Consider the following 112,101-nt stretch of genomic DNA (forward strand, 5'->3'; position numbering starts at 1 on the left):
GGGCGCGGCCAGAGCGCTCGTACGCAGCACCGAGCGGCGGGACCAGCCGGCGCGGGGGCCGCTTTGCCCTCCACGTATTCGTTCCATTGAACAACACACCCGTTCCGGTGAATGGAATGCAGTGCGGGTAAGGTAATCCCCATGGGGAAACCGGTCAACAGTCGTTCGCAGCAGCAGACGTCCGCCACCGCTCTCGGTGAGGCGGCCGTGACAGCCCTTCCACCCGCGCCAGGCCCGGTGGACAAGGCCATGGAAGTGCTCTCCGCCCTCGCGGAAAACGGAGCGCCACACCGCCTCGCGGACCTCGCCCGCCACACGGGCCTCGCCAAACCCACCGTGCACCGCCTGCTGCGCGCTCTCGCGGCCAACGGTTACGCCGAACCGGCCGAGGGCGGCAGCTACCGGCCGGGGCCCCGCCTCCTCGGGCTCGCCGCGGGCGTGCTGGCCGACGACGCCGCCACCCGCCAGGCCGCCCCCGTACTGGAGGAACTGCGCATCCGCACCGGCCTGTGCGCCTCCTACGCCGTGCGCGACGACCGGACCCTGGTCCACCTCCGCGTGCACGCACCCGCCCAGGGACCCGCCGTCGACCTGCGCCCCGGCACCCGAGAGGCCGTCACCGCGGGCGCCGCGGGGCTGGCCCTGCTGGCGGCCCTGCCCGCCCGGGACGCCGAAGACCTGCTGACCGGCCCGGACGGCGTCCCCGCCGACGGGGCGACACGCGCCGCGCTGACCGCCGCCGCCCGCGACGGCTACGCCACCGACAGCGCCGACGCCCGGCGGGACCGCCGCGCACTCGCCGCGCCGGTGCGCGACGCCACGGGCCACCCGGTGGGCGTACTCGTCCTCACCGGACTCGCCTTCACCCTCGACGACGCGGCCGCGCGCCTGTACGGGCCGATGGTGCGCTCCGCCGCCGCCGCGGTCTCCGCGAGCCTGGCCGCACAGCCGGGCGCCCGGCTCGGCCTCGTGGCCGACCCGGGCCAGGGAGTGGGGCGGACACGATGACCACCCACCACGCCGCGGCGCGGCGGCGCATCCTCGAACAGGGGCGGGGGCGCGGCCTGTACTCGGGCGCGGCCTGGTCCCTGGGTGACGCGAACGGCCCCTACGACCGGGGCTGGACCGGAACCCGCGCCCACGGCGGCACACCCCTGGACGGCACCGACCTGTGGGACCTCGCATCGGTGACCAAGCCGATCGTGGGCCTCGTCGTCATGGCCCTCGTCGAGCGGGGCGTACTCGGCCTCGACGACTCGGTCGGCCATCACCTGGACCGCTACCGGGACAGCCCGCACGCCGCCCGCACCGTCGCCCAACTCCTCGACCACACCTCGGGCCTGCCCGGCGGCGTCCCCCTCTACCGCGAGCACCCCACCCGCGAATCGCTGCTCACCGCGCTCGGCGTCCTGGAGCGCGGCACCGAACCGGGCACCCATGTCGCCTACTCCTCCCAGGGGTTCATCCTGCTCGGCCTGATCGCCGAACAGGCCGCGAACCGGAGCCTGGACGCCCTGCTGGCCGACCTCGTCAGCACCCCCGCCGGGCTCCCCGACCTCTGCTTCAGGCCGGGGACAGAACGGCGGGCCCGTGCGGTGGCCACCGAGGACTGCCCCTGGCGCGGCCGGACCGTGACCGGTGAGGTGCACGACGAGAACGCCGTCGTGCTCGGCGGCGTCGCGGGCCACGCCGGCCTCTTCGCCACCCTCACCGACATGGAAGGGCTCGCGCGCGCCCTCCTCGGCGGCGGCCCGCCGCTGCTCGCACCGGACACCCTCGCGCTGATGACCGCGCCCCGCACCGACCACCTGAACCTGCGACGGTCCCTGGCCTGGCAGGGAACCGACCCGCACACCTCGCCCGTGGGTGACACCTTCGGCCCGGCCTCGTACGGTCACACCGGTTTCACCGGCACCAGCCTGTGGATCGACCCGGAGGCGGGCCGCTACGCGATCCTGCTGGCCAACCGCGTCCACCCGCACCGGGCCGAACGCGGATTCGCCCCCCTGCGAAGGGAGTTCCACGACGTCCCGGCCGGCCGATGACCTCGGTCCGGCGGGTTTCCGCGGGCCGGGCGAGCCCGCAGTCGACGCATCGATGCAGATGTATCGTCATTGATGGACCCGGCGTAGTGTGCGGCTCATGAGTTCCTCGACGACCCCGGTCCAGCTGTTCCTCCTCGGGCGGACCCTCATGAAGATCGGCGAGGAGGCCCTCCCCGATCTGCCTCCGGGTGCCGACACTCACCGCGTCGGCACCCGTGCGGCCCTCGTCGTACTGAGTGACCTCCTCGGCCACCCGGACACCTCGGTCAGCGCGATCGCGGTGCGCACGGGCCTGCCCCAGAGTCAGGTGTCGGGCGCCGTGGCCCGGCTGAAGGACGCGGGTTTCATCGTGACCGCGCCCGACCCGGCCGACGGCAGAAGGCAGTTGATCCGCCGGGCGCCCCAGGTGTCCGGGCGGGTCTCCGAGGTGCGGGCGTCCCGGATCGACGACGCGCTGGCCACCGCACTCGGCACGGACGACCCCGGGCGGCTGCGCGAGGTCGCGGATGCCCTCGACGTGCTCGCCCGCCACCTCACCCCCGAGGCGGCGGGCCGCCTGCGGTCGTGAACCGGGGCGGGAGACGGCGGCCGTCCGGGGTCCGGCGTTGAGTAACAGCCTTCCCGCGCCTCATTGACAGCGCTTTCTGCAGTGGGCGAGTATCCCTTCCCGAACACCCCTGACAACGTTGTCCAAGGCGGGAGACCTCATGCAACCGCAGGAGCACCAGGGCGGACTGCCGCGGCGGCGGCTGCTCCGGGCAGGCGCCGTACTCGGTCTGGCGGCGGCCGGGGTGGCCAACGCGTCACCCGGCCACGCGGCCACGCGGGCGGCGGCCGGGCCCCCCGGCATCGAGTTCGGCGGCGGGCAGGACCAACTGCTCGGCGCCGCCTACCGGTCCGCGTGCCACAACCTGCTGGACATCAACACCGTCCCGTACGACCCGGCCGAGTACAACCAGACCGGCCTGATGACGGACTCGCCCGGAACGTTCATCCGGGCGGGCGGCGGATACGAGCAGCCGTGGACCCGCGACGCGTCGGTCAACTCCTGGAACGCCGCCAGCCTCCTGACACCGGACGTAGCGCGCAACACCCTGTGGGCGGTGTGCCGGCGGCAGGACGACGGCACGCTGATCGTGCAGCAGGACAACCAGTGGTGGGACCAGATCGTGTGGGCGGTCGCCGCCCGGCACCACTATCTGGTCACCGGGGACCGCGAGTTCCTCACCGACGCCTGCCAGGCCGCCGTCAACACCCTCCGGGCCGACCGCGATCAGCACTTCAACGAGAGCTACGGCCTCTTCGAGGGACCCGCGTTCCTCCAGGACGGGATCGCCGGCTACCCCGCCCCGCCCGCCGATCCCGACAACCCCTCCTCGTTCGTCCTCGACCACCCGGGCACGGACAGGATGATGTGCCTGTCCACCAACTGCCTCTTCCACGCCGGGTACCTCGCCACCGCCGAGATGGCACAGGAGACCGGCGACCCGCGCACCGCAAGGGAGTTCCGGCTGGCCGCCGCCCGGCTGCGCACGGCGATCAACGCCCACCTCTGGCGGCCCGGCGCGGGCACCTACGGCTACTTCATCCACGGCGCGGGCGACCGGGCGGGCCGGCTGGAGACGTACCAGGAGGCCAACGGCCTCGCGTTCGCCGTGCTGTGCGGGGTGGCCTCCCGGAGCCAGGCGCGTACGGTCCTGGACCGGACCCATCACTCCCCGCACGGCGTGGTCAACGTGTGGCCGCACTTCGACCGTTTCGACGATGCGCACCCCGGCCGCCACAACGCGATCGTGTGGCCGATGACGGTCGGGATGTGGGGGCACGCGGCGGCGGCGGGCGGCCGGACGGACCTGCTGGCCCGCGCGGTCACCGACGTCGCCTCCCTCGAACACCGGGACGGCCACTTCTGGGAGATCCACAACGCGATCACGGGCGCGGTGGACGGCGGCTGGCAGAACGCCCGGCAGTGGGGTTCCGAGCCGGACCAGACCTGGTCGGCCACGGGCTACCTGCGCCTCATCCACCAGGGCGTCTTCGGTATCCGGCACGAGCGGGACGGGATCCGGTTCACCCCGAACCTGCCGCACGGATGGGGTCCGGTGACCCTGCACGACGTGCCCTACCGTGACATGACGCTGGATATCACCCTCACCGGCTCGGGCCGCCGGGTGGCCTCGTCGACCGTCGACGGGCACCACCGCAGCGCGGTCCCGGCCGGGCTGCGGGGGCGGCACCGGGTACGTATCGAACTGCGCTGACCGCCGGGGGCGGACCGGCGGGCCCCGACGGCTCCCGCCGGTCCGGACGTCCTCCCGTGGTGGCGTGCTCCCCCGGGGGAGGGGGCAGCACCCCGTCATGAGCAGGCCGCCGTGGAGTGCGCGGAGCCCGCCGGCGTTGGGACAGAACCTGGACATGTACAGGACCATTTCAAGATCGACTCGGCCCTAGTGTCGGTGCCAGCAGGAAATCACCGCAACCGAAAGCCGCTGGAGTTCATGATGCGTTCGCGTCTCGCCGCCCGTTCCGCCCGTCTCGTCCTGTCCGCCGCGGCCGTGACGGCCCTCGCCGTCACCGCCACCGCCTGCGGGCCCGAAGACACCACGGACACCGGCAGCTCCGCGGCCCCGTCCGCCGCCGCATCCGACAGCGGCAGCTCCTCCGGTGACACCGCGTCCTCCGGCGGCTCCTCCACGGGCGACGCCTCCTCCAGCGGCTCGGGCGACGAGACCGGTTCCGGGGACAAGGCCTCCTCCGGCGGCGACACCGGCTCCGGCTCCGGCGACAAGAGCGGCTACGGGCAGTCCTGCGGCACCAACGACCTGGACTTCACGATCACCTCGGAGTCGCAGGCGGGCGGCTACTACCTGGTCGCCGCCAAGGCCAAGTCCGGCATCACCTGCTACCTGGACCCCAACACCCCCAGCGTGTCCTTCGGGTCCGGCGCCGACGGTGCCGCGTCCCCGGTCGGGCAGGGTGGCGAGGACCCCATCAAGCTCAGCGGCTCCAGCGTCGCGTACACCGGAATCAACCCCATGACCACCAACAGCAATGACGGCAAGGAGTTCGACAGCGTCATCATCTCGACCACCGACGACGACGCCAACCCCGCCGAACTGAAGCTCCCCGACACCGCCCACGTCGACAAGCCCATCGTCACCAACTGGGCCACCGACAGCGCCGAGGCCGTTCCCGTCATCGCCTGACGGAGCCGTACCCGGCCCTGACGGACGCCGCCCGCGCACCGCGGCGTCCGCCGGGGCTCCTGCGGCTACCGGGGAGGCGCCAGGGTGTACCGCGTCTCCTCCGGAACGTGCGACGTGTCGCGGCGGGCCAGCAGCCAGTACACGGCGGCGGGGATCACCAGGCCCACGATCCAGGAGATGTCCGCGCCGCCCAGCGGATCCACCAGCGGCCCCGTGTAGAAGTTCGTCGCGAGGAACGGGAGCTGCGCGAGCACACCCACCCCGTAGACCGTGAGCGCGTCCCAGCGCCAGGCGCCGTAGCGGCCCCCGGGGTCGGAAAGCGCCGGGATGTCGTACCGCTCCCGCGAGATCAGGTAGTAGTCGACCAGGTTGATCGCGGACCAGGGCGTGAAGAACGTCAGCAGGAACAGCAGGAAGTCCTTGAAGGACGTCAGGAAGCTGTCCTTGCCCAGGAGCGCCACGACCGTCCCCGCCACCATGATCACCGCGATGTACGCGGCCCTGCCGCGCGGCGACAGCGTCTTCTGGCCGCGGAATCCGCTGATGCCGGTCACCATCGACATGAAGCCGCCGTAGGTGTTGAGCACGTTGATGGTCAGCTTGCCGAACGCGATCACGAAGTAGAGGAACGACGCGATCAGCCCCGCACCGCCCAGGCCGACGACGTATCCGACCTGGTCGGAGAGGAACGCGTCCCCCGCGCTCGCCGCCACGAGCACCCCGAACGTCATCGACCACTGCGAGCCGATGGCCGATCCCGACAGCGTCCACCAGAACGTGGCCCGGCCGGACGTCGCACGAGGCAGATAGCGCGAGTAGTCCGCGACGTACGGCCCGAAGGCGAGCTGCCAGGACGCCGAGAGCGACACCGCGAGCAGGAACATCGGCAGACCGAAGTGCGCGTCCCCGAGCAGCGCCGACAGGTCCACCCGGTCCAGGAGCCGGATGCCCAGGTAGATGAAGGCCAGCGCGCAGACCACGCTCGCCACCCGCCCCAGGACGTGGATCACGCGGTAGCCGACCGCCGCCACCACCGCCGTGATCACCGCGAAGACGATGATGCCCGTGGTGTCGTCGGTGTGCGTGAGCTGCGCGGTGGCCTGTCCGGCGAGGACGCTGCCGGACGCGAAGAAGCCCACGTACATCAGGACGACCAGGAGGAGGGGAACGACCGCGCCGCGCACCCCGAACTGGGCGCGGGACTGGATCATCTGGGGCAGGCCGAGCTTCGGCCCCTGTGCGGAGTGCAGGGCCATGACGGCGCCGCCGAGCAGATTGCCCAGCAGGAGGCCGACGGCCGACCACACCACGTCGCCGCCGAAGACGACGGCGAGCGCGCCGGTGACGACCGCGGTGATCTGCAGGTTCGCGCCGAGCCAGAGGGTGAACTGACTGAACGCTCTGCCGTGCCGTTCGCCGTCCGGGACGACGTCGATGGAGCGGCGCTCCACCAGGTCTTCAGCTGCCATGACTCGGTTACCCGGCCTCTCGTTGGTATGTCCTGCCGTGCGGTACCGCGGGCGCTACTTGATGCCGTGCCGTGCCGCCCAGTCGCCCGCGACGTCCTCGGGGTCCTTCTTGTCCTTGTCCACCAGGCGGTTCAGCTCGGTGAGGTCCTCGGTCGTCAGCGCGTTGCCGAGGCGGGCGAGCGCCTTGCGGACCGTCGAGTCGGCCTTGCGGTCGGCGATGAGCGGGACGATGTGCTGGCCCGGGACCAGGTTCTTGGGGTCGGTGAGCACGACCCAGTGCTCGGCGGCGATGTCGGTGTCGGTGGTGAAGAGGTTCGCGACGTCCACGTCCCCCTTCTTCAGAGCGCCCTTGACCAGCGGCCCCGAGGAGTCGAGGGACTTGAACTCCTTGAACTCCACGCCGTACACGTCCTTGAGGCCCACCGCGCCGACCTCGCGCTTCTTCACCTCGGGCGCCGCGCCGATGACGAGCTTGCCGTTGTGCCGGGCGAGGTCCGCGAGTGACTTGAGCCCGTACTCGGCGGCGGTCTCCCGGGTGACGACGAACGCGTCGGAGTCCTCGGCGCGGCCGTAGGGCAGGACCTGCAGACCCGCCGGCAGGGCCATGGCGAGGGCGTTCTGCATCTCGCCCTCCTCCGCGGCCCTCGACTTCGTGTCGAGGTAGTGCAGCAGGGCGCCCTGGTACTCGGGCAGGAGGTCGATGTCGCCGCCCTTGAGCGCGGGGATGAGGATCTCGCGGGTGCCCAGGTTGGGGCGGACCGTGGTCTTCACGCCGGCCGCTTCGAGCGCGGCGGCGTAGAGGTGGCCGAGGACCTGGTTCTCGGTGAAGTTGGCGGTGCCGATGGTGACGCCGTCCTTGCTGGAGCCCCCGCCCCCGCCGCCGGACCCCTGCCCGTCGAGGGAGGTGACGCCGCTGCTGCAGGAGGCGAGCACGGGGACGGAAGCGGCGGCGAGGAGTCCGCCGAGGAGGTTTCTGCGGTTCATCGTGTGTGCTCCTAGGTCGACTTGGCGGGGCGGTTGCGGAAGAGGGCGCGTTGCAGGGCGGAGAGCGCGAGGTCCAGGACGACGGCGACGACGGCCACGAGCACGGCTCCGCCGAGTACCTGTACGAGGTCGCGCTGGGCGAGCCCGTCGAAGACGTACCGGCCGAGGCCCCCGAAGGAGACGTACGCGGCGATGGTGGCCGTCGCGACGACCTGGATGAGGGCGAGTCTGAGCCCGGTCATGATCAGGGGGAGCGCGAGGGGCAGTTCGACCTGAAAAAGGACCTGGTGCCAGCGCATGCCCTGGCCGCGCGCCGCGTCCCGGACCTCGGGGTCGACGGCGGACATCCCGGCGTAGGTGTTGGTGACGATGGAGGGCACGGCGAGCGCCACCAGGGCGATGTAGACCGGCCACATCGAGAGGCCGCTGGCCAGGAAGACCAGCACGACGAGCCCGACCGTGGGCAGCGCGCGTCCGAAGCTGGAGAGGTTGATCGCGAGGAAGGCACCGCGACCGGTGTGTCCGATGAGCAGGCCGACCGGCAGTGCGATGGCGGCGGCGATCAGGGTGGCGAGGACTGAGTACTGGAGGTGTTCGGCGAGGCGGTGGCCGATACCGTCGGGCCCGGTCCACTGCTCACTGCTGACCAGCCAGGCGCCGAGGTTCTTGAAGAGTTCGTACATGAGCGCTCAGGCCCCCTGCTTCTGCCGGCGGGTCCATGGGGTCAGGACGTACTGGAGGGCGACGAGAACCGCGTCCGCCACCAGTGCGAGGAGCAGGGTCAGCACGACGCCGACGATGACGGGGGTGGGGAAGTTGCGCTGGAAGCCGTCCGTGAAGAGCTGCCCGAGCCCGCCGTCCCCGATGTACGTGGCCACGGAGACCAGGGAGATGGCCATCACCGTCGCGATCCGCACCCCCGCCATGATCACGGGAAGGGCGAGGGGGAACTCGACGGTGAGCAGGGTGCGCAGCGGCCGGGTTCCCATGGCCTTCGCGGCCTCCTTGGTCCTGGCGGGCACGGAGTCCAGACCCTCGACGGTGTTCCGCAGGAGCACGACCAGGGTGTAGATCGTGAGGCCGGTGACGGTGGTGGTGCGGGTGAGCCCGCTGACCGGCAGGAGGAGCACGAAGACGGCGATGGACGGGATGGTGAACAGGACGTTCGACAGCCCGAGGAGCAGTCCGCGCAGTCTGCGCACCCGGTGCGCGAGCACCGCCAGGGGGAGCGAGACGAGCAGGCCCAGGAGTACGGCGGTGAGGGCGGCCTGGAGGTGGGAGACGGCCAGGCTGGTGAGATCGCCGGAGTGGTCGGATATCCACGACCAGTCGACGCTCACGCGGTCACCGTGCTCGCCGCGCTGTGGACGCGCCCGGCGTGGTCGTGGATGTCCTCGCGGGACGTCACCCCCGTGAGGACGCCTTCCGCGTCGACCCGGGCGACCAGGCCGCTGGGTGCGGCGATCGACTCGTTGAGTGCCGAGAGGAGCGAGTCCGTGTCGCGCAGCGGCCTGACCGGGGCCTGCGCCTCGGTCTCGGTGTCGCGCCAGGCCAGCGGCTTGCGGGCGGCGTCGAGGGTCAGCTGCCAGCGGGTGCCCTCGGGGGCGGGCGCCTGGGTGACCTCCGCCAGTGCGGTCAGGGACAGCAGCTTCAGGCCGCGCTCCGCGCCCAGGAAGTCCGCGACGAACGCGTCCGAGGGGCGGGCCAGCAGTTCGGCGGGGCCGGCGCACTGGACGAGGTGGCCACCGGTACGGAAGACGGCTATCCGGTCCCCGAGCCGGACGGCCTCGTCTATGTCGTGGGTGACGAAGACGATCGTTTTGTTCAACTCCCGCTGAAGACGCAGAAGTTCGTCCTGGAGCTGGGTGCGCACCACGGGGTCCACGGCGCCGAACGGCTCGTCCATCAGGAGCACCGGCGGGTCTGCGGCGAGCGCCCGCGCCACGCCGACCCGCTGCTGCTGGCCGCCGGAGAGCTGGTGCGGGTAGCGCTTGCCGGCGTCGGCGGAGAGGCCGACCGTCTCCAGGAGTTCCGCCGCCCGCGCCCGCGCCTTGCGGCGGCCCCAGCCGAGCAGCAGCGGCACGGTCGCGATGTTGTCGAGGACCGTGCGGTGGGGGAAGAGCCCGGACTGCTGGATCACGTAGCCGATGGAGCGGCGCAGTTCGGCGGCGTCCTGCTCCAGGACGTCCTTGCCGTTGACCCTGATCGTCCCGGAGGTCGGATCGACCATCCGGTTGATCATGCGGAGTGTTGTCGTCTTGCCGCAACCGGAAGATCCGACGAGGACGGTCACGCCCCCTTCCGGCATCTCGAGCGTGAGGTCGTGCACCGCGGTTGTGCCGTTCGGGAAGCGCTTGTTGACCGTATCGAATTGGATCATGTGGAGTCCCTTGCCCGGCTGCATATCATCATGCAGAGTTCTTGGTGTCTGAATAGATTGTCAATAGTCAGTCGCCGTTCAGGTGTAAATCCCTGGTGACAAGTGGCCGTAGGGCAAGACGGAGCTTCCGGTTGAGGAGGAATTGCGCGTGATGTCGTCTCATATCGCGGACGGGGTGACTGGCGACAGTGACTCGGTCGTCGTCCTCGACGGTCGCGGACTGATGGTCGCAGATGTCGTACGCATGGCCGAATCCACCGTAAAACCCGTTCCGGCAGTGGATGGTATGAAGCGTGTGGAGACCTCGTGGAACGCTGCCCGGGAGATTGCCTCATGGGGTCGCGTCTACGGCCGCTCCACCGGCGTGGGCGCCAACCGGAATGAGTCCGTACCGACGGAGGCGGCCGCCGACCACGGCCTGCGGCTGCTCCGCAGCCACGCCGGATCGATCGGTGACGAGCTGCCCGCGCGGCAGGTCCGCGCCATGCTCGCGGTCCGCGCCAACCAGCTGCTCGCCGGCGGGGCGGGCCTGCGCCCGAGCGTCGTCACGGCGCTCTGCGAGGCACTGGAGACGGGCGCCTGCCCGAAGGTCAACGAGTTCGGCTCGGTCGGCACCGGCGACATCGCGGCCCTCGCACAGATGGGCCTCGCCCTGGCCGGCGAACACCCCTGGCAGGGGCCGGGAGCGGCCCCCGAACCGCAGCCCCTCGACAACAACGACGCCCTCGCCCTGATCAGCAGCAACGCGCTCACCCTCGGCCAGTCCGCGCTCGCCCTGCACGAACTGCGCGGCCTGATCGCGGCCACGCAGGTGGTGGCGGCGCTGTCCCTGATGGCGACCGACGGCTCGTACGAGGCGTACGCGCTGCCCGTGCACGAGGCACGGCGGCACGCCGGTTCGTACGCGGTCGCGGAACGGATGCGGCTGCTGCTCGGCGCGCCCGACCGCCCCACACCGCCGCTCGGCCGGATCCAGGACCCCTACGGCTTCCGCTGCGTGCCCCAGATCCACGGGCCGGCGCACGACGCGGCGGACGCGCTGGAGGACGTGCTCACGGTCGAGATCAACGCGGCGGCCGAGAACCCGCTGATCTCGGCCGACGATATGGCGGCCTACCACCACGGCGGCTTCTACATCGCCCAACTCGCCCTGGCCCTGGATCACTTCAGACTGGCCGTGACTCAGGTGGCGCGGCTGTCGACCTCGCGCCTGTCCACGCTGAACGAACCGGCCTTCACCCGGCTGCGCCCCTTCCTCGCGGACGGCGCCCCGGCCGCGTCGGGCGTGATGATCCTGGAGTACGCGGCCGGAGCGGCACTCGGCGACCTGCGCGCCTTCTCCGCACCCGCGTCCCTCGGTCACGCGGTGCTCTCGCGCGGGGTCGAGGAGCAGGCCAGCTTCGCCTCGCTGGCGGCCCGCCAGACGCTGCGGGCATGCGAGGCGTACCGCCTGGTCGTCGGGTGCGAACTCGTAGCGGCCGTAAGGGCGTTGCGTCAGCGCGACATGCGGCTCGACCCGGAGCTGCCCGTCGGCCGGGCCTTCGTCCTCGCGGACGCGGTGCTCGACGCGGAGCTGGCCGACCGGCCGTTGACGGACGATGTGACGGCTGCCGCCGGGCTGCTCGACCGGTTCACCGAGCTGTGGCTGGGCCTCGGAGCACGGGACGCGACGGCCTTCGACGGTCAGGGTGTGGTGCGGCGCAGGTGACGGGCGGCTGTTCAGAGATGTGACCGGAAGGACCGCCCCGGCAGGTGCAGACCGCGAGAAATTGAGCAGGCGAGAGGTATGGGCTCACTTCTTCGAACCACCCCATCACCGTCCGAGCCGTCGCTCCGGTCACGGGAGAGGAGGAGGGCGTGGCGGGCCGGGCCGCTCAGGCCCCGGCTGCTCGCCCCGCTCGCGGTCGCGACGATCGCCCTCGCCACGGCCGGCTGCGGGGGGACCACGGCCTCGGCCGGGCAGCCCGCCCGGAGCGGCCCCGCCGGTGGTGGCGCGCCGGCCGCGAACCCCTCCTCGGGTCGGCCGTCCTCCGCGCCTGCGGCGGCCACGGACCCCTCGGGGGGCTCGGCCGCCCCCGGGAGCCCGGCCGGCCGGGACTCCGCGGGCTCAGCGACGGGAACCCCGCGCTGCACGACCAAGGACCTGTCGATGAGTCTGAGCACCGGCGACGGGGGCGCGGGACAGGTCCACTACCGGCTCACGTTCGCCAACAAGTCCGGCCACCCGTGCGCCCTGCGGGGGTTCCCCGGCGTCTCGCTGATCAGGCGCGACGGCAGCGTGATCGGCGTCCCGGCCGACCGCGAGGGCGCCTCGGGGCAGCAGACCAAGATCGGCGCGGGCGGGACGGCGGACGTCACGCTGCACACCCTGAACCAGGGGATCGCGGATTCCGGCTGCTGGCGCACGCCCGACTACCTCAGGGTCTACCCGCCCGGCTCCAAGGAGGCGCTCACCCTGCGGGCCCCCGGCCTCCGGGTCTGCGGCGACCGCTTCACCACCACGGCGGTGGAGAGCTGACCCCGGCGCGGTCACGCGGCGGCCCGGTCTCCCCGGCCGGACCGAGGGGCCACCGGCCGAGGGCCGCCCGGGAGTTCCCGGGCGGCCCTCGGTACGTGGTGCGTGGGTGCGACCGCTCAGCCGAGGCTGCCGGTCATCGCGTTGAGCAGGGTGCCCGAAGCGTCGTCGTTCTCCAGGGAGAAGGCGAACATACCGGCCAGCCCCTTCTCGGCGGCGTACGCGGCGCGGGCCTCGATGGCCCGGGGAGTGTCGCCGGTCCAGAAGTTGGTGCCGTCGTAGATCCATGAGCTCGCGGTGACGGGATCCCAGTGGGTCTGCGCCGCCGTCGGGTTCAGTTCCTTCCAGGCCGCGAGTCCGGCCTCCTGGCTCAGGGGCTTGGCGGGCGTGGGGCCGGTGGCGCTCTGGTAGAGCCCGTAATCCGTCCCGGCGGGCACACCGGTCCAGCCGCGCCAGTAGAACGGCACGCCGAGCACCAGCTTCGAGGCGGGGAAGCCGCCGCTGATGCCGTACTCGGGCAGTCCCTCGGTGTAGGCGGTGACCGCCGTGTCCAGGTTGTACCTGGCACCGCCCGGTTCGATCGGGGCGGTCGGGTCGGCGGGGCTGTCGTGCAGCGGGTCCTGGTGGTTGGTGGGCCCGGTCGCGTCCCAGGAGCCGTGCATGTCGTACGTCATGACGTCGGCGTAGTCCAGATAGGCGCCGATCTTGTCCGTCTCCAGGTACTTGATCTTGTCCTGCCCGCTGGGCAGTGCCGCCGTCAGCAGGAACTTCTTGCCGACCGTCGCGCCGTACGCGTCGAGCTGGGTGCGGAACTCCTTCAGGAGGAGGGTGAAGTTGGCCTTGTCCGCGGCGGCGTAGTGGTTGCCGGTGTGGCCCCCGGCCGATCCCGGGTACTCCCAGTCGATGTCGATGCCGTCGAAGATGCCGGCCGCAGAGGCCACGCCGCCGGACGGGTCGCCCTGGACGTTCTTCGGCAGGTTGCCCTTCATGAACATGTCGATGCAGGAGGAGACGTACGCCTTCCGGGACGCGTCGGTGGCGGCGGCGTCGGAGAAGTACTTGGAGTAGGTCCAGCCGCCCAGTGACACGGTCAGCCGCAGATTGGGGTACTTGGCCTTGAGGGCGCGCAGCTGGTTGAAGTTGCCCTTGAGCGGCTGCTCGTAGACGTCGGCCGTGCCGTCCACGCTGTCGCCCGCCGCCACGTCGGCCTGGTAGTCGGCGTAGGCGTCACCGGCGCCGTCGCCCGCGTTGGGATTGTCCTCGTTGCCCGCGTCCGACGCCTTGATGGCCTCGAAGCACTTGTGCGTCGTGGGATGGACGTTCTCGAAGGCGTACGTCACCACGTCGAGCCCGGCCGCCGCACCGCTGGTGCCGATCTGCTTCGGGTAGTACGCGTTCTCGTAGATCCCCCACTGGTCGAAGTAGGCGGAGGCGTACGGCTTCGCGGCCGGCGCGTCGCCGGTCGTCACGGTGACGGGCGCGGACTGGCCCGAGGCGTGGCCGGCCCGGTCGTAGCCCTGCACGGTGAAGGTGTAGGAGGTGCGCGGCTGGAGGGAGCTGACCGCGACGGTGGTGCCCATGGAGGTGGCGGCGATCGCGCCCTTTGCGTAGACCTTGTACGCGGGTACGTCGCCGTTCTGCGATGAGTCCGTCGACTGGTTCCACTTCAGTACGACGGCGTTCCCGGTGACCTTCGTCGAGACCAGGCCGGTGGGGGTGCTGACCTTGCCGTCGCCGGTGGGGCCGTTCGGGTCGGTGGTCGGCGGCGGGGTCGTCGGTGGGGTGGCCGGGGGAGTGGTCGGCGGCTCGGTGGGGTCTGCGGCGGGGCCGGTCAGCGTGAGGTCGTCCGCGTGGTAAGTGCCCTGGCCGTACCAGCCATGGGTGAAGACGGTCACCGATGTGGTGCCGGCGCCGGTGGTGAAGGTGGTGGACAGCCGCTTCCACGAGGCGGCGTCCGGCGCCCAGGCGCTCGCGTCGACGCCCGTGCCGGTCGCGCCCAGGTACACGTAGCTGCCCTGGACCCAGCCGGCGAGGGTGTACGTCGTCTTCGGCCGCACGGTCACGGTCTGGCTGCACCGGCCGGTGTCCGAGGCCGTGGTGGTGGCGGCCAGCGCGCCCGAGCCGCTGTGCGCGGGGGCGGCCGATGCGGCACCGGCGGCGCACGTCCACCCGTCCAGGGACCCGGTCTCGAAGCCGGGGTTGGCGAGCAGTTCGGCGTCCGTCGCGGCAGCGGAACCCGGCACTGCGGCGAGCGCCGCGGCCGAGGCGACGAGGACGGCGGCCACCGCCAGGGCGCTGTGGCGCAGGGCGGTGCGTCGTGCCGGGCCGCGGACGGCCGCAACTCCGGGGCCGGGTGGGTTTGCGCGCATCATGCAACCTCCGTGGGGGACGGACCGCACCAGGGGATGTGTTCATGCCACATCTAGCGGCACGTCCACGAGATTGGACTGGACCAATGTGCCCGTCAAGGGGTGCGGCAGACAGTCGGAGGAATTTGGATTAGACCAATTGTGCGGCGCGGAGGCATCGCGCCAGCTGGCCCGGTCTGTACTCCCGTGGTCCAGCCCGCGTCGTTGACCTTCAGTGCCTTGGCGCTGAACCCGAAGTCGGGCAGCCGTGTCATCGTGCCCAGGTCGGTGACGGCTCCGTCGGCATCACACCGGACGGCTCGCCGCCCGGCGAGGGCGGCGCGGGCATCTCGTTCTCGGCATCGGCATCGGCATCGGCATCGGCGTCGGCCGCGGCTTCCCCGGACGTGACCAGTGTGGACGGGGCCGGCGCGACGGTGTTGGCCCCGGACTGGAAGACCAGGAGCGAGGTGCGCGCCGAGTGCTTCAGTTCGTACAGCCGCCGGGCCTGTGCCTCGGGCTTTTGCCAGTACTCGATGAGCTGCCCCGGCTGCCCGGCCGCGTGGGGCCGCCCGCCGGCCGAGCAGACGGCATGGATCAAGTGTCTTCGCGGGTGGATCAGTTCTGACGACACCCCCTGCTCGCCGCCGGCCCCCTCCGGCGCGCGGGCCACGCGGCTTCCGAGGCCGAAGCTGGAGGCCCCGCCGCGCAAAGCATTAGGTTGACCGGAAAGGTCTCGGCAGCCGGACTCACGATGGGGGCGAGCATGACCATGCTAAAGGGAACGAATGTTCCAGTGGCGGCACAGGCCGTGCGCGTCGAACTGGGCTGGCACACCGCTCCCGGTACGCCGGACGTGGACGCCTCGGCGCTCCTTCTCCTCGGCACGGGCAAGGTCCGCAGCGACGCGGACTTCGTCTTCTACAACCAGCCGGCCCACGCATCCGGTGCGGTGCGTCACGAGGGCAAGCAAGTCAGCGGCGCGGCGACCACCGACAGCCTGGCCGTCGATCTGGCACGGGTGGAGCCCGCCGTGGAGCGCATCGTGCTGGCCGCCTCGGCGGACGGCGGCACGTTCGGCCGCGTGACCGGTCTGTACGTACGGATCACGGACACGGCGGACGGCTCCGAACTGGCGCGGTTCGACAGCGCCGACGCCACGGTCGAGACCGCGTTCATCCTCGGTGAGCTCTACCGGCGCCAGGGCGCCTGGAAGTTCCGGGCCGTGGGCCAGGGGTACGGGACCGGACTCGAAGGCCTCGCCACGGACTTCGGGATCTCCGTCGATGAACCGCAGCAGGCGCAGCGGGCCCAGCAGCCGCAGCAGCCGCAGCGGGCACCGCAGCCCCAAACGCCCCCGCAGTCCCAGCAGCCTCAGCAGCCCAATCCGGCAACGCGAGTTGACTCGGTACCGCCGCCGCAGCAGCAGCCTGCCGCCGCCCCGCCGGCCCCGCCCGCACCTCCGGCCCCGCCAGTCACCCAGCCCGTCCGGCTCACCAAGGTGACGCTCACCAAGGAGGCGCCGTCGGTCTCGCTCGCCAAGCAGGGCGGCACCTCGGGATCCATGCGCGTCAATCTCAACTGGGAGGTGCGCAAGCAGTTCAAGGGGTGGGGGAGCAAGCTCGGCCGGGCCGTCGCGAACCACGCGGACCTCGATCTCGATCTCTGCGCGCTCTACGAGCTGGCCGACGGACGCAAGGGCGTGGTGCAGGCACTCGGTAACGCCTTCGGCGCCCTCCAGCAGGCGCCCTACATCCACCTCGACGGCGACGACCGGACGGGCGCCACGGCCTCCGGCGAGAACCTGACGGTCAACCTCGACCAGAAGTCCAGGATCCGCCGCATCCTGATCTTCGTCACCATCTACGAGGGGGCCCGGAGCTTCGCCGATCTGCACGCGACGGTGACCCTCCAGCCCCAGCACGGCGCCGCGATCGACTTCTCGCTGGACGAGTGCACCGTCCCGTCCACGGTCTGCGCGCTCGCGCTCATCAGTAACGACGGGGGCGACCTCACCGTGCAGCGGGAGGCCCGTTACCTGGTGCCGCAGCGCGGGGTGAGCCCGCAGCGCACCATCGACCAGGCCTACGGCTGGGGCATGAACTGGACCCCCGGCCGCAAATGAGCCCGCCCGCAGGTCACTGGTCCGGTGCGGCCTCGGGGCGCGCGTAGGTACGCCCCTTCCAGGCCGCGCCGCGGCCCCGGTAGTGCTGGACGGCCGAATCGACCGTCATCAGCAGGTACAGGAGCGCGGTGAACGGCAGCAGCGGAGCCAGCCACAGGGACTGCCGGTAGTACCCCAGCATCGGCATGTACGTCGCGGCCATCACGACCCAGGCCGCGCCGCCCGCCCAGGCGGCCGCGCCGTTGCCGGCCAACAGCCCCGCCACGAGCGTCACCGGCGGCGCGAGGTAGACGAGCGCGAGCCCCAGCACCGTCCCGAGCAGCAGCAGCGGGTTGTGCCGCAGCTGGGCGTAGGCGCTGCGGGAGATCATCCGCCACAGGTCGGTGAGGCACGGGTACGGCCGCACACTGTCCACCCGGTCCGCGAGCCCCAGCCAGATCCGGCCGCCGCTGTCCCGCACCGCACGGGCCAGCGACACGTCGTCGATCACCGCCTGCCGGATCGACTCCGGCACCCGTGCCCGGACGGCGGCCTCGGTCCGCAGCAGTACGCAGCCGCCCGCGGCCGCCGCGGTCCGCGAGCCCGCCCGGTTCACCCGGCGGAACGGGTAGAGCTGCGAGAAGAAGTAGACGAAGGCCGGTACGACGAGCCGCTCCCAGGTGCTCTGGACCCGCAGCCGCGCCATCTGCGAGACCAGATCGAACCCGCCCGCCCCGGCTGCCGCCACCAGCTCCCGCAGACTGTCCGGCTCGTGCGCGATATCGGCGTCCGTGAGCAGCAGGTACTCCGGTTCCCTGGCCCGTGCCACCGCCATCCCGTGCCGTACGGCCCAGAGCTTGCCCGTCCAGCCCGCCCGGAGTTCCCCGGGCGACACCACGGTCACCGGAAGCCCGCCGTGCCGCACGGCCAGCGCACGGGCCACATCCGGGGTGCCGTCCTCGCTGCAGTCGTCGACCAGGAAGATCTCGGCCGGTCCCGGATAGTCCTGCGCCATCAGCGACGGCAGGCTCACCGGGAGCATGTCGGCCTCGTCCCGTGCCGGGACGACGATCGCGACGGACGGCCAGTCCCCGGGTTCCGCGCGGTCCGGAAGCCGCTGGTCCGTCCGCCAGAAGAAGCCCTGTCCCAGCAGCAGCCACACCCACGAGGCGAGGGAACCCACGGCGATCCAGACAATGGCGGTCATTGGCCGAAGTCTGCCCCACTGAGCCGGGACCGCAAGGGTGGTCGACTATGGTGACCGGGTGAAGATCGCGCTCATGGACTCCGGAATCGGCCTGCTCGCCGCCGCAGAAGAAGTACGCCGGCTGCGGCCGGACGCCGATCTGGTGCTCTCCTCGGACCCCGCGAGCATGCCCTGGGGCCCGCGCACCCCCGAGTACGTGACGGAGCAAGCGCTCGCCGTGGCCCGCGCCGCCGCCGCCCACCGCCCGGACGCGCTGATCGTCGCCTGCAACACCGCCTCCGTACGCGCCCTGGCGGCGCTGCGGGCGGAGCTCGAACCCGGCCTGCCGGTCATCGGGACCGTTCCCGCGATCAAGCCCGCCGCTGCCGCGGGCGGACCGTTCGCGATCTGGGCCACCCCGTCGACCACCGGCAGCCCGTACCAGCGAGGACTCATCAGGGACTTCGCCGGCTCCGCCGCCGTCACCGAGGTCCCCTGTCCCGGCCTCGCCGACGCCGTGCAGTACGCGGACGAGGAGAGCGTCGACCGGGCCATCGCGGCGGCCGCCGCGCTCACCCCGCCCGATGTCCGGGGCGTCGTGCTCGGCTGCACCCACTACGAGCTGGTCGCCGAGCGCATCCGCGACGCCGTGCGGCAGCCCGGCCGGCCCGCCGTGGCCCTGTACCCCTCCGCCGGGGCCGTCGCGGCCCAGGCGCTGCGCCGGATCGGGGCCGAACCCGCTCCGTCGGCCGAACCGGGCACCGGTCTCGTGGTGCTCCTCGGCGGCCAGGTGTCCGAGATGCCCGAAGCCGCTCTGGCCTACCCGGAGGGGCGTCGCCTCATGGCGGCCACCCCCGCCCGCTGACCCCCGGGCGACCCGGCCGGGGCCGCCGGACCCGTTCCGCCGCGCGGTTTCTTCAGTACGCTGCTTGGCATGAGGGACCATCCCCGAGAACCGAGGCACACCGGAGCCGGCTCCCACCCGGCGGTCTGGACGGGCCGGGCCACCAACCGGACCCAGTGGGTGCTCGCCGCTGCGGGCGCCGCCTGCCTGGCGCTCGGCATCCAGCTCGCCGTCAGCTCCACCTGGACCTCCGGTATCGCACCGCTGCTGATGTCGGTGATCGGCTGCATGGCGGCCGGACTGCTGATGCTCTTCGGCACCCTCGCCTTCGTGAACGTGGCCGTCCGGGTCGACGGCGACGCCCTCGAAGTGCGCTGCGGCCACATGGGACTGCCGCGCCGCCGGATCCTGCTCACCCATGTGGTGGGCGCGGAGTTCGCGCCCCGGGTCACCCCGCGCCAGTGGGGCGGCTGGGGCTACCGCTGGCGCCCCGAGCAGGGCACCGCGGTGGTCGTACGACGCGGCGAGGGCCTAGTGCTCCGGCTCGGCGACGGCAGGACCTTCACGGTGACGGTGGACGACGCCGAGGCGGGCGTCCGCTTCATCCGCGAGCGGCTGCACCTGCCGGCCACCGGCACCCCGGCCGGCGCCTGAAACACCGGAGCCCCACGCACCGCACCGGCCCCACGCACCGCACCGGCCGCGCCGGATGCCGTCTCAGCCGCCGTCCCCGATGGGCCGCCTGGCCGACGCCAGCCCGGCCAGCAGACCGGCCCCGGCCGTCACCGGCGTGAAGCTCAGCGCGTTGCCGAACCCGGCCAGCACCGCCAGCGCGGTGAGCGCGGCGCCGGCGGTCAGTACGACCGGGGTGCCGCGCGGCGAACGCCACAGCACGTACAGCAGCCAGCCGAACGCGGCCCCCAGCAGCAGCACCCCCACCACGCCCTGCTCGGCCGCCTGCTGCAAGGGTGCCGAGTGCGGCTTGCCGTCGGAGTGGAGGCTCTGGTGCGCGGTGGCGCTCAGCTCGGCGAAGCGGCCGGGGCCGATGCCGCGCAGCGGGTGCTGCCCGGCCAGGTGCGCGGCGTCCTGCCAGAGCCGCACCCGGTTGCCGGTGAGCCGGCCCTCCAGGGAGGCCGTCAGCCCGTCCGGCAGCACGTCCCCGGCCACGGCCCAGGAGACGCCGGCGACCAGACCGGCGGCCAGGGCGAGCCCGACGAGAGCGGGCAGCCGCCGCCGCACCCCGGACGAGGCGACCGAGCACAGCAGCACCCCGAGCGCGGCCGCGCACCCCGCGGCCGAGCCGAGTACGAGCGAGGCGCAGGCCGTGCCCAGGGCCAGCAGCCGAAGGGTGAACCGCAGGGACTCCCGGCGGGCCGCCGCCGCAGCGCAACAGGCCGCGCCGGCCGCGAGCACCAGCAGCCCGGCAGCCGCCCCGGCGTAGCCGGGCGCGGTGTCCGTCGTGGCCGTGGCACCGGGCACCCCGTCGCGCCAGACGAACGCCATGGCGAGGGCGGCCAGCGCGGCGACCGCCGCGGTGGCCACCGGCAGCAGCGTTCCGCAGATACGCCCGCAGGCGAAGCCCGCCGCCACCGCGAGGAGCGCCAGCAGCACCCCCTCCGGCCGGGTCTCCCGGCCCGCCGCGCTGATCAGGGACCAGATCGCGCAGGCGGCGAGAATCACCGCACCGGCTGCGTCGGACGCGCTGCCGCCCGCCGGCGCCCGTTCCGTGGATGAGGTCATCACGTCCGCCCCCCCCCCGGCCTGTGACGGTCCCGGGCGCGATGGCCGGAACCGGCCGGGTCGGCGAGGGACTGCGGCACAGATTAACGGCATCAACGGGGATATGTGCGGAAGATACGGAGAAACGATCCGGCGGTAGGGATTCCGCCATCGGGACAGGGCTGCTGGGCGCACAGCCCGCCACCGTAGACTCCGCCGGGTGAGCACCACCATCGCCCCGGTCGGCGACCCGCAGAAGCCCGCCTCCGTCCATCGAGCCAGGCGTCTGCTGCCTCGGCTCGTCCGTCCCTGCGCAGCCCTGCTCTCCGGGCTGATGCTGTACGCGAGCTTCCCGCCCCGGCCCCTGTGGTGGCTGGTTCTGCCCGGTTTCGCACTGCTCGGCTGGGTGCTGTTCGAACGCAGGCTCCGGGCCGCGTTCGGGCTCGGTCTGCTCGCCGGGCTGGGCTTCATGCTGCCGTTGCTGCACTGGACGGGAGAAGAGGTCGGCCCGGTGCCGTGGCTGGCGCTGGCGGCCGCCGAGGCACTGTTCATCGCGGTGGGCTGCATCGGCATCTCCGCCGTGTCCCGGCTCCCCGGCCGGCCGTTCTGGGCGGCGGCGGTCTGGGCCCTGGACGAGGCCGTACGGGCCAGGGTGCCGTTCGGCGGCTTCCCCTGGGGCAGGATCGCCTTCGGCCAGGCGGACAGCGTGTTCCTGCCGCTCGCCGCGCTCGGCGGCACCCCGCTGCTCTCCTTCGCCGTGGTGCTGTGCGGCTTCGGACTCTTCGAGGCGGTGCGCCGCTTCCGCCTCCGCCGCGCCACCGGGGAACTGCCGCGCCTGGCCGCCGGGGTGACCGCGGCGGCCGTCCTGCTCCCGGTCGCCGCCGCACTCGCGTCGCTGCCGCTGGTGGACGACTCGGCCGAGGACGGCACCGCGACCGTCGCCGCGGTCCAGGGCAACGTGCCCCGGCTCGGCCTCGACTTCAACTCCCAGCGCCGCGCCGTCCTGGACAACCACGCGAACCGTACGGAACAGCTCGCCCGGGACGTGAAGGCGGGCAAGGTGCCGCAGCCCGACTTCGTCCTGTGGCCGGAGAACTCCTCCGACCTCGACCCCTACCGCAACGCCGACGCCAAGATCGTGATCGACGACGCGGTGAAGGCCATCGGGGTGCCGACCGTCGTCGGCGCGGTCGTCGAGCCCGACACCGGCAAGCTGCGCAACACCCTCATCCAGTGGGACCCGGACAAGGGCCCGGTGGCCACGTACGACAAGCGCCACATCCAGCCGTTCGGCGAGTACATGCCGATGCGTTCCTTCGTGCGTGTCTTCAGCTCGGACGTGGACCGGGTGCAGCGCGACTTCGGACCGGGCAAGAAGGTCGGCGTCTTCGACCTGTCCGGCACCTACGTCGGGCTCGTCACCTGCTACGAGGCCGCCTTCGACGACGCCGTGCGCGACACGGTCGAGCACGGTGCCCAGATGATCGCCGTCCCCAGCAACAACGCCACCTTCGGCCGCAGCGAGATGACCTACCAGCAGCTGGCCATGTCCCGGGTGCGCGCGGTGGAGCACAGCCGGTCCGTCGTCGTCCCCGTCACCAGTGGCGTCAGCGCGGTCATCCGCCCGGACGGCACCGTCGTCCGCAAGACGAAGATGTTCACCCCGGACGCGCTGGTCGAAGAGGTGCCGCTGCGGTCCTCGCTGACCCCCGCGACCAGGATGGGACCGCTGCCCGAAGGTGTGCTCTCGCTGCTCGCGGTCATCGGCCTCGGCTGGGTCGGCGCGCGGGCGGTACGGGCACGCCGCAGCCGCTGAACGGCTCAGCACGCCGCGTAGGGTCATGTCATGGCAACTCCTGACTTCATCCGCGAGATCCGCGCCACCGCGGGTCAACAGCTGCTCCTCCTGCCCGGCGTCAGCGCCGTCGTCTTCGACGAGGAGGGCAGAGTGCTGCTCGGACGGCGTGCGGACACCGGAGGCTGGTCGATCATCGGCGGCATCGCCGAGCCGGGGGAGCAGCCGGCGGCGACGGCGGAACGTGAGGTGTACGAGGAGACGGCCGTGCACTGCGTCGCGGAACGCGTGGTGCTGACCCAGGCACTGCCGGCCATACAGTACGAGAACGGCGACCGGTGCCAGTACCTGGACATCACCTTCCGCTGCCGGGCCACCGGTGGCGAGGCCCGCGTCAATGACGACGAGTCGCTGGAGGTGGGCTGGTTCGGGGTCGACTCGCTGCCGCCGCTGGACGAGTTCGCGCTGCTGCGCATCAAGCAGTCGCTCAGCGACGGACCGACCTGGTTCGAGGCCACCGACGCGCGTTGAACGCGACGGGCCGGGCGGGATCCGGACGGCCGCCGCCCGGTCCGGAACGCCGGCAGGAATGCGGCGGGGTCGCCGCCCGGTGCGCCGACCCCGGTCGTCCGGGCGGGAGTTGTGGTCCGCCGGGTGCGGATGTGGCACAGTCGGGCCGTGGACGCACTGAGGCCCCAGGACCCCGCGCGAATAGGCGCCTACCAGTTGCTCGCCCGCCTCGGCGCGGGCGGCATGGGGCAGGTGTATCTCGGCCGGTCGCCCGGTGGCCGGCTGGTGGCGGTCAAGGTCATCCGGGACGAGATCAGCGATCACCCCGAGGTGCTGGCCCGGTTCCGGCGCGAGGCCGCGACCGTGGAGACCGTGCGCAGCGTGTACACCGCCCAGTTGATCGAGGCGTCGCTCGGCACGTCCCCGTACTGGCTCGCCACGGAGTACGTGCCGGGGCCCACACTGCGGGCCGCCGTCGGCGCGGGCGGCCCCTTCCCGCCGGACAGCGCGCTGCGGCTGCTGGCCGCGCTGGCCGAGGGGCTGGCAGCGGTCCACGTACACGGAGTCACGCACCGGGACCTGAAGCCGCACAACGTCATCCTGTCCCCGCAGGGACCGCAGCTGATCGACTTCGGGATCGCACGGGCGGTCGATCAGTCGGTCCTCACCCGGGAGGGAATGGTCTCGGGGACACCCGGATACACGGCCCCCGAGGTCCTGCTGGGCAACGAGGCGGGCCCTGCGGCGGATGTCTTCGCACTGGGTGCGACGCTCGCGTACACCGCGACCGGCCGGCCCCCGTACGGCACGGGCGACGCCGCCTCGGTCAGTTACCGGAGCGTGCACGAGGAGATCGACCTGGCGGGCGTGCGGCCGGACCTGGCAGCCCTGATCCGCATGTGCGTGGACAAGGATCCGGCGGAGCGGCCGCAGCCGGCCGTCGTGATCGCGCTGTGCGGGGTGGACTCGCCGCTGGCGTCGGACGCCCACTACGGCAGGCTCGTCCGTTCCGCCGGGCCCGGCGCCGTACCGGGGGACGAGATCACGCGGCCCATGGTGCCCGGTGCGCGGGCGGAGCCGGAAACGGTGCCGGCGCGGGACACCACCGCCCCGACACGGCGTGCGGAGCATGAGCCGGCCGATCAGCCGGTGGCGGCGCCCGCACCGGCCGACGCGGAGCCGTCCGGCAGTCCGGGCCGGGGCAGCGCGCGGCGGGGGAGGGTCTGGGCCGCCGTGTGCGCGGTGGCGATCGCGGTGCCGCTGACGGTCTGGCTGCTCCCGGAGACGGACGGCAAGGGTTCCGATGCCTCGGCCGAGCCAGGTGCCACCGTGTCCGGCCGGCCGGCCGCGAGCCGTTCGGCAACCGCTGACAGGACGGCGGGACCACCCGGCCACATAGAGAACGACCGTGTCTCGAAGGACCGCTGGACCCTGTCGGACGATCCCGGCCAGGCCGCCCTGGGCAGTGGCCGCTGCGTTCCGGACCGCGTTCCCGAGTCCTTTCCGCCGGCCGGCCTGATGTCCAGCGTCTCGCACACCTCCGGCTCGGACACCGCCTCGGTGTCGATGCGGTTCGAGGACGCGGGCAAGGGGAAGCGGCCCGCGCCCTACTACGTGTCGGTGGGTGTGCGGCCCCCGCACGAGACGGACCGCGCCACCGGGCGGCCGCTCGCGTCCGGGGCCAAGGGCATCGGCTTCACCAGCAAGCCGGTCGACATCTACTCGCACTGGTCCTCCGGCGGAGCCGTCAGCCTCACGTACCCGGACGACTTCCGGGCCCATTTCGGTGCGAAGACCCTCGACGCGATCCCGGTGGGAGACGACCGGGGCGACTGGACGGTGATGATCTACCGCGTCGACGGAGGGCCCAAGGAGTACACCCCCGTCGTGTGCAACGGCTTCCACGCCTGAGGCGGTGCCTGTCCGCCCCGGCCGGCCGGGTCAGGCGGCGTAGGCGGACACGCTCAGGGTCTCGGCGAGGACGCGCCACAGGGCCCAGGCACCCGCGCGGCTCGCCGCGCTGCACAGCGTCCGCTCGCTGCACGGCGTCGGCCGGTCCTGCCAGGCGCTGACGACCAGGCAGTGCAGGCCGAGACTGCGGGCGAACGTGAACCGGATGTGCATCCCCTCGCCGAGGCTGTGGCCGGGAAGCGTCGCGATCTGGAGGCTGTCGTACCCGATCGTCTCCACCCGGACCGGGTTTCCGCCCAGCAGATCGCATGCGTCGCCCGGGTGGAGCACGGCCGGGCAGTCACCGCTCACCGGAAACAGCCAGAAGTTGCCGGTGAGCTGCTCCCGCACGTCGTGGGGGCTGGTGAAGGGGTGGAAGCCCAGCGAGTAGCCGTAGCGGTAGACCTGGTTCGGACCGGTCGACGGCGGTTGGGACCTGAGCGACCCTGCCCAGGACGATGCCGGCCCGGTCGAGGGTGACCTGCTCGGCGGCGATGCGGCGTACGACGGGGACGCCGCCGCCGAGAGCAGGAGTGCCGCGGCGAGCAGGCCTGCGGGCGCGGCACGGGCCGGCGTCCCGCCCGCCCTCGGGCCGGAGCCGCCGGGTGCCCGGCGCGGAGTGCGGCCTGCCTTCCGCATCAGCACCTCCCGAGCGCGAACATGAGCCAAGTGGAAGGTATGCGCTGATATGCGGTTCGGCATCCCGGCGCCCGGATGCGGTTGGGTATCCCGGCGCCCGCCCGGGATGCCGTGGAAGGGTGGCGCGGGGTCAGGCGCCCGCTGTCACGGCCTTGAGCTCGTCGAGCGACTCGCGGATGAGCCGCGACATGTCCGGGGAGCCGGTTGCCGCGATCCAGCGCTCGAACGTCACCTTGAAGACGGCGATCCCCGCCTCGGCGGCCAGGCTCGCCGCCGGCTCCGGGACGCCGCGCCGGCGCAGGGTGTCGGAGATCGCCGCGGAGAGCTTCGCGAGCTTGATCAGTTCGCGTTCCTGCAGCTCGGCATTGGCGGCGATGATCATCTGGCGCTGCCGGGCGTATGCGTGACGGTCCTGGAAGACGGCCGCCGCCGCATCGAGCGCCGCGGCCACGGCATCGATCGGAGCCGCCGACGCGGGTACCTCTGTGAGCGTGTCCACGAAGAGGCCCTGCAGCGCGGACGAGCCCGCGAACAGGACTTCGCGCTTGTCGCTGAAGTGCCTGAAGAACGTCCGCTCGGTGAGCCCCGCCCGTCTGGCGATCTCCGTCACGGTCGTCTGTTCGAACCCGCGCTCGCTGTAGAGATCCATCGCGGCCTCTTCCAGCCTGCCGCGCGCGTTCGGCTCCCATCTGCCCATAGCGGTGATTCTATGTGATGACAGTGACTGCCATCGGGTGTACGGTGATGACAGTTGCTGACATCGACTGTCCGGGTGCTCCTCGGGGCGTGGACGGTCGGCATATCCGGGAGGTTTCCCATGCGCGTTTTCGTTACCGGAGCGTCGGGCTGGATCGGTTCCGCCGTCGTTCCCGAGCTCATCGGCGCGGGCCATCAGGTCGTCGGGCTCGCCCGCTCGGACGCCTCGGCGGCCGCGCTCGAAGCGGCGGGGGCCGAGGTGCGGCGCGGCAGCCTCGACGATCTCGACGAGCTGCGGAGCGCCGCCGAAGCCTCGGACGGAGTGATCCACCTCGCGTTCAAGCACGACATAGCGTTCTCGGGGAACTTCCAGGAGGCCGCCGACTCGGACCGCGCGGCGATCGAGGCGTTCGGTGAGGCGCTCGCGGGCTCCGGCCGGCCCTTCGTCATCGCGTCCGGGACGTTGGGGCTCGCGCCGGGGCGGGTCGCGACGGAGCAGGACGGGCTCGCCCCCGGCCGGGAGGCGCCGTTCGAGGCGGCGAGGGCGCGGCTGGCCAATGCGCAGCTGACGCTCTCCTTCGCCTCCCGGGGTGTCCGCTCATCCGTGGTCCGGCTTCCCCCGACGGTGCACGGTGACGGGGACCAGGGCTTCATCGCCTCCGTTGTCGGCGTCGCCCGTGACAAGGGGGTCTCCGCCTATGTCGGTGACGGTTCCAACCGCTGGCCTGCCGTGGCCCGGTCCGATGCCGCACGCCTCTTCCGCCTGGCGCTGGAGCAGGCCCCGGCGGGATCGGCGCTGCACGCGACCGCCGATGAGGGGGTCCCGATCCGCGAGGTCGCCGAGGTGATCGGACGCGGCCTCGGCGTCCCCGTGGCCGCTGTCCCGGCGGAGGGCGCGGTCGAGCACTTCGGCTGGCTCGGCGGCGTCCTGGGCATGGACGGCCCGGCGTCGAGCGCCCTGACCCGTGAGCTGCTCGGGTGGCAGCCGGCCCACCCCGGGCTCCTCGACGACCTCGGCAAGGGGCACTACTTCGACGCCCCGCCCGCCGGGCACGCCTGAGGATCAGGAGGTGCACGCCGCCTGATTCACCGAGGGCCGGGCGGCCCGGTCAGGGCCTGGGGGTGAACGGGCCCGGCGTGCCCGGTCGTTGTGCCGGGGTCCACACGCCGAACCACTGCTCGGCACCGTAGTCCTGGAACCGCTCCACCTCGGTGAACCCCAGCCTTGCCGCGAGACGCATCGAGGCCTCGTTGGCGGTCTGGGTGCGGAGCACCACCGCCTCGCCGGGCAGCTCGCCCGCGAACCAGGCGAGTGCCGCCGCGCACGCCTCGGCGGCGTACCCCCGACCCCAGACCTGGGGCAGGAAGAGGTAGGCGAGCTCGGTGTTCCCGATGTCCGGACGGATGTGCCCCGGACGCTCGTCGTGCGGATCGAGCAGGATCGTGCCGACCGGTGCCCCGTCGAGCTCGGCCACGAAGAAGCCTGGCCGCCGGCCGGGCACTTCGGGCACCTTGCGTTCGAGCTCCTCACGCGGCTGTGGGCCACCGAGGTACGTGGTCACCTCCGGTGAGGCGTTCAGCTCGATGGTCAATGCGCGGTCCTGGGGCCCGGACTGCCGCAGGACGAGCCGCTCGGTCATTATGGGGGCGGTCGGCCAGGTGATCCGTCGGCTGTCAGTCATGCGGGCCAGGTTAGGGCCTCTCGTCTGGATCGTGCCGGGCTCGGGGTGTCCGGCATGATCCAGATGAAAGACCCTGGATCGGCCGGCCCGTTGGCGATCAAGGCGCGGTGTGCCTCCCGGCAGGGCTTCGGGGGGAGGCACCCAGCCCATTGGTCCCGCGCGGGCCCCGGGCGCCGTCAGCCGCGCCGGGCGAGCAGGAACAGGTGCGGTTCGGGCACTGCCGCCGGATGGGCCGGAGTGAACACACTGCTGGTTTCCGACAGGACCGCGAATCCGGCCCCGACCACACGTGCGGTGAACTCCGCAGGTCCGAAGCTGGTCACCCGCGCCGGCCGCCCCATGAACTCACCGCTCACGTCCTCCAGGTCCAACGGCACTGTCGCGACAGCCAGATGACCGCTGCTCCGCAGCGCCCGCCCGAGCCTGGCCAGTACCGTCGCCTGTTCGGTGCGCGACATCTGCAGGAGCGAGAAGTACACACACGCGGCGTCGAGACTCCCGTCCTCCAGTGGCAGTTCGCGGATATCGGCACAGCGGAACACGGCCCGGGGCACCTGCCGGGACGCGATGTCCACCATGACCGGCGAGACATCGACCCCGAGCACCTCATGACCGGCGTCGGTGAGAACCTGCGCGGTCGGCCGCCCGGTACCGCTGCCCACGTCCAGCACCCGGCTGTGCGGTGCCAGGTGCTCCAGCAGCAGTTCCAGCGAGGCGTGGTGGGCGGCCGATCCGGCGAACGCCTGCTCGTACTCGGCGCCGATGGCGTCGAACAGCGCAGCGGCGGTGGGTTGTTGCTCTGCGTCCATCGCGATCCACTCCTTCTCGTGCTGCCGCCGCCGGCCTGCCGGCCTCCGGTCCCGCAGTCTGGCACAGCGGTCCGTCACCGGCCGTGCTGCCGGCGCACTCGATGCCCGCCGGTTCGGTGACTACTGCAGCGCGTGCACCGCCGCGCCGAAGACCGCAGGTGCGCGGTATGCGGCGGGGACGATCAGGCGCGCCGTCGCCGGATGCCGGGCGACCGCCAGCAGCCCCTCGGTGAGGCATCGATGACGCCTCGTCAGCTTGCGCCACCGTGCCGGGTAGTCCTGCGGCCGGCCGGCGGCCAGGCAGTCCACCGCGGCCGCGGCCGTCGCCAGGGCCAGCGCCACCCCTTCGCCCGTCAGCGCGTCCACATAGCCCGCCGCGTCACCGACCAGCAGGACGCGCCCGGCCCGCCGGTCCAGCGCCCGCCGGCGCAGCGGCCCGGCGCCGCGCACGGCTCCCGCGTCCCGGCCGGCGAGCAGGGCGGCCAGCCGGGGGAACGCCGTCAGGTGCTCCTCGTAGGAGCGCCGCTCCCGGCTGAGCACGGCCACACCCACCAGGCCCTCCCCGAGCGGCGTCACGTACGCCTCGCCGCGCCGGGACCAGTGGACCTCCACGAACTCCGTCCACGGGGCGATCCGGTAGTGCCGGCGCTGCCCGTACCTGCGCACCGCCGAGCCCGGCCCGTCCAGGCCCAGCTCGCGGCGGAGCGGCGAGTGCAGCCCGTCGGCCGCGACCAGCCAACGGGCCGTCAGTCCGCCCGCGCTGACCCGGTCCTCGCTCTGCCGTACGCCAGCGACCTTGCCCGGCACGATCCGGACACCGAGCTCCACCGCCCGGCCGTGCAGGGCGGCGTGCAGCTCGGTCCGCCGTACCCCGAGCCCCGTCCGCCCCCGGAACACCGCTGCCGCGCTGCGCGCCCCCTCCACGTACCGGATGCCGCGGAGCCGGTGCCCGGACACCTCGACGCCGAGGGCGTGCAGCGCGGCGACTCCGCTGGGCATGATGCCCTCGCCGCAGGCCTTGTCGATGGGCGAGGCGCGGGGTTCGACGACGACCGTCTCCAGGCCGAGCCGGGCCGCCCGGATCGCCGCCGCCAGCCCCGCCGGGCCGCCGCCCGCCACCAGCACGTCGATCACGCCGGCACGTCCGCCGCCGTCGTCGCGGTCAGCGCCGCCTCCTCGCACCGGACGCGTACGGTCATGAGCGCCGCGTTCAGCACCGTGAAGAGGGCCGCGGTCAGCCACGCGCCGTGGACGAGCGGCAGCGCGAGCCCCTCGGCGGCGACGGCGACGTAGTTCGGGTGACGCAGCAGCCCGTACGGCCCGCCGGTCACCAGCGGCAGCCCCGGAACGACGATCACGCGGGTGTTCCACCGGTGTCCGAGCGTACGGACGCACCACCAGCGCAGGCCCTGAGCCGCCGCCACCACCGCCACCATCGCCCAGCCGAACAGCGGCACGAACGGCCGGTCCGCCAGCCGGACCTCCGCGAGACAGCCCAGCAGCAGGGCCGTGTGCAGCGCGACCATCGCCGGGTAGTGGCCGCGGCCGGTCTCGGCCCCGCCCCTGGCCAGCGCCCAGCGGGTGTTGCGGAGCGCGACGAAGAGTTCGGCGAGCCGTTCGCCCGCCACGGCCAGCACCAGCGCCGTGTACCAGATCATGTTTCCTCCGGACTACCAGCGCAGCAGCACCAGTTCGCAGCAGAATCCCGGTCCCATCGCCAGCAGCAGCCCCGGGGAACCCGGCTCCGGCCGCCGCTGCTCCAGCGTGTCCCGCAGTACGTGGAGCACCGAGGCGGAGGACAGGTTCCCCACCTCGGCCAGCGAGTTCCAGGTGACGTCGAGCGCGCCGTCGGGGAGCGAGAGGACCTCGGACACCGCCTCCAGGACCTTCGGGCCGCCCGGGTGGCACACCCAGTGCGCCACGTCCTTCGGCTTGAGCCCGTGCTCCGCCAGGAAGCCGCGCACGTCGTCCGCGAGATACCGGCGCACGACGTCGGGGACGGCCGGGTCGAGGAGCACCTTGAAGCCGGAACCGCGAATGTCCCAGCCCATCACGTGCTCGGTCTCCGGATACATGCGGCTGCGGGTCGCCACCACCTGTGGCCCGGCACCGGCCGCCCGGCCCGCGCCGAGCGCGACCACGGCCGCCGCCCCGTCACCGAACAGCGCGGTCGCCACCAGGTTGGCCGTCGACGCGTCGTGGCGCTGGAAGGTGAGCGAGCACAACTCCACCGAGAGCAGCACCGCCACGTCGTCGGGGCGGCCGAGCAGATAGTCGTGCAGCCGGGCCACCCCGGCGGCCCCGGCCACGCAGCCGAGCCCGAAGACCGGCAGCCGCTTCACGTCGGGGCGCAGCCCGAGCCGCCCCACCAGCCGGGCGTCGACCGAAGGGGCGGCCACCCCGGTGACGGACGTGAACATCAGGAGGTCCACGTCCTCGGGCCGCAGCCCCGCCGTCCGCAGCGCCCCGCGCAGCGCGTCCGCGCCCATGTCCACGGCCGAGCGGATGAACACGTCGTTGGCGTCGCCGAACCCGCCCAGCTCCGCGTACCGCTCCAGCGGCAGCACCATGTTCCGGGTGCGCACCCGCGCGTTCTCGTGCAGCCGGTCCAGCACCTGCCGGCCGGTCCCGGGCGGCAGACAGGTGCGGGCCACCATGTCGGTGACCTCGCGCTGTGTGTGGCGGTACGGGGCCGGGGTGCCGTGGACGGCGGCGATCCGGGTCATCCCGGGTCCTGATTCGGAGACGTCATGGCCCAACCCTGCCCCACTCGGAGGACAAAACGGCGCAAACGTCCCGTGTGGCTGTCATGTCCCTCCGGCACGGAGTACCTACGATCACCGGATGGCCACCCCCGACCCGCCGCGCGTGTACGCCGTGACCGGCCGGCCGCCGCGCCGCGCGGCGTCGCTCGCCCGCTCCTGCCACCCGGGCCCGGTGGTCGCGGTCAGTGTGCTGGCCGGTGCGCTGGGGGTCGGTGTCGGCCTCGACGGGGTCCGCCTCGCCCTGCTGGTCGCAGCGGTGCTGAGCGGGCAGCTCTCGGTGGGATGGTGCAACGACGCCTTCGACGCCCGGCGGGACGCGGCGTCCGGGCGACGCGGCAAGCCGGTGGCCGACGGCTCCGTGACCCGCCGCACGGTGTGGACGGCGGCGTTCACCGCCGCGCTCCTGTGCGTTCCGCTCTCGCTGGCCTGCGGACTGCTCGCGGGCACGGTGCACCTGGCCGCGGTGGCGGCGGCCTGGGCGTACAACCTCCGGCTGAAGGCGACCCCGCTGTCCTGGCTCCCTTACGCGATCGGCTTCGCCGCCCTGCCGGCGGTGGCCGCCCTGACCCTGCCCGGCAGTCCGGGCCCGGCCTGGTGGGCCGTCACGGCCGGCGCGCTGCTCGGCCTCGCCGCCCATCTCGGCGATGTGCTCCCCGATATCGAGGACGACCTGCGGGGCGGGGTGTGCGGACTGCCGCACCGGCTGGGCGTCGCCGGCACCCGGCTGCTGCTGCCGGTGCCGCTGCTGGCGGCCTCCGCGGTCCTGGCGTTCGGACCGGCCGGACCCCCGGGCCTTTGGGGAGCGTTGACCCTGGCGGTGGCGGCGCCGGCCGCGCTGGCCGGGCTGGTGCTCGGCCGGTACTGGCGCGAGGCCGCGCTCGCCGCCGCCGTGGTCGTCGCGGCGGCCGACGTGGCGCTGCTGCTGGTGCGCGGTGCCGCCCCGGTGTGACCCGGAACGGGGCCGGCACGCGGCCTCACGCCGTACGCAGCCACGCGTCGAGCTGCCGGAAATCGGCGTCGGTGAGGCCGCGCCCGGGATCGACGCGGTGGAGCAAGGACCGCCCCTCGTGGTGTGCGGCCACCCATCGCCGGTCCGCGTCCCCGATCTCGTCGTCGACCCACGCGAAGGCCCGCCCCGCCGCCCGGCCGACGAGCGTGCGGGTCTTCCAGTGCAGCCCGGCCCGCGCGTCCCGTTCGTCCTCGGCCGACGGACCGGGCCACAGCACCACGGGGAGCTGGGGCAGCCCGAGCCGCGGCGCGACGACCTCGTTCGCCTCGTGCGTCCAGGTCGTCGCCCACACCAGCTCGCAGCCGAGCGCGGCCAGCCGGGGCCCGAGTGCCGGATCGATCCTGGCGAGCAGCGGATGCGCCCCGGCCCCGGGCGGGAGCGGGCCGTCCGGATACGTGGGGTGGATGCCGCCGGGCCCGGTTGCCGGGCCGAACGGCAGGAGCGGGCCGTCGACGTCGAGGAAGAGCAGCGGAGGCCCGCCCGAATCGGTCACCGCCGCACCGTACCGCCGGATTCAGCGTCCGCCCGCCACCCGCAGGATCGCCCCGGTGGCGTACGAGGCGTCGTCCGAGAGCAGCCAGGCGACGGCTCCGGCGACCTCTTCCGGCTGACCGGGCCGGCCCAGCGGGATGCCGGCGGCGGCCTTGTCCGGGCGCTCGGGGTCCTCGTGGAACTCGGTGCGGATGATGCCGGGCGACACCGCGTTGACCCGGATACCGGCGGCGGCGACCTCCTTGGACAGGCCGATGGTCATCGTGTCCACCGCGGCCTTGGCGGCGGCGTAGTGGACGTACTCGCCGGGGCCGCCGAGCGTGGCGGCGGCCGAGGACATGTTCACGATGGCCCCGCCACCGGTCCGGCTCATGTCGCGCACGGCCCGCCGCGCGCACAGGAGGTACCCGATGACGTTGACGTCCAGGGCGCGCCGGAGCCCGGCCGCGTCGGCGTCCGCGAGCGGGCCCGTCGGGCCGCCGACGCCCGCGTTGTTGACGAGCCCGGTGACGGGGCCGAGCCCGTCGGCCGCCGCCCGGAAGAGCTGGTCGACACCCGGTTCGTCGGTCGTGTCCATGCGCACCGTGACGCAGCGCCGGCCCGTCGCCCGCACGGATTCGGCCACGGCCTCGGCGGCCGCAGCGTCCGAGCGGTAGCCCAGCGCGATGTCGTGGCCGTCGGCCGCCAGACGCACGCAGACGGCCGCGCCGATCCCGCGGCTGCCGCCGGTGACCACGGTGACGGGATGACGGCTCATGGATGCCCCTGACTCGCGTGCGGAGACCCGGCGGCCCCCGCGGAGGGGACCATCGTAGAAATAGGTGGCCGAACCCCGTCCCGTGGCCGCCCCGAAGCGGCGTTACGAACCCGAAACGGGCCCGACGGCTTCCGGAAACGACTCGGTGGACTGCCACCCACTCATGGAAGAGTGACAGTCCACCGGACGTACATGTGAGCGGTACCGCACACGAGGCGGTACTACACGGGGAGGTCGCTGCCGCCCCGCTCGGCCTGCTGGTCGCTCCGCTCCTGGAGCTTCTGGGCCTTCTCCTGCAGCCGGCGGCGCTGCTCCGGGTCCTTGGTGCGCTCCGCGGCCTCGGCCATGTGCCTGGCCTTCTCGCGCATCTGGTCGGCTCGGCCGGATTCTCCTGCAACGCTCATCGTCGCTCCTTGAACGGTAGGGAAGAGCGGGCCCCCTCAGAGAACCAGCGCTCCGCGACCATCGCACCCCGAACCGCTACGTACCGTGAAGGTGCCAGGTGAGGCGGGTTCCGGGAACGGGCCGGGGGCAGGCGCGGGACTCGCGGGTCCCCGGCGCTGGCATGATCTGGGGTATGAACGAGCGCATGATCGCCGCGTGTGACGGGGCATCGAAGGGTAATCCGGGGCCTGCGGCCTGGGCGTATGTGGTGGCCGACGCGGAGGGCAGGCCCTTCAGGTGGGAGGCGGGGCCCCTGGGTACCGCCACCAACAACGTCGCCGAGCTCACCGCGCTGCGGGAACTGCTGGAGTCCGTCGACCCGGGGGTGGCCCTCGAGGTCCGGATGGATTCGCAGTACGCGATGAACGCCGTCACCAAGTGGCTGCGCGGCTGGAAGCGCAACGGCTGGAAGACCTCGGCGGGCAAGCCCGTGGCCAACCGGGAGCTGGTGGTCCGCATCGACGCCCTGCTGACCGGCCGGTCGGTGGACTTCGTCTACGTGCCCGCCCACCAGGTGGACGGCGACCCGCTGAACGCCCTCGCCGACCAGGCGTGCAGCGAGGCGGCCGTGGCGCAGCGCGCGGCAGGCACCTCGCAGGGCTCGGCCGACCTGCCGGTGCCCGTGGCCGCCCGCGCCTCCGAAGGACGCCGGACCGGCGGTGCGGCGAAGAGCACGGCGAAGAGCACGGGTGGCACGGCCCGCAGCGGCGCGACCATCCGCGCCAGGTACGCGGGCCGGTGCCACTGCGGCAAGCCCTACGCGGCCAAGGACACGATCGCGAAGAACGACCAGGGCTGGGGCCACCCGGAGTGCCGCACCGCATCCGTCTGACGCGCACCGCCCGGAACGCCCCCGTACGGGTCCCGGTGATCCGCCCCGCGCGGCGGGCCGCGCGTGCCATGATGCGGCTCCGGCGAAGCGGTCGACGCGCCGCCGGAGCCGCGGACGACGGTGACACGCTGGGGGGCGTATGGAAAGCACGGGAACGGTGCTGCGTGAACTGCGCGGGGCGCAGAAGACGGCCAAGGGGGTGTCGCTCTACTCGCGGTACGTGAACCGGCCGGCCGGCCGGATCTTCGCCGCAGCCGCCTTCCGGCTGGGTATGACACCCAATCAAGTCACCCTGGTGAGCGCTGCGTTCACCTTCGCGTCCATCGCCGCCCTGGCTCTGGCCAGGCCCACCTGGGGGCTGGCGGTCCTGGTCTGGCTCGGGCTCGTCGTGGGCTTCGCGCTGGACTCGGCCGACGGGCAGCTCGCCCGGCTCACCGGGCGGGGCGGCCCCGACGGCGAATGGCTCGACCACGTCGTCGACTGCGCCAAGATGATCCTCGTCCACACCGCCGTACTGATCTCGTTCCAGCGCTCTTTCGCGCTGCCGGCCGACGGCTGGCTGCTCCTGCCGCTCGGCTTCCTGTTCGTGGCGGTGCTGACCTTCTGCGCGGGGCTGCTGCGGGAACAGCTCGGCAAGGCGGCCGCCGCCGGCCGTCCGGAGCCGGACGGCGGCGGGCCCCCGCAGGCGGTCTCCCGGCTGCGGGCCGTGGCGCTGCTGCCGGCCGACTACGGGGTGTTCTGCCTGGTGTTCCTGCTGCTCGGCGACGAGACGGCGTTCCGGATCGGCTATGCCGCGCTCGCCGCCGTGCACGCGCTGTTCCTGGTGGCGTTCCTGGCCAAGTGGTTCAGGGAGCTGAAAGCGCTCCGGGCGCACTGACCAGCGAGTCCAGCGCCCGGCGCAGCTGAGTGCTGGACGTGTGCACGGTGTACGGGAAGTAGACGACCTCCACGCCGACCTCCGCGAAGTCGCGTTCGAGCCGCTTGCCCTTCTCCGTGCCCCGCCAGTCGTCCCCCTTGAAGATGACGTCGAACCTGACCTGCTGCCAGGTCTCCACCTTGTCGGGGACGGTCTCGACGAAGGCGGCGTCCACGTACCGGACGCTCCGTACGATCTCCAGCCGTTCCGGCAGCGGAATGACCGGTCCGCGGCCCTTCGCGAGCGCGGCCATCTCGTCCGAGACGACCCCCGCGACCAGGTAGTCGCACTGGCTGCGGGCATGCCGCAGGATGTTGAGGTGACCCACGTGGAACAGGTCGTAGACACCCGGCGCGTAGCCGACCCTGTGCACCATCCGTTCTCTCCCCCCACGGTGAACGTGATGTCCGTGTCCCAGCGGTGGTTTTCCGGACATGGCATCCGGTCCGGTGGGATATCGGTATCGGTGTTGATCGTGCAACGACCTTACTGTGAAGACCACTTGCGCATCACGTGAACGGATAAGCTCACTTTTGGGGCTGTTCCTTGGGGGGAACACAGGTGGCTCCGGGGGGAAGGCGGGCGTTCCGATGCCAGACGCAGATCAGCTGCCGTACGCAGACCGGCGCGGGCCGTTCCGTGACCGCCGTCTGCTGGTCGTCTCGACCAACTACGCGCCCGAACTCACCGGAATCGGCCCGTACGCCGCGCAGCTCGCGGAACACTGGGCCGCGTCCGGCGCCGAGACCCACGTGCTGACCGGCATGCCGCACTATCCGTCCTGGCGCACCGAGTCGGCGTACCGGGGGGTGTGGCGGACCGAGGAGCAGCGCTCGGGGGTGACGGTCCACCGGCGAAGACACTATGTGCCGCCCCGTCAGAGCGCCCTGCGCAGAGCGGCGTTCGAGGCAACCGTCCTCGCCCATGGCCTGGTCTCCCCGCCCCCGGTGCGGGCGGACGCGGTGATCTCCCAGATGCCGAGCCTCGCCGGCGGCGTCCTGGGTGCGCGGCTGGCCCGCCGCCACCGCGTCCCGTACATACCCGTCGTGCAGGACCTGATGGGCGCCGCCGCCGCGCAGAGCGGCATCCGGGGCGGCGACCGGGCGGCGGCGGTGGCATCCCGGGCCGAGCGGTACGCACTGCGCGCCGCCTCCCTCGTCGGCGTCATCCACGAGAGCTTCGTCCCCCGGGTGACCGCCTACGGCGTCGACCCCGGACGCATCCGGCTGGTCCCCAACTGGACCCACGTGAAGCCCCCTTCGGCCGAACGCGCCGTGACCAGGGCGCGGCTGGGCTGGCCCGGGGGCACCCCGGTGGTCCTGCACTCCGGGAACATGGGGCTCAAGCAGGGCCTGGAGGTCCTCGTCGACGCGGCCAGGCTCGCCCCCGGGATACGCATCGTGCTGATGGGCGACGGCAACCAGCGCGAGGCCCTGCTGGCCCGCGCGGCCGGGCTGCCCAACGTCGAGTTCCTGCCGGCGGCGGGGGCGGACGATTTCACCGACGTCCTGGCCGCCGCCGACGTCCTCGCCGTGACCCAGCGGGCCTCCGTGCTCGACATGAGCGTGCCCTCCAAGCTGACCTCGTACTTCGTCTCGGGCCGCCCGGTCGTCGCCTCGGTGGCGGACGAGGGGGGCACCGCCCAGGAGGTGCAGCGCTCCGGCGCCGGGCTGCTCGTCGCACCTGAGGATCCGGCCGCGGTACTGGCGGCCGTACGCAAGCTCGTCGAGCAGCCGGCCGCCGCCGACGAACTCGGCGCCCACGGACCCCGGTACGTGGCACAGCACCTCGGCCGGGAAGCCGGCCTCGCCCGCTTCGACGCACTGCTCACCGAGGTTCTTCAGGACGCCCAAGGGAGACCACGCCGATGACCCAGCCGATCCGCGCCCTGGAGGACCAGGACGAACCCGCGCTGCTAAGGGACCAGTTCAGGCAGCTCCTGCGCTATCGCGCTCTGCTCGCATGCGGCGTGGTCCTCGGACTGCTCGGCGGCGGCTGGCTCGCCCTGAGCGGCGAGGACACCTACAGCTCCACCGGCGAGGTGTCGGTGCGCTCGGCCGCCTCGGACCCGTTCGCGGCGGGCGCCTCGGCCGACAAGGGCATCAACATCGGCTCCGAACGCCAGACCGCCGTCAGCGACGCCGTGGGGACCGTGGCGATCGGCTCGCTGGCCAAGCACGGCGACCGGGTGGAGGTCGGCAAGCTGCTGACCGGACTCCAGGTCACCAACCCGCCCAACACCCTGGTCCTCAGGTTCTCCTACACCGCCCGCGACCCCGAACAGGCCAGGGCGCGGGCCCAGGCGCTCGCCGAGGCCTACCTGGAGATCCGCAGGGAGCGCACCGAGAACAGCATCGACAACATGGTCGACGGCTACCGCGCCCAGCTGAAGCCGCTCACCGAACAGCGCGACCGGCTCGCCGAGCAGGAGACCGGCACCGTCGGCAGCGACGTCACCAGCGCCCGCGCCAACATCATCGTCGCCATCTCCGAACTCAGCCAGAAGATCTCGGAGTTGCGCGCCCTGGACACCACGCCCGGCTACCTGAACAAGAAGCCGGTCGCACCCGAGCAGCCCACCGGCGCCGGACTGCCCCTGCTCCTCGGACTCGGCGGCGTCGTCGGACTCGCACTCGGCCTGCTGCTCTCCTGGGTACGGCTCGTCTTCGACCCGGCGGTCCGCTCCACCAGGGAACTCGTCCGCTCGCTCGGCGCCCCGCTGCTCGGCACCCTGCCCAGGGAGCGCGCCGCCGCGGGCCGGCTGCTCGCCATCGGACGCGGCGGCAGCCGGCTGGCCGAGGAGTACCGGGCGGTGGCCTTCCGGCTCGCGTACGACCCCTCGTTCGCCGAGCGGCGTCGGCTCCTGGTCACCGCGCCCCGCGGGGACAACGCCATGGCCGCAGCCGCGGCGGTCAACCTGGCGGCCGCCTTCGCGGAGATGGGGCGCGACGTGCTGCTGGTCGAGGCCGATCTGCGCACTCCGTCACTGGCCAGGGACCTCGGCGCCGCGACCCGGGGCGGACGGCCCCGCTGGGCCGCCGAGCGCGACGAACGGGGCTGGCCGTCCGACAGCCGCACCAACGTGGACGTGCCCGGCTCGGGGGCCTTCACCCTGATCGCGGGCCGCCGGATGGACAACGTGCCCCGCGCCCTGACGTCCGCGCCCGTCGGCCGGATCGTCGCCGAGGGCGGCCGGCCGGGAGCCGTCGTGATCGTGCTCGCCCCGCCCGTCCTCTCGTTCGCCGACGCCGTCGCGCTCATCGACCGGGTGGAGGGCGTCGTGGTGGTCTGCGACCCGCGCGAGGTGCACCGCAGCGACCTGGAACGGATCCGCGAGATCATCGGCGCCGCGGGCGGCTCCGTGCTCGGCACCCTGCTGCATCCCGGACACGGGCGGGCCGAGCGCCGGGCCCGCCGGAAGGCGGCCGAGCGCGGCGCCCGCGACGCGCAGGCACCGGGAAGGGGCCGCGACGGGCAGGGCGGCCGCGCACAGCCGGACGGAGGTCCCCGGACCGGCGGTGGCCGCGCCGCAGACCCCGCCGAGACGCTCGGCCTGCGCACCCTGGACGCCGGCAGCACCAGGCCCGGCGGCGGCAACGGCCAGGGCGGCGGCAGCGGCCACAGCAGCTCCGCAGGACACAGATGAAGGCACGCACCGCGGTCGCCTGCTCGGTCGCGGACCAGGGGGTGGCGGCGCTCACCAACATCGCGGTCCTGGTGGTGGCGGCCCGGCTCTCCACCGTCTCCGACTTCGCCCGCTTCTCCGGCGTCTACCTGGTCTTCACCGTCCTGCTCGGCGTCTTCGGCGCCTACACCGGACAGCCGCTCGTGCTGCGCCGGGGCGCGGGCGAGGAGACCCGCGGCGCCTGCCGCTCGGCCGTCGCCTTCACGCTGCTCGTCTCGGCCGTCCTCGGCGCCCTGCTCGCCGCCGTCTGCGCGGCCCTCGCGGGGGACACCGCGCGGGCCCTGATGGCGCTGGGACTCGTGCTGCCCGTCGTCCTCGCGCAGGACACGGCCCGCTACGCCTTCGCCACGCTCCAGGCGCAGCACCTGGCCCTGGCCGCGGACACGCTCCGGCTGGTCTGCGTGCTCGGCGCCCTGACCGTGCAGCCGCACGGTGCGTCGGCCGCCCGCCTGGTCGCCGTCTGGGGCCTGTCCGCGCTGCCGGCGCTCCTGCTGTCCGTCACCGTGCTGCAGCGCCGGACGGCCGGAACGCCCCTGCGGCTGGTACCGCTGCTGCGGCGCGGGTACCTGGGCCGGCGGTTCGTCGTCGAGTTCGGGGTGGGCAACGCCGGCAGTCAGCTCTCCGTGCTCGGCCTCGGCGTGGTCGGCAACCCCCTCGTGGTCGGTGCGCTGCGCGGCGCGACCACCCTCTTCGGTCCGCTGAACGTGCTGTTCACCTCCGCCACCGGCTTCGGCCCCCCGCTGCTCGGACGGCTCGCCACCGACCGGCTGCGGGTGCGGGCCACCGCCGCGCTGGCAGCTGTACTGGCGGCGACCGCCGCGGGCTGGGCCACCGTTCTGGCCCTGCTGCCGGGATCGGTGGGCCGCCACCTGCTGGGGGATACCTGGCCCACAGCGGCCGCGCTGCTCCCGGCGACCGGCAGTCAGTACGCGGCGATGGCCGTCGGCACCTGCGGGCTGCTGGCGCTGAGACTGCTCGATCCGCGCACCACGCTCTCCATCCAGGTGGTCTTCTCGCTCACGGCGGTGGGCTTCCTGATCGGCGGGTACTGGCTCGGCGGGGTGCCGGGCGCCGCCTGGGGCCTGTGCCTGGGTTCCGTCTGCAAGGCGATCGCCACCTGGAGCAGGGTGGCCCGGCTGAACCGTCGCGGGGGCCCGGCACGGCCCCCGGTCAGTGCGACCGCCGTCCGTTCCGCTCCCTGAGACTCGTGACCAGCGCCAGGCAGAGCGCGGCGACCGCCAGCTTCCCGGCCGCCTGCAGCAGCGGGCCGCGCAGCAGGATGAAGGTGTACCCGGCGATCAGCGGAGCCGCGATCGCCAGGACGCTGCCGGGCCCCGGGCCGTCCCGGGAGACCGCCCGCGCGTACCGCCGGTCGGTGCGCGCGGCCGCGTAACCGATCAGGGCGAAGCCGCCGATCATTCCCGGGGGGCCGAAGTCGACCCACAGCTCGGTCCACAGTGGCGCCGAGAGGTTGGTCATGTTCATCCCCATCCACTGCCCGACCCGCACCCCGGTGTCCTCGGGCTTGCCGCTCCACGCCGCCCTGGGCACGAAGAAGAAGACGGATCCGGCCAGTTGACGGCCGTAGGTGTGGCCCCGGGTGTCGACCCAGGAGATGGTGTTGGCGAACATGACGGTCTGGTCGTAGTCCTTGGTGGCCAGCGGCTCGAAGACCGAGGACGACTGGACCGGCCGGTACCCGGAGTCGTCGTAGCGGAACCGGTCGGCGTACGGGAACAGCACCAGCGCCCCGATCACCCCCGTCGCCAGCACCGAGCGGTACATCGCCGCGCTGCTCGGGAACGCGGTGAAGAGGAACGAGACCAGTACGGTCAGAAACCAGTAACGGGCATTGGATATCGGGTTGTTCACGACCAGGTTCACGATCAGGAGCGCGAACCAGACCAGTACGGTCGAGGGTGCGCGGCGGGCCCGGCGCGAGGTCACCAGGCGCCGGGTGAAGAAGAGCAGCGCGAGCAGCGCCGGAACCGTGCCGAACCCCTTGAGGAACGCGGAGCCCACATTGGACCCGCCCGACACCACCCCGCTCTCCGCGACCGACGCGCTGATCTCCTGGCGGCTGGAGAAGAACACCGCGGGCCCGCCGAGCTTCAGCACGTAGTAGCCGCTCGCGGCGAACGCGAGCAGCACCAGCAGCCGCAGCCGGACCGGGTGTGCGGTGGCGCCGGTGCCGCTCCCTCGGTCGGTCGTACGCCTGCGCAGTGGACGCCGGGACGCCAGCAGCGCCCCGAGGTCGAACGCCGCGCACCCCACCAGGACCAGCGCGATCGCGGTCACCAGATCGGAGCGCGGCCCGACCAGCGGGGTCGGGGTCTGCCCGATCACGGCCTGGGCGAACGGGGCGACGCCCATCGCGATGTACACGAACATCCAGAAGACGCCCTGCAGCAGCCGGCGCCGGGTCGACAGGATCATGGTCGCCAGCCGTGCCCCCGAGTAGCACGTCAGCACCAGCTGCAGCCAGTACCCGGTGTCCCGGGTCCCGCTCCCGGGCTGTGCGGCGATCAGCGCCGGCAGGAAGCAGACCAGGCCGAGGATGAGCGGTACGGCCATCGCGCGCGACAGCATCGCCCACGACATGGGCTTGGCAAGCGGCTCCACCCGGCTCGGCGGCCCGCCCCCGAGGCCGGGACCGGACGGTGCCACACCGTGCACGGACGTCATCTGTTCCCCGTTCCGTGATCCTGTGAACACTCTAACGAATCAACCCACTTGGGGTGATGTGATGACTAGTCTGTGAAGTGCTGCCGAGGTCGAGGGGAACCCTGGTGAAGATCCTGCACGTCGTCACACTGCACACCCCGGACCACGCGTTCGGCGGTCCGACCCGGGTGGCCCTGAATCTCTCCGGGGTCCAGCGCGCCGAGGGGGACGACGCCCGGATCATGGCGCTCGGCGACGGCTTCGACGGGCCGCTGCCCTCCCACGTGGAGGGAGTGCCGGTCCACCTCCACCGGGCCCGCCACCTGCTGCCCCGGTTCGAGGTCAGCGGCATCACCTCGGGCCCCCTGCTGCTGGCCGCACGCCGGATGATGCGCGGTGCCGACCTCGTCCACGTGCACCTCATGCGCGACCTGGTGACGCTGCCCGCCGCGCTCCTCGCCCTGCGGTCCGGGACCCCGCTCGTCGTCCAGACCCACGGCATGGTGGACCCGACCGAGAACCGGGTCGCGCAGCTGACCGACCTGCTCGGCGTACGGAGGGTCCTGCGCCGCGCCGACGCCGTGCTGCACCTCACCGAGGCCGAGCGCGTCGATGTGAACGCCGTCGCGGCCCCCGTCCCGCTCACCCGGACCGTTCGCCTGGTCAACGGCGTACGGCCGCAGGAGCGCAAGCCCGGCCGGGACCCCGGGCGGCCGCCGACGGTGCTCTTCCTCGCCCGGATACAGGAGCGCAAGCGCCCCCAGGACTTCGTCGCAGCGATGCCCGCCGTCCTGGCGGAGCACCCGGACGCCAGGTTCGTGCTCGCGGGACCGGACACCGGCGCGCTGCCCGGCACCCTCCGGCTCGCCCGCGAGCTCGGCGTGCTGGACTCGCTCGACCACGTGGGACCGCTCGGCCACGAAGAGGTGCTGGAAGCGGGCCGGCAGGCCGATGTGTACGTCCTGCCGTCCATCGAGGAACCCCTCGGCGTCTCGGTCCTGGAGGCGATGTCCGTCGGCACCCCCGCCGTCATCACCCGCACCTGCGGCCTCGCTCCCGACATCGCGCGGGCCGGGGCGGGCCGGGTGATCGACAGCCGGGTCGGCGAGGACGCGGCCAACGCGGGAAAGGTCGCGCGGGCGGTGCTGGAACTGCTGGAGCCGAAGGCCAACGCCGAGGCCGGGCAGGCCGCCTGGGAGCTGGTCGGCTCGGACTTCACCATCGACGTGGTGACCCGGACGCTCCGGCGGACCTACGAGGACGTGGTCCGCCGGAAGCGCCGGTGAATCAACGGGCAGGCGCCTCGCGCGACTTCAGCGCGATCTGCCACCGGTAGAAGCTCATCGCGAGGGCGAAGTCGAAGCCCGCCCGTCCGTCCAGGAAGCCCCGCCGGTACACGTACATGTACGCGAACGACACCAGCGGCTTGAACGGCGCCTTGTGGAACAGCTGCCCCTGACGGGACTTGACCCTGCGCACCTGCTCCTTCACCTCGGGATGGTGCTCCAGCCACGCCTCCCAGTCCGAGTACCGGTTGTGCCGTTCGAACCAGGCGGTCACCGGGTCGAGGTCCTGGTGCTCGATCGGGTTGCGCAGCGCCCCGGCACTCTCCGCGACCGGCTGGTAGTGGCCCTCGACCTCACCGATGCCCGGCGCGTCGAGATCCCCGACGTCCGGGTACCGGCTGCGGGTGCGGTCGGTCAGTGACCGCTTGCGGATGGTGTAGCCGTGCCGCAGCCGCTTCCCGGAGAACCAGTACCCCAGCGGGATGTCGTACGCGGCGGGTCTCGGCGCGTCCGGATCCGCGAAGACCTGCCGCAGCTCGGCCAGCAGACCGGGGCTCAGCCGCTCGTCGCCGTCGAGCAGGAGGATCCAGTCCAGGTCCGTGCGGACGTGGTCCAGGCACCACTGCTTCTTACGGGGGTGACCGCCGTCCCAGGTGTACATGACGACCTCGGCCCCGCACTCCGCGGCGATCTTCGCCGTGTCGTCCGTACTGTGCGAGTCGACCACGACGACCGCCTCGAAGTGGCCGAGGACCGATTTCACCGCCTCGGCGATGTTGAGCCCCTCGTTCTTCGTGGGGATGGCCACGGCTATCGGCAGTCTGTTCATCCGTTGCCTCCTTCGGGCAGCCAGGCGTAGCAGCCTGTGGAGGTGAAGGCGCGGGCCGTCGCCGGGATGGTGACGCTGCTGCGCTTCCCGTCGTCGGACGAGCCCGACGCCAGGACCCTGCCGTTCGCGCCGGTGACCTCCCAGCCGCAGTTCTTGGTGGGTGCGACATCGCGGTAGCGGCCCGGCCGCAGCCGGGCCCCCCGGTACGTGCCGTCGGGGTACGCCCGCGCGGCCTGTTCCACCAGGCCCCGGTGCTGGGTGCACAGCTGGCCGGCGGCGGGTTCGGCATCAGCGATCTCGCCCGTGGCCACGGCCCCGATCGCGATGTCCCGGTCGACCTTGACCAGGTACGTCAGCCGGTCGCAGGTCTCCTGGCCGCTCTGGAGCACCGCGGCCGGGTCCATGCCCCTGGGCACCCGGTCGACCAGGTACTTCTTCTCCTTCCTGGTGAACGTGCCGGTGGCCGGAGTGAGTTCGTCGGTAGGCGTCTTGGGCACCGCGCTGGAGCGCGAGGCCCGCGGAGCGGCCGGGGCGGAGCCGTCCGGCTCCGCGGACGCACCGGCCGCCGGCCCCGCCGGCGCCGACGCCGCGGGGCCGGCGCCGACCGTCTTCTCCCCGCCCCCGCCCGGTGAGGCGGAGGAGGAACCGCAGGCGGCCAGCGCCGCCGTCGTGATCACGACGGCGGCGCCGGCCAGGAACGGATGTCTCATCCACCTGTCCTCAGGGCGTAGTGAGCACTGACCTGGGCGGCGGTAAGCGCGGTCGGGTACACGGCGGTCTCGTCGATCTGCCCGGCGAAGAAGTCGCTCGCCGGACGGTTCGGCCAGGTCGCCAGGTTGTCCCCGCCCACCCGCCAGTAGCCGGTGTAGGACTCGTTCGTGGTGTACCGCGTGTTCGAGGCGCGGAGCTGTCCGTCCACGTAGAGGGCCATGCCGCCGGAGCCCTGGGTGGCGACGACGTGGTGCCAGGCACCGTCGTTGTAGGCCCCGGTCGTGCTGACGGTCTGGCCACCGCCGTTGTGGGTGCCGAAGGTGAGACGCCCGTTGTTGAGCATGTACACGTGCTTGTCGTACTTGCCGCTGTTCTCAAGCGTGTTGGAGCCGAAGCCGATGATCTTCCCTCCCCGGGTCGTCTTCGTCTTGATCCAGGTCTCCACGGAGAACTTCGAGGTCTGGTTGTGGCTCCGGTTGCTGTACGCGTACTGGGTACTCCCGTTGAACCCGATGGCGGTCGAGGGGCCGGACACGGCCGCCGGGGTCTGCCGGTAGGAGGGCGTGTTGCGCAGGAAGCCGTTGTCCTTGCCGGCCCCGGTGTCGGCGGCGAAGGTGGACGTGCCCTCGTCGTAGCGCCAGTAGAGGCTCGCCCCGTCGGACAGCACCCTGGCCGGGTAGCTCTCCGCCTTCGCCGCCACGGTCGCGGTCACCGCCGGCGACTTGGCGCTGGTGTTGATGCCGTCGCTCGCGGTGATCCGGTAGGTGTGCGTCTCGCCCGCCGCGACGGCGGTGTCCGTCCACCGCAGCTGCGGCCGGTCCCAGAACACCGAGTAGCCCGTCGTCGTGTACACGGGGGCGCTCGCGCCGTCCTTGTAGATCCGGTACGTCAGCTCGCCGTCGTCGGTGTCGAAGCTCGTCTGCCAGTTCACGTCCACCTTGCCCGCGGCGACCGTGGAGACGCTGACGTTGGGCACCCAGGGCGCCCCCGTGTCGGGCCCGTCGGCGAACCGGGTCAGCCCCTGCTGCGGAGAGCTGTTGACGGTGGTGAACTCGCCGCCCACCCACAGGTAGTGGCGCCCGCCCTTGTCGGTCTGGGCCAACGACCGGGGGCCGACCGGCTCCCCGATCCCGTCGTTGGTGTCCGGGAACCACGGCAGCAGCTTGGGGTCGTCCACGGACTGCGCCAGCAGGTGCTTGCGCGGCTGGTCCGGGAACTCGCCCATCGAGGAGCAGTCGTGCGCGTGGCTCCCGCTGTACAGAACCCCGCTGTGCACCAGGACGGCCTGGGTGGCACCGAGGCAGGTGTCGCGCCACACCTGCTGGAAGGTGGTCAGGTCCACCGCGATCCGGCCGTCGAAGACCCCGCCCCCGGTGCCCTCGTTGGCGGTGTAGAACTTATTGGCGTCCGCCGTGAGGTCCTGCACCGTCGAGGTGTTCGGGATGAAGCCCGGGTAGCTCTTGTCCAGGGCGCCCGTCGTCGCGTTCACCACCGCGAGCGCGTGCGAGGTGGTGCCGTTGACGGTGAAGAAGTCGCCGCCGATCACCACGTGCGAGCCGTCGGGAGTGACCTGGAGGGCCCGCCCGACCTCGTCCGTGTTGGCCTTCCACGGCTTCAGCTCCGCGCCCGTGGTGACCGCGGCGAACTTGTTCCGCGTCTGCCCCGCGACGGTGTTGAAGTCGCCGCCGAGATAGACCGTGTCGTCCGTGACGGCCAGGGCCCTGACCGTCGCGGACACGGCGAGCTTGAAGTTCGTGCGCGGGGTGCAGGTCGCCGTGTCGATGGCCGCGATGTTGCTCACCCCGACGCCGTTAACCGAACCGAACTGGCCACCCGCGTATAGGGTTTCACCGTCGGGGGAGAGGGTCAGGGCCCGCACGGTCGCGGTCCCCGAGGACTGCGTGAACGACAGCTCGCAGCCGTTCGGCGCCCCGGTGGCGGCGTTGAACGCGGCGAAGTTCAGCGCGGGCTGTTCGGACGTCCCGGCCGGTGCGTCCGGCGGCCGTACGGTGGAGAAGGTGCCGCCCGCGTAGACGACCCCGTCGTCCGTCGCGGCCATCGACCAGACGATTCCGTTGGTCTGCCAGGTGGAGAGGTCGTCGGCGGTGATCGAGACCGGAGGGGTCAGCGCCGACGCCGGGGAGCCCCCGGCAGCGGCGGCGCTCAGGGCCCCGGCGAGCAGGCAGAGCGCGGCGGCCGCGGCCCGTACCCGGCCGCGCCCACGGGATCTGCGCCCCGTACTTTCGTTCATCATTCAGCTCCGAAGGTGAGAACGAGCTGCGGCCGGTGGGCCGCGGTTGAGACGTCGCCCGGCCTGCTGCGCCGCGAATTCGCTCCGTAGCAGGTCAGGGCGAGCGAGTAGGCGGAGCACAGGGCCCCGCCCGGCGCCGGCGCGAACGGTTCCACCGGGCATTGGGCGGAACCGGCGGTCGCGCCGGGGATGGTCCCCGGCACCGTCGGGGCGAGCGACGGGCGGGAGTCGTGGGTGAGCCCGGGGCCGCTCACCGGTCCACCCGTACGGCGGCCCCGGTGAGCTGGTCGGCCAGCTGCCGCACATCGGCGTCGACCATGATCCGGGCCAGCTCCCGGGACTTCACGGCAGGTTTCCAGCCGAGCAGCTCCGCCGCCTTGGACGCGTCCCCGACCAGTGCGTCGACCTCGCTGGGGCGCTCGTACTTCGCGTCGTGGCGGACGTGCTCGCGCCAGTCCAGACCGGCGTGCTCGAAGGCGTACTCCAGGAACTGCCGGACGCTGACCCCCTCGCCGGTGGCCACCACGTAGTCGTCCGGGGCGTCGCACTGGAGCATCCGCCACATCGCGTCGACGTACTCGGGGGCGTAACCCCAGTCGCGTACCGCGTCCAGGTTCCCCAGGTGCAGATGCGTCTGGAGCCCCGCCTTGATCCTGGCCACCCCGCGAGTGATCTTCCGGGTCACGAAGGTCTCGCCGCGGCGCGGGGACTCGTGGTTGAACAGGATCCCGTTGACCGCGAACATCCCATACGCCTCACGGTAGTTGACCGTGGACCAGTACGAGTAGACCTTCGCGACGCTGTACGGGCTGCGCGGGTGGAACGGTGTCCGCTCGTTCTGCGGGGGCGGGCTGGCGCCGAACATCTCGGAGGAGGAGGCCTGGTATACGCGGGTGTCGATCCCGCTGGCGCGCACCGCCTCCAGGAGCCGGGTGGTGCCGAGCCCGGTGATGTCCCCCGTGTACAGCGGCGCGTCGAAGGAGACCCGGACGTGCGACTGCGCGCCGAGGTTGTAGACCTCGTCGGGCCGGATGTCGCGCAGCAGGTTCACCAGGGCGACCCCGTCCGCGAGATCGGCGTGATGCAGGACGAAGGAGCGGTCCGCCTCCTCCGGGCCCTGGTAGATGTGGTCTATCCGCTCGGTGTTGAAGCTCGACGAACGGCGGATGAGTCCGTGGACCGTGTATCCCTTGTGGAGCAGCAGCTCGGACAGGTACGAACCGTCCTGTCCGGTCACGCCGGTGATGAGCGCGGTCTTCGCCACGTCTCCCCCTTCTGTGGTCGTCCGTGAGGCTGTTGGCCGTCGAAATTTCAGAGTTTGAGCGATCTGCGGTAAAACGTCACCGCGTCATGGAGCTGCTGGCACAATCCGAGCCATGACGACTGAACTGCCCGGCCCTTCCCAGGAATCCGTCCCCTCCCTGCTACGGCCCGGCGCCCGGGTGTTCGTCGCCGGCCACCGAGGTCTGGTGGGCTCGGCGCTGGTGCGCCGGCTGAGCGCCGAAGGTCACGAGGTGATCACCCGGGGCCGCGACCGCCTGGACCTGTGCGACGCCGGGCGGACCGAGGCCTTCCTGCGCGAGACCCGGCCGGACGCCGTGGTGCTGGCCGCCGCCAAGGTCGGCGGGATCATGGCCAACAGCACGTACCCGGTGCAGTTCCTGGAGGAGAACCTCCGGATCCAGCTGAGCGTCGTCGCCGGGGCGCACGCGGCGGGCGTCGGGCGGCTGCTGTTCCTCGGCTCGTCCTGCATCTACCCCAAGCACGCTCCGCAGCCCATCCCCGAGAGCGCCCTGCTGACCGGCCCGCTGGAGCCGACCAACGAGGCGTACGCGCTCGCGAAGATCGCCGGCATCGTGCAGACCCAGTCCTACCGGCGGCAGTACGGCGCCTCCTACATCAGCGCGATGCCCACCAATCTCTACGGGCCCGGCGACAACTTCGACCTGGAGACCTCGCACGTCCTGCCCGCGCTGATCCGCCGCTTCCACGAGGCGGGCTCGAGCGGGGCGCCGGCCGTCACGCTCTGGGGCTCCGGGAGCCCCCGGCGGGAGTTCCTGCACGTCGACGACCTGGCCGCCGCCTGCGTGCTGCTGCTGGAGCGCTACGACGGCGACGAGCCCGTCAACGTCGGCACCGGCCAGGACCTGACGATCCGTGAACTCGCTGCGACCGTCGCTGATGTGACGTCCTACCAGGGCAGGGTGGAATGGGACAGCGGCAAGCCGGACGGCACCGCGCGCAAGCTGCTCGACGTCTCCCGGCTGACCTCCCTCGGCTTCGTCCCGCAGATCGCGCTGCGTGACGGCATCGCCGCCACCTACGCCTGGTGGCTCGCCGAACAGGGCGCCAAGGTCTGAGCGGGCGCCGGCCCCGGCCCGGCCCGCCGGGTGGGCGGGCACCGTCCCGCCGCCCACCCGGACCCCTCCGGCACCTCGCACCGGCCGCCGCACTCAGTACGCCCCTCGGCCGTCGGTGACGGCGCGCAACGTGCGGGCCATGAGGCCCATGTCCGTGGCCACCGACCAGTTGTCCACGTACCAGAGGTCCAGCGACACGGTCTCCTGCCAGGACAGGTCGGAGCGCCCGCTGACCTGCCACAGGCCGGTCAGCCCCGGTTTGACCGAGAGCCGCCGCAGCTCGCGCTCGTCGTAGCGGGAGACCTCGTCCGGCAGCGGCGGGCGCGGACCGACCAGGGACATGTCACCTCGAAGGACGTTGAGGAGCTGGGGCAGCTCGTCCAGGGACGAGCGGCGCAGCAGCCGGCCGACGCGGGTGACCCGGGGGTCGCGCCGCATCTTGAACATCGGGCCGTCGCTCTCGTTGGACGTGGCCAGCCGCTCGCGGCGCTGTTCGGCGTCCGCCACCATCGTGCGGAACTTCCACATGGTGAACGGCCGGTTGTGCTGCCCGTGGCGGATCTGCCGGTGGAAGACCGGCCCGCAGGAGGTGAACCGGACCGCCGCGGCGACCAGCAGCAGCAGGGGAGCCAGCGCGAGCAGGCCGAGGACGGCGCCGGTCCGGTCCACCGCGGCCTTGAGCGCGGCCTGCGGCCCCCGTCGAAGTGGCGGCACGATGTGCAGCAGGGTCAGCCCGGCCGCCGACGCGGGACGGACCCGGCCCGCCGCGATCTCCGAGAGGTGCGAGAGCACGGACAGCTCCAGTCCGCCGTCGTGCAGCCCCCAGGACAACTGTCGTAATCGCTCCTCGGTGAGTTCGGGGCCCGGTATGACCAGGGCCAGGTCCGCCTCGTGCGCGAAGGCCGCACCGAGCACCGTCGAGGCGTCGTCGTCGGCCGGCGCGGGCGCGAGCCGCCCCGGGACCGGGGTCTCGCAGCTCAGTGCCGCCGTCCCCACGGGCACGGCGGCCACCACGAGGTAGCCGTGGTCCGCCCGGGAACCGAGCAGCCGCACCGCCCGGTCCACCCCCGCGGCCGCCCCGACCACCAGCACCCGGCGGGCCGGCCGTCGCCTGCGCCGCCCCGGCAGCCGCCGGACCCCCGACACGGCCGTCGTCGCCAGCAGCCCGGGAATCAGCGCGACGACAGCCGCCGCCGGATCGATGGACCCGTCGGCCACCGTCCAGAGCACCGCGAGCACGCCGATGAGCACCAGCCAGTCCCCGGACGCGGTCAGCGCCCCGGCCGGCCGGCCGGGTGTCCGGAGCGAGTACCGGCCGCGCGCGGCCCGTACGCAGCCCCAGCCCAGCGCCGCCGCGACCGCACCGGCCAGGGCCCGGGGCTCGCCGTCGGTGCGCAGCACGAGCCAGCCGGGAATCCCGAGGCCGAGCAGGTCGAAGCAGATGACCAGTGGCAGATACCGGCCAGGTCTGTTCTTCGGCCCTGGCCGGGCGGAACGCTCGCGCTGTACGGTCGGGCCCTGTGGCAGCCGGTCGAACTCCTGGCTGCGGGGCCGGTTCGAAGTGGTCCGTGGAAGCGGCGCCCCAGCCAGTCCCACGGGTCCTGATATTCCGGTTTCGGGTAGCTCGACATGCCCCATGAACCCCCCAGTCACAGTTGCATCTCCACAAACGGGGCGCATCCGCCGATCCTGTGGACTGACGGATGCGCCCTCGCTCGGTGCACGATATCCACACACGTGCCATTTCGCTGGAGTTCCAGTGAAGTTCAGACATGTGGTGTGAGCCGGAACTCGTCCCGTTCCGGGCTGGATCACAGGTTCTGTGCGGGGGTGTTGGTATTTGGGACGCGCCGGAATCGGGCGGTGTGCGGATATGTACCGGCGCCTCGCCAACTACTGTACGTGGTCGGCCGGTTGGTCTGTGCTGCCTGCTCGCCGGCGAGGCTCACAACGCTGTCTGGGAGAATGCACCGCCGGGGGACTGCGCCCGGCCACGAGCGAAAGAGGACGAACGGTGACTCCCGCGGAGATGAACTGGGCCGGCAATGTCACGTTCGGGGCGAGGCGGCTGTGCGTCCCCCGCTCGGAGGCCGAGCTGCGGGAGACGGTGGCCGCTTCCACCTCGGTGCGGCCCCTGGGCACCCGCCACTCGTTCAACGACGTCGCCGACACCACAGGGGACCTGCTCTCGGTGGCGGGACTGCCGCGCGTGGTCGAGATCGACCCGGCCGGGGGGACGGTGACGGTGAGCGCGGGGCTGCGCTTCGGCGAGTTCGCCGGGGAGCTGCACGAGGGCGGCTTCGCGCTGCACAACCTGGGTTCGCTCCCGCACATCTCGGTGGCCGGCGCCTGCGCGACCGGGACCCACGGTTCGGGGGTGGGGAACCGGTCGCTGGCGGGCGCCGTCCGGGCCCTGGACATGGTCACGGCCGACGGCGGGACGCTCTCGCTGCGCCGCGGTGACGAGGAATTCCCCGGAGCGGTGGTCGCGATGGGCGCGCTGGGTGTGGTGACCCGGCTGACGCTGGACGTGGTCCCGGCCTTCGACGTACAGCAGTGGGTGTACGAGGACCTCCCCGAGTCCCGGCTGACCGGCGCTTTCGACGAGGTGCTGTCGGCCGCGTACAGCGTCAGTGTCTTCACCGACTGGCGTCCGGGGCCGGTCGGCCAGGTGTGGCTGAAGGAGCGGGTGGGGAGCGGGGGAGTGCGGCAGGCGCCGGCCGAGTGGCTGGGCGCACGGCTCGCGGACGGTCCGCGCCACCCGATCCCCGGTGTGCCGGCCGGCAACTGCACCCGGCAGCAGGGCGCGGCCGGAGCCTGGCACCGGAGGCTGCCGCACTTCCGGCTGGAGTTCACCCCGAGCAACGGAGACGAGCTGCAGTCGGAGTACTTCGTGGCCCGGGAGGACGCCGCGGCCGCCTACGAGGCGCTGGGCCGGCTCCGGGACCGGATCGCCCCGCTGCTCCAGATCTCCGAGATCCGTACCGTCGCCGGTGACGACCTGTGGCTCAGCCCGGCGTCCGGCCGGGACTCGGTGGCCTTCCACTTCACCTGGATACCGGACACCGTGGCGGTCGCGCCGGTGCTCGGCGAGATCGAGGAGGCGCTGGCCCCGTTCGGCGCGCGGCCGCACTGGGGCAAGGTGTTCACCACCGACCCCGGCGTCCTGCGCACGCTGTACGGGCGGTACGCGGACTTTGAGAAGCTGATGGCCCGGTACGACCCGCACGGCACCTTCCGCAACGACTTCCTGGACCGGCACTTCCCGGGCTGACCCCGGACGCGGCAGGGATCAGCGGCCCTCGCGCTCGTCCCTCGCCCTGGAGGGCCAGGCCGCCGCCGACCGGCCCGGCGCGAGATGGTCCACCACATCGGCCAGCTCCTCGCAGGCGCGCTCGATCCGGCGCCGGATGTTCTGCTGCTCCGCCACGATCGCGGCCAGCAGCAGCGAGGTCAGCGCCACGGCCCCGTTCAGGACCGTGAGGTTGATCATCACCTCCAGCATGCTGTGCCCGGCGAACGGCCCCACCTGCTCGGTGCCCGCGACCACCGCCAGGACGGACACCAGCAGCGCGCACGGAGCACTGCCCGCCAGCTGGAACCGCAGCGCCGCCCAGATGAGGATCGGGAACACCAGGTAGAGCATCGACAGCGGGCCCCTGGTGGCCACCAGTGAACCCGCGACCGTGACGGCCAGCAGCGCGCCGGCCTCGATCCACCGGTCGGACATCCGGGGCAGCCGCGCCTTGCGCAGCACCACGAGCACCAGCGGCGTGACCACCAGCACCCCCATGGCGTCCCCGGCCCACCACGCGACCCAGACCGTCCAGAACCCGGTGGCGGGCAGCTTGCCGTCCACCGCCAGCATGGCGCTGCCCACCGTCGCGCTGACGGCCATGCCGGCCAGCGCCCCCAGGAAGACCAGCAGGACACCGTCGCGCAGCCGGTCCAGCTCCGCCCGGAAGCCGACCCGGCGCAGCATCAGACAGGCGCAGACGGGTGCGAGCGTGTTGCCCGCCACGACGGCGGCCGTCGACGGCGTCACGGAGCCGCTGAGCGTGGCGATGACGACCAGGGAGCCGATGGCGATCCCGGGCCAGATGCGCAGTCCCAAGATGAGCAGGCAGCCCAGGGCGATGCCGGTCGGCGGCCAGAGCGGTGTCACGATCGCACCGTGGACGGTCACCTGCCTCAGCAGGCCGAGACCCCCGCCCACGTAGTAGGCGGCCGCGACTGCCAGGATGCGCAGCAGCGCCGCGGCCCTGCGCCGGTTTTCCTCACTGCGGATCACGGTACTCATCAGATCTCATCAGACACCGGACCCGGCTGGAGGCGGCGGCGTGACACGCACCGCCCCGGTCACCTCGCTATCCGGGGGCCGCGGGAAACGCGTCGTGGCGCACGACGAGCACGGCGGCGTCGTCCTCGTGCCCGGTGCGCTCCGCCGTCCCCAGGATCGCGTCGGCCAGCTCCTCCGCGTCGTCGCCGACCCGGGAGCGCACCAGCCGCACCACGGCATCCAGCCCCTCGTCGATCGAGTAGGACGGTCCCTCGATCACCCCGTCGGTGAGCAGCACGAAGGCACCGGGGGTGGTGAGCCGGCGGGTGGTGACCGGGTATTCCTCACCGGTCTGGATGCCGAGCGGCAGACCGCCCTCGTCCTCGGTGGTGCCCGAGCGCCCGTCCGCCGTGGCCCACACCGCGGCGACGTGGCCCGCCCGCGCGCTCTGGAGCACCCGGGTGACCGGGTCTATCCGGACGAAGGTGCAGGTGGCGAGGAGACCGGAGTCGACGGACAGCAGCAGGTCGTTGGTCCGCCGCACCACTTCGCCCGGATCGGCCGCGGTGACGGCCAGGGCACGCATCGCGATCCGGATCTGCCCCATGAAGGCCGCCGCCTCGACGTCGTGTCCCTGTACGTCCCCGATGGCGAACGCCAGCGAACCGTCCGCGAGCCGGAAGCCGTCGTACCAGTCGCCCCCGATGTCCAGCCCGCTGCGAGCGGGCGTGTACCGGGCGGCGGTCTGCAGCCCCGGCAGGGCGGGCAGGGACGAGGGGAGCATCTCCCGCTGAAGCGCCTCCGCCAGCTCCACCCGCGCCTGATGGAGCTCCACCTCGCGGCGTGCCCGGGAGGTGAGCTGATGCAGCGTGGTCAGCAGTTCCTCGGCACTGGCCGAGCGGGGAGGACGACGCCGGTTCATGGGCCGCTCCGCAGTGGCTGTGGTGGCGAGCCGCACCACAGGGTCTGTCGTGGCGGGACGATCCGGGAGGTCAACGCTTCGGATCCGGTACGGGGCCGCGCGCCGGCTGCTCCGGACGAGGCTCAGCTCATCGTATTTCGGTGCGGTGATCCGCGCAGGCCGAGCCGCTCCCGGCGGCGGGAACGGGCGGGGTGAGCGGGTTGGGTGGATGCTGGGAGGGAGCCTGTGTGGCGGCGTCGTACGGCGGCCGGCGCGGGCCGGGAGGTGTGCGATGAACCGGACGATGGAGTGGACGGTCCACGTTGATCTGTCCGAGGAGGACGGTGCGACGAAGGCGGAGGCGGTGCTGGACACCGGCACGGCGAGACTCACCGGCCACGGGGTCGCCCGCTGCAGCCCGCAGGACCCCGACGTACCCACCATCGGTGACGAACTCGCCGCGAGCCGTGCGATGCGCGATGTCGCGGCCCAGCTGATGAGCGTGGCCGACCGGGAACTCGGCGAGGTGGGGGCGGGGCGTCCCGACGGGCCCGTTCCGCCGCCCTACGCCTGGACGGACGCGACCGCCTGAGCGCGGCCGCGTCGCCTGTCGTGCTCGCGAGGGGCGCCGTAGCGTGAGCGGCGAGTGGACCGGTCCACGTGAACGAGAGACCCCCGGGTGACGCCATGTGCTGGAGCGCGACCGCTGACCTGGTGGCGGGCACCGCCATCGCGGCGACCGGCGCCGCCTGCGTCTTACGGGCGCGCCGGGCCCGCGATCTTCCGCTCGCCGCGCTCCCGCTGCTGCTGGGCGCCCACCAGATCGTCGAGTCCGCGGTGTGGCGTGCGGACGGCGGCTCCGGCCCGGCGACCGTTGCCTGGGCGGTGATCGCCCTGCCGCTGCTGGCGCTGTGGGTACCGGTGGGCGTGCTGTGCGCGGCGCCGCCGGACGCCCGGCGCCGGCTGCTGCTGCCGCTGGCGGCCGGCGCCGCGACATCCGCCGCGCTCGGGTACGCCCTGTCCGTCCGGCCGGTGACCGCGCAGATCCGCGGGCACACCCTGGGCTATGTGCTCGATCTGCCGCGCCCCGGTCTGCTGGTCGCGGGCTATCTCCTGGCCACCGTCGGATCGCTGCTGCTCTCCGGCGACCGGTGGCTGCGGTGGCTCGGGGCGCTGGCCGCGACGGGGGCCGCGGTCTGCGCCGCGCTGTGGCGGCTGGAGTTCATCTCGACCTGGTGCGCGTTCGCCGCCGTGTGCTCGGTCGTCCTGCTCGGCTGGTCCGGGCGGCGCCCCGCCGGGAACGCGGCACCCGCCGGGCCGTGAGACCGGGCTCATCACGTGTTCGAGGGAACCTCCGTGCGTACTTCCCGGGGGTAACGGAACGGGCGTTCAGGTCCGCCGGTGCGGTGCCTGTTACAGATTCCGGGACCGGATCCGCAGACCGCGCGCGGGCCGGGGGAGGCGGGCAGGACGGCGCGTCCGGCCTCGTCAACCCGGTGCCGCACGGGTGGGTGCAACGGACAGGAATTGACAGGTACCCGGAGGGTTCGGTGGGTGGTGCCTGCAGTCGCGTGTGACGGAAATGTCCGCGCTTCGTAACACGTACCGGGGCGCTGTTCGCGGAACGGGCAGCGGGGTCAAAGTGTGGCTCCCGGCACCACGCCGGGACCGAACAAGGCCCGGACCGCATGGTTTGGGCCAGCACCTGAGGGGTCTTCATGTCCCGTTCCGCACGGCGGATCACCGCCACCGTCATCGCTTCCGGCGCGCTCCTGGCCGCCGCCGCACTTCCGGCGACGGCAGACGGCCACAGCCACAGCCATGGCGACAGTCACAGCCATGGCGACGGCCACGGCCGTGGCCACGAGCACGGCCACAGCAAGCCCGCCCCGCGCTCGGCCGTCGTCCTGGGCAAGATCCAGTACGACAGCCCCGGCCGTGACAACGGTTCGAACCGCAGCCTGAACGGTGAATGGGTCACCGTCACCAACACCGGCCGCAACTCGGTCAACCTGCGCGGCTGGACCCTCAGCGACGAGAGCCACCGCACCTACCGCTTCGACCTGCGTCTGGCCGGCCGCTCCTCGGTGCGCGTGCACACCGGTGTCGGCCGCGACACCCGCCACGACGTCTACCAGGACCTGCGCCGCCAGGTCTGGGACAACAGCGACACGGCGACTCTCAAGGACGCGCGCGGCCACAAGGCCGACTCGAAGTCCTGGGGCCGTCACCACGGGGGCCGCCGCTGACCGCTCCGTAACCCGGGGCCGCTGACGGCCTCCTGACCGCGGCGCACCACGGCCCGTCCGGCCGGGGTGCGCCGCACCCGTTTCACCGGGACCCGTCAGGGCCCGCCCTCCGGAGCCGGGATCTCCTGCTCGGTCCACAGGGCCTTGCCCTCGGAGCCGTACCTGGTGCCCCAGTGCGTGGCGAGCTGCGACACGATGAACAGACCTCGGCCGCCCTCGTCCACCGTGCGCGCGTGCCGCAGGTTGGGCGCCACCGGACTGGTGTCGTGGACCTCGCAGGTCAGGGTGCGGTCCAGCAGCAGACGCAGTTGCAGCGGCGGGGTTCCGTAACGGACCGCGTTGGTGATCAGCTCGCTCACGATCAGCTCGGTCGCCTCGATCGTCTCCTCGTCGAGGCTCCATCCTTCGAGCCGGTCCCGCACGAGGGTACGGGCGACGGCCGGCGTGGTCCGGTCATGGGCCAGCTCCCAGGTCGCGACCCGGTCGGGCGGGACGACGCCGGTCCTGGCGAGCAGCAGCGCGGCGCCGTCGGGATGGGCGCCGGCCGGCAGGCTGTAGACGATGGAGTCGCACAGCTGCCGCAGGGGGCGGTCCGGGTAGACGAGCGCCTCCCGCACCCGGGCCGCGGCCTGAGCGTCCGGCAGCAGCGAACGGGTGAGGAACGCCAGCACACTGCCTTCGTCGAGGTGGATCGTCGCCGTGGCGAAGGGCGCGCTGTCCTCGGAGAACAGCGGCGGGCCCTCCGGTACGTCGAGGGCGACCGGGCTGCCGTCGGGTGCGACGACGACCGGCGCCGGATGTCCCGCCCGCGCCACGGTGCAGGTCCGGGCGAAGGGATCGTAGACCGCGTACATGCAGGTCGCCGTCAGGGACTGGTTGTGCAGCGAGTCGCCCGGCGGCAGCGCCCTGCGCTCGCGCGCCAGCCGGTCGGCCGTGTCATTGAGCCGGGCCAGCACCTCGTCGGGCTCCAGGTCGAGGCCGGCCAGCGCGTGGATGACCGTGCGCAGCTGCCCCATGGTGATGGCCGTCTGCAGCCCATGCCCCTCGACGTTGCCGATGATCAGCGCGGTGCGCGCACCCGACAGGCCGACCGTGTCGAACCAGCAGCCGCTGTTGCGCCCCGGAAGGAGCACGTGCGCGGTCTCGACGCCGATCCGGGCACCGTCGTGCTGGGGGAGCAGCCTGCGCTGGACGGTCGACGCGATCACGTGGTCGCGCTCGTAGCGCCGGGCGTTCTCGATGCTCAGCGCGGCATGGGCGCCGGCGGTCAGGGCGAGGGCGAGGTCGTTCTCGTCGTACGGCTCGACGCCCCGGAACCGGTAGAAGCTCACCAGGCCGAGCACGGAGCCGTGAAGTTTCAGCGGCACCACGATCAGCGAGTGCGCCCCGGACACCTCGATCATCTGCGCGGTGTCCGGATCCGAGTCCAGCCACGGGGTGTCCGGGCCGAGCGTGGACAGCCGGGGCCGCAGATCCGTGACGGCGAGCGCGAACGGCGTACGGTCGGGCAGCCGTCGCATGTCCCCGGCCATGGCGTCGCCACCCGACCCCCGTTGGGCCGCGCGGCGCAGCGGGACGTCGCGGCCCAGCGGACTCACCGGCGGGGGCGAACCCCGCAGGACCTCGTCCACCACCTCGACCACGGCGAAGTCGGCGAACCTCGGCACCAGGGCGGCGACCAGGCCCTCGCAGGTCGCCGCCACATCGAGGGAGTGGCCCACCTCCCGGCGCACGGCCGTGAGGCAGTCCGCGCGGGCGCGCGCCTTCTCCCGCTCGTTGACGTCGACGACCGCGGCCAGCACCCCGAGCGGCCGCCCCCCGGGGCCGTCCAGCCGGTGCAGGGTGACCCGCAGGCTGTGGTCGGGACCCGGCGCCTGGGCCAGCCGCCCCCGGATCACCCGGTCGAGCACGGGCACGCCGCTCTCCAGCACGCTGCGCAGCAGTTGTTCGGCCTCGTCCGGATCGTCGAGCCGGTACGCCTCGGTGAAGTGCAGTCCCACGAGCTGTTCGGCAGAGACGGCGTCGGACAGGGCGTTGACGCGCTCCACCCGCAGCTCGGTGTCCAGGACGTGCAGGCCCACCGCGGACTGGCTGAACAGGGCGTCCAGGAGCGCCGCCGCCATCACGTCGCCCGTGGTCGTCCCAGGGACCGCTCCACCGGCGTCCGACACGTCGCACCCCCATCAGGCTCCGCCGTCCCAGCGAATCAGCGGCTCTCGGGACAGCCTGCGTACCGCCCGTCCGGCCCGCCACCGTGCGGGGCCGAACGGGTGGATCCGCTGAGCCGGTTCAGCTGCCGAGGGCGGCCGAGACGACGCTCCTGGCCTCCTCCTGGACCCGGCCGAGGTGCTCGGCGCCGAGGAAGGACTCTGCGTAGATCTTGTAGACGTCCTCGGTGCCCGAGGGCCGGGCGGCGAACCAGGCGTTCTCCGTCGTCACCTTGATGCCGCCGATCGCCTCCCCGTTGCCCGGCGCGGAGGTGAGCACGGCCGTGACCGGTTCGCCCGCCAGGGTGTCGGCGCCGACCTGCTCGGGGGAGAGGCGCGCCAGCACCGCCTTCTGCTCACGGTCCGCCGGGGCATCGATACGGGCGTACGCGGGCTCACCGAACCGGGAGACCAGCGCGGCGTAGTGCGCGGAGGGGGATTCGTCCGTGACCGCGAGGATCTCGGAGGCGAGCAGCGCCAGCAGGATGCCGTCCTTGTCCGTCGTCCATACCGACCCGTCATGGCGCAGGAACGAGGCCCCGGCCGACTCCTCGCCACCGAACCCCAGGGAGCCGTCGGCCAGACCGTCCACGAACCACTTGAACCCGACCGGCACCTCGACCAGTTCCCGGCCGAGACCGGCGGCGACCCGGTCGATCATGCCCGACGACACCAGGGTCTTGCCGATGCCCGCCCCGGCGGGCCACCGGTCCCGGTGCCGGTACAGGTAGTCGATGGCGACGGCGAGGTAGTGGTTCGGGTTCATCAGGCCCGCGTCGGGGGTGACGATGCCGTGGCGGTCCGCGTCGGCGTCGTTGCCGGTGGCGATGGAGTAGCGGTCGCGCTGCCCGATCAGTGAGGCCATCGCGTACGGGGACGAGCAGTCCATCCGGATCTTGCCGTCCCAGTCCAGCGTCATGAACCGCCACGTGGGGTCGGTGAGCGGATTGACGACCGTCAGGTCGAGCCGGTGCTGCTCCGCGATGCGGCCCCAGTACGCGACCGACGCCCCGCCCAGCGGGTCGGCGCCGATCCGTACCCCGGCCGCGCGCACCGCGTCGAGGTCGAGCACGGAGGGAAGGTCCGTCACATAGCTGCCGAGGAAGTCGTACGTCCCGGTCGAGGGCGCCGCCAGCGCGCGGACGAAGGGCATCCGGCGGACGTCCTTGAGACCGCCCGCGATGATCTCGTTGGCCCGCTCCTGAATCCAGCCGGTCGCCGCGGACCCGGCCGGGCCGCCGTTCGGCGGGTTGTACTTGAACCCGCCGTCACCGGGCGGGTTGTGGGACGGGGTCACCACCACACCGTCGGCGAGGTGCGAGGTACGGCCGCGGTTGTGGGTGAGGACGGCGTGCGAGACCGCGGGCGTCGGCGTGTAGCCGTCGGCGGAGTCGATGAGCACGTTCACGTCGTTGGCCGCGAACACTTCGAGGGCGGTGACCCGCGCGGGCTCCGAAAGCGCGTGGGTGTCGGCCCCGAGGAACAGCGGCCCGTCCGTCCCCTGCCGGGCCCGGTACTCGCTGATGGCCTGGCTCGTCGCGGCGATGTGGTCCTCGTTGAACGCGGTGGCCGTCGACGAACCCCGGTGCCCCGAGGTGCCGAACGCCACCCGCTGGCCCGCCTCGGCCGGATCCGGGTGCAGCGTGTAGTACGCCGTCACCAGCCGTGCCACATCGGTCAGGTCCTCGGGGCGCGCCTGCTGTCCGGCTCGTGTGTGCGGCATCTGCCACTCCTCCGTATCGGTCGGTCGGTGCGATCTGCCCGCCGGGTCATTTTCACCGGTCGGCGTCGCCGGCGGGCGCCCGCCCCGCCGTGCGGACGGCCACCGCCGCCGCGTATCCCCGGGGGGCCGCGACATCGGTGACCGTCCAGCCGTCGGGGCCGGGCTGCGGCCGGGGACCGGTGCCCACGTGGTCGTGCGAGAGCCCGCCGGCCAGGCCGGCCCCCGTGCCCTTCAGATAAGCCTCCTTGCGGGTCCAGGCCCGGACGAAGGCGGCGGGCCGCTCATGCTCCGGCAGCGCCGCCAGTTCGCGGCACTCCGCCGGATGCAGCTTGTCCCCGATCTCCGCCACGATCTCGGCCGACGGAACACGCTCCACGTCCACCCCGACCGGCTCGTCCGCGAACGCCAGCAGCGCGACGCCCCGGGTGTGCGACAGGGAGAAGTGCACGCCGTCGGTCGCGGGACGGCCGTGCGGCCCGCCGCAGGACGGACAGGCCTCCCGCGTCAGCCGCACGGCGGCGGGCGCGATGCCGAGCCGGGCCCCCAGCAGCATCCGCAGCGCCACGTGCGAGGCGACGAAGCAGAGGCGGTCGGCCTCGACGGCCAGCGCTCCGGCCCGCGCGAGCTCCTTGGCGTCCAGGATGCCCGGGGCCAGCCGCTGCGCCCGGTCACCGTCCCGCTGCGGGTCCACCTGCCACAACGCGGGGACACCGGGGCGCGGGGCAGGCTCCGGGCCCCGGTAGCCGGTCTCCGTGAACGCGAACTCGTCGGGCTGGTACACCGTTACGTCTTCCCTCGTCCGGGGCGGGCGCCGCGAGCGGTCGTCGACGGCGGGGCGGTCGCACATATTCTATGGAGACCGGGGCCGGGGCGGACATACGCTCGCTCACAGGTGACCAGGTCACGGCGGCTTCCGGCCACCGGCCCATCGGACAGGAGACACCGGATGTCATCGGACGACCGCCCGGCCGCCGGCCACATACGGCTGCGTGAGGCCCGCTCCGGCGACGCGGACCGTCTCACCCGGCTCTTCCTCGCCTCCCGCGCCTCGGCCATGCCGTACCTGCGCAGGGTGCACAGCGACGAGGCGACCCTCGGCTGGATGACCCATGTCGTACTGCCCGGCACCGATGTCTGGGTGGCCGAACTCCGCGCGGACGGCGCCGATGCGGAGATCGTCGGCTTCGTCTCGCTCGACGGCCAGGAGCTCGAACACCTCTACCTGAGCCCCGGTGCCTGGCGCCGGGGCATCGGCACCCTCCTGCTGGCGAAGGCCAGGGAGCGCAGCCCCGAGGGGCTCGCGCTCCACACCTTCCAACGCAACACCGCCGCACGTGCCTTCTACGAGCGGCACGGCTTCACCCCGTCGGAGTTCGACGACGGCAGCCGCAACGAAGAGGGCGAACCCGACGTCAGGTACCGCTGGAGCGCCACCGGCTGAGGCGCGCCCGCCCCTGAGCGCTGTCCCGCAGGTGTGTACTGACCTCGCACGCGCCGGACGCGGCTACGCCCGTCCTGCGGGCGGACGACGCTACTTTCGAAACACGCCCAGGCGCCGCCGTACGCGCCAGGGCCCTCGGACCGACTCCCCGTCCGAGCTGGCAGTTTTCAGCGCCTTTCGCTTTTACGCAAATTTGTTGCGCGAATTGCAGTCCGCTTGCGGTGTCGTCCTTGCGGAGTCGATGAGCCATCTATTGCCGTGTTTGTCATGGCAGTTGAGCCGGTGCGAGGCAATCCGCTTACGTCGCGGTTTCTGTCGTGACGGTGGACTCGCCGTCATTTCTCTGCAACTCTCTGACCGCAATACGCAAAAGTCCATCCTGTGGGCGCAGAAATCATGCCCCCAACAGGTACGCAGAAAGAGCCGCGCCTTGGACGCGCCCTGCGCCGAGGCCGAAGATCGGGGACATATGAGAACGCAACGCTGGAGATGGCGGGTTCTTTCCGCCGCTGTCACCACCAGCATGCTGGTGGTCGGCTGGCCGGCGATCAACGCCTCGGCGGCCGGCGGCCCGAACATCGCCGCAGACCAGAAGGCGGCCGCGAGCAGCGCCGGCGGCGGGAAAGCCGCCGGGAACATCGCCGACGGTGAGCAGTCGACGTACTGGGAGGGGTCGAGCAGCGCTCTGCCCCAGTGGGTGCAGAGCGACCTGGGCAAGGTCACCCGCATCGACCAGGTCACCCTGAAGCTTCCCGCCGACTGGAAGACCCGCCGGCAGACCCTGTCGCTCCAGGGCAGCGCCGACGGCACCAGCTTCTCCACGCTGAAGACCTCGGCCGCTTACACCTTCGCACCGGGCAGCTCCAACAAGGTGACCATCAGCTTCCCGGCCACCCGGACCCGGTTCGTACGGGCGAACATCACGGCGAACACCGTCGCGAAGAACGGCCAGCTCTCCGAGCTGGAGGTCCGCGCGGCGGCTGCCTCGTCGGTGAACCTGGCCGCCGGCCGCACGCTCACGGCCAGCAGCTACACCCAGAACTACATCGCGTCGCAGGCCAACGACGGCAACGTGGCCAGCTACTGGGAGAGCCGCAACGGCGACCTGCCGCAGTGGATCCAGGCCGACCTCGGCTCCTCGGTGCGGGTCGACCGGGTGGTGCTGCGCCTGCCCGACGGCTGGGAGTCCCGCAGCCAGACCCTGAAGATCCAGGGCAGCACCAACGGCTCGGACTTCAGCGACCTGACGCAGTCCAAGGCGTACACCTTCAGCCCGACGGCCGGCGAGACGGCGACGATCAGCTTCGACGCCACGACCACCCGCTACGTGCGCGTCCTGGTCTCCGCCAACTCCGTCCAGCCGGGCGCCCAGGTCTCCGAGCTGGAGATCTACGGCCCCACCACGGGCGACACCCAGGCGCCCACCGCGCCGACGCAGCTGGCGTACACCGAGCCGGCTACCGGGCAGATCAGGCTGACCTGGAAGGCGGCGACGGACGACACCGCCGTCACCGGCTACGACATCTACGCCGACAACACCCTGCTGAGCAGCGTGGCCGGCAATGTCACCACGTTCACCGACACCCGTCCGACCGGCTCGACCGTGTCGTACTACGTCCGGGCCAAGGACGCGGCGGGCAACGTCTCGGGCAACAGCAACACCGTCACCCGGACCGGCGACACGGGTGACACCCAGGCACCGACCGCACCGGCCGGCCTGAGCTTCACCGAGCCGGGCGCCGGGCAGATCAAGCTGACCTGGCAGGCCTCCACCGACAACAAGGGCGTCACCGGGTACGACATCTACGCCAACAACGTGCTGCGCAAGAGCGTGGCCGGCGATGTCACCACCTACACCGACACCCAGTCGGCCGCCACCACGGTCTCCTACACCGTGCGGGCCAAGGACGCGGCGGGCAACGTGTCGGGCGACAGCAACACCGTCACCCGCAACGGCAGCACGAGCGCGGCGTCCAACCTCGCGATCGGCAAGCCCATCACCGCCTCGTCCGTGGTCCACACGTTCGTCGCGGAGAACGCCAACGACAACAGCCTGACCACCTACTGGGAGGGCGCGGGCGGCAGCTACCCGAACACGCTGACGGTGAAGCTGGGCGCCAACGCCGAGACCGACAGCGTCGTCGTGAAGCTCAACCCGGACAGCAGCTGGGGGGCCAGGACCCAGAACATCCAGGTGCTGGGCCGGGAGCAGAGCGCCTCGTCCTTCACCAGCCTGGTCGCCGCCAAGGACTACGCGTTCAGTCCGGGCAGCGGCAACGCGGTGACCATCCCGGTCAGCGGCCGGGTCGCCGACGTCCAGCTGAAGTTCAACTCCAACACCGGCTCCGGTGCAGGTCAGGTCGCGGAGTTCCAGGTGCTGGGCGCCCCGGCACCCAACCCGAACCTCCAGGTCGGCTCGGTGACCGCGGCTCCCGCCGCGCCCGTCGAGTCCGACCCGGTCACGCTGACCGCGACGGTGCGCAACAGCGGTTCGGTCGCGGCTCCGGCGAGCAAGGTCGAGTTCCGGCTCGGCGGCACCAAGGTCGCCACCGGGTCCGTGGGCGCGCTGGCCGCCGGAGCCTCCACGCAGGTCAGTGCGGAGATCGGACCGCGTGACGCCGGCAGCTACGAGCTCAGTGCCGTCGCCGACCCGGCCAACGAGGTCATCGAGCAGAACGAGACCGACAACACCTACACCAGCGCCACCGCACTGGTCGTCAAGCCGGTCGCCAGCTCGGACCTGGTCTCCACCGGGGTCAGCACCTCCCCGTCGGCCCCGTCCAACGGCCAGAACGTCACGTTCTCCGTCGCCATCAAGAACCAGGGCACGGTGGCGTCCGCCGCCGGCGCCCACGCCGTCACGCTCAGCCTGCTCGACGCCAAGGGCGCCACGGTGAAGACCCTCACCGGCACCTACAACGGGGCCATCGCGGCGGGCGCCACCGGCGCGCCGGTGAGCCTGGGCAGCTGGACCGCGGTCAACGGCTCGTACACCGTGCGCACGGTGATCGCGGACGACACCAACGAACTCCCGGTGAAGCGCGAGAACAACACCACCACCAGCTCGTTCTTCGTCGGCCGGGGCGCCAACATGCCCTACGACATGTACGAGGCCGAGGACGGCGTCACCGGTGGCGGTGCCAAGGTCGTCGGACCGAACCGGACCGTCGGAGACATCGCGGGCGAGGCCTCGGGCCGCAAGGCCGTGACCCTCGACAGCACCGGCAACTACGTGGAGTTCACCACCAGGGCCAGCACCAACACCCTGGTGACCCGGTTCTCCATCCCCGACTCCGCGGGCGGCGGAGGCATCGACTCCAAGCTGAACCTCTACGTGGACGGCACCTTCCTCAAGGCGATCGACCTCACCTCGAAGTACGCGTGGCTGTACGGCGCCGAGACCGGACCCGGAAACTCCCCGGGCTCGGGTTCGCCGCGGCACATCTACGACGAGGCGAACGTGATGCTGGGCAAGACCGTCCCGGCGGGCAGCAAGATCCGGCTCCAGAAGGACGCCGCGAACACCTCCACCTACGCGATCGACTTCGTCAGCCTGGAGCAGGCCACCCAGATCGCCAACCCGGACCCGGCCGCCTACGCCGTGCCCGCCGGATTCACCCACCAGGACGTCCAGAACGCCCTGGACAAGGTCCGGATGGACACCACGGGCAAGCTGGTCGGCGTCTACCTGCCGGCCGGTGACTACCAGACCGCGAGCAAGTTCCAGGTCTACGGAAAGGCCGTGAAGGTCGTCGGCGCGGGCCCCTGGTACACCAGGTTCTTCGCACCCTCGGGCCAGGAAAACACCGACAACGGATTCCGTGCCGAGGCCAGTGCGAAGGGATCGTCGTTCGCGAACTTCGCGTACTTCGGGAACTACACCTCGCGCATCGACGGACCGGGCAAGGTGTTCGACTTCTCCAACGTCTCCGACATCACCATCGACAACGTCTGGAACGAGCACACGGTGTGCCTCTACTGGGGCGCGAACACCGACAGCATCACCATCAAGAACTCGCGCATCCGTGACACGTTCGCCGACGGCATCAACATGACCAACGGCTCGACGGACAACCACGTCGTCAACAACGAGTCCCGGGCCACGGGCGACGACAGCTTCGCACTGTTCTCGGCCATCGACTCCGGTGGCTCGGACATGAAGAACAACCTGTACGAGAACCTCACCTCGATCCTGACCTGGCGCGCGGCGGGTGTCGCCGTATACGGCGGCTTCGACAACACCTTCCGCAACATCCTGATCGCGGACACCCTGGTCTACTCGGGCGTCACGGTGAGCTCGCTGGACTTCGGCTACCCGATGAACGGGTTCGGGACCGAGCCGACGACCATCGAGAACGTGTCGATCGTCCGCTCCGGCGGCCATTTCTGGGGGACGCAGACCTTCCCCGGCATCTGGCTGTTCTCCGCCTCCAAGGTGTTCCAGGGCATCCGGATCAACCATGTCGACATCGTCGACCCGACGTACAGCGGCATCATGTTCCAGACCAACTACGTGGGAGGGCAGCCGCAGTTCCCGATCAAGGACACCGTGCTGAGCGACATCTCCATCTCGGGCGCCCGCAAGAGCGGCGACGCCTTCGACGCCAAGTCCGGCTTCGGGCTGTGGGCCAACGAGATGCCGGAGGCCGGCCAGGGGCCCGCCGTCGGTGAGGTCACCTTCAACGGCCTGAAGCTGAGCGGCAACGCACAGGACGTGAAGAACACCACCTCCACCATGAAGATCAACATCAACCCGTAACCACCTCGCGCGCAGGAACGCCGTCCGGCCTGCCGGGCGGCGTTCCGTGGTGCGCAAATTCCTTGCGCCGACCCGTGAGAAGTTTGCGGAAGCGGCCCCGCCGACCGGTCACGAACCGTGCGGAACCACCCCTGGCGTGCTGTCTCGGCCGTATGGAGCCGAGTGGCACGCCTCTGTCGTGCATCACACGAGGTGCGCAACGGACTGTCAAACTTTTACGAAAACTGCGCGAGATATTGCGTTCACATGTCGGCGCTGGTTGAGTGAACCTCGCCCCGGCAGAGAGCCGGCCGCGGGCCTTCCATGCTCATGCCCGAAGGGGACCATCGATGAGAAGTGCTGGGTTCAGCCGCACACGCCGTACAAGCCGTGCCTCAGCGGCTGCCCTTGTCACCGCACTCGCCCTGACCGCTCTCGCCTCCTGCGGCACGAGCAGCAGCAGCGACAACGGTGACAACGGCAGTGGATCCAAGGGTTCGTCCGACCCGTCGGCGCCCCTCGACCCGAAGACGAAGGTGACGATCTCGATCGACTGCATGCCGCCGGCGGCCAAGGCCGCTGAGCTGCGTGAGTGGAACGAGGACATCAAGACGTTCAAGAAGACCTACCCGAACGTCACGATCAACGGGAAGTCCACTCCCGGCCAGTGCAACGAACCGCCCCGCTTCACGGCGATGCTGAAGGGCAAGTCGCAGCCCGACGTCTTCTACGCGTACTTCAGCGACCTCCAGCAGGTCCTGGACAACGACGGCGCCGAGGACATCTCCGCCTACGTCACCGACAAGACGGTGCCCGCGCTCAAGGACATCCAGACCCAGGTCATCGACGTGGCCCGCAAGGACGGCAAGCTCTACGCCCTGCCGACCAGCAACTACACCATGGGCCTGATGATCAACCGGAAGCTGTTCACGCAGGCCGGTCTGGACCCGAACAAGCCGCCGACCACCTGGGACGACGTGCGCACGGCCGCGAAGAAGATCGCGGGCCTGGGCAAGGGCATCTCCGGCTACGGGGAGTACAGCGCCGGCAACAACGGCGGCTGGCACTTCGCGGCGACCCAGTTCGGTCTCGGCGGGGACGTCGTGGACGCCTCCGGCAAGAAGGCGGCCTTCAACAACGCCACCGGCAAGCAGGTCCTCCAGCAGCTGCACGACATGCGCTGGGAGGACGACAGCATGGGCAAGACCCAGCTGCTGAAGTGGGGCGACCTCCAGAAGCAGATAGCCAGCGACAAGCTGGGCATGTTCCTGGCCGCCCCCGACGACATCGCCTACATGGTCCAGCAGCTCGGCGCCAAGTACGAGACCTTCGGCCTGGGCCCGATCCCCGGCGGCAAGGGCACTCTCTTCGGCGGCAACAACTACATGATCAAGAAGGGCAGCTCGCCCGACCAGATCAAGGCCGGCATCGCCTGGCTGAACTTCAAGAACCTCACCCCGGGCAAGGGACAGTTCGACTGGGCCCGCACCAAGGCCGACAAGCTCCCCGTCGGGCTGCCGCAGCCGAACTTCTTCCTCAACGAGTCCAAGACCAAGGACGACGCGGCACGCGCGAAGGACGCGACGATGCCCGTCGAGAACTTCAAGGCCTTCATGGACAACCCCGTTCCGGGCAAGGCCGAGCCGCCGAAGGCGCAGGAGATCTACAAGATCCTCGACAACGCCATGTCCGGCGTCCTGACCAACAAGGACGCCAACATCGACAAGCTGCTCTCCACTGCCGAGCAGCAGGTCAACCAGGTACTGGCGAACCAGTAACGGACGCGTGGGACCGGGTCACGCGGACCCGGTCCCACATTCCGGACCCGTCCGATCTACTGCGCTTCAGTTCACCGGCACCTAGGAGACACCATGTCGGCCCCTACCCTGTCCTCCCGTAAGGCCGCCGTGCCCCGGCCAGGACACCCAGGCCCCGCACGCCGGACCTCCGCCCGCGAGGAGTTCCTGCGCGCCGTGCGCCGCAACATCTCAGCCCACGGCTTCCTCATCGGAGCGGTGCTCTGCTTCTCGTTCTTCTCCTGGTATCCCATGGTCAGGGAGTTCATCCTGGCCTTCCAGAAGACCGAGGACGGCAAAACCACCTGGGCCGGCTGGTCCAACCTGAGTTACGTCTTCAACGACCCGGCGTTCTGGCAGGCCTGGCGCAACACCCTGCAGTACACCGTGCTGGCTCTGCTGCTCGGCTTCGTCGTCCCGTTCGTCGTCGCCGTCGTACTCAACGAGTTCCGGCACGCACAGGGCTACCTGCGGCTCCTGGTCTACCTCCCCGTCATGCTGCCGCCGGTCGCCTCCGTACTGCTGTTCAAGTACTTCTACGACCCCGGGTACGGCCTCTTCAACCGCATCCTGGAGATCTTCCACCTGCCCGCACAGCAGTGGCTCCAGGACACCAGCACCTCCATGCTCTCCGTCGTCATCGCGGCGACCTGGATGAACATGGGCGGTGCCACCCTGATCTACCTCGCCGCGCTCCAGGGCATCCCCGGAGAGCTGTACGAGGCCGCGGAACTCGACGGCGCCGGCCTGCTGCGCAAGATCTGGCACGTCACCATCCCGCAGACCCGGCTGATCCTCTCGCTGCTCCTGCTCATGCAGATCATCGCGACGATGCAGGTCTTCACGGAGCCGTTCCTGCTCACCAACGGAGCGGGCCCCGAGGGATCCACGACCACCGTCGTCTACCTCATCTACCAGTACGCCTTCAACTTCAACAACTACGGCAGCGCGGCGGCACTCGGCCTCGTCCTGCTCGTCGTCCTCGCGGGCTTCTCCGCGGTGTACGTACGACTGAGCCGCAGCAGCGAAGACTAGGACGGGAGCACGACCATGGCATCGAACACGCTAGTCTCCCGGAGCGGGAGCGAGAGCCGCCGGGCCGGCCGCCGCAGAGCCGCACGCGCGGCCGACCTCGGACGCCAGCGGACCCTCATCTCACCGGCCCAGCTCGGCAGGCCCCGCGGCAAGACGTTCTACTGGATCACCTTCGCCGTAGTGGTCATCGTCTTCACCGTGGCCTTCCTCGGGCCGCTGTACTGGATGGTCACCGGTGGTCTCAAGACCACCCAGGAAGTCGTACAGAGCCCGCCCACGGCCTTCCCCGGCTCCATCCACACCGAGAACTACAGCCAGGCCTGGACCGTCATGGACCTGTCCAAGCTGCTGTTCAACACCCTGTACTACGCCTTCGGCGCGCTCGCCTTCCAGCTGGTCTTCGACGTCGCCGCCGCCTACTCGCTGTCCAAGCTGCGGCCGGTGTTCGGCAAGGTCATCCTCGGCATGATGCTGGCCACCCTGATGATCCCGGCCACCGTGCTGGTCGTCCCGCAGTACCTCACGGTCCTGGACGTACCCATCTTCCAGCGCAACCTGGTCAACTCGCCCTGGGCGATCTGGCTGCCGTCGGTCACCAACGCCTTCAACATCTTCCTGCTGAAGCGGTTCTTCGACTCGATCCCGCGCGAGCTGCTCGACGCCGCCTCCATCGACGGCGCCTCGCCGCTGCGCACCCTGCGCTCGATCATCCTGCCGATCTCCCGGCCGATCCTCGGAGTCGTCTCCATCTTCGCCATCGTCGGCGTGTGGAAGGACTTCCTCTGGCCGATGCTCACCCTGCCCGACCCGAGCAAGCAGACCCTCAACGTGGGCATCTACTCGCTGGCCAGCGGCGTACCGGAGAACATCCTGATCGCCGCGCTCACCATCGCGTCCATCCCCACACTGCTCATCTTCCTGATCTTCCAGCGCAACATCATGGGCGGTCTGACCGCGGGCGGCCTCAAGGGCTGACTCCCTTCGCCACACCGCCCGGCACAGCCGCCCTCCCCCAGCACTCCGCCGCCGGCCCGGCCTCCTGCCCCGCTTGCGGGCCGGCGGCGGAGTACCACCTGCCCGAAAGGAACGCCACGTGGCAGCCAACCGTCCGTCCGAGCCCACCGCGAACTGGTGGCGCGACGCAGCCATCTACCAGGTCTATGTACGCAGCTTCGCCGATGGCGACGGTGACGGCACCGGCGACCTCGCGGGAGTACGGGCCAAGCTGCCCTACCTCGTCGAACTCGGCGTGGACGCACTCTGGTTCACCCCCTGGTACCTCTCGCCGCTCGCCGACGGCGGCTACGACGTGGCCGACTACCGCACCATCGACCCCGCGTTCGGCACCCTTGCCGAGGCGGAGAAGCTGATCGCGGAGGCCCGCGAACTCGGCATCCGCACCATCATCGACATCGTGCCCAACCACGTCTCCGACCAGCACGCCTGGTTCCGGGCAGCCCTCGAAGCCGGCTCCGGCAGCCCCGAGCGCGACCTCTTCCACTTCCGCAAGGGCCGCGGCCCGGACGGCGCGATCCCGCCCAACGACTGGGTCTCCGAATTCGGCGGCACCCCCTGGACCAGGCTGGACGACGGCGAGTGGTACCTCCACCTCTTCGCCACCCAGCAGCCCGACCTCAACTGGGCACACCCGGCGGTCCGCCAGGAGCACGAGGAGGTGCTGCGCTTCTGGTTCGAACGCGGCGTCTCCGGCGTACGGATCGACTCCGCGGCCCTGCTCGCCAAGGACCCCGCCCTGCCCGACTTCGTCGTGGGCAGCGACCCGCACCCCTTCGTCGACCGCGACGAACTGCACGACATCTACCGCGCCTGGCGCGCCATCGGCGACGAGTACGGCGGCGTCTTCGTGGGCGAGGTCTGGCTGCCCGACACCGAGCGGTTCGCCCGCTACCTGCGCCCCGACGAGCTCCACACCGCCTTCAACTTCAACTTCCTGGCCTGCCCCTGGGAGGCGGGGCTGCTGCGGACCGCCATCGAGGACACGCTCGCCGAGCACGCCTCGGTCGGCGCCCCCGCCACCTGGGTCCTGTGCAACCACGACGTCACCCGCACCGTCACCCGCTACGGCCGGGCCGAGACCGGTTTCGACTTCGACGCGAAGACCTTCGGGACCCCGACGGACCTGGCCCTGGGCACCCGTCGCGCCCGCGCCGCCGCCCTGCTCTCGCTGGCCCTGCCCGGCGCGGCCTACCTCTACCAGGGCGAGGAACTCGGCCTGCCGGAGGTGGACATCCCGCTGGACCGCATCCAGGACCCGATGCACTTCCGCAAGGGCGGCGCCGACCCCGGCCGCGACGGCTGCCGGGTGCCGCTGCCCTGGTCGGCCGAGGGCCCGTACGCCGGCTTCGGTGCCACCGCGGAACCCTGGCTCCCGCAGCCGGCCGACTGGCCGTCGTACGCCGCCGACCTGCAGAGCGGCGACCCGGACTCGATGCTCACCCTGTACCGCGAGGCGCTGCGGCTGCGCCGCGAGGAGCCGGGGTTCGCGACGGCGGGGGAGCCGGGCGCCCCCGAGCTGACCTGGCTGGACGCGGCCCCGGGGGTGCTCGCCTTCAGCCGGACCGACGGACTCCTGTGCGTGGTCAACCTGGCCGCCGACGCGGCCGAGCTGCCCCGCCACAGCGCGGTGCTGCTGGCCAGCGGCCCGCTCGACGGGGCGGGCCGGCTCCCGCAGGACACCGCGGTCTGGCTGCGCGCCTGACCTGCGGAGGGACGACGTGACTGCCCATGGACCCGGCGGGGCCCATGGGCAGGATCGCGGGGGGACGAGGGCTGCGGCACAGTAGGGCATATGGATGCCGCGAATGATCTGAACGCCCTCGCCGCCGAGCACCTGGCCGCGGCCCGCATTTCCGCGCACGGCCGCAGCGCGCACCTCCTGCTGCACGAGGAGCCGCTGCGGCAGACCGTCATCGCCCTGACCTCGGGTTCGGCGCTCGACGAGCACAACGCCCCGCCCGCCGCCTCCCTCCAGGTGCTGCGCGGCCGGGTCCGGCTCACCGCCGCCTCCGGCGATGTGGAGCTGGCACCCGGACGGCTGCACCCCATCCCGCAGGAGCGGCACGGACTGCTCGCGCTGGAGGACGCCGTGGTGCTGCTGACAGCGGTCAACGGCTGACGGCACCGCTCACTCCCCGGGCAGAGTCAGGCGCCGTCGCCGCAGGTAGTCCCGCACGGCCGTGTTCTTCGTCAGGCCCGCCGCCCTCTCGTAGGCGGCCGCGGCCTCCCGGGTACGGCCCAGCCTGCGCAGCAGCTCGGCCCGCACGGCGTGGAAGACGTGGTAGCCGTCGAGTTCCAGCGCGTCGACGAGCGCGAGGGCGGCTTGCGGTCCCCGCACCTCCGCCACGGCCACGGCACGGTTCAGCGCCACCACCGGGTTCGGTCCGGCCGCGAGCAACTGGTCGTACAGCCGCAGGATCTGGCCCCAGTCGGTGGCGGCGGTGGTCGCCGCGTCGCTGTGTACCGCGTTGATCGCCGCCTGGATCTGGTACGGACCGGGCCGGCCCCACCGCAGGCACTGCCGCACCAGCGACTGCCCCTCGGCGATCAGCGCCCCGTCCCACAGCTCGCGCCGCTGCTCGTCCAGCGGCACCAGCTCGCCGTCGGGCCCCGAGCGCGCCGCTCTCCGCGACTCGGTGAGCAGCATGAGGGCCAGGAGCCCCACCGCCTCCGGTTCGTCGGGCATCAGCTCCGTCAGCAGCCGGCCCAGGCGAATCGCCTCCGCGCAGAGGTCCTCGCGGGCCGGCCGGTCGCCCGAACTCGCGGTGTAGCCCTCGTTGAAGACGAGATACACCACGGTGAGCACCGAGCGGAGCCGCTCGGGCAGATCGGCGTCGGACGGCACCCGGTAGGGGATCCGGGCGTCACGGATCTTGGCCTTCGCGCGCACCAGCCGCTGCGCCATGGCCGCCTCCGGCACCAGGAAGGCGCGGGCCAGCTCAGCGGTGGTCAGACCGCCGAGCAGCCGCAGGGTCAGCGCGACCCGTGCGGCAGGGGAGAGCGCGGGATGGCAGCAGGTGAACATCAGGCGGAGCCGGTCGTCGCGCACGGGGCCCTCCTGGACAGGTCCGGTCCCCGCGTGCAGCAGCGCGGCCTGGGCGTGCCGGTCGTCGCGGGAGGCCTCCCGGCGCAGCCGGTCGATCGCCCGGTTGCGGGCGGTGGTGATGATCCAGCCGGCCGGCGCCGGCGGCAGGCCGGTCACCGGCCACCGGTCGAGCGCGGTGGTGAACGCCTCCTGGACCGCCTCCTCGGCGATCGCGATGTCACCGAACGCGCCGATGATCACGGACACGCACCGGCCGTACTCGGACCGGAAGAGACGCTCGATCTCCCGGACGGGCGGCGTCGGCCCGTCCGGCCCGCCACCCGGGGCGGACCGGCCGGGAGAGTCCGTCATCAGGCCTCCACTTCACCCTCGAACGGGCGGACCTCGATGGGGAGTCCGATCGCCAGCGCGGCCTTGCGGCCCCAGTCGAGCGCGGCGTCCAGGTCGGGGGCGCGGACGATGCTGAGCCCGCCGAGGTACTCCTTGCCCTCGATGTACGGTCCGTCGGTGAGCACGGTGCCGCCGTCCTTCGCCCGTACGACGGTGGCCGTGGCCGGTGCGCTCAGACCGCCGTCGAAGACCCAGGCCCCGGCCTGCTGGAGCTCCCGGTGGAAGCCCTCGACGTTCCGCATGATCCGTGCCATCTCCGCAGGGGCGGGCGGCACGCCGTCGGTGGGTGTGACGACGCTGAGCAGGTAGTGCTTCATGGTGGGCCTCCTCGGGTACGGCGCCGGCGGCGTGCCGGCCTCTCACCCTCTATACGAACGACTGCCGCCAGGATCGACACGGACCCGGCCGTGTCGGTTGATTTTCTCGCCCGCATCTTCTGGGAGCGCTCCCAGAACGGCAGGATGAGGGGATGACCCTGCGAACCGGACCCCGCGCCTACCACCCGGACGACCGCGCGGCGCTCGCCGAAATCTGTGTCCGGACGGCCGACAACGGTGGCGACTCCCGACACCTGTACCCGGACCCGGAGCTGATGCCGTCGGTCTTCGCCGCCCCGTACGCGTACCTCGAACCCGAGCTGGCCTTCGTGCTCGACGACGGGACGGGCCGGGCGGTCGGGTACATCCTCGGGACGGCGGACACCCTCCGGTTCGTGACGCAGTTCCGTGAGCGCTGGCTGCCCCTGGTCGAGGAACGCTACCCGCGGCCGGCGGGCGAGCCACGCCGCCCCGTCGACAGGATGATCGCGCTCCTGCACGACCCGGAGCGGATGGTCCGGCCCGAACTGGCCGGCCACCCGGCCCACCTGCACATCGACCTGCTCCCCGCATGGCAGCGCAGGGGGTACGGGAGGGAGCTGATGCGTACGTTCCTGGCAGCGCTGAGCGCCAAGGGGGTCAAGGGGGTGCACCTGTCCATGCTCACCGCCAACACACCGGCCAGAGCCTTCTACGACCGGCTCGGCTTCACCGAGATCCGGGTACCGGACCCCGGGCCCGTCAGCTACCTGGTGCGCGGCACGGAGGCCGGCCTGTAGAACGCCGCCGGGCCGGGGGTGCCGTGCCGGATCCCTGGGCAGGTACAGGTGTACGACCCCGAAACGGGGCGAAGCGGCCGGTGGCGAGAGGCGTGTGACGTGAGCGAGCAGACCTTATGGCAATTCTCCGACGACCGAGGGCAGTTGTCGTCCGCAGAGCGGCGCCCGACGCGGGTGCTCGCCTACGTCCAGGCCGGGGCGACCCTGTGGGACCACGGCATACGGCCGGTCGCGATATTCGGCTCCGGCCATGACGACCCGGCCGTGCCCGACACCGCGAAGACCGGATCACTGCCCCTGGCCGGGATCACCTACACCGGCGCGGGCCCCGCCCTGGACGTGGAGACGCTGCTGGGCTGCGAGCCCGACCTGGTGGTGGCCGTCAGCTACGGCGGCGGCCAGGTCTACGGCCTCGCCCCGGAGACGGCCAAGCACCTGGAGGAGCACGTCCCGGTCGTCGTCATCGACGTGGGCCAGGCGCGCACCCTCGCGGAGACCGGCGACCGCTTCGCCCTCCTCGCCCGGTCGCTGGGCGCCGAGGAGCCCGCGTCGGCCGCCCGGGAACTGGACGCCGCCCGGGACCGGCTGCGCGCGTTCGCCGCCGGGCCGGACCGCACCCGGGTCCTCGCCCTGTCCCCGGCCGGGCAGCAGCAGGCACACCTGGCCCGCCCCCGCATGTGGCCCGAACTGCGGGTGCTGGCGGACCTCGGCATCGACCTGGTGGAGCCCGCCGAGGGGCCCGGCGCGAACTGGTCCACCGTCGACTGGGCGGAGGCCGGGGCGCTGCGCCCCGCCGTCGTGCTCGCCGACATCCGGGTCAACGCCACCCCGCTCGCGGAGCTCCGTTCGAACGCGGAGTGGGCCGCGATCGAGCGCGCCGCCCGGGTGGTGCCCTGGAACCCCGAGCCGGTGTGCAGCGCCCACGCCCACGCCCGGTTCCTGGCCCTGGTGGCCGACGCGCTGGGAGCGTAGGCCGGGGCCGGGCGGCGCCGTGCCGATGCCCCGTACGGCCGTGTGCGATCGCGCGGGACGCCCTGGTTCGCGAGGCTGGCCAAGGAGTGTCCCCAGCCGGTACCCGCACGTCACCAGGAGCAGACCATGCAGCAGGACAAGCACCCCGCCTACCGTCCCGTCGTCTTCCGTGACCGTTCGGCGGGCTACGCCTTCCTGACCCGGTCCACCGCCTCCAGCGAGCAGACCATCGGCTGGGACGACGGGAACAGCTACCCCGTCATCGACGTCGAGATCTCCGCCGAGAGCCACCCTTTCTTCACCGGGAAGGCCCGGGTGGTCGACTCGGAGGGGCAGGTCGCCAAGTTCGAGCGCAGGTACGGCGAGGACGGCGGCGCGGACGCCTCCTGACCCGTTCGGCCCAGTGGGCGCATCCTCGACGGGGGCTCGGCCGTTCGGCCTGCGGGGGCGTGAACGACGAGGGACGAGGGGAGAGCTGCGGCATGGTGCGGGACGGGGCGGCGACCGTGGTGACGGGCCTGGGTCTGGTGACCCCGGTGGGCGCCGACGAGCACACCTTCTGGGCGGGGCTGTGCGCCGGCACCGGCGCGGCCCGGCACTGTGCGGAACTGGCCGGTCTGCCGGTCGACTTCGCCTGCCGGGCCGCCGGGCCGGACCTGGACGAGGCGGTGGGCGGACGCGCCGTGTTCCGGATGTCGCGGTTCGTGAAGATGGCCCTCGTCGCGGCCCGCCGTGCCGTGGCGGACGCGGGGCTGCGCCCGGACCGCTGGGACGGCGGCCGGGTGGGCGTCGTACTGGGCGTCGGCGTGGGCGGTGTCTCCGTGCTCGTCGACAACGTCCGCAGGCTCGACGCCGACGGGCCGCTCGCGGTCTCCCCGCTCCTCGTCCCGATGATGATGCCGAACGCGGCGGCCGGAGAGGTCGCCATCGACCTGCGCGCCCACGGACCGAGTCTGGCCCCGGCCACCGCCTGCGCGTCGGGCGCGACCGCCATCGCCCTCGCCCGCGACCTGCTGACGAGCGGTCAGTGCGATGTGGTGGTGGCGGGCGGCGCGGAGTCCGTGGTGACCCCCCTGGTGGTGACCGCGTTCGCGGGGATGGGGGCGCTCTCGGTGCGCACCGGTGACCCGGCGGCCGCGTCGAGGCCGTTCGCCGAGGACCGCGACGGCTTCGTCCTGGGCGAGGGCGCGGCCGTGCTCGTGCTGGAACGGGCCGCGGACGTACGGGCCCGCGGCGGGCGGGCGCGCGCGGTGCTGGCCGGCGCCGGAGCGGCCACGGACGCCCACCACCCCACCGCACCCGACCCGGACGGCGGGGGCGCTCAGCGCGCGGTCGAGGGGGCACTGGAACAGGCGGGCTGGACCGCCTGCGAGGTGGACCACATCAACGCCCACGGCACCTCCACCCCGCTCAACGACGCCATGGAGGGCGCGCTGATCGCCCGGGTCTTCCCGCACCGCCCCTCGGTGACCGCGCCCAAGGGCGTCATCGGGCACACCCTCGCGGCGGGCGGTGCGATCGAGGCGGTGGCCACCGTACTGACCCTGGAACACGGCCTCGTCCCGCCGATCGCCAACCTCGACGCCCCGCCGGCGGACTCCGGACTCGACTGCGTGACCAAGGAACCCCGCAGACAGCGCGTCGAGCGGGCGCTCAGCCACTCCTTCGGATTCGGCGGCCACAACGTGGCCCTCGCCTTCCAGCGGGCCCCGGCACCCCGCTGAACAGGAAGTAAAGAGCCGCGATTGCCAGAATTCGGGTGTCCTGGCCGATTCTTGATCGTTCCTGTCGTATGACCACAACGATCGACGGCCCCGTGCTGACCGCCGGCCCGGAGCGGACCACGGACCGGCTCACCTCGGTGCTCCTGGGCACCGACGCCCGCCGGGAGCACGGCTTCTGGCAGCGGCTCATCGCCACCGACCCGTTCCGCCGGCCCGCCGGGCCCCTGCCCGGCCCCACCCCCGACGAACGGCTCGCCCTCGCCCACGCACGGCTGCGCACCCTCAACAGCACGCTGGACAGCGGCGCCAGGCTGGCGGCCGACCCGCGCGCCCTGGCCGCGCTGCACGAATGGCTCGCCCCGGTGGACACCTCGCTCGCCACCGTCGCGGGAATCCACTACAACCTCTTCCTCGGCAGCCTCCTGGACCACGACGACGACCGCTCCCGCGACCTGTCGGACTTCCTCGCGATGCGGCGCATCGGAACGTTTCTCTGTACGGAGGTGGCGCACGGCAACGACGCCGCCGCGGTCGAGACCACGGCCACCTACGACCCCGCCCGGGACGGATTCGTGCTGCATACCCCGCACTTGGGCGCGCAGAAGTTCATGCCCAACACCAGCCCGGCCGGCGGCCCCAAGAGCGGACTCGTCGCCGCCCGACTGCTCGTGGGGGGCACCGACCAGGGGGTCTTCCTGCTGCTGGTGCCGCTCACCGACTCCTCGCACGCCATGCCCGGGGTGCGGATCCGCAGGCTTCCGGCCCGGATGGGCAGCCCCGTCGACCACTGCCTGACCTCTTTCGACCAGGTGTTCGTGGGGCGCGAGGCGCTGCTCGGCGGCCGGCAGGGACGGGTCGACGACGACGGAGTGTTCCGCAGCGGCACCGCCGGCCGCAGACGCCGGTTCCTCGCCTCCATCGGCCGCGTCACCACGGGCCGCATCTGCATGAGCGCGAGCGCGATCGGCTCCGCCCGCGCCACGCTCGCCATCGCGGTCCGCTACTCCGGCCACCGGTACGTCTCCGGGGGCCGCGCGCTGCCGCCGCTGCCGGTGATCGCCCACCGCAGCCACCACGGCCCGCTCGCCGAGGCCATGGCCACCGTCTTCGCGATGAGCCTGCTGCACCGACGGGCCCTGGACCGCTGGGAGGCGGCGGCGCACGGACCGGAGCCGGAGCGCGAGGCGGCCGGGCGGCTGGTCGACGTCGCCAAGGGCTGGATCACCTGGCAGGCCCGGTCCGTGATCGTCGAATGCCGGGAACGGTGCGGCGCCCAGGGCCTGCTGGAGAACAACGGCATGAGCGAACTCGTCACCGCGGTGGAGGGTGCCATCACCGCCGAGGGCGACAACATGGCCATCCACGCCAAGGCCGCGTCCGAGATGGTCATCTCCGCGATGCCCGACGCCCCGGAGGCCTGGGGCACCGCGGCCGCGGGCCCGCAGCCCGGCGACCTGGACGACCTCCGCTTCCTCGGCCGGCTCCTGGCCCACGTGGAGCGGATCCAGTTCGCCCGTTCCCGCGTCCGCATGGCACGGGCCCCGCACGGCGGTCCGCTGCGGCGGTGGAACGAGGGGTCCGGGCCCGCGCTGCGCGGAGTCGAGGCGCATGCCTGCCGGCAGGCGGCCGAGGCGTACGCGGACGCGGTCGACGGCCTGCCCGAGGGGCCCGCCCGCGAGCGGCTGACCGAGCTGGCCCTGCTGTTCGCGCTGCGCCTGGTCCAGCATTACAGCGGGGACCTGCTCGTCGCCGGCCACCTCACGGCCGGCCAGGTCGAGGACCTGACGGAGCGCACCGAGCGACTCGTCACCGCGGTGGCGGCCCACCTGCCCGAGCTCGCCGACTCCTTCGCGCTGCCGGAGGAGGTGCTCGCCGACTGGCCCATCGCCGGAGCCCGCTACGCCGAGGCGTACGACGACCCGGGGGCTTCCTGGCACAAGGCCGGGTCCCCGGCACCCGCCGGGGCCGGGCGGTGAGGGGCGCGGCGGAGCGGGCGGCTGGACAGGGCGTGCGGCGCGCGGCCGACGCGGTACAGGGCGTCGGCGTCGGTGTCGTACTGCTGGCCTTCTGGGGCACCGCGGCCGTGCTCTCGCGCTGGTGCACGGGGGCGGGGACGCCCGCAGGCGAATCGGTTCGCCGCAAGGCGTAACTGGAGGGACGCTGCTCAGTTACTCCGGCGTCGGGGTGGTGCGAGGAACCGCCCCGGGACACCCCCGCCGGACGGGCATGATGGAGAGGAAGACCATGAGCGCGATTCACCCCACGATCACCGAGGTACTCAGCCGTACCTTCAGGGTGCCTGTGGCCGAGATTCTCCCCGAATCCACGATGGACAGCCTGGACATGGACTCCCTGGCAGTCGCCGAGTTCGCCGTCGTCATCAGGGAGGCCGTCGGCGTCGAGCTCGACCCGGGCACGCTGCACCGGGACACCAGCCTCGCCGGGCTCACGGAGTACCTCCGCGCCGCGGCCCGCGACGAGGCGCCGGTGAGCACGGCCCGATGAAGATGCCGGCCATCGCTGTCACCGGACTGGGAATGATCACCCCGGTCGGCAACGACACCGAGTCCACCTGGGACGGGGTGTGCGCCGGGGTCAGCCCGGCCCGCACCGTCCCCGAGCTCGCGGGATGCGCGATCGACTTCGCCTGCACGGTCGACGGCATCGACCTGGACGCCGCGATCGGCCGCCGTACCGCCTTCCGCATGGGCAGGTACACCAAGTTCGCGGTACTGGCCGCGCGGGAGGCGGTCTGCGACGCGGGACTCGACCCGGGCGGCTGGGACGGCAGCCGGGTCGCGGTCGTCGTCGGCACCAGCAGCGGCGGGTCCGCCGGCCTCACCGATCAGGCCCTGGTGCTGGAGCGGCGCGGGCCCGAGGCGACCTCGCCGTCCGGGATCCTGCTCACCATCCCGAACATGCCCGCGGCGGAGATCGCGATCGAGATGAGCGCGACGGGCCCCAGCCTGGCGCCCTGTACCGCCTGCTCGTCCGGGATCACCGCACTGTCCGTGGCCCGGGACCTGCTCGTCACCGGACAGTGCGACCTGGCGATCGCGGGAGCCACCGAATCGACCCTCTTCCCGATCGCCATGACGGGATTCGCCAGATCCGGCGCGGCCGCCCTCGCGGACCGGGACCTGTCCCGGCTCAGCCGGCCCTTCGCGGCCGACCGGGCCGGGCTCGTCATGGGGGAGGGCGCCGCCGTCATGGTGCTGGAGCGCGCGGCCGACGCCGAGGCACGGGGCGCCGAGCCACGCGCGCTGCTCGCGGGCACCGGCGCCACCACCGACGCCCACCACCCCACCAGCCCGCACCCCGACGGCCGCATCGCCCAGGCGGCCGTCGAGGCCGCGCTGCGCGACGCGGGCTGGCAGGCCGGGGACGTCGAGCACATCAACGCGCACGGCACGGCGACCCCGCGCAACGACGCGGCCGAAGCCGCCCTGATCGGCCGGGTCTTCCCGCACCGGCCGCCCGTCACCGCGCCCAAGGGCGTGCTCGGCCACTGCATGGGAGCGGCCGGAGCGATCGAGGCGGGGCTGACGATCCTGACGCTCCAGCGCGGGATCGTCCCGCCGGTCGCCAACCTGGACGCGCCCGCGCCCGGGTTCGACATCGACTGCGTGACCAAGCGGCCACGGGCGCTGCCCGTGCGGCGGGCCCTCAGCCACTCCTTCGGGTTCGGCGGGCACAACGCCGTGGCCGCACTCCTGCGGCCCTGAGGACGCGGCGGGCGGACCGGGCCGGGCGGGCCCGGTCCGCCCGCGGCACCTTCGCTGAGCTGCGCGGACCCGCGTGGTAGCGTGCCTGGGCCAGTCGAACTCCACGTAGGGGTCAGGGAATCCGGTGCGAATCCGGAACTGACGCGCAGCGGTGAGGGGGACGGGCGGGGCCAGCAGCCACTGGGAGACCTACGGGTCCCCGGGAAGGCGCCCCGACCGTACGAACCCGAGTCCGAAGACCTGCTGGCACCCGCGGTCCGGCACCGGTTCGCGGAACTCCGTACACCGGGCCCCGCGCATGGGCCCAGAGACGCCGAGGTACTTCGTGCCGCTCATAGCCGGCCATGCCCGCTCCGCCGCCCTGCTCACGGCCGGAACACTCCTGCTGACCGCCTGCGGAACAGGCGGTGACAGCTCCGCCGACGGGCCCGCCGGGGCCGACGGCTATCCGGTGACCCTGAAGAACTGCGGGCACACCGTCACCGTGCGAGCGGCCCCGCGCCGCGCCGTCCCGGTCGACCAGGGCTCCACCGAGATCCTGCTCTCGCTCGGCCTCGCCGGCCGGCTCGCCGCCACCGCCACCTGGACCGACCCGGTGATGAAGGGCCTGGAGAAGGCCAACGCCGGCATCCCCCGGATCTCCGAGAACCGCCCCTCGTCCGAGAAGGTCCTCGACCAGGAGCCCGACTTCGTCAGCGCGTCCTTCGAGTCGACGCTCGCCAAGGGCGGCGTCGCCCCCCGGGAACAGTTCGAGGAACTGGGCGTCCCCACCTACGTCTCGCCCGCCGACTGCACCGCCAAGGACAACAGCAAGGACGGCGACGGAGTCAGGACCGGAGCACTGACCATGGACAGCGTCTACCGCGAAGTACGCGACATGGCCAAGGTGTTCGGTGTCCCGGAGCGCGGCGAGAAGCTCGTCGCGGAGCTGACCGCCCGGGTACGGAAGGCGACCGACGGCATCGACGCCTCCGGCGCCACCCTGATGTACTGGTTCGCCAACTCCGAGTCCCCGTACCTGGCCGGCTGTTGCGGGGCGCCCGGCGTCATCACCCGGGAGCTGGGCGCGAAGAACGTCTTCGACGACACGCATGAGGAATGGCCGCAGATCAACTGGGAGACGGTCGCCGACCGCAACCCGGACGTGCTGGTCATCGGTGACCTGACCCGCAAGTCGCAGACCGCCGAGAGCGCCTCGCGGAAGATCGCGTTCCTGGAGTCCAATCCCGCAACGAAGAACATGGACGCCGTACGGCACAAGCGCTACGTGCTGCTCAGCGGACAGGCCATGAACCCGTCGATCCGCACGGTCGAGGGCGTGGAGCGGGTCGCCGCCGGGCTGCGCACCTTCGGGCTCGCGGGGTGACGGACACCGAACGTGCCACGCGGGCGACCGGACACGGGCCCTTCGCCGCCGGTGAGCGCGGACATGGCGGTGTCCGGGGCATCGGCGGGGGACTCCTGTGGGCCGGCGGCCTGCTGCTCCTGGTCCTGTCCGTCGCCGTGGCCGTCACCATCGGCCCGGCCCGGATCTCCGTCGGAGACGTCCGGGACACGGTGGCGGCCCACCTGGGGCTCGGGGATTCGCCGCTCAGCCCGATCCGGGACGGCATCATCTGGAACCTGCGCATGCCGAGGACCCTGCTCGCCGCCGTCTGCGGCGCCGGGCTCGCGGTCTGCGGCACCGTCATGCAGTCGCTCCTGCGCAACCCGCTCGCGGACCCGTTCGTCCTCGGCGTCTCCTCCGGGGCGTCGACCGGCGCGGTCGTGGTCGTCGTCCTCGGGGTCGGCGGGGGAGCGGTGTCCCTGTCGGCCGGCGCGTTCATCGGGGCACTCTGCTCCTTCGCGCTGGTCCTCCTGCTGAGCCACACCCTCGGCGGCAGCACCGACCGGGTGGTCCTGTCGGGGGTCGCGGCCATGCAACTGTTCTCCGCGCTGACCTCCTTCGTCGTGATGACCGCCGCCGACGCCGAGCAGACCCGCGGGGTGCTGTTCTGGCTGCTCGGCTCGCTCGGCGGCGTCGGCTGGAGCGATGTGTGGACCTGCTCCGCCGTGCTGGCCGTGACCCTCGTGATCTGCCTGGGCCACGCCCGTACGCTCGACGCCTTCGCCTTCGGGCAGGACGCGGCCGCCACCCTCGGCGTCCACGTCGGGCGCACCCGGATCGTGCTGCTCTGCGCGACCGCGCTGCTGACCGCCGCCCTTGTCAGCTCGGCCGGCGCCATCGGCTTCGTCGGCCTGGTGCTGCCGCACGCGGCCCGCGCGCTCGCCGGCTCCGGGCACCGCAGACTGCTGCCCGTCACCGCGCTCGCCGGGGCCGTGTTCCTGGTCTGGGTGGACACCCTCGCGCGCACCGTCCTCGATCCGCAGGAGGTTCCGGTGGGCGTCGTCACCGCCCTGATCGGGGTGCCCGCCTTCGTACTCGTCCTCTACCGCACCCGGCGGGCCGCGTGAGCGCGCCCGGCCGCGGGCTGCGGGCCGACCGGGTCAGCCGCGAGGCGGGCGGCCGCCTCATCCTGGACGGGGTCTCGCTGACCCCGCCGCCCGGTGCCACCGTCGGCCTCATCGGCCCGAACGGCTCGGGGAAGTCGACCCTGCTGCGGATACTGGCCGGGGTCCTCGCGCCGGACGCGGGCACGGTCACCCTCGACGACGACCCGCTGGCCCGGATCGGCCGCCGCACGGTCGCCCGGCGGGTCGCCGTGGTCGACCAGCACTCGCTCACCCAGGTCGAGCTGAGCGTCGTGGACGTCGTACGCCTGGGCCGCATCCCGCACCGCCGCGCCTGGTCGGCGCCGACGGCCGAGGACGAGAGCGCGGTGGCCGAGGCCCTGGAGCGGACCGGTCTCACCGGCCGCCGGGACCAGTCCTGGCACACCCTCTCCGGCGGCGAACGCCAGCGCGTCCAGATCGCCCGCGCGCTGGCCCAGCAGCCGCGCGAGCTGCTGCTGGACGAGCCGACGAACCACCTGGACATCCAGCACCAGCTGGAACTGCTGTCCCTGGTGGCCTCGCTGCCGCTGACCGCCGTCATCGCCCTGCACGACCTCAACCTGGCCGCGATGTTCTGCGACCGGATCGTGGTGCTGGACGGCGGCCGGGTGGTCGCGGCCGGCACGCCTGCCGAGGTGATCACCCAGGAGCTCATCGCCGCCGTCTACCGGGTCGGGGCCGTCGTGACCCCGGACGGCCCGGCGGGGCGGCCCTCGGTGCGCTTTCGCCCGGGGAGGCCCTGACGCGGGGACACGAGAGGGCGGACCCCCGTGACGCGGGTCCGCCCCTCGCTCCTGTCCGGTACGGCCGGTCCGGCGCGGTGCGCGGGGGTCAGCGGCGCCGTCCCTGACCGAACTCGCCGCCGGCGTCCTTGCCGCCCATGTCCTTTCCGTCCTTGGTCATGCCGTCCGCGTAGTCGATCTGCTCCTTGCGCAGTTCCGCGGAGACTTCCTTCTGTTCGGTCACCTTCTTGGTCTCCATCCGCACCCGCTCGACCGGCACGGTCTCCTTCCGCATCGTGGCGCGTTCGGCGTGCAGGGTGACCTCGACGTCCTGCTCGTTGATGTCCGAGCGGGCCGCCTTGTCGCCGGGCTGGAGCGGCTCACGCACCACCCGGACCTCTTCGTGCGACACGGGGACCGTCCTGGTGACGTTCTCGGTGACGACGTACTTGTGCAGCCGGGCCTTGCCGCTCTCGTACTCCTCGGTGCCGATACGCAGCTGTTCCTCGGAGCGGATGAGTTCCTCCTTGCCGTCCAGGCCGGCGGAGGCGGACCGTTCTGGGCCCGCTCCGGCTCCGACCAGCGGACGGGCCGTACCGGAGGTCTCGGCGTCCCGGTGCTTGCCGGTGCCCGCGCCCGCTGCCGCGCCCGCGGTGCCGGAGGCCTTCCCGCGCGACGTGCCGGCCGCGCCCATGGCCCCGGCCCCGGCTCCTGCTCCGGCGGCCGCGCCCGCTCCGGCCGCGCCCATGGTGCCGGTCCCGGACGTGGTCGGCGCACCGGTTGTGCCGGCGGCCCCGGAACGGTCACCGAGCTTGCCGCCGGTGTTCCGGGTCAGGCCGTAGTGCCGGTAGAGCTCCTCCTCCTCGGAGACGGAGAGGTGAGCGTCCGCGTCCACCCTGGGGGCTTCCTTGACGCGGTCCTTCGGATGGGAGATGTGCAGGTCGGAGCCCACGCGACGGGCTCCGGCGAGAGGCACGAAACTTTCCTTCATACCGAACAGGCCGGTCTTCACCGTGATCCAGTCCGGTCGGCCGGTGCTGTCGTCGACATACACCCGGCCCACGTTGCCGATCTTCTCGCCCGCGGTGTCGTACACCGTCAGGCCGTCGAGCTCTCCGGAATCCGTGAAACCGTCAGCGGCTCCCATGACCGATTCCTCCTAGCTCGGGCGCGTCCTGTAGGTGGGTCCAGCAGGTGAGGCGCGTCCGGATTCCATCGCGCCTCACCCGGATGGACGCTGCAACTTCCCGGCCGGCGGGGGCGGGGCGCCGTAACCCCGGCGGGTGGGCGCAGGCCCCGTGCGACGCCGCTGTGGGCCCCGTCACCGAGTTAGGCCAATCGAGTGAACGGCCGGGCGGACGCGGCCCGCCCGGCGGGTCACCGGCGCGCCGTCTTCGGTAACCGCCGCTGAGCAGGCCGTTCCCGCCGCGCGGCGAATTTCCGGCAAACCCTTGACACCCGCTGGGCGCGGCACCATTCTTTCGCCAGAAATCGCAACGGCGTTGCGATTTCCGCACCGACAGCTGGACGAAGCGCACGAAGGAGGCCCGGCCCATGGCTGAGCGCGGCACGGACACCACCACCCCCGCCCGCGACGGACAGCAGGCCCCCGGAGTGCTGCAGACCGTCGACCGGGCCCTGCTCGTCCTGCTGACCTTCACCGAGCAGCGGCCCGAATGGGGCGTCAGCGAACTGGCCCGCCACCACGGCTGGGACAAGGCCGTCGTCCAGCGGCTGCTCACCACCCTGAGCGCGCGGGGCTTCCTGCTCTGCGACGACAACAGCCGCCGCTACCGCCCAGGACCGGCACTGTCCCGGCTGGCCAGGGTGAGCGAGCACAGCGGAGTGCTCTCCTCGATCTCCCGGCCGATACTCGCCCGGCTCCTTCGCGAGACCGGCGAGAGCATCGTCCTCAACGTCCCCCACGGCGGCAGCTACCGCTGCGAAGCCGCCGTCGACGGCACCGGACCCGTCCGCTACACGGCGATCATCGGCGCCGTCATGCCCGGCCACGCCGGAGCGTCCGGACACGCCATCTTCGCCTACCACCCCGAGCGCGAGATCCGGCAGATGTTCGGCGCCACCGGACTCACCCGCTTCAACGACCGCACCATCACCGACCTGGACGCCCTGCTCACCTGCTACGCACAGGTCCGCGCCGACGGGTACTGCATCAGCCACGGCGAGTACGACGAAGCCGTCACCGCGGTCTCCGCACCCGTCTTCCAGGGCGACGGTGTCCCCGCCTCCCTCACCGTCATCGGCCCGTCCCACCGCGTGGACCGGGCCGCCGACACCCTCGTGACGCTGGTACGCGCCGGCGCGACGGAGATCACCGCCGCCCTCGGCGGCTGAGCCACCCAACAACCTCCCCGGCCGCGGCCTCCCCTGCCGCCGCGCGCCCCCGGGCCCCGCCCTGCCGCGAACGGCCCGGACCCGCCTCCCAGCCCTGCAAACCGAAGGGGGTGCCCCATGGCGCACCACGTCTCAGCGCCGCACCCTGCCCCGCCGCCGTCCGCCCCCGACGAGCCCCGGTCGCACCCCAGGGTCATGGAACCCGTGCTGCTGGCGATCCTGGTGGTGCTCTCCGCCGTGGGAGCCGTCATCGGCATCGACCTGGTCTCCAAGCTGGGCATCTCCGCCAACACCTCGGTCGTCGGCGCCCTCGTCGCCATGCTCATCGGCCGCATCCCGCTGGGCTTCCTGCGCCGGATGCGGTCCGTGCACCGGCAGAACCTCGCCCAGAGCGCCATCTCCGCCGCCACCTTCGCCTCCGCGAACGCCCTGCTCACCTCCGTCGCCATCCCGTACGTCTTCGGGCGCAAGGACCTGGTCTGGCCGATGCTCGCCGGGGCCTTCATCGGGCTCGTCGTGGACGCCTGGGTGCTCTACCGCGCCTTCGGCTCCCGGCTGCTCCCGGCCGACGCCGCCTGGCCGCCCGGCACCGCTGCCGCCGAGACAATCAAGGCCGGCGACCGGGGAGGGCGCCGCGCCCTGATCCTCGCCGGCGGCACCGCCGTCGGCCTCGCCGGCACCCTCTTCAGCCTGCCGCTCTCCGCAGCCGGCGTCGCCTTCCTCGGCAACGTCTGGGCACTGATGATGTTCGGCATCGGGCTGATGCTCCGCCAGTACGGCCCCGACCTCTTCGGCACCGACCTCGGCGCCGGGTACATCCCGCACGGCGTCATGGTCGGCGCCGGCGTCGTGGCGCTCGGCCAGGCCGTGCACCTGCTGCTCGGCCGTCGCGAGCGCAAACGAGCGGCCGCCGCCGAGGAGGACCGCAGCGTGGCGCACGTCGAGCCGGCGGACCCGAGCACCGCGTACACCGTCGACGAACGCGCACTGCGGCTCTCGCTGATCCGCGGATTCGCGCTCTTCACCGGGGGCGCCGCGGTCCTCGCCGTGCTCGGCGGGCTGATCGGGGACATGAGCCCGCTCGGCATCGTCGGCTGGGTGCTGTTCGCCGCCTTCGCCGCCCTGGTCCACGAACTGATCGTCGGCCTCGCCGCCATGCAGTCCGGCTGGTTCCCGTCCTTCGCGGTCACACTGATCTTCCTCATCCTCGGCCTCGCCATCGGAATCCCGTCGGTGCCGCTCGCCCTCCTGGTGGGGTACGTCTCCGCCACCGGCCCGGCCTTCGCGGACATGGGTTACGACCTCAAGGCCGGCTGGCTGCTGCGGCGCGAGCACCGTCCCTGGGACCCCTTCGAGCGCGAGGGCCGCCGCCAGCAGTTCCTGGCCGCCCTCATCGGTTTCGCGGTCGCCCTCGCCGTCGTCGCCCTCGCCTGGCGCTCGTACTTCGGGCAGGGGCTCATCCCGCCCGTCGCCAAGGTGTACGCCGACACCATCAAGAGCGGGCTCAGCGATCCGGACGCCGTCCGCACCATGCTGATCTGGGCCATCCCCGGCGCCGCCATCCAGCTGCTCGGCGGCACCCGCCGGCAGATGGGCGTCATGCTCGCCACCGGCCTGCTCATCCTCACCCCGCAGGCCTGCTGGCTGGTCCTCGGCGCGCTCGTCGTCCGGGTCGGCTACCGCAGACTGCGCGGCCCCGCCGCCGATGAGGAACTCAACCTGGTGGGCGCCGGCCTGATCGCCGGCAGCTCCCTCGGCGACTCGGCCCAGATCCTCAAGACCTGACGCCCCGCCACCCCTGAACCAGTACCCGCACCACTCAGCACCACCCGCACGGCAAGGAGAACCCCCCCCATGGACATGTACAGCAGGCTCGAGCCGCGTCCCGAGTACCTCAGCTTCGAACTGGCGCTGGCCGCCCGCAAGCTCGTCGAGGAGGTCATGCTCGTCAAGCGCGGCGAGCACGTCGTCCTCACCGGCGACACCAGCAGCGACCGCCGTGTCATCGAGGCGACCGCGCAGGCCGTCGCCGCCGCCGGGGCGCACCCCGTCGTCGTCTGGTACGAGACGCTGCCCGGCGCCTCCATGGAGCCGCCGCGGCCCGTCGCCGGCGCCATCGCGGACGCCGACGTGTGGATCGAGTTCGCCGTCTCGTACCTGATGCACTCCGACGCGTTCCGCGCGGCGATGGCGAACGGCTGCCGCTACACCAACCTCACCGCGATGGACGTCCAGATGCTGGTCGCCACCGTCGGGCGCCCCGACTTCCAGGGCGTCATACGCCTCGGCAAGGCCCTGGTCGCCCTCCTGGAGGCGGCCGACGAGGTCCGGATCACCTCCGCCAACGGCACCGATCTGGTGGGCCGCAACGGCGACCGGCCGATCAACCTCCGCGGCAAGCCCGCGGAGAAGCCCGGCGAGACCGTCATGCTCTCCGGCCAGATCTCCTGGAACCCCCTGGAGGAGACCCAGGACGGCGTTCTCGTCTTCGACGGTGCCCTGTGGCCGCCGGACGAGCTCGGCCTGCTGCGCTCCCCGGTCCGCTGCACCGTCGAGAAGGGCGTCGTCACCAAGATCGAGGGCGACGCCGACGCGGACACCTTCCGCCGCTGGATGGAGTCCTTCGACGACCCGAACATGTTCCGCATCGCGCACTGGTCGCTCGGCTTCAACCCCGGCGTACTCGCCCCGACCGGCCGCATCGTCGAGGACGAGCGCGTCTTCGGCTGCGTCGAACTCGGCATCGGTACCAAGGGCGCCTGGATCGGCGGCGAGCCGTGGGTCGCCGCCGCCCACACCGACGGCAGCGTCCTGGGCCCGTCCATCTACCTGGACGGCGTCGCCATCGAGGAGAACGGGCGCTACGTGCACCCGGACCTCGTGACGATCTGCCGCGACCTGGGCGTCGCCGGCTACTGAGTCTGACGGGCGGGCCCGCACCCCCCCTGGTGCGGGCCCGCCCGCCACCCGTGAAGCCCGCCACCCGTGAAGCCCGCCACCCGTGAAGCCGTCCCCGTGAAACCGTTCCGGCGGCGAGAGAGACGCGACGACAGAGACACGACGCGAGATACGCGGCGTGAGAGGAGCGCCATGCCCACCCCAGCCCCCGTCACCTACCGCCACGGCGGCCTGGTCTGCACCGACCACACCCTCGACGTGCCGCTCGACCACAGCGACCCCGAGGGCCCCGCCATCGCGCTCTTCGCCCGCGAGGTCGTCGCCGAGGGACGCGAGCACGAGGACCTGCCCCGCCTCCTCTGGCTCCAGGGCGGCCCCGGCGGCCGCGCGGAGCGCCCCAACGCTTCGGGGGCCTGGCTGCGCCGCGCGCTCACCGATTACCGCGTCGTCCTGCTCGACCAGCGCGGCACAGGCCGCTCGACCCCCGCCGACCGGCGCACCCTGGCCCGCTTCGGTACGGACCACGAGGCGGCCGCCCAGTACCTCGCGCACTTCCGGGCCGACTCGATCGTCCGGGACGCCGAACTCCTGCGCCGCCGCCTCCAGGGCGAGCAGCCGTGGAGCGTGCTCGGCCAGAGCTTCGGCGGCTTCACCACGCTCACCTATCTCGGCCTCGCCCCCGAGGGGCTCACGCGGGCCTTCATCACCGGTGGGCTGCCGACGCTCACCGGCCACGCCGACGACGTGTACCGCGCCGCCTACGCCCGCACCCTCGCCCACAACGAGCTCTACTTCGACCGCTACCCGGGCGACCAGGCGCTGGCCGACGCCGTCGCCGCACACCTGGACGCCCACGACGTCCGGATGCCGACCGGTGAGCGCCTCACCGTGCGCCGCTTCCAGACCCTCGGCATCAACTTCGGCACCTCGGCCAAGTTCGACGCGCTCCACTACCTGCTGGAGACCGCCTTCACCCGGGGCGCCGACGGTCCCGAGCTGACCGACACCTTCCTGCGTGGCGTGGACGCCGCCGTGTCCTTCGCCGAACGCCCGCTGTACGCCGTGCTCCACGAGCCCATCTACGCCCAGGGCGGCCGCGCCACGGACTGGTCCGCGCACCGCGTCCGCCAGGAGTTCCCGGCCTTCGACGGCACCGCAGGCGGCCCGCTCCGTTTCACCGGCGAGATGGTCTACCCCTGGCAGTTCGACGAGGACCCCGCTCTCGTGCCACTGCGCGGGGCCGCCGAGGCGCTCGCCGCCCGCACCGACTGGCCGCCCCTCTACGACCTGGACCGGCTCGCGGCCAACGAGGTCCCGGTCGTCGCCGCCGTCTACCAGGACGACATGTTCGTCGACCGGGAGCACGCCCTGGCCACCGCCGACGCCGTACGCGGCCTGCGTACCTGGGTCACCGACGCCTACGCGCACGACGGGGTCAAGGCCGACGCCGCCGTGCTGGACCGGCTGCTCGCGATGGGCCGGGGCGAGGCCTGACAGCGGGGCGGGGCGCCGCCGGGGCGCTCCGTCCCGGCGCATATGATCTATAGGTCCACAGGACGACCGCCGTCCTGCCGCGCCACCAGGGGTGCCCCATCAGTTCCGTACGCGTCCGGCTTCCCGTACAGCGCGGCGAACTGCTGGCCCGGCACGAGGACGGCGTGCACCTCCATCATCTGGTGTGGCGGCTGGGCCCCGGCTGGCGCGTGTGCAGCAGCGCCGTGCTGGGCGGCGGCATCGGCCCGCGCGGCTGGATCCTCAATGCCCAGGTGCCCGGCGGCTACCCGCGTACCGACCCGGACCGGCACCTCGCCGAGATCGCCTCGGCCGAACACCTCACGGGGCCCGGCGCCGGACTGATGACGGCCGCCGACGTCACCGCGTACACGGTCGCCGTGGACGGCGAGGTGACGGCCACCGCCACCTGCGGCCTGGGAGTACGCGGCTGGGCGGCGGCACCGGCCGAGGACACCGGGGCGCCGCCGCGGCCCGGCACGGTCAACATCGTCGTCGTCCTCCCCGTGCCGCTCGGCGACGCCGCACTCGTCAACGCCGTCGCGACCGCCACCGAGGCCAAGGTCCAGGCGCTCCTGGACGCCGGACTCGACTGCTCCGGCACCCCCACCGACTCAGTCTGCGTCGCGTCGCCCGAACCGGCCGGGGGACCGGGCGAACCGTTCGCCGGGCCCCGTTCGCGCTGGGGCGCGCGACTGGCCAGGGCCGTGCACGCCTCCGTACTCGAAGGCGCGCTGCGGCAGTCCTGAGCATCCGAAGAACCGCGCGCGGGCTCCGGGCGCGGCCGACGAAGGGAATGGCCCTCATGAATTCAGCAACAGCCGGCGCGACCTCGCAGCGGCCGGTCGTCGCCGTCCTCGGCACCGGGATCATGGGGTCGGCCATGACACGCAGCATGATCCGGGCCGGGCTGGAGGTCCGCGCCTGGAACCGCACACAGGCCAGGGCGGAGCCCCTGACGGCGGACGGCGCCACCGTCACCGAGACTGCGGCGGAGGCCGTACGCGGCGCCGACGTCATCCTCACCACGCTCAACGACACGACCTCCGTCGCCGCCGCACTCACCGCCGCGTCCGACGGCACACACCGGGGCCAGGTCCTGCTGCAGAGTTCCACGGTCGGACCGGACGGCGCGGTCGCACTGGCCCAGCGCGCCGCGGACCTGGGCCTCGTCTTCCTCGACGCACCCGTCTCCGGAACCAGGCAGCCGGCGGAGCAGGGCGCGCTGACCGTCTTCGTCTCCGGACCGTCCGCCGCGCGAGGCGTGGCGGACCCCGTGTTCGACGCCATCGGACAGCGCACGGTCTGGGTCTCCGAGGAACCGGGGGCCGCCTCCAGGCTGAAGCTCGTGGTCAACACGTGGGTGATGAACATGGTGGGCGCGGTGGCGGAGACCCTCAACCTCGCCGAAGGGCTGGGAGTCGACCCGCAGCTGTTCCTCGACGCCGTGCGGGGCGGCCCGCTCGACTCCGGCTATCTGCAGAGCAAGTCCGCCGCGGTGCTGTCCGGTGACCTCACCCCGAGCGTCTCACTGAGCACGGCCCTCAAGGACACCCGCCTCATCCTCGACGCCGCCGAGCAGTCGGGCGTCCGGCTGGATCTGACCGCCGCCTCCGCGGTCCGCTTCGCGCGCGCCGAAACGGCCGGGCACGGCGCCGAGGACATGATCGCCACCTACTACGCGGGCCGGGCGCCGGAGTAGGGCGGCGGGTTCACCGAAGGCGGGTCGCTGCTTGAACGCGGTGACCGTCTTGACGGACTCGGGCAGGACCGCCCCGAGCTGCCCGTCGCGCACGTACGGACACACGTCCGGCCACTGACGCGCGGCCAGGTTCTCCCCGCACTTGAGCGCGGGCATGCCCTGCCGGGATTCTCACCCGGCAGGGCATGCCCGCGCCGAAGCGGGAGCCGGGAGCCGGGCTCCGGCTCACCGTGGCAGGTGACGTGGGGTGTCCCGCATCCGGCCGCCGGTCAGCGTGGGGCGGGGACCTCCACGATCGAGCGGCCCGCCCAGGAGGGCGCCTTCTCCGTGAGGGCGACGAGGCACTCGCGCACCTGGTCCGGGAAGGGCGCGGTGCGGCCCGCCTGCTGGTCCACGTGGAGAGCGAGCAGTTCGGTCGTCGCCACGGGCTCGGCGTCCGGGCCCGGTTCGGCGTCGTCCTGTGCGTCCGGCCCGAGCACGTACATCTCGTGGGCGAACCGGGTCTTCTTCGCGTCGGCACCCAGCACCCGCGTCCGGACGGCGAGGCGGTCGCCCTCGGAGACGTCGCGCAGATACCGGATGTGGGACTCGACCGTGTACAGCGAACAGCCGGTGCGCTCCCGGTACTCGGAGTTCAGACCGGTCTCGATCATCATCCGGTCGGTCGCGAAACCGAAGACGAGTACGTAGAACGCCTCGCTCATATGGCCGTTGTAGTCGATCCACTCCGGGCGCACGGTCTCCCGGTGCAGCGGCAGCGCGGTCACTTGGCCGCCTCCTCGGTGCGCCGCTCGCCGAGCCGGCCGGTGGCGCGCAGGACCTCGATGACGCCCCGGTCGCGTTCGGCCACGAGGTCCGCGATGCTGCGGCCGTCCGCCGCCTCGTCGCAGCCGCGCACCACCGCGTCGTACAGCTCCCGGTCCAGTTCGGGCGCTTCGAGCCGGGTCCACGGGGCCTTGAGCGAGGGGCCGAAGTGATCCAGCATGTGCGCCATGCCGCCCTCACCGCCCGCGAGCGCGAAGGTGAGCATCGGCCCCATGCACGCCCAGCGCAGCCCGGGGCCCTTGGTGATGGAGGCGTCGATCTCCGCCACCGTCGCCTCACCGTTCGCGACCATGTGCAGCGCCTCGCGCCACAGCGCCTCCTGGAGGCGGTTCGCGATGAAGCCCGGGACCTCGCGGTCCATCGTGATGACGGACTTGCCGGCGACCTCGTAGAAGCGGGACGCCCAGCCGACCGCGGACGGCGCGGTCAGCTCGCCGCCCACCACCTCGACCAGCGGGATCAGGTACGGCGGGTTGAACGGATGCCCCACGACCAGCCGTCCGGCGTCGGCCGCCCGGGTCTGCATGTCGGTCATCGGGTAGCCGGAGGTCGACGAGGCGATCACGACGCCCTCGGGCGTCGCGGCGTCGAGGCGGGCCAGCAGATCCCGCTTGAGCTCCAGCTTCTCCGGAGCGCTCTCCTGGACGAACTGGGCGTCGGACACCGCCTCTTCGAGCGTGGCCATGACCGTGAGCCGGTCCGGGGACGCCCCTTCGGCGAGACCGAGCTGCTCCAGGGCCGGCCAGGCGGCGTCGACCAGCCGGCGCAGCTTCTGCTCGGCGTCGGGGGCCGGGTCCCAGGCGGTGACGTCGTAGCCACGGGCCAGGAAGTGCGCGACCCAGCCGCCCCCGATCACTCCGGCACCCACGCACGCCACCCGGCGTACGTCCTCGGGGGCGCAGGGCGCGGGGGCGGTGGGTGCGGGCCGAGCGGACGTCGTGGGCCGAACGGACGGTTCGGGCTGTGCGGACGGTACGGGCTGCGCGGGCTGTACGGCGTTCATCGTGCGGTTCTCCAGAACGGGTGGAACGAGTGGGGGGCGGGCGGCGGCCGGGGTGCGGCCTCAGCCCCGGGGCTTGAGCCCGAGCCGCTGCCGGGCCTCGTCCGGGGTGGCGACCCGGGAGCCGAGCGACTCGGTGATCTGTACGGCGCGCTCCACCAGCTGGGCGTTGGTCGCCTTGACGCCCTTGCCGAGATACAGGTTGTCCTCGAGACCGACCCGGACATGGCCGCCGAGGAGGATCGACTGAGCGACCCAGGGCATCTGCATCCGGCCCAGCGCGAAGCTCGCCCACTGTGCGCCCTCGGGCAGCATGTTCACCATCGACTGGAGCACGCCGGGGTCGGCGGGCGCGCCCCACGGGACGCCCATGCAGAGCTGGAAGACGGTCGGGGCGTCGAGCAGCCCCTCGGCGAGGAGCTGCTTGGCGAACCACAGCTGCCCGGTGTCGAAGATCTCCAGCTCCGGGCGTACGCCCAGCTCCTGGATGCGGCGGGCGCCGGCCCTGAGCATGTCGGGGGTGGAGACGTAGAGGTTGCTGCCGTCACCGAAGTTCAGCGAGCCGCAGTCGAGCGTGCAGATGTCCGGCAGCAGGTCCTCGACATGGGGGAGGCGTTCGAGCCCGCCGACCAGGTCGGTGCCCGGCAGCTGCCGCAGCGGGGCCTCGGGGTCGATCACCAGGTCTCCGCCCATACCGGCGGTCAGATTGATGACGACATCGGTCCCGGTCTCCTTGATCCGCTCGACGACCTCCCGGTACAGACGCGGATCGCGCGACGGTGCGCCGGTCTCCGGCTCACGGACGTGGATGTGCACGACGGCGGCGCCTGCCCCGGCCGCCTCGACGGCGGAACGGGCGATCTGCTCGGGGGTGACGGGCACATGAGGGCTCTTGCGGACCGTGTCACCGGCCCCGGTGAGGGCACACGTGATGATGACGTCCTGGTTTACGGGCATGCGGAAGTGACTCCTGATTCGGATGGGGTTTGTTGTGGCTCTGTTGACCCGAACGACTTGAACGGCTCGAGTGAGCCGAAGGGGTCGCGGTCGGGCGCCGTTGGGCGTATGTGCGTGGGGCGGGTCAGCCCGCGGTCAGGGTCGCGTCCACGTAGCGGAGCAGCGCACCGTGCATGTCTTCGGCGCCGGTGCCCGGCTCCCCGGGCGTCGTCGCGAGCACCTGGGAGGCCAGGCCGTCGATGAGGGCGGTGAGGCTGAGGGCGGCGGCCTCCGGATCGACCGGCCGGAAGACCCCCTGGGCGACGCCGCGCCCGATCACCTCCGCGACCGTGGCCCGCCACTGCCGGTAGTACTCCACGTGGAGCTCACCGACCGCGGTGGAGCGCGCCGCCTCGGCCCACAGGTCGAGCCAGACGCTCCACTGGCGGCGCTGCTGGGGGGTGTACGGGGTCTGGAGCTCTATCAGCAGGCGGAGTTCGTCGCCGGCGTGGTCCGTATCGGCTGTCCCGGCCGCGCGTCGGGCGGTGTCCTCGTCCATGCACCAGCGGGCCGCCGCCTCCAGCAGCTCGTCACGTCCGGGGAAGTGGTAGTGGATGGCGGCGGTACTGGTCCCGCAGGCCTCCGCGATGTCCGAGACCCGTACGGAATGGAATCCGTGCTCCGCGATCAGCTCGACGGTCTGCCGGACGATCTGGAGCGGTCTGCCGTTGTCCGCTGCCGGTCGGCCGGCGGCGGCGTTGCGGGCCCGCCGGGGGCGGGCGGCGGACGTCGGGGCCCCGGTCTGCTGTGCGGGCGCGGCCCCGTGGTCCGGCTGCGTCCCGAGCAGCCAGCCGGCGTCGACCCCGGCGATGTCGGCCACCCGGGCCAGTTCGGCGGTGGTGAAGCGGCGGGTGCCGCCGAGTGAGCGCGAGAGCTTCGACGGATCGATGACCATCCGCCGCGCGAACTCGCGCTGACTCACTCCGGCATCCCGGATCACCTGTCGGACCCGTGCGGCCACCTCGTCGTGCTGCATGGTCGGTCACGTTACCCATGTGTTGAGAGGATCTCAACATCAGTCAGGGTGAATGACCTGTTTGGATGAGCATTGAGGTGCTGACTGATGCATCAGTCAGCTGTATCGGTCAGCTCATTCGTCGACGAGCATCCCGGTCCGGAGCTTGCCGAGGATCCGGCTGATCAGGCGCGAGACGTGCATCTGCGAGATGCCGAGTTCGCTGCCGATCTGCGACTGGGTCAGCTCCTGGCCGAAACGCATCTCGATGATGCGGTGCTCGCGCGCGTCCAGATCCCCGAGCAGCGGCGCCAGCGTCTGCAGGTTCTCCACCGTCTCCATGGCGGGGTCCGCCTCGCCCAGGGCGTCGGCGAAGGTGCGCCCCGGAGTGCCGTTGCGGCCGGTGTCCGTCGCGTCGGCCGGCATGTCCAGGGACCCCGCCGTGTACCCGTTGGCCGCGACGATTCCCTCCGTCACCTGCTCCTCGGTGATCCCGAGGTGTTCGGACAGCTCCTGGACCGTGGGGTCCCGGTCGAGCTCCGTGGCCAGGGACTCCTTCGCCTTGGCGATGTCGACGCGCAGTTCCTGGAGCCGGCGCGGTACATGGACCGCCCAGGTGGTGTCACGGAAGAACCGCTTGATCTCGCCGACGATGTACGGGACCGCGAAGGAGGTGAACTCGACCTCGCGGGACAGGTCGAACCGGTCGATGGCCTTGATCAGCCCGATCGTGCCGACCTGGACGATGTCCTCCATGTCGCCGCTGCCCCGGTTGCGGAACCGGCCCGCGGCGAACCGGACCAGCGAGAGGTTCATCTCGATGAGCGTGTTGCGCGCGTACTGATGGGCGGCCGTGCCCTCCTCCAGGACCTGGAGCCGGTCGAAGAACAGCTTCGACAGCGCCCGTGCGTCCTTGGGCGCGATCTTGCCGGCGTCCTCGATCCACGGAAGCTCGTCCACCGGCCCCCGGGTGTCCGCGGCGCCCGTGCCGCCGGTCACGCCTGTCGGGTCGGCGGTCTCCAGCAGGACCGCCGTGTCCGCTGCGGCGGTCCTGTGGGAGACCGCCGCCGTCGACCGTGCACTCTCCGCTCGCTCCGTACCGGCGTTCCGCGCAGTGTGCGCCGTCATCTCGTCACGCTCCCCTGGTCGTAGGCCATGAGGTGTAGGCGTATGCCCGCGAAAAGCTCGCCCATGCGGGTAACTGAGAGCTGATCAGGCAACAACAGGTCAATGGCCGAAAATCGACGTGATCCCTCGTCACATCTGTGCAGGGACACGGATCCGGCAGCAGAACCGCCCCACCGGTACGGGGGAGCCCGGTGGGGCGGTCGTCACCAGAGTGCCACAGCCCCGGGCGCAATGGGCACCGACCGGCGCATATCCAGCGGTAGTTGAGTTGAAATCGACGGTGGGCCGACTCGCGGTTTCCGGCCGACGGTTGAGGTCGCGCGGATGACCTGCGGCGGGGGAGTGGCGGGCGGCCGCGGACCGACTGGCGGGAATCGGTCAGCCCACGGACAGCAGCGGCGTGTCACGGCTCCGTGAACCCCGCACGTCGCCGGGAATACGCGCACGCGGGAAGGACTTCCTGCTGCTGTGGGGCACCGTCCGGGGCGGCCGGTGCCGAGAGAAGCTGGAGAGAGGGAGCTCATGCCGAAGGCGTACGTGTTCACCCGCAACGGCGGGCCGGAGGTGGAGGCCCTCGTCGAGCAGGAGGCTCCGGTGCCCGGTCCCGGGGAGCTGCTCGTCGCCGTACGGGCGGCGGGCGTCAACCCGGTCGACTGGAAGCTGCGCACGGGGTACACCAGGCCCGGCAGCGAGCCGCAGCCGTTCCCCACCGTCCTCGGCAGCGAGGCCGCCGGGGTCGTCGTGGCGGCCGGCCCGGACGCCGAGGGGTTCGCGGCCGGCGACGAGGTGTTCGGCAGCCCGCTGACCGGCGGCTACGCCGAGTACACGCTGCTGCCCGTCGCGGTGACCGCGCACAAACCGGCCGGGCTGTCCTTCACCGACGCGGCGGCGCTGCCGGTCGCGGTGGCCACCGCGTACGACGGGGTGCGCCAGCTCGCTCCCGCCCCCGGCTCGACGCTGCTGGTCACCGGCGCCGGGGGCGGCGTCGGGAACGCCGTGGTCCAGCTCGCGCACCACGCGGGCGTCAAGGTCGTCGCGGTGGCGAGCGCGGCCAAGAAGGACTTCGTCGAATCGCTCGGCGCGGTGCACGTCGCATCCGGCTCCTCGCTCGCCGGCCGGGTACGGGCCGCGGCCCCCGACGGCATCGACGCGGTCTTCGACCTGGTCGGCGGCGACACGCTGAGAGAGGTCGCCCCGCTGCTCGCCGACCCGGCCGCCCTCATCAGCGCCGCCGACAAGCCGCTCGCGGTGGAGCTGGGCGGCGCGGCGGTGGTCCGCGCCCGCACCTCGGCGGTTCTCGGCGAGGTCGCGGACCTCGTCGTCGCCGGAGCCCTGCGGACGCATGTCACCCGCACCTACCCGCTGAGCGCGGCGGGCGAAGCGCTGCGGGCCGTGGAGAGCGGACACTCCCGTGGAAAGACAGTGATCGAGGTGAGCGCATGAGCGCGGAGCAGCCCCTGTCCGGCGGGCACCCGCTGGACGACCCGGTCGGCGCGTCGCTGACCGGACCGCACGCCCGGTTCGCCGAACGCCGCGGCCGCGTCCTGCGCTACCCGGCCGACGTCACCCCCTGGGTCGCGCTGCCCGACCGGCCGGGGCCCGCGGACTGGGCCGACGCCGCGGCGCTCGCCGGCCCGGGGGGAGCGGTCACCATCACCGCCTTCCGTGAGCCGCCCCCGGACGACTGGGAGCGGACCTTCCACGCCGAGGGCGTCCAGCTCGTCGACACGGGCGTCGCCGCCGCCCCGGACCCGGAGGCGGTGCGGCTGGGGCCGGCCGACGTGCCCGAGATGCTCGAACTGGTGGAACGCACCCGGCCGGGACCGTTCATGCCCCGGACCATCGAGCTCGGCACCTATCTCGGGATCCGGCGCGAAGGGGTGCTGGTGGCGATGGCCGGGGAACGGCTGCACCCGCCCGGCTGGAGTGAGATCAGCGCGGTCTGCACCGATGAGTCGGTACGGGGGCAGGGGCTCGCCACCCGGCTGCTGCTCGCCGTCTCCCACGAGATCCGGGAACGCGGCGAGACTCCGTTCCTGCACGCGGCGGCGGCCAACACCCACGCCGTGCGGCTCTACGAATCCCTCGGATTCCGGCTCCGCCGGCGTACGTCGTTCCTGGCGGCGCTCGTACCCGACGGCGGGGCGGCGCGGCCGGCCATGAGCGAGGCGGCCGACGCGGCGGTCCGCGGCTGACCCGGGCACGCCGCACGGCCTGTGATCCGGACGCCCCGGGCGGGGCGCCCGTCGCGAGCCTCCGGCCCGAGCGCCGGGACACGTGCCGGGCGGCGGGACGTCCGTCCGGGACTTCCGGCCCGAAGAGCACGGCCGACCGGTGACCGGTGACCTTCGGCGTGGTTCAAAAGGCCGAAAGCCCCCTGCGTCCAAGCCCCGGTCCAGGTGGACTGGAGAGGACTGCCGGGGCCTGCCCGGCGCCGGCGGGAGGAGAGGGCCTTGACGATCGGGGTGCGACGTCCGGCGATGGCGCGGAGCGTGGAGCCGCCGTCCCCAGACGCCGGGGAGCGGGCTGCCGTCGCGGCCCGGATCGGCACCCCCGCCCTGATGGGCGGTCTGGCCCTGCTCTCCCTGATCGTGGTGTGGCTCGACGTCGCCACCGGTGAGGACCTTCGGCTCATCCCCCTCCTGGTCGTCGTTCCGGCACTCGTCTCGGTCTTCTGCACCGTCCGGCAGACCGTCGCGGCAGCGCTCTGGATCATGCCCATCGTCGTGATCTCCCGGCTGGCGTCGGGAGGCTCGTTCTGGGACATGGCGAGCGGCGTCTGCTTCACGGTGCTGGCCTGTGCGCTCGGCGTCGGCGTCTGCGCCCGCAGGATCCGGCACGTCAGCGAGATCGCCAGGCTGCGGTCCGCGGCCGTCGCCCTCCAGCGGCAGATCCTGCGCCCGCTGCCCGTGGCGACCGACCAGGTCCACGTGGACGGCATCTACGCGCCGATCGAGGAGGACCACCTGGTCGGCGGCGACATCTACGAGATCATCCAGACCCCGTACGGCACCCGCGTCATCATCGGCGACGTGCAGGGCAAGGGCCTCGCGGCCATCGGGGTGGGCTTCGCCGCGCTCGGCGCGTTCCGGGAGGCCGCCATCCGTGAGCCCGGCCTGACCGGTGTGGTGGACGCGGTCGAGGACGCGGTCGCCCGCCACAACGCCTTCTCGGCCCAGACCGGCGAGACCGAGCGCTTCGTCACCGCACTGGTGCTCGGCCTCGACGGGGCCGGCCGGGTCCAGGCCGTCAACTGCGGCCACCTGCCGCCCCGCATGCTGCACGAGGGGGTGGCGGCCGCCGTTCCGCTGCGCCGTACGTCGGTGCCGCTGGGCATGGCGGAGCTGAGCAACGAGGCGCGGGTCGCGGAATGGCTGGACTTCCCGCCCGGCGCAACACTCCTGATGTTCACCGACGGAGTGACCGAGGCGCGTGACCCCTCGGGAGCCTTCTATCCGCTGGACGCACGCCTGAGCCACTGGACCCGGCTCGGTCCCCGTGAGCTGCTGGACACGCTCCACGCGGACCTGGAGGTCTTCTCCGGCGGGGTGCGGCGCGACGACATCGCGGCGCTCACGCTGAGCGTTGCCTCGTCGGACAAGAGCAGCAGCCGTCCCGTGACCGCCGAAGTCGACGCACGCCGGGCCGCGGAGGCGTTCAGCGGACGGTAGGCCGCACCCGCAGCCCCGCAGCCCCGCAGCCCCGCAGCCCCGCAGCCCCGCAGCCCCGCAGCCCCTCAGCCGTGAGCCCGTAGGCCCGTGGACCCGTGGACCCGGGCTCCACAGCGTTTTCCGCTCCTTCCGCCCCTTCGGATGTCCCGAAGGGGCGTTTGTCGCAACGGGACATTATTAGGTGTACGGTGCAGTTATGAACCGGGAACGGAAGACCCCGGAGAGGCGGAGCCGCAAGGCCCGCCGGACCCGGGACACACTGGCCCAGGCCGCGTTCGAGCTGGTGCTCGACCGGGGGCTGAGGGAAGTGACGGTCGAGGAGATCGCGGAACACGCGGACGTCGACCGCCGCACCTTCAGCCGGTACTTCACCAGCAAGGAAGCCGCCGTACTGGACTCGGTCCGGGGCGACGGGGACCGGATCAACGACGCCCTGCGGGTTCGTCCCGCAGGCGAACCGCCGCTCACCGCGTACCGCAGGGCCGTCCTGGACTGGCTGGAGGACCCGGAGGCGGCGGCCTGGCACCGCCGCCCGAGGATCTTCGAACTGCTGGTCCTCGCCGAGCGGGAGCCGACCCTCTACGCGGCGTTCCACCACATCCGGGTGGACGCCCAGGAGGACTCGGTCGCCATCGTCGCGCAGCGGCTGGGCACCGACCCGCGGCAGGACATCCGTCCCGCCGTCACGGTCGCCGCCGGAGCGGGAGCGCTCCTCGCCGCCCAGGCGGCCTGGGTACGCGGCAACTGCCCCGACGAGCTGCCCCGGCTCGTGGAGCAGGCATTCGACGCCCTCTCGGCGGAGCTGTTCGCACAGCTCCCCGCCGGACCGGCGTCACACAGCACCACGGAAGGAAACGGAACATCATGAGCACCATCCCCGCCACCACCGAGCAGGAATTCGCCGGACGCACCGCCCTCGTCACCGGAGGGGCCTCCGGCATCGGACTGGCCCTCGCCCACCGGCTGGCCGGCGCGGGCGCGTCCGTGGTCGTGGCCGACTACGACGAGGAGAGCGCCCGCAAGGCGGTCGCCGCACTGGAGAACGCCGGCGCCAAGGCCGCGGCCGTCGCCATGGACGTCACCGACCCCGCCTCCGTCGAGGCGGGCGTGCGGTTCGCCGTCGACACCTTCGGAGCCCTGCACCTCGCGGTGAACAACGCGGGCATCGGCGGACCGAGCAGCCCGACCGGCGAATACGCCGTCGAGGACTGGAACCGGGTCGTCGCCACCAACCTCAGCGGCGTCTTCTACTCCATGCGCTACGAACTCCCCGCGATCGTCGCGGCCGGCGGTGGCGCCGTCGTCAACATGTCGTCGATCCTCGGCACCAACGGCTTCGCCGGATCGCCCGCCTACGTCGCCGCCAAGCACGGCGTCGTCGGCCTCACCAAGACGGCCGCACTCGAGTACGCGGCGCAGAACGTCCGCGTCAACGCGGTGGGACCGGGCTTCATCGACACCCCGCTGCTGCGCAACACGGACGGCCCCGCCCGCGACCACCTCATCTCGCTGCACCCGGCCGGGCGCCTCGGCACCGCGCAGGAGGTGGCGGAGCTCGCCGCCTTCCTGCTCTCCGACCGCGCCTCGTTCATCCACGGCAGCTACCACCTGGTGGACGGCGGATACTCCGCCTCCTGAGTGGCGCACAGGGGCTTCGGGGGCGAGAAATGGAACAGCAGAGGTCAAGGAGGACCCCATGAAAGCCGTCCAGTACCGCACCGTCGGCGCCGCACCGGAAGTCGTCACCGTGCCCGACCCGGAACCCGGCCCCGGGCAGGTGCTGCTGAAGGTCACCGCCGCAGGTGTCTGCCACTCGGACATCGCCGTGATGAGCTGGCCCGCTGACCAGTTCCCCTACGATCTCCCACTCACCCTCGGGCATGAGGGCGTGGGCACCGTGGCCGCACTCGGCGACGGCGTCGCCGGACTCACCGTGGGCGAGTCCGTGGCGGTCTACGGGCCCTGGGGCTGCGGTACGTGCGTCAAGTGCGCCGAGGGCAAGGAGAACTACTGCCTGCGCGCCAAGGAGCTCGGCATCAACCCGCCGGGGCTGGGCTCGCCCGGCGCCATGGCCGAGTACATGATCGTCGACGACCCGCGCCACCTGGTGCCGCTGGGGGACCTGGACCCGGTCCAGGCCGTGCCGCTCACCGACGCGGGCCTCACCCCGTACCACGCGATCAAGCGCTCCCTGCCGAAGCTGGTGCCCGGCGCGACCGCCGTCGTCATCGGCACCGGCGGACTCGGCCACGTCGCCATCCAGCTGCTGCGCGCCATGACGGCCGTGCGGGTCATCGCCCTGGACGTCACGGAGGACAAGCTCGCCCTCGCCCGCACCGTCGGTGCGCACGAGACCGTCCTGTCCGACGAGCACGCCGCGGCGCGAATCCGCGAGCTGACGGGCGGCATCGGCGCACAGGTCGTCCTCGACTTCGTCGGGGCGCCGCCCACCGTGGCCACGGCGGGTGCCGCCGCCGCCGTCGACTCCGACGTCACGATCGTGGGCATCGGGGGCGGGGCGCTCCCGGTGGGCTTCGGCTCCCTGCCGTTCAACACCGCGGTGACCGCCCCGTACTGGGGATCGCGCTCGGAGCTGGCCGAGGTGCTCGATCTCGCCCGTGCCGGTTCCGTCGAGGTGCACGTCGAGACGTACTCGCTGGACGAGGCGCCGCTCGCGTACGAACGGCTGCACGACGGCAAGATCAGCGGCCGGGCCGTCATCCTCCCCAACGGCTGACCCCGGGCCCCTGCCCAACGCCCCTGCGGGCCGTCGCACCGAGCGGCGGCCCGCAGGGGCGTACGCGCGAGCGCTTCACGCCGCGCCGCACGCGAGGGATACTGCCCGGATGGAATTCGCCGCGATGATGACGCTGCCCGGACTGGTGATCGGGCTGACCGCCGTCGCCATCCTCGATCAGCTGATGCTGCGCGCGGGCCGGGCCGGTCTGCTGCCGTGGCGCAACAGCGCCCGGCAGGGCCAGGTGTCGGCGACCGGCTTCGAGCAGTTGCACGCGACCTTCTCGCCCGGAAAGCAGAGCGAACTCAAGGAGCGGCAGAGCGCCCTGCTCCTGCGCGACGACGAGGAGGACGGCGCCCCGCCGCACCGCTCCACCGTGGACCTCGACGGAGGCCTCGCCGTCATCCGCATGCCCGGCAACGAAGGCTGAGGACTGCCGCCCACCCGGCGCCCCTCGCATCGCGGCCTCATCGCACCGCCACCAGCGGACGCAGCCGGCTGTCACGCAGCCGCACCACCACCGGGGCGCAGCGCCCGGCCGCGACCGTCAGCGGCCAGGCGACCAGCGCGCCGATCAGCAGCCCCACCAGCACATCGTGCGGGTAGTGGGCGCCGATCCACACCCGGGATGCCGCCATCAGCAGCGCGGCCGGTACCGCGACCGCTCCGAGCCGCCGGTCGGTCAGCCAGATCGCCATCGCGGCCGCCGCCGCGATGGCGGCGTGATTGCTGGGGAAGGACCAGTCGCCCAGCGCCGGGCAGGTCTCCACCGTCACGACATGCAGGCTTCTGCAGGGGCGTTGTTCGTGAAAGGCGGACTTCACCACGTCGTTGGCGAGATACGTGGCGACCACGACGAGCGGGGCGCAGAGCGCCCTGGCGGTACGCGTGGGATCCCCGGACCGGGAGCGCCACCAGGACGCGAGCATGAGCACCGCGAACAGGGCGAGACCGTAGTCCGACCACAGGCGGACGGCGGAGTCCAGGGCGGCGGGGGAGCGCTGGGCCAGCTCGGTGACCCAGGTGTACAGCCCACCGTCGATCGAGGTGGCCGCAGAGGCGAGCGGCATCAGTTGTTGTCTCCTTCGGCAGTGCTCCGCCTGCGGGAGCGGAGCAGTTCGGCGGCGAGCGGGATGAGAGAGACCACGACCACGAGAGCGACGATCGGCAGCAGGTAGCGGTCGACGTTCGGTACCGAGGACCCCAGTGCGTATCCGGCAAGGACCAGCCCGGCCGTCCAGACGACGCCCCCGACGACCTGCCACAGGGTGAACACCCTGGCCGGGACGTCGAGCGCCCCGGCCAGCGGATTGAGCACCGTGCGCACGACGGGGACGAAGCGGGCCAGCACGATCGCGCGGGCGTGCCCGTATCTGCCGAGCAGCTCCGCCGCGCGGTCGGCGCCCTCGTGCAGCCGTCCGGAGCGGTTGCGGGCGAGCAGCGCCCGGCCGCCCCGGCGGCCGAGCCAGTAGCCCGTCTGCGCACCGAGCAGCGCCCCGGCCACCGCGGCGATCAGCACCTGCGGCAGCGACAGCTCGACCGGGCCGTGGGTGCCGGAGACGCTCAGCAGGCCGGCCGTGAACAGCAGTGAATCGCCGGGCAGGAAGAAGCCGACGAGCAGCCCCGTCTCGGCGAAGAGCACGACGGCGACGCCGAGCGCGCCGAACGTGCCGAGCAGCGAACCGGCGTCCAGCAGGTTCACCGCTTGCGGCATGGCCGCCAGTGAGAGTACGGACACGGTGGAGGGTCTCCCATAATGGTGAGCGGGTGCCCCGGTGGAACACCCGGACTGACTACAGTGACGTAGACGGTCTACATCACTGTAGACGCCCGAAGGGGGAGGAGAGTTCCCATGCCACAGGTGAACGGCATATCCGGCGGAGAATCCGCCTCCCGGCCGCACGAAGGACCGGACGCGGGGAGGACGCCCCCCGCCGGGCAGCAGCCCGCCCCGCAGACACCTGCGGCCGGTGGGGCCCCGGTGGAGCGGCGCCCGTCCGGCGAACTGGAATCCGCGATCCTGGCGGCCCTCTGGGCGGCCGGCACCCCGCTCACCGCAGGCCAGGTGCAGGGCGCGATCGGGGCGGAACTCGCACGGACCACCGTCACCACCATCCTGTCCCGCCTGCACGAGAAGGGCACGGTCGCCCGCACCAGGTCGGGACGCGGATTCGCCTACACCCCCACCGAGGACGCGGCCGGGCTGACCGCCCGCCGGATGCACAGCGAACTGCGCAAGGACGAGGACCGAGGCACCGTGCTGGCACGGTTCGTCTCGCAGCTCAGCGACGAGGACGAGCGGCTGCTGCGCGAACTGCTCGACGGGGACGCCGGATGATCTACGCCGTGTGGATCCCGCTGCTGGTGCCGTTCCTCGTCGTTCCGGCGGCCCGCCGGCTCGCGGACGCACTCTCGCCGCAGCGCGCGGTTCGGCTGCTCGCCGCCACGGGCGCGGGCCTTGCCGTCTTCACCCTGTCCGCGCTGGCGCTGCTGGTGGTGCCCGGTGCAGGACGGCTGTCCGCCGTCGCCGCCGCCGGCGAGTTCGTGCGCCCGCTCGCCGCCATCGAGCCGGCACTCGCCCTCCCGCTCTCGGCCGTCGCACTCGCGCTGCTCCTGGGCTGCGCCGCTGCCATGACCCGGGCCGCGCGCAGCCACTGGGCCCAGCTCCACCGGACCGCCCGCCCCGAGCACGGCGACGACAGCGAACTCGCCGTGCTCCGGGACGCCCGGCCCGACGCCTACGCACTGCCCGGACGGCCCGGCAGCCCCGGCCGGATCGTCGTCACCACCGGCATGCTGCACGCTCTGGAACCCGCCGAACGCGACGCGCTCCTGGCCCACGAGCGCGCCCACCTCACCGGGCGCCACCACCTGTACCTCGTCGCCGCCGAGCTGTCCGCCCGCTGCCACCCGGCCCTGCGTGCCCTGCGCGCGCCCATGGGCTACGCGCTGGAGCGCTGCGCGGACGAGGCCGCCGCCCAGGCCGTCGGGGACCGCGGAGTCGCCGCCCGTGCGATCGGGCGCGCCGCCCTGGCCGCACGGACGGCCAAAGGGCCCGCCGCGGCCCGCCCCGCACCGGCGCTCGCCGCGGCGGCAGGGCCCGTCCCGCGCCGGGTCGCCGCGCTGCTGGGCCGGACCGCCGCCCGCCCGCGCATCGGCCGAGCCGCCGCCGCGACCCTGATCGCCTGCCTGGCCGTCTCGGGAGCGGCCGCCCTCGACGCGACGCACGACCTGCACAGCAGCATCGAGGTCGCCCAGGGCGAGACTCCGTAGTACCGCCCGGGGACGGGACCCGCGACAGGGCCTGAGCGGCGCCTGACCCTGCGAAAAGTGACCTGACAGCCCCCGCCCCACACCTACACGCACACCCATGGGCTCGTACTACTTCTTCCGCTGATCCCGGGCAGGGACGCCACCGCGCGACGCCGAGCGTGTCGCCCCGCACGGCATCCCCTCCGCCCGTTCGGCATCCCCGCCCGCCGTGCCCGTTTCACGGGCCGCCGAGGCATGTCATCCGAGGGAAAGCGACCCATGTCCCCCAAGCGCGGCGCTCCTGCGGCTGCTGGCCGGGGCCGAGACACCGGACAGCGGCGAGATCACCGTCCGCTTCCCGGGCGGCGCCGGCTACCTGTCCCAGACACTCGCCCTGGACCCCGCCCGCACCGTGCAATGCGCCGTCGACACGGCACTGTCCGCCGCTCCGCGAGCTGGAGCGGCGGAGCCGTACCGCCGAGGCCGTACTCGCCGAGCCCGGCCCCGCGGCCGACGCCCGGCTCGCCGCGTACGGAGACCTGCTGACCGAGTACGAGGAACGCGGCGGCTACCTGGCCGACGCCCGGGTCGACGCGGCGCTGCACGGGCTCGGGCACCTCACCAGGGACCGCCCGCTCGGCACGCTCTCCGGCGGAGAGCAGTCCAGGCCGGCGCTCGCCTGCGTGCTGGCGTCCGGTCCCGAACTGCTGCTGCTCGACGAGCCGACCAACCACCTCGACCTGCGGGCCACCACCTGGCTCGAGGAGCATCTGCGCGCCCACCGCGGCACCGCCGTCGTGATCACCCACGACCGGGCATTCCTGGAACGCACCACCACCGTCATCGCCGAGGTGGACCGTGATCTGCGCAGCGTCGTCACCTACGGGGACGGCTGGGACGGCTACCGCACGGCGCGGGCGGCCGCCCGGCGCCGCTGGGCGCAGGACCATCAGGAGTGGCTGGACGAACTGGCCCGCACCGAGGAGCTCGTGAACTCCACCGGGCGCCGGGTCGCCGGCGCCGGGAAGGACCCGGGCGAGGGCTTCGGCAAGCACCGCCGTTCGCACGAGGCCAAGCTGTCCGGGCAGGTCAGAGCCGCCAGGACCCGGCTGGACGCGCTGCGCAGGGAACCGGTTGCTGCCCCGCCCCGGCCGCTGCGCTTCACTGCCCGGCTGGACCTCGCCGCCGAGGGCCGGCTGCCGCGGGGCCCACTGGTGGAGCTCGACTCCGTCACGGTCGGCGACCGGCTGCGCGTGCCCGGACTGCGGGTGGCGGCCGGACAACGGCTGCTGGTCACCGGGCCCAACGGTGCGGGCAAGTCGACCCTGCTGAGGCTGCTGGCGGGAGATCTGGGGCCTCTCGTTTGGATCATGCCGGGCTCGCGGTGTCCGGCACGCGCATCTGCGGCGTTGTCGTCGGTCGCCAATGCTCCGCATTCACTCCCTCCTCCGCCTTGCAGCCGCACGCACCGGACACCACTCCCTGATCCGGCCTGATCCAAACGAAAGACCCTGGCCCCCGACACCGGCACCGTGCGCCGCCGGGCCCGGATCGGGTACCTCCCGCAGGACCTCCCCGCCCGCCCCACCCGCCGCACGCTGCTGGCCACCTTCGCGGCCGGACGACCCGGCCACGCCGACGAGTACACCGGCCTGCTTCTCGCCCTCGGGCTGTTCTGTCCCGATGACCTGAGCGTTCCGGTCGCCGACCTCTCCGCCGGCCGGCAGCGCAGGCCGGCGCCGGCCCGGCTGGTCACCCGGCCGGCCGATCTGCTGGTGCTCGACGAGCCGACGAACCACCTCGCCCTCGCCCTGGTGGAGGAGCTGGAGACGGCGCCGGCGCAGTACCCGGGAGCCGTCGTGGTCGTCTCGCACGACCGCAGCTTCCGCGGCCGCTTCAGCGGCGACCGGTTCGAACTCCGCGAGGGCGCACCGGCGGGCAGCCCCTGACCCGTGGCGGCCGGACGACGGCGCACCCGGTCCCGATCACCGAGGCCCGAAGGCTCAGGACACGTCGGGCACGGACGGCCCCCGCTCCTTTGCCAGCGCATCGCGCAGCCGGTCCAGGAAGACCCGCTGCCCCTTGACGAGGCGCTCGGTGGCGACCTCCGCGGTGCACCAGGCGAACCGGTCGATCTCCGGGAACTCCCGCCGCACACCGGAGCCCCTCGGCCACTCCATCGTGAACGTTCCCGGCACGGCCGCCGCCGGATCGGGGTCGGCCTCCAGCGCCCACACCGTCACGGTCTTGCCGCCCGCCTGGCGGGATTCGCCCAGCGCCAGCCACGCACCGTCCGGGGCCGGGTGGCCGAACTCCTCCCCGAACTCCCGCCGCGCGGCGGCCGCCGCCTCCTCGCCGGGGCCGTACTCACCCTTCGGCACCGACCACGCCGCGCTCTCCCGGCCCGCCCAGAACGGCCCGCCCATATGGCCGATGAGGACTTCCAGACCGGATTCACCGGTGGTACGGAACAGGAGGAGCCCGGCGCTGCGCCGCTCGTTGGGTGACATGCGGTCAAGTGTGAGCGGGCGGCGCGGGGGCGGGCCGGCGACACGACGGCCCGGCCTACACCTTGCGGTAGTTGTACGCCTCCGACGCGGCGGCCGCCACGGCGTCCAGATCGCCGCCCGAGGACGCGGTGACCACGGCGGCCACCGCGCCCTCCACCAGCGGCGCATCCACCAGCCTTGCGCCGTCCGGGAGTTCGTCGCCCTCGGCCAGCATCGCCTTGACCGTGAGCACCGCGCTGCCCAGGTCGACCAGGACGGCGACACCCGCGCCTGAGTCCACCGATCTGGCCGCCTGCGCGATGAGCTCCGGGCTCGTCCCGAGGCCGCCCGCAGGCGTCCCGCCGGCGGCGGCCACCGGCGCGGTCGCGCCACCGGCCGCGAGCCCCCTGGCCAGCGCGGCCACCGCCTCGGCCACCGGTCCGCTGTGCGAGACGAGCACGATCCCGACCTGCTTGTCCGCGCTCATGCGGCGCCCCCGTCCGCACCGTCGGCCTCGGCCAGCGCGGCGATCAGCAGCGCGGCGGACGTGGCCCCCGGATCCTGATGGCCGATGCTCCGCTCGCCCAGATAGCTCGCCCGGCCCTTGCGCGCCTGCAGGGGCACCGTGGCCAGCGCGCCCGTGCGTGCCGCGTCCAGTGCCGCTTCGAACGACGTCCCGAGCGCCTCGGCCGCCGGCAGCAGGGCGTCGAGCATCGTCTTGTCCCCGGCCGCGGCCCCGCCCAGCTTGGCGACCGCGGCCACGCCCGCCGAGAGCGCCCGCGCCAGCTCGTCGCGCGTCACGGCGGAGGCCTCACCGAGCTCCTTGCCCGTACGCCGCAGCAGCGTCCCGTACAGCGGGCCGGACGCGCCTCCGACGGTCGAGATCAACTGCCGCCCGGCGAGCATCAGTACGGCCCCCGGCGTCTGCGGCGGATCCTTCTCCAGGGCCGCCGTCACCGCGGCGAAACCGCGCTGGAGGTTGCTGCCGTGGTCGGCGTCCCCGATCGCCGAGTCGAGGTCGGTCAGATACGCGGCCTCGCGGTCCACGGCGGCGGCGGTCGCGGTCATCCAGCGGCGGAAGAAGTCGGTGTCGAGCACATGATCTCCTTGGGTCCATCGAGTGGGGCGGCGTGCGCCGCACGGCG

At 72.5% G+C, this 112,101-nt stretch carries 104 protein-coding genes, 2 pseudogenes and 1 riboswitch (1 of these 107 only partly in view); of the genes and pseudogenes, 61 read left to right on the forward strand and 45 right to left on the reverse strand.

Annotated features, from left to right (window positions below):
* Window positions 1-87, reverse strand: partial view of an ABC transporter substrate-binding protein gene (locus tag EDD93_RS30930; protein WP_185092574.1) — the 5' portion only. 1,488 nt of this gene lie to the left of the window's left edge; only the first 87 of its 1,575 coding nucleotides appear in the window; its start codon is at window positions 85-87; its stop codon lies off the left edge, out of view.
* Between the two features lie 54 nt (window positions 88-141).
* On the opposite strand from EDD93_RS30930, the gene EDD93_RS30935 reads away from it, so the two are divergent.
* From EDD93_RS30935 to EDD93_RS30955, 5 genes are all read left to right on the forward strand, one after another.
* Entirely contained in the window at window positions 142-1,008 is an 867-nt protein-coding gene (locus EDD93_RS30935; RefSeq protein WP_123528784.1) for an IclR family transcriptional regulator, read from the forward strand.
* Entirely contained in the window at window positions 1,005-2,045 is a 1,041-nt protein-coding gene (locus EDD93_RS30940; RefSeq protein WP_123528785.1) for a serine hydrolase, read from the forward strand. Before EDD93_RS30935 ends, EDD93_RS30940 begins: the two co-directional genes overlap by 4 nt.
* 97 nt (window positions 2,046-2,142) lie before the next feature.
* Window positions 2,143-2,613, forward strand: a complete 471-nt coding sequence (locus EDD93_RS30945) for a helix-turn-helix domain-containing protein (RefSeq protein WP_123528786.1) — start codon at window positions 2,143-2,145, stop codon at window positions 2,611-2,613.
* Between the two features lie 139 nt (window positions 2,614-2,752).
* Complete coding sequence (locus tag EDD93_RS30950) at window positions 2,753-4,306, forward strand: MGH1-like glycoside hydrolase domain-containing protein (RefSeq protein WP_123528787.1); 1,554 nt, start codon at window positions 2,753-2,755, stop codon at window positions 4,304-4,306.
* 240 nt (window positions 4,307-4,546) lie between these two features.
* Window positions 4,547-5,251, forward strand: a complete 705-nt coding sequence (locus EDD93_RS30955; protein WP_123529468.1) for a hypothetical protein — start codon at window positions 4,547-4,549, stop codon at window positions 5,249-5,251.
* Window positions 5,252-5,316: 65 nt separating this feature from the next.
* On the opposite strand, the gene EDD93_RS30960 is transcribed toward EDD93_RS30955, so the two are convergent.
* From EDD93_RS30960 to EDD93_RS30980, 5 genes are read right to left on the reverse strand one after another with little or no spacing between them, the layout of a single operon-like run.
* On the reverse strand, window positions 5,317-6,720 hold the full coding sequence (locus EDD93_RS30960) for a cytosine permease (RefSeq protein ID WP_123528788.1): 1,404 nt from the start codon (window positions 6,718-6,720) through the stop codon (window positions 5,317-5,319).
* A 54-nt stretch (window positions 6,721-6,774) separates the two neighbouring features.
* Window positions 6,775-7,704, reverse strand: a complete 930-nt coding sequence (locus tag EDD93_RS30965; protein ID WP_123528789.1) for an ABC transporter substrate-binding protein — start codon at window positions 7,702-7,704, stop codon at window positions 6,775-6,777.
* 11 nt (window positions 7,705-7,715) lie between these two features.
* Window positions 7,716-8,387, reverse strand: a complete 672-nt coding sequence (locus EDD93_RS30970; RefSeq protein ID WP_123528790.1) for an ABC transporter permease — start codon at window positions 8,385-8,387, stop codon at window positions 7,716-7,718.
* A gap of 6 nt (window positions 8,388-8,393) precedes the next feature.
* Window positions 8,394-9,044 carry an ABC transporter permease gene (locus tag EDD93_RS30975; protein WP_123528791.1) on the reverse strand — a complete coding sequence of 217 codons (651 nt, stop codon included), beginning with the start codon at window positions 9,042-9,044 and terminating at the stop codon, window positions 8,394-8,396.
* Window positions 9,041-10,108 carry an ABC transporter ATP-binding protein gene (locus EDD93_RS30980; RefSeq protein WP_123528792.1) on the reverse strand — a complete coding sequence of 356 codons (1,068 nt, stop codon included), beginning with the start codon at window positions 10,106-10,108 and terminating at the stop codon, window positions 9,041-9,043. The genes EDD93_RS30975 and EDD93_RS30980 overlap by 4 nt, the downstream gene beginning before the upstream one ends.
* Before the next feature lie 127 nt (window positions 10,109-10,235).
* Here EDD93_RS30980 and EDD93_RS30985 point away from each other — a divergent pair, with 127 nt between their 5' ends.
* Together EDD93_RS30985 and EDD93_RS30990 are read left to right on the forward strand one after the other, a co-directional pair.
* On the forward strand, window positions 10,236-11,792 hold the full coding sequence (locus EDD93_RS30985; RefSeq protein WP_123528793.1) for an aromatic amino acid ammonia-lyase: 1,557 nt from the start codon (window positions 10,236-10,238) through the stop codon (window positions 11,790-11,792).
* 78 nt (window positions 11,793-11,870) lie between these two features.
* Window positions 11,871-12,602, forward strand: coding sequence for a DUF4232 domain-containing protein (locus EDD93_RS30990; RefSeq protein WP_123528794.1), 732 nt, complete (start codon window positions 11,871-11,873; stop codon window positions 12,600-12,602).
* A 116-nt stretch (window positions 12,603-12,718) separates the two neighbouring features.
* On the opposite strand, the gene EDD93_RS40735 is transcribed toward EDD93_RS30990, so the two are convergent.
* Window positions 12,719-14,971 (reverse strand): glycosyl hydrolase family 18 protein, encoded by a 2,253-nt coding sequence (locus tag EDD93_RS40735; RefSeq protein WP_311318342.1) that lies wholly within the window; start codon window positions 14,969-14,971, stop codon window positions 12,719-12,721.
* A gap of 247 nt (window positions 14,972-15,218) precedes the next feature.
* Window positions 15,219-15,581 carry a hypothetical protein gene (locus EDD93_RS31000; RefSeq protein ID WP_221217364.1) on the reverse strand — a complete coding sequence of 121 codons (363 nt, stop codon included), beginning with the start codon at window positions 15,579-15,581 and terminating at the stop codon, window positions 15,219-15,221.
* Window positions 15,582-15,743: 162 nt separating this feature from the next.
* On the opposite strand from EDD93_RS31000, the gene EDD93_RS31005 reads away from it, so the two are divergent.
* A complete protein-coding gene (locus EDD93_RS31005) occupies window positions 15,744-17,072 on the forward strand; it encodes a TerD family protein (RefSeq protein WP_398905654.1) in 1,329 nt (442 codons plus the stop codon).
* 13 nt (window positions 17,073-17,085) lie between these two features.
* On the opposite strand, the gene EDD93_RS31010 is transcribed toward EDD93_RS31005, so the two are convergent.
* Complete coding sequence (locus tag EDD93_RS31010; protein WP_123528797.1) at window positions 17,086-18,258, reverse strand: glycosyltransferase; 1,173 nt, start codon at window positions 18,256-18,258, stop codon at window positions 17,086-17,088.
* A 58-nt stretch (window positions 18,259-18,316) separates the two neighbouring features.
* Here EDD93_RS31010 and EDD93_RS31015 point away from each other — a divergent pair, with 58 nt between their 5' ends.
* Window positions 18,317-19,102 (forward strand): glutamate racemase, encoded by a 786-nt coding sequence (locus EDD93_RS31015; RefSeq protein WP_123529472.1) that lies wholly within the window; start codon window positions 18,317-18,319, stop codon window positions 19,100-19,102.
* Window positions 19,103-19,171: 69 nt separating this feature from the next.
* Entirely contained in the window at window positions 19,172-19,735 is a 564-nt protein-coding gene (locus EDD93_RS31020) for a hypothetical protein (protein WP_123528798.1), read from the forward strand.
* Between the two features lie 63 nt (window positions 19,736-19,798).
* Here EDD93_RS31020 and EDD93_RS31025 read toward each other — a convergent pair whose 3' ends face one another.
* Window positions 19,799-20,821: an O-antigen ligase gene (locus EDD93_RS31025; RefSeq protein WP_123528799.1), complete on the reverse strand. Its 1,023-nt coding sequence runs from the start codon at window positions 20,819-20,821 to the stop codon at window positions 19,799-19,801.
* A 199-nt stretch (window positions 20,822-21,020) separates the two neighbouring features.
* Between EDD93_RS31025 and lnt the strand changes: the two genes are divergently transcribed.
* The 3 genes from lnt to EDD93_RS31040 all read left to right on the forward strand — a co-directional run bounded on the left by lnt (window position 21,021) and on the right by EDD93_RS31040 (window position 25,016).
* Window positions 21,021-22,616 (forward strand): apolipoprotein N-acyltransferase, encoded by a 1,596-nt coding sequence (gene lnt, locus EDD93_RS31030; RefSeq protein ID WP_123528800.1) that lies wholly within the window; start codon window positions 21,021-21,023, stop codon window positions 22,614-22,616.
* A gap of 30 nt (window positions 22,617-22,646) precedes the next feature.
* Complete coding sequence (locus EDD93_RS31035; RefSeq protein WP_123528801.1) at window positions 22,647-23,126, forward strand: NUDIX domain-containing protein; 480 nt, start codon at window positions 22,647-22,649, stop codon at window positions 23,124-23,126.
* 147 nt (window positions 23,127-23,273) lie between these two features.
* Window positions 23,274-25,016 (forward strand): serine/threonine-protein kinase, encoded by a 1,743-nt coding sequence (locus tag EDD93_RS31040; RefSeq protein WP_123529474.1) that lies wholly within the window; start codon window positions 23,274-23,276, stop codon window positions 25,014-25,016.
* Window positions 25,017-25,046: 30 nt separating this feature from the next.
* Here EDD93_RS31040 and EDD93_RS31045 read toward each other — a convergent pair whose 3' ends face one another.
* Window positions 25,047-25,694: a hypothetical protein gene (locus EDD93_RS31045; RefSeq protein ID WP_260256009.1), complete on the reverse strand. Its 648-nt coding sequence runs from the start codon at window positions 25,692-25,694 to the stop codon at window positions 25,047-25,049.
* A 130-nt stretch (window positions 25,695-25,824) separates the two neighbouring features.
* On the reverse strand, window positions 25,825-26,391 hold the full coding sequence (locus EDD93_RS31050; RefSeq protein ID WP_123528802.1) for a TetR family transcriptional regulator: 567 nt from the start codon (window positions 26,389-26,391) through the stop codon (window positions 25,825-25,827).
* Window positions 26,392-26,511: 120 nt separating this feature from the next.
* Here EDD93_RS31050 and EDD93_RS31055 point away from each other — a divergent pair, with 120 nt between their 5' ends.
* Window positions 26,512-27,450 carry an SDR family oxidoreductase gene (locus tag EDD93_RS31055; RefSeq protein WP_123528803.1) on the forward strand — a complete coding sequence of 313 codons (939 nt, stop codon included), beginning with the start codon at window positions 26,512-26,514 and terminating at the stop codon, window positions 27,448-27,450.
* 49 nt (window positions 27,451-27,499) lie between these two features.
* Here the strand turns inward: EDD93_RS31055 and EDD93_RS31060 are convergent, their stop codons facing one another.
* From EDD93_RS31060 to EDD93_RS31080, 5 genes are all read right to left on the reverse strand, one after another.
* On the reverse strand, window positions 27,500-28,072 hold the full coding sequence (locus EDD93_RS31060; RefSeq protein ID WP_123528804.1) for a GNAT family N-acetyltransferase: 573 nt from the start codon (window positions 28,070-28,072) through the stop codon (window positions 27,500-27,502).
* A 176-nt stretch (window positions 28,073-28,248) separates the two neighbouring features.
* Window positions 28,249-28,881 (reverse strand): class I SAM-dependent methyltransferase, encoded by a 633-nt coding sequence (locus tag EDD93_RS31065; protein WP_123528805.1) that lies wholly within the window; start codon window positions 28,879-28,881, stop codon window positions 28,249-28,251.
* A gap of 120 nt (window positions 28,882-29,001) precedes the next feature.
* Window positions 29,002-30,015 carry an NAD(P)/FAD-dependent oxidoreductase gene (locus EDD93_RS31070; RefSeq protein ID WP_123529478.1) on the reverse strand — a complete coding sequence of 338 codons (1,014 nt, stop codon included), beginning with the start codon at window positions 30,013-30,015 and terminating at the stop codon, window positions 29,002-29,004.
* Window positions 30,012-30,539: an isoprenylcysteine carboxyl methyltransferase family protein gene (locus EDD93_RS31075; protein WP_123528806.1), complete on the reverse strand. Its 528-nt coding sequence runs from the start codon at window positions 30,537-30,539 to the stop codon at window positions 30,012-30,014. The genes EDD93_RS31070 and EDD93_RS31075 overlap by 4 nt, the downstream gene beginning before the upstream one ends.
* A 12-nt stretch (window positions 30,540-30,551) precedes the next feature.
* Window positions 30,552-31,607: a type III polyketide synthase gene (locus tag EDD93_RS31080; protein WP_123528807.1), complete on the reverse strand. Its 1,056-nt coding sequence runs from the start codon at window positions 31,605-31,607 to the stop codon at window positions 30,552-30,554.
* A gap of 118 nt (window positions 31,608-31,725) precedes the next feature.
* Between EDD93_RS31080 and EDD93_RS31085 the strand changes: the two genes are divergently transcribed.
* The gene (locus EDD93_RS31085) at window positions 31,726-32,595 is read left to right on the forward strand and encodes a UbiA family prenyltransferase (RefSeq protein ID WP_123528808.1); all 870 of its coding nucleotides are present in this window, start codon (window positions 31,726-31,728) and stop codon (window positions 32,593-32,595) included.
* Between the two features lie 25 nt (window positions 32,596-32,620).
* Here EDD93_RS31085 and EDD93_RS31090 read toward each other — a convergent pair whose 3' ends face one another.
* From EDD93_RS31090 to EDD93_RS39465, 3 genes are all read right to left on the reverse strand, one after another.
* Window positions 32,621-33,148 carry an HAD domain-containing protein gene (locus EDD93_RS31090; RefSeq protein ID WP_123528809.1) on the reverse strand — a complete coding sequence of 176 codons (528 nt, stop codon included), beginning with the start codon at window positions 33,146-33,148 and terminating at the stop codon, window positions 32,621-32,623.
* Between the two features lie 21 nt (window positions 33,149-33,169).
* Entirely contained in the window at window positions 33,170-33,904 is a 735-nt protein-coding gene (locus EDD93_RS31095) for an SDR family NAD(P)-dependent oxidoreductase (protein WP_123528810.1), read from the reverse strand.
* Window positions 33,905-34,125: 221 nt separating this feature from the next.
* Complete coding sequence (locus EDD93_RS39465) at window positions 34,126-34,308, reverse strand: DUF6381 family protein (protein WP_148083917.1); 183 nt, start codon at window positions 34,306-34,308, stop codon at window positions 34,126-34,128.
* Window positions 34,309-34,481: 173 nt separating this feature from the next.
* On the opposite strand from EDD93_RS39465, the gene EDD93_RS31100 reads away from it, so the two are divergent.
* Both EDD93_RS31100 and EDD93_RS31105 read left to right on the forward strand, forming a co-directional pair.
* Window positions 34,482-35,180 carry a ribonuclease H gene (locus EDD93_RS31100; RefSeq protein WP_123528811.1) on the forward strand — a complete coding sequence of 233 codons (699 nt, stop codon included), beginning with the start codon at window positions 34,482-34,484 and terminating at the stop codon, window positions 35,178-35,180.
* Between the two features lie 139 nt (window positions 35,181-35,319).
* Window positions 35,320-36,057 carry a CDP-alcohol phosphatidyltransferase family protein gene (locus EDD93_RS31105; protein WP_123528813.1) on the forward strand — a complete coding sequence of 246 codons (738 nt, stop codon included), beginning with the start codon at window positions 35,320-35,322 and terminating at the stop codon, window positions 36,055-36,057.
* Here EDD93_RS31105 and EDD93_RS31110 read toward each other — a convergent pair.
* Window positions 36,026-36,472 (reverse strand): adenylyltransferase/cytidyltransferase family protein, encoded by a 447-nt coding sequence (locus tag EDD93_RS31110; RefSeq protein WP_123528815.1) that lies wholly within the window; start codon window positions 36,470-36,472, stop codon window positions 36,026-36,028. The genes EDD93_RS31105 and EDD93_RS31110 overlap by 32 nt on opposite strands.
* A gap of 214 nt (window positions 36,473-36,686) precedes the next feature.
* On the opposite strand from EDD93_RS31110, the gene EDD93_RS31115 reads away from it, so the two are divergent.
* Genes EDD93_RS31115 through EDD93_RS31125 form a run of 3 tightly spaced genes read left to right on the forward strand, consistent with a single transcriptional unit; the run spans window position 36,687 to window position 40,983 of the window.
* Window positions 36,687-37,967 carry a glycosyltransferase gene (locus EDD93_RS31115; RefSeq protein ID WP_123528817.1) on the forward strand — a complete coding sequence of 427 codons (1,281 nt, stop codon included), beginning with the start codon at window positions 36,687-36,689 and terminating at the stop codon, window positions 37,965-37,967.
* A complete protein-coding gene (locus EDD93_RS31120) occupies window positions 37,964-39,742 on the forward strand; it encodes a lipopolysaccharide biosynthesis protein (protein ID WP_123528819.1) in 1,779 nt (592 codons plus the stop codon). Before EDD93_RS31115 ends, EDD93_RS31120 begins: the two co-directional genes overlap by 4 nt.
* Window positions 39,739-40,983 (forward strand): hypothetical protein, encoded by a 1,245-nt coding sequence (locus tag EDD93_RS31125; RefSeq protein WP_123528821.1) that lies wholly within the window; start codon window positions 39,739-39,741, stop codon window positions 40,981-40,983. Before EDD93_RS31120 ends, EDD93_RS31125 begins: the two co-directional genes overlap by 4 nt.
* Here EDD93_RS31125 and EDD93_RS31130 read toward each other — a convergent pair.
* Window positions 40,952-42,466: a hypothetical protein gene (locus EDD93_RS31130; RefSeq protein ID WP_185092575.1), complete on the reverse strand. Its 1,515-nt coding sequence runs from the start codon at window positions 42,464-42,466 to the stop codon at window positions 40,952-40,954. The genes EDD93_RS31125 and EDD93_RS31130 overlap by 32 nt on opposite strands.
* Before the next feature lie 104 nt (window positions 42,467-42,570).
* Here EDD93_RS31130 and EDD93_RS31135 point away from each other — a divergent pair, with 104 nt between their 5' ends.
* Window positions 42,571-43,731 (forward strand): glycosyltransferase, encoded by a 1,161-nt coding sequence (locus EDD93_RS31135; RefSeq protein WP_123528823.1) that lies wholly within the window; start codon window positions 42,571-42,573, stop codon window positions 43,729-43,731.
* 1 nt (window position 43,732) lies between these two features.
* On the opposite strand, the gene EDD93_RS31140 is transcribed toward EDD93_RS31135, so the two are convergent.
* From EDD93_RS31140 to gmd, 4 genes are all read right to left on the reverse strand, one after another.
* Complete coding sequence (locus tag EDD93_RS31140; RefSeq protein WP_123528825.1) at window positions 43,733-44,560, reverse strand: glycosyltransferase family 2 protein; 828 nt, start codon at window positions 44,558-44,560, stop codon at window positions 43,733-43,735.
* Window positions 44,557-45,270, reverse strand: coding sequence for a hypothetical protein (locus EDD93_RS31145; RefSeq protein WP_123528826.1), 714 nt, complete (start codon window positions 45,268-45,270; stop codon window positions 44,557-44,559). Before EDD93_RS31145 ends, EDD93_RS31140 begins: the two co-directional genes overlap by 4 nt.
* Window positions 45,267-47,522, reverse strand: a complete 2,256-nt coding sequence (locus tag EDD93_RS31150) for a LamG domain-containing protein (RefSeq protein WP_123528828.1) — start codon at window positions 47,520-47,522, stop codon at window positions 45,267-45,269. The genes EDD93_RS31145 and EDD93_RS31150 overlap by 4 nt, the downstream gene beginning before the upstream one ends.
* Before the next feature lie 250 nt (window positions 47,523-47,772).
* A complete protein-coding gene (gmd, locus tag EDD93_RS31160) occupies window positions 47,773-48,786 on the reverse strand; it encodes a GDP-mannose 4,6-dehydratase (protein ID WP_123528830.1) in 1,014 nt (337 codons plus the stop codon).
* 112 nt (window positions 48,787-48,898) lie between these two features.
* Here gmd and EDD93_RS31165 point away from each other — a divergent pair, with 112 nt between their 5' ends.
* Window positions 48,899-49,882: a GDP-L-fucose synthase gene (locus EDD93_RS31165; protein WP_123528832.1), complete on the forward strand. Its 984-nt coding sequence runs from the start codon at window positions 48,899-48,901 to the stop codon at window positions 49,880-49,882.
* Between the two features lie 93 nt (window positions 49,883-49,975).
* Here the strand turns inward: EDD93_RS31165 and EDD93_RS31170 are convergent, their stop codons facing one another.
* Complete coding sequence (locus EDD93_RS31170; RefSeq protein WP_185092576.1) at window positions 49,976-51,478, reverse strand: exopolysaccharide biosynthesis polyprenyl glycosylphosphotransferase; 1,503 nt, start codon at window positions 51,476-51,478, stop codon at window positions 49,976-49,978.
* A 418-nt stretch (window positions 51,479-51,896) separates the two neighbouring features.
* On the opposite strand from EDD93_RS31170, the gene EDD93_RS31175 reads away from it, so the two are divergent.
* The gene (locus EDD93_RS31175; RefSeq protein WP_123528835.1) at window positions 51,897-53,156 is read left to right on the forward strand and encodes an FAD-binding protein; all 1,260 of its coding nucleotides are present in this window, start codon (window positions 51,897-51,899) and stop codon (window positions 53,154-53,156) included.
* An 18-nt stretch (window positions 53,157-53,174) separates the two neighbouring features.
* On the opposite strand, the gene EDD93_RS31180 is transcribed toward EDD93_RS31175, so the two are convergent.
* On the reverse strand, window positions 53,175-54,173 hold the full coding sequence (locus EDD93_RS31180; RefSeq protein WP_123529482.1) for an MASE1 domain-containing protein: 999 nt from the start codon (window positions 54,171-54,173) through the stop codon (window positions 53,175-53,177).
* A gap of 76 nt (window positions 54,174-54,249) precedes the next feature.
* Window positions 54,250-55,083 (reverse strand): PP2C family protein-serine/threonine phosphatase, encoded by an 834-nt coding sequence (locus EDD93_RS31185; protein WP_123528837.1) that lies wholly within the window; start codon window positions 55,081-55,083, stop codon window positions 54,250-54,252.
* A 271-nt stretch (window positions 55,084-55,354) separates the two neighbouring features.
* On the opposite strand from EDD93_RS31185, the gene EDD93_RS31190 reads away from it, so the two are divergent.
* The 3 genes from EDD93_RS31190 (at window position 55,355) to EDD93_RS31200 (ending at window position 57,311) form a co-directional block, all read left to right on the forward strand.
* Window positions 55,355-55,654, forward strand: coding sequence for a DUF1876 domain-containing protein (locus tag EDD93_RS31190; RefSeq protein ID WP_123528839.1), 300 nt, complete (start codon window positions 55,355-55,357; stop codon window positions 55,652-55,654).
* Window positions 55,655-55,749: 95 nt separating this feature from the next.
* Window positions 55,750-56,385 (forward strand): DUF6629 family protein, encoded by a 636-nt coding sequence (locus EDD93_RS31195; protein ID WP_123528841.1) that lies wholly within the window; start codon window positions 55,750-55,752, stop codon window positions 56,383-56,385.
* Window positions 56,386-56,780: 395 nt separating this feature from the next.
* Entirely contained in the window at window positions 56,781-57,311 is a 531-nt protein-coding gene (locus EDD93_RS31200) for a lamin tail domain-containing protein (protein ID WP_123528843.1), read from the forward strand.
* 95 nt (window positions 57,312-57,406) lie between these two features.
* Here EDD93_RS31200 and EDD93_RS31205 read toward each other — a convergent pair whose 3' ends face one another.
* From EDD93_RS31205 to EDD93_RS31215, 3 genes are all read right to left on the reverse strand, one after another.
* Entirely contained in the window at window positions 57,407-59,482 is a 2,076-nt protein-coding gene (locus EDD93_RS31205; RefSeq protein WP_398905676.1) for a SpoIIE family protein phosphatase, read from the reverse strand.
* 118 nt (window positions 59,483-59,600) lie between these two features.
* A complete protein-coding gene (pgm, locus tag EDD93_RS31210) occupies window positions 59,601-61,241 on the reverse strand; it encodes a phosphoglucomutase (alpha-D-glucose-1,6-bisphosphate-dependent) (protein WP_123528847.1) in 1,641 nt (546 codons plus the stop codon).
* A gap of 52 nt (window positions 61,242-61,293) precedes the next feature.
* Window positions 61,294-62,022 carry a 4'-phosphopantetheinyl transferase superfamily protein gene (locus EDD93_RS31215; protein ID WP_185092577.1) on the reverse strand — a complete coding sequence of 243 codons (729 nt, stop codon included), beginning with the start codon at window positions 62,020-62,022 and terminating at the stop codon, window positions 61,294-61,296.
* 165 nt (window positions 62,023-62,187) lie between these two features.
* Between EDD93_RS31215 and EDD93_RS31220 the strand changes: the two genes are divergently transcribed.
* The 7 genes from EDD93_RS31220 (at window position 62,188) to EDD93_RS31250 (ending at window position 73,387) form a co-directional block, all read left to right on the forward strand.
* Window positions 62,188-62,682 (forward strand): GNAT family N-acetyltransferase, encoded by a 495-nt coding sequence (locus EDD93_RS31220; protein ID WP_123528851.1) that lies wholly within the window; start codon window positions 62,188-62,190, stop codon window positions 62,680-62,682.
* A 469-nt stretch (window positions 62,683-63,151) separates the two neighbouring features.
* Window positions 63,152-67,441, forward strand: coding sequence for a discoidin domain-containing protein (locus EDD93_RS31225; protein ID WP_123528853.1), 4,290 nt, complete (start codon window positions 63,152-63,154; stop codon window positions 67,439-67,441).
* 329 nt (window positions 67,442-67,770) lie between these two features.
* Window positions 67,771-69,198: an extracellular solute-binding protein gene (locus EDD93_RS31230; RefSeq protein WP_123528855.1), complete on the forward strand. Its 1,428-nt coding sequence runs from the start codon at window positions 67,771-67,773 to the stop codon at window positions 69,196-69,198.
* A 93-nt stretch (window positions 69,199-69,291) separates the two neighbouring features.
* Window positions 69,292-70,251 (forward strand): carbohydrate ABC transporter permease, encoded by a 960-nt coding sequence (locus EDD93_RS31235; protein ID WP_123528857.1) that lies wholly within the window; start codon window positions 69,292-69,294, stop codon window positions 70,249-70,251.
* Between the two features lie 15 nt (window positions 70,252-70,266).
* The gene (locus EDD93_RS31240) at window positions 70,267-71,226 is read left to right on the forward strand and encodes a carbohydrate ABC transporter permease (RefSeq protein WP_123528859.1); all 960 of its coding nucleotides are present in this window, start codon (window positions 70,267-70,269) and stop codon (window positions 71,224-71,226) included.
* Between the two features lie 118 nt (window positions 71,227-71,344).
* The gene (locus EDD93_RS31245; RefSeq protein ID WP_123528861.1) at window positions 71,345-72,970 is read left to right on the forward strand and encodes a glycoside hydrolase family 13 protein; all 1,626 of its coding nucleotides are present in this window, start codon (window positions 71,345-71,347) and stop codon (window positions 72,968-72,970) included.
* A gap of 90 nt (window positions 72,971-73,060) precedes the next feature.
* Window positions 73,061-73,387 (forward strand): cupin, encoded by a 327-nt coding sequence (locus EDD93_RS31250; RefSeq protein ID WP_123528863.1) that lies wholly within the window; start codon window positions 73,061-73,063, stop codon window positions 73,385-73,387.
* Window positions 73,388-73,396: 9 nt separating this feature from the next.
* Here the strand turns inward: EDD93_RS31250 and EDD93_RS31255 are convergent, their stop codons facing one another.
* Window positions 73,397-74,665: an RNA polymerase sigma factor gene (locus EDD93_RS31255; protein WP_123528865.1), complete on the reverse strand. Its 1,269-nt coding sequence runs from the start codon at window positions 74,663-74,665 to the stop codon at window positions 73,397-73,399.
* A complete protein-coding gene (locus EDD93_RS31260) occupies window positions 74,665-75,021 on the reverse strand; it encodes a YciI family protein (protein ID WP_123528867.1) in 357 nt (118 codons plus the stop codon). The genes EDD93_RS31255 and EDD93_RS31260 overlap by 1 nt, the downstream gene beginning before the upstream one ends.
* Before the next feature lie 152 nt (window positions 75,022-75,173).
* Between EDD93_RS31260 and EDD93_RS31265 the strand changes: the two genes are divergently transcribed.
* The 11 genes from EDD93_RS31265 (at window position 75,174) to EDD93_RS31310 (ending at window position 85,457) form a co-directional block, all read left to right on the forward strand.
* A complete protein-coding gene (locus EDD93_RS31265; protein ID WP_123528869.1) occupies window positions 75,174-75,800 on the forward strand; it encodes a GNAT family N-acetyltransferase in 627 nt (208 codons plus the stop codon).
* A gap of 99 nt (window positions 75,801-75,899) precedes the next feature.
* Window positions 75,900-76,772 (forward strand): ABC transporter substrate-binding protein, encoded by an 873-nt coding sequence (locus EDD93_RS31270; RefSeq protein WP_123528871.1) that lies wholly within the window; start codon window positions 75,900-75,902, stop codon window positions 76,770-76,772.
* Between the two features lie 126 nt (window positions 76,773-76,898).
* On the forward strand, window positions 76,899-77,162 hold the full coding sequence (locus tag EDD93_RS31275; RefSeq protein WP_123528873.1) for a type B 50S ribosomal protein L31: 264 nt from the start codon (window positions 76,899-76,901) through the stop codon (window positions 77,160-77,162).
* Between the two features lie 92 nt (window positions 77,163-77,254).
* Window positions 77,255-78,496: a beta-ketoacyl synthase gene (locus EDD93_RS31280; RefSeq protein WP_123528874.1), complete on the forward strand. Its 1,242-nt coding sequence runs from the start codon at window positions 77,255-77,257 to the stop codon at window positions 78,494-78,496.
* Between the two features lie 68 nt (window positions 78,497-78,564).
* On the forward strand, window positions 78,565-80,472 hold the full coding sequence (locus tag EDD93_RS31285; protein ID WP_123528876.1) for an acyl-CoA dehydrogenase: 1,908 nt from the start codon (window positions 78,565-78,567) through the stop codon (window positions 80,470-80,472).
* Window positions 80,473-80,504: 32 nt separating this feature from the next.
* Entirely contained in the window at window positions 80,505-80,645 is a 141-nt protein-coding gene (locus EDD93_RS39755; protein WP_185092578.1) for a hypothetical protein, read from the forward strand.
* A gap of 95 nt (window positions 80,646-80,740) precedes the next feature.
* Window positions 80,741-81,001, forward strand: a complete 261-nt coding sequence (locus tag EDD93_RS31290) for an acyl carrier protein (protein ID WP_123529484.1) — start codon at window positions 80,741-80,743, stop codon at window positions 80,999-81,001.
* A complete protein-coding gene (locus EDD93_RS31295; RefSeq protein ID WP_123528878.1) occupies window positions 80,998-82,221 on the forward strand; it encodes a beta-ketoacyl synthase in 1,224 nt (407 codons plus the stop codon). Before EDD93_RS31290 ends, EDD93_RS31295 begins: the two co-directional genes overlap by 4 nt.
* Before the next feature lie 74 nt (window positions 82,222-82,295).
* Window positions 82,296-82,484, forward strand: a riboswitch (cobalamin riboswitch).
* 35 nt (window positions 82,485-82,519) lie between these two features.
* Entirely contained in the window at window positions 82,520-83,587 is a 1,068-nt protein-coding gene (locus tag EDD93_RS31300) for an ABC transporter substrate-binding protein (protein ID WP_123528880.1), read from the forward strand.
* Window positions 83,584-84,675: an iron ABC transporter permease gene (locus tag EDD93_RS31305; RefSeq protein WP_123528881.1), complete on the forward strand. Its 1,092-nt coding sequence runs from the start codon at window positions 83,584-83,586 to the stop codon at window positions 84,673-84,675. Before EDD93_RS31300 ends, EDD93_RS31305 begins: the two co-directional genes overlap by 4 nt.
* Window positions 84,672-85,457, forward strand: coding sequence for an ABC transporter ATP-binding protein (locus tag EDD93_RS31310; protein ID WP_123528883.1), 786 nt, complete (start codon window positions 84,672-84,674; stop codon window positions 85,455-85,457). The genes EDD93_RS31305 and EDD93_RS31310 overlap by 4 nt, the downstream gene beginning before the upstream one ends.
* A gap of 88 nt (window positions 85,458-85,545) precedes the next feature.
* Here the strand turns inward: EDD93_RS31310 and EDD93_RS31315 are convergent, their stop codons facing one another.
* Window positions 85,546-86,583, reverse strand: coding sequence for a PRC and DUF2382 domain-containing protein (locus EDD93_RS31315; protein ID WP_123528885.1), 1,038 nt, complete (start codon window positions 86,581-86,583; stop codon window positions 85,546-85,548).
* Window positions 86,584-86,990: 407 nt separating this feature from the next.
* Between EDD93_RS31315 and EDD93_RS31320 the strand changes: the two genes are divergently transcribed.
* The 6 genes from EDD93_RS31320 (at window position 86,991) to EDD93_RS31345 (ending at window position 93,903) form a co-directional block, all read left to right on the forward strand.
* On the forward strand, window positions 86,991-87,791 hold the full coding sequence (locus tag EDD93_RS31320; protein WP_123528887.1) for an IclR family transcriptional regulator: 801 nt from the start codon (window positions 86,991-86,993) through the stop codon (window positions 87,789-87,791).
* A gap of 117 nt (window positions 87,792-87,908) precedes the next feature.
* Complete coding sequence (locus EDD93_RS31325; RefSeq protein WP_123528889.1) at window positions 87,909-89,576, forward strand: OPT/YSL family transporter; 1,668 nt, start codon at window positions 87,909-87,911, stop codon at window positions 89,574-89,576.
* A 69-nt stretch (window positions 89,577-89,645) separates the two neighbouring features.
* Window positions 89,646-90,710, forward strand: coding sequence for a hypothetical protein (locus EDD93_RS31330; RefSeq protein ID WP_123528891.1), 1,065 nt, complete (start codon window positions 89,646-89,648; stop codon window positions 90,708-90,710).
* Between the two features lie 171 nt (window positions 90,711-90,881).
* A complete protein-coding gene (locus EDD93_RS31335; protein WP_123528893.1) occupies window positions 90,882-92,183 on the forward strand; it encodes an alpha/beta fold hydrolase in 1,302 nt (433 codons plus the stop codon).
* 164 nt (window positions 92,184-92,347) lie between these two features.
* Complete coding sequence (locus EDD93_RS31340) at window positions 92,348-92,950, forward strand: adenosylcobinamide amidohydrolase (RefSeq protein ID WP_260256010.1); 603 nt, start codon at window positions 92,348-92,350, stop codon at window positions 92,948-92,950.
* Between the two features lie 56 nt (window positions 92,951-93,006).
* A complete protein-coding gene (locus tag EDD93_RS31345; RefSeq protein WP_260256011.1) occupies window positions 93,007-93,903 on the forward strand; it encodes an NAD(P)-dependent oxidoreductase in 897 nt (298 codons plus the stop codon).
* Window positions 93,904-94,172: 269 nt separating this feature from the next.
* Here EDD93_RS31345 and EDD93_RS31350 read toward each other — a convergent pair whose 3' ends face one another.
* The 5 genes from EDD93_RS31350 to EDD93_RS31370 form a co-directional block, all read right to left on the reverse strand.
* Complete coding sequence (locus EDD93_RS31350; RefSeq protein ID WP_123528899.1) at window positions 94,173-94,670, reverse strand: thioesterase family protein; 498 nt, start codon at window positions 94,668-94,670, stop codon at window positions 94,173-94,175.
* Window positions 94,667-95,731 carry a 3-hydroxyacyl-CoA dehydrogenase NAD-binding domain-containing protein gene (locus EDD93_RS31355; RefSeq protein WP_123528901.1) on the reverse strand — a complete coding sequence of 355 codons (1,065 nt, stop codon included), beginning with the start codon at window positions 95,729-95,731 and terminating at the stop codon, window positions 94,667-94,669. The genes EDD93_RS31350 and EDD93_RS31355 overlap by 4 nt, the downstream gene beginning before the upstream one ends.
* 60 nt (window positions 95,732-95,791) lie before the next feature.
* Window positions 95,792-96,685 (reverse strand): 3-keto-5-aminohexanoate cleavage protein, encoded by an 894-nt coding sequence (locus tag EDD93_RS31360; protein WP_123528903.1) that lies wholly within the window; start codon window positions 96,683-96,685, stop codon window positions 95,792-95,794.
* Between the two features lie 124 nt (window positions 96,686-96,809).
* Window positions 96,810-97,700, reverse strand: coding sequence for a TetR/AcrR family transcriptional regulator (locus EDD93_RS31365; protein WP_123528904.1), 891 nt, complete (start codon window positions 97,698-97,700; stop codon window positions 96,810-96,812).
* A 114-nt stretch (window positions 97,701-97,814) separates the two neighbouring features.
* Window positions 97,815-98,807, reverse strand: a complete 993-nt coding sequence (locus tag EDD93_RS31370; protein WP_123528906.1) for an RNA polymerase sigma factor SigF — start codon at window positions 98,805-98,807, stop codon at window positions 97,815-97,817.
* A gap of 522 nt (window positions 98,808-99,329) precedes the next feature.
* On the opposite strand from EDD93_RS31370, the gene EDD93_RS31375 reads away from it, so the two are divergent.
* From EDD93_RS31375 to EDD93_RS31405, 7 genes are all read left to right on the forward strand, one after another.
* Window positions 99,330-100,250: an NADP-dependent oxidoreductase gene (locus tag EDD93_RS31375; protein WP_123528908.1), complete on the forward strand. Its 921-nt coding sequence runs from the start codon at window positions 99,330-99,332 to the stop codon at window positions 100,248-100,250.
* Window positions 100,247-101,002, forward strand: a complete 756-nt coding sequence (locus tag EDD93_RS31380) for a GNAT family N-acetyltransferase (RefSeq protein WP_123528910.1) — start codon at window positions 100,247-100,249, stop codon at window positions 101,000-101,002. Before EDD93_RS31375 ends, EDD93_RS31380 begins: the two co-directional genes overlap by 4 nt.
* A gap of 258 nt (window positions 101,003-101,260) precedes the next feature.
* Window positions 101,261-102,478: a PP2C family protein-serine/threonine phosphatase gene (locus EDD93_RS31385; RefSeq protein WP_398905700.1), complete on the forward strand. Its 1,218-nt coding sequence runs from the start codon at window positions 101,261-101,263 to the stop codon at window positions 102,476-102,478.
* Between the two features lie 196 nt (window positions 102,479-102,674).
* Complete coding sequence (locus EDD93_RS31390; protein WP_123528914.1) at window positions 102,675-103,346, forward strand: TetR family transcriptional regulator; 672 nt, start codon at window positions 102,675-102,677, stop codon at window positions 103,344-103,346.
* The gene (locus tag EDD93_RS31395) at window positions 103,343-104,116 is read left to right on the forward strand and encodes an SDR family NAD(P)-dependent oxidoreductase (RefSeq protein WP_123528916.1); all 774 of its coding nucleotides are present in this window, start codon (window positions 103,343-103,345) and stop codon (window positions 104,114-104,116) included. The genes EDD93_RS31390 and EDD93_RS31395 overlap by 4 nt, the downstream gene beginning before the upstream one ends.
* A gap of 58 nt (window positions 104,117-104,174) precedes the next feature.
* On the forward strand, window positions 104,175-105,215 hold the full coding sequence (locus EDD93_RS31400) for an NAD(P)-dependent alcohol dehydrogenase (RefSeq protein ID WP_123528918.1): 1,041 nt from the start codon (window positions 104,175-104,177) through the stop codon (window positions 105,213-105,215).
* Between the two features lie 109 nt (window positions 105,216-105,324).
* Window positions 105,325-105,645, forward strand: a complete 321-nt coding sequence (locus EDD93_RS31405) for a DUF6191 domain-containing protein (protein ID WP_123528920.1) — start codon at window positions 105,325-105,327, stop codon at window positions 105,643-105,645.
* A gap of 37 nt (window positions 105,646-105,682) precedes the next feature.
* Here EDD93_RS31405 and EDD93_RS31410 read toward each other — a convergent pair whose 3' ends face one another.
* Both EDD93_RS31410 and EDD93_RS31415 read right to left on the reverse strand, forming a co-directional pair.
* Window positions 105,683-106,285 carry a phosphatase PAP2 family protein gene (locus EDD93_RS31410; protein WP_123528922.1) on the reverse strand — a complete coding sequence of 201 codons (603 nt, stop codon included), beginning with the start codon at window positions 106,283-106,285 and terminating at the stop codon, window positions 105,683-105,685.
* On the reverse strand, window positions 106,285-106,929 hold the full coding sequence (locus tag EDD93_RS31415) for a DedA family protein (RefSeq protein ID WP_123529486.1): 645 nt from the start codon (window positions 106,927-106,929) through the stop codon (window positions 106,285-106,287). The genes EDD93_RS31410 and EDD93_RS31415 overlap by 1 nt, the downstream gene beginning before the upstream one ends.
* Window positions 106,930-107,196: 267 nt before the next feature.
* Here EDD93_RS31415 and EDD93_RS31420 point away from each other — a divergent pair, with 267 nt between their 5' ends.
* The 4 genes and pseudogenes from EDD93_RS31420 to EDD93_RS40860 form a co-directional block, all read left to right on the forward strand.
* Window positions 107,197-107,553 carry a BlaI/MecI/CopY family transcriptional regulator gene (locus tag EDD93_RS31420; protein ID WP_260256041.1) on the forward strand — a complete coding sequence of 119 codons (357 nt, stop codon included), beginning with the start codon at window positions 107,197-107,199 and terminating at the stop codon, window positions 107,551-107,553.
* A complete protein-coding gene (locus tag EDD93_RS31425; RefSeq protein WP_123528927.1) occupies window positions 107,550-108,488 on the forward strand; it encodes a M56 family metallopeptidase in 939 nt (312 codons plus the stop codon). Before EDD93_RS31420 ends, EDD93_RS31425 begins: the two co-directional genes overlap by 4 nt.
* A gap of 271 nt (window positions 108,489-108,759) precedes the next feature.
* A pseudogene (locus tag EDD93_RS40855) lies at window positions 108,760-109,816 on the forward strand (ATP-binding cassette domain-containing protein); the annotation flags it as partial.
* Window positions 109,817-109,978: 162 nt separating this feature from the next.
* Window positions 109,979-110,416: pseudogene (locus EDD93_RS40860) on the forward strand (ATP-binding cassette domain-containing protein); the annotation flags it as partial.
* Between the two features lie 54 nt (window positions 110,417-110,470).
* Here EDD93_RS40860 and EDD93_RS31435 read toward each other — a convergent pair.
* The 3 genes from EDD93_RS31435 to dhaL are packed head-to-tail and all read right to left on the reverse strand — an operon-like array spanning window position 110,471 to window position 112,054.
* Complete coding sequence (locus EDD93_RS31435) at window positions 110,471-110,977, reverse strand: NUDIX domain-containing protein (RefSeq protein ID WP_123528928.1); 507 nt, start codon at window positions 110,975-110,977, stop codon at window positions 110,471-110,473.
* Window positions 110,978-111,032: 55 nt separating this feature from the next.
* Window positions 111,033-111,443, reverse strand: a complete 411-nt coding sequence (locus EDD93_RS31440) for a PTS-dependent dihydroxyacetone kinase phosphotransferase subunit DhaM (RefSeq protein ID WP_123528930.1) — start codon at window positions 111,441-111,443, stop codon at window positions 111,033-111,035.
* A complete protein-coding gene (gene dhaL, locus EDD93_RS31445; protein WP_123528932.1) occupies window positions 111,440-112,054 on the reverse strand; it encodes a dihydroxyacetone kinase subunit DhaL in 615 nt (204 codons plus the stop codon). The genes EDD93_RS31440 and dhaL overlap by 4 nt, the downstream gene beginning before the upstream one ends.
* Window positions 112,055-112,101: the final 47 nt, after the last annotated feature.

The sequence above is a fragment of the Streptomyces sp. 840.1 genome, assembly GCF_003751445.1.
Lineage (GTDB): Bacteria > Actinomycetota > Actinomycetes > Streptomycetales > Streptomycetaceae > Streptomyces.

Excerpts from the sequence above, each read along its gene's own strand:
- EDD93_RS31380 (WP_123528910.1), top strand. The coding sequence starts at position 100,247 with ATGAGCGCGGAGCAGCCCCTGTCCGGCGGGCACCCGCTGGACGACCCG.
- EDD93_RS31415 (WP_123529486.1), bottom strand. The coding sequence starts at position 106,929 with ATGCCGCAAGCGGTGAACCTGCTGGACGCCGGTTCGCTGCTCGGCACG.
- EDD93_RS31050 (WP_123528802.1), bottom strand. The coding sequence starts at position 26,391 with ATGGGCAGATGGGAGCCGAACGCGCGCGGCAGGCTGGAAGAGGCCGCG.
- EDD93_RS31010 (WP_123528797.1), bottom strand. The coding sequence starts at position 18,258 with ATGACCGCCATTGTCTGGATCGCCGTGGGTTCCCTCGCCTCGTGGGTG.
- EDD93_RS31105 (WP_123528813.1), top strand. The coding sequence starts at position 35,320 with ATGGAAAGCACGGGAACGGTGCTGCGTGAACTGCGCGGGGCGCAGAAG.
- EDD93_RS31300 (WP_123528880.1), top strand. The coding sequence starts at position 82,520 with ATGGGCCCAGAGACGCCGAGGTACTTCGTGCCGCTCATAGCCGGCCAT.
- EDD93_RS31355 (WP_123528901.1), bottom strand. The coding sequence starts at position 95,731 with ATGAACGCCGTACAGCCCGCGCAGCCCGTACCGTCCGCACAGCCCGAA.
- EDD93_RS30950 (WP_123528787.1), top strand. The coding sequence starts at position 2,753 with ATGCAACCGCAGGAGCACCAGGGCGGACTGCCGCGGCGGCGGCTGCTC.
- EDD93_RS30965 (WP_123528789.1), bottom strand. The coding sequence starts at position 7,704 with ATGAACCGCAGAAACCTCCTCGGCGGACTCCTCGCCGCCGCTTCCGTC.
- EDD93_RS31225 (WP_123528853.1), top strand. The coding sequence starts at position 63,152 with ATGAGAACGCAACGCTGGAGATGGCGGGTTCTTTCCGCCGCTGTCACC.
- EDD93_RS31280 (WP_123528874.1), top strand. The coding sequence starts at position 77,255 with ATGGTGCGGGACGGGGCGGCGACCGTGGTGACGGGCCTGGGTCTGGTG.
- EDD93_RS31395 (WP_123528916.1), top strand. The coding sequence starts at position 103,343 with ATGAGCACCATCCCCGCCACCACCGAGCAGGAATTCGCCGGACGCACC.
- EDD93_RS31235 (WP_123528857.1), top strand. The coding sequence starts at position 69,292 with ATGTCGGCCCCTACCCTGTCCTCCCGTAAGGCCGCCGTGCCCCGGCCA.
- EDD93_RS31200 (WP_123528843.1), top strand. The coding sequence starts at position 56,781 with ATGTCCCGTTCCGCACGGCGGATCACCGCCACCGTCATCGCTTCCGGC.
- EDD93_RS31185 (WP_123528837.1), bottom strand. The coding sequence starts at position 55,083 with ATGAACCGGCGTCGTCCTCCCCGCTCGGCCAGTGCCGAGGAACTGCTG.
- EDD93_RS31240 (WP_123528859.1), top strand. The coding sequence starts at position 70,267 with ATGGCATCGAACACGCTAGTCTCCCGGAGCGGGAGCGAGAGCCGCCGG.
- EDD93_RS31315 (WP_123528885.1), bottom strand. The coding sequence starts at position 86,583 with ATGGGAGCCGCTGACGGTTTCACGGATTCCGGAGAGCTCGACGGCCTG.
- EDD93_RS30990 (WP_123528794.1), top strand. The coding sequence starts at position 11,871 with ATGGGCTCACTTCTTCGAACCACCCCATCACCGTCCGAGCCGTCGCTC.
- EDD93_RS31360 (WP_123528903.1), bottom strand. The coding sequence starts at position 96,685 with ATGCCCGTAAACCAGGACGTCATCATCACGTGTGCCCTCACCGGGGCC.
- EDD93_RS31060 (WP_123528804.1), bottom strand. The coding sequence starts at position 28,072 with ATGACTGACAGCCGACGGATCACCTGGCCGACCGCCCCCATAATGACC.
- EDD93_RS31125 (WP_123528821.1), top strand. The coding sequence starts at position 39,739 with ATGAAGGCACGCACCGCGGTCGCCTGCTCGGTCGCGGACCAGGGGGTG.
- pgm (WP_123528847.1), bottom strand. The coding sequence starts at position 61,241 with ATGCCGCACACACGAGCCGGACAGCAGGCGCGCCCCGAGGACCTGACC.
- EDD93_RS31275 (WP_123528873.1), top strand. The coding sequence starts at position 76,899 with ATGCAGCAGGACAAGCACCCCGCCTACCGTCCCGTCGTCTTCCGTGAC.
- EDD93_RS31255 (WP_123528865.1), bottom strand. The coding sequence starts at position 74,665 with ATGACGGACTCTCCCGGCCGGTCCGCCCCGGGTGGCGGGCCGGACGGG.
- EDD93_RS31320 (WP_123528887.1), top strand. The coding sequence starts at position 86,991 with ATGGCTGAGCGCGGCACGGACACCACCACCCCCGCCCGCGACGGACAG.
- EDD93_RS30985 (WP_123528793.1), top strand. The coding sequence starts at position 10,236 with ATGTCGTCTCATATCGCGGACGGGGTGACTGGCGACAGTGACTCGGTC.
- EDD93_RS31290 (WP_123529484.1), top strand. The coding sequence starts at position 80,741 with ATGAGCGCGATTCACCCCACGATCACCGAGGTACTCAGCCGTACCTTC.
- EDD93_RS31260 (WP_123528867.1), bottom strand. The coding sequence starts at position 75,021 with ATGAAGCACTACCTGCTCAGCGTCGTCACACCCACCGACGGCGTGCCG.
- EDD93_RS30935 (WP_123528784.1), top strand. The coding sequence starts at position 142 with ATGGGGAAACCGGTCAACAGTCGTTCGCAGCAGCAGACGTCCGCCACC.
- EDD93_RS31230 (WP_123528855.1), top strand. The coding sequence starts at position 67,771 with ATGAGAAGTGCTGGGTTCAGCCGCACACGCCGTACAAGCCGTGCCTCA.
- EDD93_RS39465 (WP_148083917.1), bottom strand. The coding sequence starts at position 34,308 with ATGAGCGTTGCAGGAGAATCCGGCCGAGCCGACCAGATGCGCGAGAAG.
- EDD93_RS31110 (WP_123528815.1), bottom strand. The coding sequence starts at position 36,472 with ATGGTGCACAGGGTCGGCTACGCGCCGGGTGTCTACGACCTGTTCCAC.
- EDD93_RS31195 (WP_123528841.1), top strand. The coding sequence starts at position 55,750 with ATGTGCTGGAGCGCGACCGCTGACCTGGTGGCGGGCACCGCCATCGCG.
- EDD93_RS31295 (WP_123528878.1), top strand. The coding sequence starts at position 80,998 with ATGAAGATGCCGGCCATCGCTGTCACCGGACTGGGAATGATCACCCCG.
- EDD93_RS31065 (WP_123528805.1), bottom strand. The coding sequence starts at position 28,881 with ATGGACGCAGAGCAACAACCCACCGCCGCTGCGCTGTTCGACGCCATC.
- EDD93_RS31325 (WP_123528889.1), top strand. The coding sequence starts at position 87,909 with ATGGCGCACCACGTCTCAGCGCCGCACCCTGCCCCGCCGCCGTCCGCC.
- EDD93_RS30970 (WP_123528790.1), bottom strand. The coding sequence starts at position 8,387 with ATGTACGAACTCTTCAAGAACCTCGGCGCCTGGCTGGTCAGCAGTGAG.
- EDD93_RS31435 (WP_123528928.1), bottom strand. The coding sequence starts at position 110,977 with ATGTCACCCAACGAGCGGCGCAGCGCCGGGCTCCTCCTGTTCCGTACC.
- EDD93_RS31140 (WP_123528825.1), bottom strand. The coding sequence starts at position 44,560 with ATGAACAGACTGCCGATAGCCGTGGCCATCCCCACGAAGAACGAGGGG.
- EDD93_RS31165 (WP_123528832.1), top strand. The coding sequence starts at position 48,899 with ATGACGACTGAACTGCCCGGCCCTTCCCAGGAATCCGTCCCCTCCCTG.
- EDD93_RS30945 (WP_123528786.1), top strand. The coding sequence starts at position 2,143 with ATGAGTTCCTCGACGACCCCGGTCCAGCTGTTCCTCCTCGGGCGGACC.
- EDD93_RS31085 (WP_123528808.1), top strand. The coding sequence starts at position 31,726 with ATGGCCACCCCCGACCCGCCGCGCGTGTACGCCGTGACCGGCCGGCCG.
- EDD93_RS30960 (WP_123528788.1), bottom strand. The coding sequence starts at position 6,720 with ATGGCAGCTGAAGACCTGGTGGAGCGCCGCTCCATCGACGTCGTCCCG.
- EDD93_RS31390 (WP_123528914.1), top strand. The coding sequence starts at position 102,675 with ATGAACCGGGAACGGAAGACCCCGGAGAGGCGGAGCCGCAAGGCCCGC.
- EDD93_RS31440 (WP_123528930.1), bottom strand. The coding sequence starts at position 111,443 with ATGAGCGCGGACAAGCAGGTCGGGATCGTGCTCGTCTCGCACAGCGGA.
- EDD93_RS31055 (WP_123528803.1), top strand. The coding sequence starts at position 26,512 with ATGCGCGTTTTCGTTACCGGAGCGTCGGGCTGGATCGGTTCCGCCGTC.
- EDD93_RS31145 (WP_123528826.1), bottom strand. The coding sequence starts at position 45,270 with ATGAGACATCCGTTCCTGGCCGGCGCCGCCGTCGTGATCACGACGGCG.
- EDD93_RS31120 (WP_123528819.1), top strand. The coding sequence starts at position 37,964 with ATGACCCAGCCGATCCGCGCCCTGGAGGACCAGGACGAACCCGCGCTG.
- EDD93_RS31370 (WP_123528906.1), bottom strand. The coding sequence starts at position 98,807 with ATGACGGCGCACACTGCGCGGAACGCCGGTACGGAGCGAGCGGAGAGT.
- EDD93_RS31265 (WP_123528869.1), top strand. The coding sequence starts at position 75,174 with ATGACCCTGCGAACCGGACCCCGCGCCTACCACCCGGACGACCGCGCG.
- EDD93_RS31285 (WP_123528876.1), top strand. The coding sequence starts at position 78,565 with ATGACCACAACGATCGACGGCCCCGTGCTGACCGCCGGCCCGGAGCGG.
- EDD93_RS31220 (WP_123528851.1), top strand. The coding sequence starts at position 62,188 with ATGTCATCGGACGACCGCCCGGCCGCCGGCCACATACGGCTGCGTGAG.
- EDD93_RS31095 (WP_123528810.1), bottom strand. The coding sequence starts at position 33,904 with ATGAGCCGTCATCCCGTCACCGTGGTCACCGGCGGCAGCCGCGGGATC.
- EDD93_RS31100 (WP_123528811.1), top strand. The coding sequence starts at position 34,482 with ATGAACGAGCGCATGATCGCCGCGTGTGACGGGGCATCGAAGGGTAAT.
- EDD93_RS31365 (WP_123528904.1), bottom strand. The coding sequence starts at position 97,700 with ATGCAGCACGACGAGGTGGCCGCACGGGTCCGACAGGTGATCCGGGAT.
- EDD93_RS31375 (WP_123528908.1), top strand. The coding sequence starts at position 99,330 with ATGCCGAAGGCGTACGTGTTCACCCGCAACGGCGGGCCGGAGGTGGAG.
- EDD93_RS31025 (WP_123528799.1), bottom strand. The coding sequence starts at position 20,821 with ATGACCTCATCCACGGAACGGGCGCCGGCGGGCGGCAGCGCGTCCGAC.
- EDD93_RS31190 (WP_123528839.1), top strand. The coding sequence starts at position 55,355 with ATGAACCGGACGATGGAGTGGACGGTCCACGTTGATCTGTCCGAGGAG.
- EDD93_RS31045 (WP_260256009.1), bottom strand. The coding sequence starts at position 25,694 with ATGCGGAAGGCAGGCCGCACTCCGCGCCGGGCACCCGGCGGCTCCGGC.
- EDD93_RS31425 (WP_123528927.1), top strand. The coding sequence starts at position 107,550 with ATGATCTACGCCGTGTGGATCCCGCTGCTGGTGCCGTTCCTCGTCGTT.
- EDD93_RS40735 (WP_311318342.1), bottom strand. The coding sequence starts at position 14,971 with ATGATGCGCGCAAACCCACCCGGCCCCGGAGTTGCGGCCGTCCGCGGC.
- EDD93_RS31080 (WP_123528807.1), bottom strand. The coding sequence starts at position 31,607 with ATGACCCGGATCGCCGCCGTCCACGGCACCCCGGCCCCGTACCGCCAC.
- EDD93_RS31330 (WP_123528891.1), top strand. The coding sequence starts at position 89,646 with ATGGACATGTACAGCAGGCTCGAGCCGCGTCCCGAGTACCTCAGCTTC.
- EDD93_RS30955 (WP_123529468.1), top strand. The coding sequence starts at position 4,547 with ATGCGTTCGCGTCTCGCCGCCCGTTCCGCCCGTCTCGTCCTGTCCGCC.
- EDD93_RS31335 (WP_123528893.1), top strand. The coding sequence starts at position 90,882 with ATGCCCACCCCAGCCCCCGTCACCTACCGCCACGGCGGCCTGGTCTGC.
- EDD93_RS31115 (WP_123528817.1), top strand. The coding sequence starts at position 36,687 with ATGCCAGACGCAGATCAGCTGCCGTACGCAGACCGGCGCGGGCCGTTC.
- EDD93_RS31345 (WP_260256011.1), top strand. The coding sequence starts at position 93,007 with ATGAATTCAGCAACAGCCGGCGCGACCTCGCAGCGGCCGGTCGTCGCC.
- EDD93_RS31130 (WP_185092575.1), bottom strand. The coding sequence starts at position 42,466 with ATGACGTCCGTGCACGGTGTGGCACCGTCCGGTCCCGGCCTCGGGGGC.
- EDD93_RS31020 (WP_123528798.1), top strand. The coding sequence starts at position 19,172 with ATGAGGGACCATCCCCGAGAACCGAGGCACACCGGAGCCGGCTCCCAC.
- EDD93_RS31400 (WP_123528918.1), top strand. The coding sequence starts at position 104,175 with ATGAAAGCCGTCCAGTACCGCACCGTCGGCGCCGCACCGGAAGTCGTC.
- EDD93_RS30980 (WP_123528792.1), bottom strand. The coding sequence starts at position 10,108 with ATGCAGCCGGGCAAGGGACTCCACATGATCCAATTCGATACGGTCAAC.
- EDD93_RS31035 (WP_123528801.1), top strand. The coding sequence starts at position 22,647 with ATGGCAACTCCTGACTTCATCCGCGAGATCCGCGCCACCGCGGGTCAA.
- EDD93_RS30940 (WP_123528785.1), top strand. The coding sequence starts at position 1,005 with ATGACCACCCACCACGCCGCGGCGCGGCGGCGCATCCTCGAACAGGGG.
- EDD93_RS31075 (WP_123528806.1), bottom strand. The coding sequence starts at position 30,539 with ATGATCTGGTACACGGCGCTGGTGCTGGCCGTGGCGGGCGAACGGCTC.
- EDD93_RS31410 (WP_123528922.1), bottom strand. The coding sequence starts at position 106,285 with ATGCCGCTCGCCTCTGCGGCCACCTCGATCGACGGTGGGCTGTACACC.
- EDD93_RS31250 (WP_123528863.1), top strand. The coding sequence starts at position 73,061 with ATGGATGCCGCGAATGATCTGAACGCCCTCGCCGCCGAGCACCTGGCC.
- EDD93_RS31150 (WP_123528828.1), bottom strand. The coding sequence starts at position 47,522 with ATGAACGAAAGTACGGGGCGCAGATCCCGTGGGCGCGGCCGGGTACGG.
- EDD93_RS31405 (WP_123528920.1), top strand. The coding sequence starts at position 105,325 with ATGGAATTCGCCGCGATGATGACGCTGCCCGGACTGGTGATCGGGCTG.